This is a genomic window from Ideonella livida (assembly GCF_010499455.1).
Taxonomy (GTDB): Bacteria; Pseudomonadota; Gammaproteobacteria; order Burkholderiales; family Burkholderiaceae_C; genus Ideonella; species Ideonella livida.
The window spans coordinates 57,470-170,535 of record NZ_JAAGOH010000001.1; the positions used below are offsets into that span (position 1 = coordinate 57,470).

Sequence of the window (113,066 nt, forward strand, 5' to 3'; positions counted from 1 at the left end):
CAGTACGACGGGTCGGTGAGGATTTCTTGGTAGCCGGTGAGTGCGGTGTTGAACACCACTTCACCGACCGTATGACCGGCTGCGCCGATCGAGGTGCCGGAAAAGACCGTGCCGTCTGCGAGTGCCAAGATTGCGGGGGCTGAGACGGGCAGCAAAGGAAGACTCCGGTGTTTGCGCGCCCAACCCGTCACCAACGACTGCCGATGAAACATCTGCAGGCTGGCTCGGCAAGGAGAGTTCGGAAGACGAGGACTCGCTGGGCGGCTTTTGTTTGGGGTAAACCCGCTGATTATGGCATGAAAAAGACAGTCATGCCCAATCCCGCTTGCTTGTCACCGGTCTTTCTGTGCAGGCGCGCCTGCCTTCACGCTTGCCGGCGCTCCGCGACGGGCGGGCCGCTTGGCACCCGCCCACGCCACCCCTCAGCCGTGGCGCCGCAGCGCCTTGACCGCCAGCAGCAGGCGCTCCGGCGTGGCCGGCGCCACCAGCGGCACCTGACGGTTGCCGGGAGCGGCCGCCCCCACCGCGTCCTTGAGCGCGAAGAAGGCGCTCAGCGCCAGCATCAGCGGCGGCTCGCCCGTGGCCTTGGTGCGGTAGGGCGTGGGCTTGACGTTGCGGCCATCGAACAGCGTGACATGGAAGTCCTCGGGCACATCCGAGGCCACCGGGATCTTGTAGGTGCTGGGGCCGTGGGTGAGCAGCTTGCCCTTGGCGTCCCATAGGCACTCCTCCATCGTCAACCAGCCCATGCCCTGGATGTAGCCGCCTTCAATCTGGCCACGGTCCAGGGCTGGGTTGATGGACTGACCCACGTCATGCACGGCATCCACCTTCAGCAGGCGCCATTCGCCGGTCAGCAGGTCCAGTTCCACCTCGCTGACCGAGGCCCCGTAGCAGTAGTAGTAGAAGGCACGCCCCTGCAGCTTGGCGGGGTCGTAGCCAATCTCGGGGGTACGGTAGAAGCCCGTTTGACTCAGGCCCACGCGCGAGGCCCAGGCCTTGCTGGCCAGGGTCTTGAAGTCGAGGTACCCCCCCGCCGGGCTGTTGACCCCGTCGTTGGCAAACACCACCTCCTCCGGCGTGCAGCCCAGGGCCTCGGCGGCCACCGGGGTCAGCCGGGCGCGTAACTGCTCGCAGGCGTTGCGGGTAGCGGCGCCGTTCAGGTCAAAGCCGCTGGAGGCGGCGGTGGCCGAGGCATTGGGCACCTTGAGCGTGTCGGTCGCGGTCACGCGCACGCGCTTGACGCTGATGCCCAACTCGTCGGCCGTCAGCTGGGCGATCTTGGTGTTCAGGCCCTGACCCATCTCCGTGCCACCGTGGTTCACCGCCACGGAGCCGTCGTTGAAGATGTTGACCAAGGCGCCCGCCTGGTTCAGCAAGGTGGCCGTGAAGCTGATGCCGAACTTCAAGGGCGTGATGGCCAGCCCGCGTTTGCGGGTGGCGTGGGCGGCATTGAAGGCTGCCACCTCGGCGCGGCGGGCGCGGTAGCCGGCCTGCTCTTCCACCTGGGCCAGCACCTGGTCGCCCACCCAGTCCTCGATCTTCTGGCCATACTGGGTGGTCAGCGTGGCGGGGTCGGCACTCTCGTGGTAGAGGTTGGCGCGGCGCACGTCCAGCGGGTCCCGGCCCAGGTGGCGGGCGATCTCGTCGATCACCGTCTCGATGGCGAACATGCCTTGCGGGCCACCAAAACCACGGAAGGCGGTGCTGCTCTGGGTGTTGGTCTTGCAACGGTGCCCCACGGCGCGCACGTTCGGCACGTAGTACGCGTTGTCGATGTGCAGCAGGGCCCGGTCGTTGACCGGTCCGGAGTAGTCGATGCTGTAGCCGCAGCGCGAAGCCAGCATCAGGTCCAGACCCTGGATGCGGCCGTCCGCATCAAAGCCCACGTCGTAGTCGATGCGGAAGTCGTGACGCTTGCCGGTGATGGTCATGTCGTCATCACGGCCCACGCGCAGCTTGATCGGCTTCTTCAGCAGGAAGGCCGCCAGCGCGGCGCTCTGCGAAAAGATGCTGGCGTTGCCTTCCTTGCCGCCAAAGCCACCGCCCATGCGCCGGCAGATGACCTCCACATCCTTGGTGCTCAGGTTGAGCGCCGCCGCGGCTTCCTTCTGGTTGCCCTCGGGGTGCTGGCTGCTGGTGTAGAGGGTGAGCTGGCCATCCTCGCGCGGAACGGCGTAGGTGATGTGGCCTTCGAGGTAAAACTGTTCCTGCTGGCCGGTGCGGGTGCTGCCCTTCAGACGGTGCGGCGCAGCAGCCAGCGCAGCATCCGGGTCACCGCGCAGCACGGTCTTGCTGGGCATCACAAAGCTTTGCGCCTCCAGGGCCTGCTCGATGGTGAGCACCGGCGGCAAGGCCTCGATGTTCAGCTTGGCCTTGCGGGCGGCCTCGCGGGCGTAGACCATCTCTCGCGCCACCACCACCGCCACCGGCTGGCCGATGAACTGCACCACATCCGGTGCCAGGAAGGGGTCGTCGTGGACGATGGGGCCGCAGTTGTTCTCGCCCGGGATGTCCTGGGCGGTGAAGACGGCCACCACGCCGTGCTCGGCCAGCAGGGCAGCCTTGTCCACGCCGTTGTGGGGGCCCAGCAGCTTGCCGTGAGCCACTGGCGAGGTCACCAGGGCCGCGTACAGCGTGCCACGCAGCTCGGGGATGTCGTCGGTGAAAGTGGCCTCACCGGTGACGTGCAACACGGCAGACTCGTGCGGCAGTTCGGTGCCCGAGACCGCAGTGGACGCCGGGCGCAGGGAGTTCAGGGCTTGGGGCGCGTTCATGCCAGGGCTGCCTCTTCACGGTCGATGAAACGGAGAACCAGATTGCGGGCCACCAGCGAACGGTAGGCCCAGCTGCCACGCAGGCCGTCACGCGCCGGGAAAACGCTGGCGACCACGGCATCCACTTCGGCGGCGGTCAGGCTGGCGGCCTCACGGCCTTCCAGCAGCGCCTCCAGCGCCGGCACGCGCTGCGGCCACGGCGTGACGCCGTTGACGGCCAGGCGCACACCACGCAGCCGGCCATCCTGCACCTGGTAGCGCATGGCGGCGCACAGCGCGGAGATATCCTGGTCAAAGCGCTTGCTCACCTTGTGGGCGCGCAGTTGCTGGCCGGCGGCCGGGCGCGGCAGGTTCACCGCCTCGATGAACTCACCCGTCTGCAGCACGTTCTGCTTCATGCCGGTGTAGAAGGCATCCAGCGGCACGGTGCGGGTCTTGGCGCCCTGGCGCAGCACCAGGCTGGCATCCAGGGCCATCAGCACCGGCATGCTGTCGCCGATGGGCGAACCGTTGGCGATGTTGCCGGCCAGGGTGGCCGTGGCACGCACCGGCGGGGAGCCAAAGCGTCGCAGCACCTCGGCAAAGGCCGGCCACTCGGAAGCGACCCAGCGCATCACATCCTCCAGCGGCACGGCGGCGCCGATGCGCCAGGCAGAGGCAGAGGTCTGCACGGTCTTGAGCTCGGCCACCTGGCCCAGGTAGATCAGGTGCTCAGGACGCAGGAACTGCTTGTTGACCTTCAGACCAATCTCGGTGGAGCCCGCCACCAAGGTGGCCTCCGGGTGCTCAGCCAGCGCCTGCTGCAGCTCGGCCAGGTTGCAGGGCGAGACAAAGCTGCTGCCCTTGCGGGTGCGCACCACCGGCTGAACCACCAAGTCACCGTCAAGCGAGTAGGTGGAGGTGCTCGGCCGCTGAATTTCACGCAACAAAGGCACATCGGCGGCGTCGTCCAGCTTCAAGGCGTCCGCCCCCGCCGCCGAGGCCTGCAGCGCCGCGTCCACGATGGGCCGGTAGCCCGTGCAGCGGCACAGATTGCCCTGCAGCGCGTCGTTGACCTGGGCCCGGCTGGGCTGGGGCAGCACCTGCATCAGTCCGGTCAGGGCCATGACGATGCCCGGGGTGCAGAAGCCGCACTGGGAGCCGTGGCAACCCACCATGGCGTCTTGCACCGGGTGCAGGCTGCCGTCAGGGCGGCGCAGGCTCTCCACCGTCTTCAGGCTCTTGCCGTCCAGGGTGGGCAGCAGCTGCATGCAGGCGTTGACCGGGCGGTAGTCCACGCCCTCGCCCGCCGCGTCCAGTTCGCCCACCAGCACCACACAGGCGCCGCAATCGCCTTCGGCACAACCTTCCTTGGTGCCGGTGCGGTGCTGGTGCTCGCGCAGGAAATCGAGCACGGTGGTGGTGCGGCGCAGGCCGCGGGCCTCGACGATCTGGCCGTCGAGCACGAGGCGTACGGTGTTGGTGACCTGGGTCATGGGGTGGGATCCGCAAGGGCGCCGCCGGAGACGACCAGGGCGCGGGGAAACGACGAATGGCGCCCGAACAGGGCGCCAGCGGGGATTATCGGCGCGCCAAGCGCCGGGTGAAACGGGCACGGCCACGGGACTGCACCGGCACGCCCAGCCGCGCCCCGCCGGCCTCAGGGGCCTTTGGCGCCGGCTTCGAACCAGCGGCCCAGCAAAGCCCGCTCGTCCTCGGTGATCTGGGTGGCGTTGTTGAGCGGCATGGCGCGGGCCACCACCACCTGCTGGTGGATCTGCGCTGCATGCTGGGCGATCAAGGCTGGCGTATGCAACGCCACCCCCTTGTTGGCCAGCTCGGCGTTGTGGCAAGCCTGGCAGCGCTGAGCCACCACCGCCTGGACCTGGGCGAAGGTCGGCGCCCCGGCGGGCGCGGCGGGCACACCCAAACGCGCCCACGGCGCCGCCAGGACCAGCGCCAGCCACAGCGGCGCCACGCCGGCCACCGCCCAGCCCCAGGGCGCCGGCTGACCCTTCATGTGGGTCTTGTGGCGGGCCACAAAGAAGTGGCGGATCAACGCCCCGGCCAGCATCACCAACACCAGCAGCAACCAGTTCCAGCGGTGGCTGAACAGCATGCTGTAGTGGTTGCTGAGCATGGCCACCAGCACCGGCAGGGTGAAATAGGTGTTGTGCACGCTGCGCTGCTTGCCACGCTTGCCGTGCACCGGATCCACCGGCTGGCCAGCCATCATGGCCGCCACCACCTTGCGCTGGCCCGGGATGATCCAGAAGAACACATTGGCGCTCATGGCCGTGGCCATCATGGCGCCCACCAACAGGAAGGCGGCCCGCCCGGCAAAGAGCTGGCAAGCCAGCCAGGACGCCAGCACGATGAAGCCCAACACCAGCAGACCCACCTTGCGGTCGGCCTCCGGGCCCGCCCCGAACAGGCGGCAAATGCCGTCGTACACCAGCCAGAAGGCCACCAGGAAGCCCAAGGCGCCCGCCACCGCCCCCATGGGGCTCCAGGCGTAGACACTCTTGTCGATCAGGAAGGTGCCCGCATTGAACAGGTACAGCACCGTGAACAGCGCAAAGCCCGAGAGCCAGGTGGAATAGCTCTCCCAGTAGAACCAGTGCAGCTCGGTGTGGATCTTCTTGGGCGCCACCATGTACTTCTGCGGGTTGTAGAAGCCCCCACCATGCACCGCCCACAGCGCGCCATCCACGCCCTTTTCCAGCAGATCGGGCGATTTGGGCCGGATGAGGTGGTTGTCCAGCCACACAAAGTAGAAGGACGAGCCCACCCAGGCGATGGCGGTGATGACATGCAGCCAGCGCAGCAGCAGGTTGGCCCAGTCCAGCAGATAGGTTTCCATGGTTCAGCCCCTTGGGGCACGGCCCCGGCGGTTGGGGCGCTCACCACAGCGGGCGCTGTGAGCGTCAAAGTCACATCGGTCGCGCTGTGGCCGGATGACCCCGGCCTCTGGGCCCACGGCGACCTGTCGTTGCTCAAAAGACGGCCCGGCGACACCGGACCGGCGGCGCTCAACTGCCGCGGTAGGTGGAGTACGACCAGGGGCTGGCCAGCAGTGGCACATGGTAGTGCGCCGCCGCATCGGCCAGACCGAAGTCCAGCGGCACCTCATCGAGGAAGGGCGGCTCCGGCAGCACCACGCCGCGGGCGCGGAAATAGGCCGCCACGGCAAACACCAGGCGGTAGCGCCCGGGCTGGAAGGTCTCGCCCTCCAGCAGCGGACCGTCAGCGCGTCCATCCGCATTGAGCTGGATCTGGCGCAGGCACTGCGCCCCCCCGGGCTGCAGGCGGTACAGCGTCACCGCCATGCCGGCGGCAGGACAACCGTTCATCGTGTCAAGCACGTGGGTGGTGAGTCGGCCCATGGGCGATCCAAGCTCCGCAACGCCGCCGGCTCCCGCAGCCAGCTCCCGGACGTTCCGTCAAAGTGTATACAGTTTGGTGTACCCGACGCAACGAGGCCTTGCCGTCCCTGGAACACCGCTTGCGCGGCCCGAAAATTACTGTATACACTGAAGAACACAGCACTCCAGATTTCAGACCCATGGCCCGCCGCCCCGCCCCCGCCACCCCCATCGCCCCACTTCCCCCAGAGGGGGTGGACGGTGGCGATGGCATGGAGGGCCCCGAGGCCGCCGGCATCCGCCCGTCGGAGGCCACCACCACCGCCCGGATCGTGGCCTCGGTCACTGCGGCCATCGTCGAGCGGCGTCTGATGCCCGGCACTCGGCTGGTGGAGCAGCAGATCGCCGACATCTTCAAGGTCTCGCGCACCGTGGTGCGCCAGGCACTCAACCAGCTCAGCCGCGACCGGCTGGTGACGCTGGAACCCGCCCGTGGCGCCTTTGTGCGCGAACCCAGCGTGCAGGAGGCACGCGAGGTCTTTGAGGTGCGTGCGCTGCTGGAAAGCGCCATGGTGCGCGAGCTGTGCGGGCGCATCACCCCGTCCCAGGTCGAGCAGCTGCGCCATCACCTGGCGGACGAGGCCGAGGCTGTGCTGCGCACCGATGTGAGCGGTCGCACCCGCCTGCTGGCCGACTTCCATGTGGTGCTGGCCCGCCTGCTGGGCAACGAGACCCTGGCCGAGTTGCTGGGCGACCTGCTGTCGCGCTCTCAGCTGATTTCGTTGATGTACCAGTCCTCGCACTCGGCCGAGCACTCCCAGGCCGAGCATGTGGCCATCGTGGACGCCCTGGCCCGGGGCGACGCCGAGGCCGCCGTGGCGCTGATGACCGCGCACCTGGGCAATGTGGAGCGCAACCTGCGCCTGCAGCCCCGCATCCATGACCTGCAGCAATTGCTGCAGCCTGATACCAACGGAGCCTTGCCATGACCGAGCCTGCCTCTGGCGACGTGCGCTACCCGCGTGACCTGCGCGGCCACGGCCGCCACCCGCCTCATGCCCGCTGGCCCGGAAACGCCCGGGTGGCGGTGCAGTTCGTGCTGAACTACGAGGAAGGCGGCGAGAACTCGGTGCTGCACGGCGATGCCGGCAGCGAACAGTTCCTCTCCGAGATGTTCAACCCCGCCGCCTACCCGGCCCGCCACCTCAGCATGGAGGGCATCTACGAATACGGTTCCCGCGTGGGGGTGTGGCGCCTGCTGCGCGAGTTTGAGAAGCGCGGCCTGCCGCTCACGGTGTTCGGGGTCAGCATGGCGCTGGCCCGCTGCCCGGAGGTCACAGCCGCCTTCATCGAGCTGGAGCACGAGATCGCCTGCCACGGCTGGCGCTGGATCCACTACCAGAACACCGACCCGGCCACCGAGCGTGCCCACATGGACCAGGGCATGGCCATCCTGAGGCAGCTGGCCGGCGCGGCAGACCCCCACCGCCGCCTGCACGGCGCGGGCTGGTACACCGGTCGCGACAGCCCCAACACCCGTCGCCTGGTGGCCGACTACGGTGGCTTTGAGTACGACAGCGACTACTACGGCGACGACCTGCCCTTCTGGCTGCAGGTGAAAAAGACCGACGGCAGCCTGGCCCCGCACCTGGTGGTGCCCTACACCCTGGACTGCAACGACATGCGCTTTGCGCTACCCCAGGGTTTCAGCCACGGCGACGAATTCTTCGAGTACCTGCGTGACACCTTTGACGTACTCTATGCCGAAGGCGACGAACGCCCGGCGATGATGAGCGTGGGCATGCACTGCCGCCTGCTGGGCCGCCCGGGCCGCATGCGGGCGCTGCAGCGCTTTCTGGACCACCTCGAAGCCCACAGCCGGGTCTGGGTGGCGCGCCGCGTGGACATCGCCCGCCACTGGAAAGCCACCCACCCCTTCCGCCCCGACACCGCCTTCGTGTGGGAATGAGCCGCCCGACCATGCCGCCTGCCCTGCCCACCGCCCCGCCTGCCGCCCTCCCCCCGGGTCTGCCGCCGCTCCCCGACCTGAGCGCCTTGAACGCCGCCGACCTTGCCGGCTTCGTACAGCAGCTGGCCGGCATCTACGAGCACTCTCCCTGGATCGCCGAGCGGGCCTGGGCACAGCGCCCGACCGGCGGCTACAGCAGCCTGGCCGCGCTGAAGGTGGCCCTGGCCGCGGTGGTGCGCGAAGCCTCTGAAGCCGAACAACTCGGCCTGATCCGCGCCCACCCGGAGCTGGCGGGCAAGGCCATGGTGGCACGCACGCTCACCGCTGAAAGCACAAACGAGCAGACCACCTCGGGCTTGACGCATTGCAGCCCGGAAGAGTTCGCCACGCTGCAACGGCTCAACGCCGACTACAACGCCCGTTTCGGCTGGCCCTTCATCCTGGCGGTGCGCGGCCCGCGTGGCGACGGCCTGACCCGCCAGCAGATCATCGATACCTTCGCCCGCCGCCTGGGCGGCACGCCAGCGTTTGAGCGCGCCGAGTGCCTGCGCAACATCCACCGCATCGCCGAGATCCGGCTGAACGACCGTTTCGGCTTTGACCCGGTGCTGGGCCGCCAGGTCTGGGACTGCGCCGAGCGCCTGGCCCGCCGCCCCGACGGCCGCTGGGTGTCCGACCCCGGCTTTGCCGAGGCCGGTCAACTCACCGTGACCTACGGCACCGCCGCCCACCAGGCCTGCCAGCAGCAATTGCTGCTGTGGATGCACGAATGCGGCTTTGACGAGGTGCGCATCGACGCCGTGGGCAATGTGGTGGGTCTGTACCGGGGCGAGGACCCCACCGCCCCGCGCCTGCTCACCGGCAGCCATTTCGACACCGTGCGCAACGGTGGCCGATACGACGGCCGACTGGGCATCTTTGTGCCCCTGGTGGCCGTGCGGGCCCTGTGGCAGGCCGGGCGCCGCCTGCCTTTCGACCTCGAGGTGGTGGCTTTTGCAGAAGAAGAAGGCCAGCGCTTTGCCGCCACCTTCCTGGGCTCCAGCGCGCTCACCGGCCAGTTCAACCCCGCCTGGCTGACGCAGACCGACGCCCAGGGCATCCCCCTGGCGCAGGCCATGCGCGAGGTTGGTCTGCCCGGCACGATGGCCGCCATCGCCGCCGAAGCCCGCGACCCGACCCGGTACCGGGGCTTTGTCGAGGTGCACATCGAGCAGGGCCCGGTACTCAACCAGCTGGACCTGCCGCTGGGCGTGGTCAGTGCCATCAACGGCAGCCGCCGCTTCACCGGCGAGGTGCTGGGCACCGCCTGCCACGCCGGCACCACGCCCATGGACCGCCGCCACGACGCCGCCCTGGCTGTGGCCGAACTGGCCCTGGCCGTGGAAGCCCGCGCCCGCCGCACCCCCGAGGCCGTGGGCACCGTGGGCATCCTGGAGGTGCCCGGCGGCTCCATCAACGTGGTACCGGGCCGCTGCCGCTTCAGTCTGGACCTGCGCGCACCCCAAAACAGTGCAAGAGACGCCATGGTGGACGAGGCCATGGCCCAGTTACGCACCATTTGCGAGCGTCGCGGGGTGTCTTTCCAGCTCACCGAGACGATGTCCGCCGCCGCCGCGCCCAGCGATGGTGCGCTGCAGGCCCATTGGGCCGCCGCGGTGCAGGCCTTGGGCCTGCCGGCCTTCACCCTGCCCAGCGGCGCCGGCCATGACGCGATGAAGCTGCATGAGGTGATGCCGCAGGCCATGCTGTTTGTGCGCGGTGGCAACGCCGGCATCAGCCATAACCCGCTGGAGACCGTCACCGCCGACGACGGCGACCTCGCGGTGCGCGCCTTCCTGCAACTGCTGGCACGGCTGGCGACGTCCTGAACAGGAGATCCGATGAACGACCCGCAAAGCTCCGCCGCCCCCGACCGTCTGGCCGTGCTGGACCGCTGGATCGCCGACCATTTCGATGAGGAGGTGGAGTTTCTGCGCACTTTGGTGCGCAAGCCCACCGACACCCCGCCAGGGGACAACGCCCCCCACGCTGCGCTCACCGCGGTGCTGCTGCGCGACTTGCAGCTGCCGGTGCAGAAGGTGCCGGTGCCCGCCGAACGGGTGCAGGCCCAGGGCATGGAATCGATCACCAACCTGATCGTGCGTCACACCTTCGGCGAGGGCGGCCCCACCATCGCACTCAACGCCCATGGTGATGTGGTCCCCCCGGGCGAGGGCTGGACCCGCAGCCCCTACGGCGCCGACGTGGTCGACGGCAAGCTCTACGGCCGCGCCGCGGCCGTGAGCAAGAGCGATTTCGCCACCTACACCTACGCGCTGCTGGCGCTCAAGGCCTCGGGCCTGCCGCTGCAGGGCACGGTGGAACTGCATTTCACCTACGACGAGGAATTTGGCGGTGAACTCGGCCCGGGCTGGCTGCTGCAGCAGGGCCTGACCCAACCGGACCTGCTGATTGCCGCCGGCTTCAGCTACCAGGTGGTCACTGCCCACAACGGTTGCCTGCAACTGGAGGTGACCCTTACCGGCAAGTCCTCCCACGCGGCCTACCCGGACACCGGCGTGGACGCGCTGCAAGCGGCCAACAAGCTGCTGACCGCCCTCTACGCCCACAACGACGTGCTGCGCCAGCGGCGTTCGGCGGTGCCGGGCATCACCCATCCCTACCTGAACGTGGGTTGGATCCAGGGGGGCACCAACACCAACGTGGTCCCGGGCAAGGTCATCCTCAAGATGGACCGCCGCATGATTCCCGAAGAGGACGCCGCGCAGGTGGAGGAAGAGCTCAGCGGCTTGATCGGCGCCACCATGGCCCGGTGTGACGGCGTGCGCTGCAAGGTGCGCCGCCTGCTGCTGGCCCACGCCCTCAAGCCCCTGCCCGGTCATGAGGTCCTGGCCCAGGCGCTGCAGCGCCATGGCGAGCAGGTCTTTGGCGAGCCTATCCCCACCTCCGGCACCCCGCTCTACACCGATGTGCGCCTGTACGGTGCCGCCGGCGTGCCCGCCGTCATTTACGGTGCCGGCCCGCGCACGGTGCTGGAGAGCAATGCCAAGCGCGCCGACGAGCACCTGGTGCTGGACGACCTGCAAGGCGCCACCCGGGTGGTGGCCCGTGCCTTGGCCGACTTGCTGCAACCTGCGACACCCGCTTGAGGCGTTCCGCCGATCCTCCTCAGCAGGACCACAAGCACACTTCTTGCTGACACCCTCTCACCTCACCGGGTGTCCCCCGCGCCACCCCACCGCCCCACGGAGATCCCATGACCTTGAACTCGCTCGCCTCCCTCACCCGCCGCAGCCTGCTGGCTGGCGCCGCTGCCGTCGCCACCCTGAGCGGCGCCTCTGGCGCCTGGGCGCAGGAGACCGCCGTCAAGTTCCAGCTGGACTGGCGCTTCGAGGGCCCCAGCGCCTTCTTCCTGCTGCCGGTGGCCAAGGGCCATTTCCAGGCGGAGAAGCTCAATGTGACGGTGGACGCGGGCAACGGTTCGGGCAACGCCGTCAACCGCGTGGCCTCGGGCACCTATGACATGGGCTTCGCCGACCTGGCCGCGCTCATGGAATTCCATGCCAACAACCCCACCGCCCCCAACAAGCCGGTGGCGGTGATGATGGTCTACAACAACACCCCGGCGGCCGTGCTGGCCCTCAAGAAGAGCGGCATCACCAAGCCGGCCGACCTGGCAGGTAAGAAGCTGGGGGCACCGGTGTTTGACGCCGGCCGCCGCGCCTGGCCCATCTTTGACAAGGCCAACAAGGTGGGCAAGGTGGACTGGGTCAGCATGGACCCGCCGCTGCGCGAGACCATGCTGGTCAAGGGCGACGTGGACGCCATCACCGGCTTCACCTTCACCTCGCTGCTCAACCTGGAAGCCCGGGGCGTCAAGGCCGAGGACGTGAGCATCCTCCCCTACCCGGCTTTCGGCGTGAAGCTCTACGGCAACGCCATCATCGCCAGCGAGGAGTTCATCAAGAAGAACCCGGAGGCGGTCAAGGCCTTCCTGCGCGCCTTCACCAAGGGCGCCAAGGAGGTGATGGCCGACCCCAAGGCCGCCATCGCCATCGTCAAGGCCCGCGACGGCATCATCAACGCCGAGCTGGAGGAGCGTCGCCTGCGCCTGGCCATCGACACCGCCGTGGCCACCCCGGATGCCCGCACCGAAACCTTCGGGGCCATCCACGGCCCGCGCCTGGCCCTGATGGGCGCGCAGGTCTCCGACGCCTTCGCCACCAAGAGCCGGGTGGAGGTGAACAACGTCTGGACCGACAAGTTCCTGCCCGGTGCCGCCGAACGCGCCATCCTGCCGGCCCCCGCCGCGCCGGCCACCCCGGCCAAGCCCGCCAAGAAGTAAGCCCGCTGCAGTCTGCGGGGCCGGCTCGGCCGGCCCCCTCCCGGAGTCCTCGATGAGTTTTGTCGATTTCCGCAACGTCTGGCTCGCCTACAACGACGAGCTGCTGGCCCAGGGCCACTTCGCCGTGGAGGACATCAACCTCCAGGTGCAGGAAGGGGAGTTCATCGCCATCGTCGGCCCCTCGGGCTGCGGCAAGAGCACCTTCATGAAGCTGGCCACCGGCCTGAAGCGGCCCAGCAAGGGCACGGTGGAGATCGGCGGCCAGGAAGTCACCGGCCCGCTCAAGATCACCGGCATGGCCTTCCAGGCACCCAGCCTGCTGCCCTGGCGCACCACGGTGCAAAACGTGATGCTGCCGCTGGAGATCGTCGAGCCCTACCGCTCCAGCTTCAAGCAGAAGAAGGCCGAGTACGAGGCCAAGGCCCGCAAGCTGCTGCAAAGCGTCGGGCTGGGCGGCTTCGAGGACAAGTTTCCCTGGCAGCTCTCCGGCGGCATGCAGCAGCGCGCCAGCATCTGCCGCGCGCTCATTCACGAGCCCAAGATGCTGCTGCTGGATGAGCCCTTCGGCGCCCTGGACGCCTTCACCCGTGAAGAGCTGTGGTGCGCCCTGCGCGACCTGCAGGCCGCCCAGAAATTCAACGTCATCCTGGTGACGCACGACCTGCGCGAGAGCGTGTTCCTGGCCGACACGGTGTACGTCATGAGCAAGAGCCCCGGCCGCTTCGTGGTGCGCCGCGAAATCGACCTGCCCCGCCCGCGTGACCTGGAAGTAACCTACACGCCCCAGTTCACCGACATCGTCCATGAATTGCGCGGCCACATCGGCGCCATGCGCAAGACCGGCGTGGAGCTGGCCCAATGAGCACCGAAGCCCAACGCCGCAAGCGGCTCGAAGCCGCCTCGCCCTGGGTCCTGCTGGTCCTCACCCTGCTCGTCTGGCAGGGCCTGTGCAGCGCCTTCAACGTCAGCGAGTTCGTTTTTCCCAGTCCGCTGCGCATCTGGGAGCAGCTGCTGGAGTTCAAGGGCGAGATCGCCAAGCACGCCTGGCGCACCTTCTGGGTGACGATGGCCGGCTTCGGCATCGCCATCGTCGTGGGGGTGCTGCTGGGTTTCCTCATCGGCTCCAGCCGCCTGGCCTACGCCGCCATCTACCCGCTGATGACCGGCTTCAACGCCCTGCCCAAGGCCGCCTTCGTGCCCATCCTGGTGGTGTGGTTCGGCATCGGCGTGGGCCCGGCGGTGCTCACCGCCTTCCTGATCAGCTTCTTCCCCATCACCGTCAACATCGCCACCGGCCTGGCCACCCTGGAGCCGGAGCTGGAGGACGTGCTGCGCGTGCTGGGTGCCCGGCGCTGGGATGTGCTCATCAAGGTGGGACTGCCGCGCTCCATGCCCTACTTCTTCGGCTCGCTGAAGGTGGCCATCACCCTGGCTTTCGTCGGCACCACCGTGTCGGAGATGACCGCCAGCAATGAGGGCATCGGCTACCTGCTGGTCAGTGCCGGCAGCGCCATGCAAATGGGCCTGGCTTTTGCCGGCCTGGTGGTGGTGGGGGCCATGGCCATGGGCATGTACGAGTTCTTCTCGGTGCTGGAAAAGCGCATGACCGGCTGGGCCCACCGAGGCTCGCAGGCGCACTGAGCGGCGCCCCGCCAACGGGGCCTGCCGGGCGGCCTGCGGGCCGCCCTTTCATTTGTCTTCCACCAAGGTCCGCACCATGGGCTGGCATGGCCACCTGCACTTGAACTACCGCCGCGACGGCGACCGCACCACCGCGCTGGACCGCCACGACGGCCCGCTGCGCGTGCTGCAACGCCTCTACCCCGAGGGCGAGGGCATCTGCCACCATGTGTTGGTTCACCCGCCTGGCGGCATCGTCGGCGGCGATGAGCTGGATGTCCACATCCAGCAGGCTGAAGGCACCCACGCCCTCATCACCACCCCCAGCGCCACGCGCTTCTACCGCAGTGCCGGTGACTTTGCGGTGCAGCGGGTGCAGGCCCGACTGGCTGACGGCGCGAGGCTGGAGTGGCTGCCGCTGGAGACCATCGCCTACCGGGGCTGCCTGGCCCGCAACGAGCAGCGCTTTGAGTTGGCGCCGCAAGCACAGATGATCGGCTGGGACCTGCTGGCCCTGGGTCTGCCCGCCGCCGGCGAAGCCTTCGAGCGGGGCGAGGTGCAGCAGCGCATTGAGCTGCCGGGCCTGTGGCTGGAACAGGGCCGGCTGGCCGCCGAGGACACCCTGCTGCTGGACAGCCCGCTGGGCCTGGCCGGCCACCGGGTCCTGGGCACCTTGTGGCTGGCCAGCGGCAGCGCCTGGCCCCGCGCCCAGCGGCAGGACTGGTTGGACGCACTGCGCGAGCGCATCCACACCAGCCCGCTGGCCGCCACCTGCGGCGCCACCAGCCCCGACGAGCGGCTGCTGGTGGTGCGGGCGCTGGCCCCCCGCGTCGAGCCGCTGCTCCAGCTCTGGCGCGAGCTGCGCGGCCTGCTGCGCGAGCGCGCCTGGGGCCTGCCCCCGGTGGCACCGCGCATCTGGGCCCTGTAGCCGCAACCCCCACCTCAGGCGCCGCGCACCGGCACGGCCCCGGTCGGCGCACGGCGCCAGGGTTGGTGCAGCACCAGGTACGCGGCCGCACCGAACACCAGCCCCCAGAACGCCGCCCCCAGCCCCAACAGGCTCATGCCCGAAGCGGTGACCAGGAAGGTGATGACACTGGCCTCCAGGTGGGGCGTGTCCTGCACCATCCCCACCAGACCGGTGGTGAAGGCGCCCATCAGCGCCAGCCCGGCCAGCGCCGCGATCAACTCGCGCGGCAGCGAGGCAAACACCAGTGCCAGGGCGCCACCAAAGGTGCCGATCACCACATAGACCAGGCCGCAGACGATGCCGGCCACGTACCGCCGGTCGGCCTGTTCATGGGCCTCACGCCCGGTGCAGATGGCGGCGGTGATGGCCGCCAGGTTCACGCCGTGCGACCCCCAGGGCGCCAGCAGCAGCGAGGTCAGCCCCGTCACGCTGACGATGCGGCCGGCCGGCACCGCATAGCCGGCCGTGCGCAGCACCGCCATGCCCGGCACGTACTGGCCGGTCAGGGTCACCAGCGCCAGTGGCAGGCCCAGGCCCAGGACCGCATGCCAGGACCACTCAGGCGTCACCCACACCGGCCGCACCACCTGCAGGCTGACCTGCGCCAGCTGGGTCTGGCCGGCGGCCATGGCCAGGGCGATGCCCACCACCATCACCGCTGCAATGGCGTACCGAGGCTTGAGCCGGCGCAGGCCCAGGAACGTGGCCACCATGGCCAGCACCAAGGCCGGGCTGGCCTGCACCGACGCGAACACCTCGGTGCCAAAACGCAGCAGGATGCCCGCCAGCAGCGCCGCGGCCATGCCCTTGGGCAGACGCCCGATCAGCCGGTCGAACAGGCCCGAGGCCCCCACCGCCGTGATGGCCAGCGCGCTGACCAGGTAGGCGGCCACGGCCTGGGGCAGGGTCAGCCCCGGCAGCATGCCCACCAACAGCGCGGCACCGGGCGTGGACCACGCGGTGATCACCGGGGTCCTGAGCCGCCAGCTCAGCCACAGGCCGCTCAGGCCGCTGCCCACCGAGATGGCCCAGATCCACGAAGCGGTGTGCGCCGCGTCCAGGTGCGCCAGGTCCGCCGCCTTGAACACGATGACCAGCGGGCCGGCGTAGGAGATGAGGACGGCCAGAAAGCCGGCCACCGCGGCCGGCAGCGAGGCGTCTTGGCGCAACTGCGCCAGGGAAGGTGGGTTCATGGGCGGGCTCCTGAAGAGATAGCGGCACTTGAATGGATTCAATAGATTCAATTTACACCCATTCAATCCACTTTTACCAGCCCCTTCGTCATGACGGGCCACCGCCGCGGCCTCCCCCGCAGGTCGTGGGGTGTCGCCCTAGAATTGCACCGATTCAATTCAGGCAAAACACCATGTGGCAACCCCAGCTGCCCGCCGAAGAAGGCCCCCTGTATGAGCGCATCGCCCAGGCCCTGGCGCAGGACATCCAGGCGGGCAGGCTGCAGGCCGGCCAACGCCTGCCCACGCTCAAGGCACTGGCAGCGCTGTTGGGCGTGACACCGGGCACGGTGAGCCGCGCCTACGAGCTGGCGCACCGCCGCGGCCTGGTGTCCGGAGAGGTGGGGCGCGGCACCTTTGTGCTGCCCCTGACCGCCGGCGACGCCGCACCGGTGGTCACACCGCCCGCCCCCACCAGCCCGACCGTGCCCGGGATGCAGCCGGCCGCGGCCGAGGCGGGGGGCGAGGCCCTGGACCTGTCCATCGTCAAGCCGTACCTGCCGCTGCAGGAGCCGGTGTTGCGTCAGGCCCTGGCGGAGCTGGCCCGCGCCGCCAGCCTGCCCGAAATGCTGGACTACACCCGGGACGGCGGCCTGCCCTCCCACCGCCAGGCGGGGGCGCAATGGTTGCGTGCCGCCGGCCTGGACGCACAAGCCGACCAGATCATCCTGACCGCCGGCGCCCAGCACGGCCTGTGGGTCGCCGTGCAGGCGCTGACCCGCCCGGGCGAGCTGGTGGCCTGCGAGGCGCTGTGTTATCCCGGTGTGGCCTCGGTGGTGCTGGGCTTGGGCCGGCGCCTGCAGGGCATCGCCATGGACGAGGAAGGGCTGCAGGTGGAGGCCCTGCGGGCGCAATGCCGACGCGAGCGCCCGGCCCTGGTCATCTGCATCGCCAATGTGCAGAACCCCACCACCGCAGTGATGTCTGCGGCCCGCCGGGCGGAACTGGCCGCTCTGGCCCGCGAACAGGACCTGCGCCTGCTGGACGATGACCTCTACGGTTTCTTGGTACCCGGCGTGGCCCCGCCACTGGCGCAACTGGCGCCGGAGCGCACGGTCTACCTGACCAGCCTGTCCAAGTCGGTGCTGCCCACGGTGCGGCTGGGCTACTTGCACGCCCCGCCGGCCTGGCTCGGCCCCCTCACCGCAGCGGTGCGTTCCACGGTCTGGATGGTGTCGCCCCTGGCGGCGCAGGTGGCCACCCTGCTCATCCAGCGCGGTCAGGCCTGGGCACTGAGCCAGGCCCAGCGGGAGGAGGCGCGGGCGCGCCAGCAACTGGCGGCCGACGTGCTGCAGGGCCTGCGCTGGCGCAGCGCCCCCACCAGCTTCCACCTGTGGCTGGAACTGCCGGGCCAATGGCGCAGCGGCGAGCAGTTTGCAGCCCTGGCCCGCAGCCACCAGATCGCCGTGGCCGCCGGGGATGCCTTTGCCACCGACCGGGACGGCCTGGGCCGGCAGCACGTGCGCCTGTGCCTGATGCCCCCCAGCCGCGAGCGCCTGGCCTTTGTGCTGGACAAGCTGGCGGGACTGGCCCGCACCCCGCAGCCGGGCTGGCTATGACGGGAGGAGCCAGTCTCTGAAGACGGCGGGGCTTCCCCCCTCACCTCGGGAAAACGCGCAGAGACCGGGCCCGGGACACTGGCCCCTGGCCGTGGAGGGCGCCCTGCGTGGGCGCATGCGGCCTGCCCAACGCTGGAGAAACCCAAGATGCTGCGTGCTTTCCTGGCCCCCGCCCTGGGGCTTTTGCAATCCTGGCGACTCAGGACCAAGCTCAGCCTGATGGGGGGGCTGGTCTGTGTGCCCCTGGTGTGGCTGGCCCAGCTGGCCATCCTGGAACTGCGTGAGCAGCGGCAGGTCACCGCGCAAGAGGCCGAAGGCGCCCAGGTGGTCAACGCCCTGATAGACGTGGCGGTACAGCTGCAGACCCGGCGCGGCCAGGCCAACATGCTGCTGTCAGGCAAGGCGGACGTGGCCGGCCCCCTGCAGGCCACCCAGGCCCGACTGGCTGAGACGGTGCGCCAGGCCGACGCGCTGCTGGGCCGCCACCCGGAATGGGGTGCCCAGGCCCAGTGGGCCCCCATCCGCCAGCAGCTGGAGGCCTGGACGCAAGGCCTGCCGCAGGGCGACCAGGCCCAGCTGTTCCGCCAGCACACCGCCCAGGTGGCTGCGCTGCGCGGCCTGGTGCGGCGGGTGGGTGAAGACTCCAAGCTGCTCTTCGACCCCGAGGCCGCCACCTTCTTCCTGATGGACCTGATGGTCGAGCACGCCCTGGACTGGACCGAGCAGATCGGTCTGCTGCGGGGCCAGGGCGCCGGCCTGCTGACCAAGGGCCAGGCCGAACCTCAGGAGCTGGCCGCCCTGATGGGCCGGCTGGGCGCGCTGGAGCAGCGCAGCGCCGACGTGCTGGCCCGCCTGGAATCGCTGGAGCGCTTCGGCGAGCCCCGGCCTGAGGGTGCCGCCGGCGCCCTGGCCGGCAGTCAGCGCTTTGCCGCCCTGGTGCGCGAGAGCTTCCCCCAAGGCCAGGCGCAAGGTGACGCCGCCGCCTACTTCAAGGCCGGCACCGACGCCATCGCCGGCGTGGTGGCCTTCAACCAGCAAACCGGACAGCGCCTGAACACGCTGCTGCAGGCGCGGCTGGACCACCTCAACCGCGCCACCTGGGGCGCCACGGCGCTGAGCCTGGCGGCGATCGGACTGATCGCGTACCTGGGCGCCGCACTCTACCTGGGGCTGACCGCCGGCTTTGCGCGCCTGGAAGCCAGCAGCCGCGCCGGCGCCGAGGGCGACCTGACCGTACGCGCCCACCTGCCCGGCCAGGACGACCTGGCGCAAGTGGGCCAGGCCCTGGACCACATGGCCGAGCGCCTGACGGCGCTGGTGCGCCGCATCCGCGACCACGCCCAGGACGTGACCCAGACCGGCGACACCATGGCCCAGCAGAGCCTGGACCTCTCCGACCGGGCCAGCCAGCAGGCCGCCAGCGTGGAGGAATGCGCCGCCTCGCTGGAGGAGGTGTCGCAGACCGTGCGCAGCACCGCCGACAACGTGCAGCGGGTGCACCAGACTTTCAGCGCCACGCGGCGCGACGGCGACGAAAGCCACCAGCGCATGCTGGCCGCGGTGCAGACGGTGGAAGGCATGGCCCAGACCAGCCGGCAGGTGGCCGACATCGTGGGCGTGATCGACGGCATCGCCTTCCAGACCAACATCCTGGCGCTCAATGCGGCGGTGGAGGCCGCGCGGGCCGGCGAATCCGGCCGGGGCTTTGCCGTGGTGGCCGGGGAGGTCCGGACCCTGGCCCAGCGCAGCGCCCAGGCCGCCGGAGAAATCCGCAGCCTGATCCAGGCCTCGGTGGAACAGGTCGAACGCGGCGTGGCCGCCATCCACTCGGCGCGCGACAGCGTCAGCCACATGATCGAGAACATCGATGGCGTGAGCGCGACGGTGGCCGAGGTGGCCGACGCCACCCGCCAGCAGACCGATGCCCTGAGCCAGGTGGCCGAGGCGATACGCCTGATCGACCAGGCCACCCAGGCCAACGCGGCCTCAGCCGAGCAGGCCTCCAGCGCCGCGGGCAGCCTGCGTCAGCAGGCGCAGGGCCTCTCGGGCCTGGTGGCCCAACTCCGGGTCGAGGCCTGAAGGGGGCCGCTCAGCCCCGGGCCCACCAGTCCAGCACGCCCTGCCCGGCCACCCGGCCACTGGCCATCACGGCGGTCAGCAGGTAGCCGCCCGTGGGCGCCTCCCAGTCCAGCATCTCGCCGGCGCAGAACACACCGGGACGGCCCTGCAGCATCAGGCCGGCGTCCAGCGATTCCAGGCGCACGCCGCCGGCGGTGCTGATGGCCTCCTCCAGCGGTCGCGGGGCGCGGAAGACCAGTGGCAGGGCCTTGATGCGGCCCGCCAGTCCCTCAGGCTGGGCAGCCAGCGCATGCCACGCGGCGGCCTCCAGACCCTCCCGCAGCAGCGCAGCCTTGGCCCCGGAGAGACCCACGGTCTCCTTGAGGTGGTTGGGCAGCGAGCGGCTGCCGCGCCCGCGGGCCAAGGCGGTGCGCACCGCATGGGGCGTCAAGTGCGGCAGGAGGTCCAGATGGGCCACCGCCTGGCCGTCGGCCTCGATGGCGTCACGCAGCGCCGCGCTGGCGGCATAGACCAGGTTGCCCTCCAGGCCGGTGGCGGTCAGCACCGCCTCACCCAGGCGGTCGAAGTGGCGGCCCCCGGCCGCGCTGAACACCAGGCGCACATTCTTGAGCGGCGTGCCGGCATGCCGGCTGGCCAGGTACTCGCTCCAGCCCAGGTCAAAGCCGCAGTTGGCCGGACGCAAGGGCGCCACCGGCACCGCCTGCGCCTGCAGGGGCGCCACCCAGGCGCCGTCCGAACCCAGCCGTGCCCAGCTGGCGCCGCCCAGCGCCAGCACCACCGCATCGGCCTGGGCCACCACCGCGCCCGCAGGGGCCGTGAAGCTGGGACAGCGGGGCCCGGCCCCCTCGCCCAGGCCATCCCCTTGCCAGCGGTGGCGCATATGGAAACGCACCCCCTGGGCGCGCAGCCGCTGCAGCCAGGCCCGCAGCAGCGGGGCGGCCTTCATCTCGGCCGGAAACACCTTGCCCGAGCTGCCCACGAAAGTGCCGATGCCCAAGCCGGCCGCCCAGTCGCGCAGGCCTTGGGGGCCCAGCACCTGCAGCCAAGCGGCCACCTGGGGCGCCCGCTCACCATAGCGGGCGATGAAGTCGGCCAGGGGCTCGGCATGGGTCAGGTTGAGCCCCCCCTTGCCGGCCAGCAGGAACTTGCGGCCCACCGATGGCATGGCGTCATAGACCTCCACCCGGGCCCCAGCCGCCGCCAGCGCCTCGGCGGCCATCAGGCCGGCCGGACCAGCCCCGATGACCACCGCCCGGCGGCCGGCGCCGCCAGCGCTCAGGCCAGCGCCCGCCAGGGGCGCGTGGACCGGCGGCAGGCGTCCAGCAGACGCTGCCCCCAGGTCAGCAGCGGGATCGGGAATGGACGGCGGAGTGGCGTGGGGTACGGGCATGAGGGCGCGCAGTCTACGGCACCCGCCCCTTCGGGGGCCAGCCACCAGCGCACGCAGGCCCCGGGCGCCCCGCGGCGCGGGTCCGATTCCACCAGCACCCCCCGCAGGTCAGCCGGCAGCGCCAGCGGCTGCCCGGCCTCCAGCAGGTGGTCCCGCCACTGGCCGGGCCAGGTCACCCACACCGTACCGCGAACCACCGTCAAACCGTGCAGGACACCCCCCTCCAGCACGGCGGGCAGCTGGGCCGGTCGGCAGGGTTGCCCAGGACGCAGGGTCCAGTCCGCGCCAGCCTGCGGGGCCGGGAGCGGGGCGGCGGGGTGGCCCAGCCTGGCGGACAGGGTCGAGGGGACAGGGGCGACTTGAGGGCGGGCAGACATGGGCGTTTCTCCTTTCAGCGCCGCAGGCCAGGCGGGCCTGTCGGCGACGGTCCGGCCATCGTGCCCAAGGCGCCGGCCTGCGCCCAGCCACAGACGGGCCCGCTGCAGGCACCACAGGCACCGGCGCTCCCCGGCTGTACTGGCCGTCAGCCCGGGTTTCTGTACTGACCTGCCGCACCAGGGCATGCGCACAATCCCCCCACCATGGTCCCCGTCGTGTCACGCCCGCCTTGCCCCACCCCCGTGCCGGAAGCCGCCGCCGGTGAAGAACCGGCTGCCCCCCTCTACCGCCAGCTGGCGCAGCGCCTGGGTGCCCTGGTGGCCAGCGGTGCCCTGCGCCGCGGCGACCGCCTGCCCTCGGTGCGCGAAATGGCCCGCCAGCAGGGCCTGGCCCAGACCACGGTGCTGCAGGCCTACCGCACGCTGGAGGATGAGCGGCTCATCGAGGCCCGCCCGCGCTCGGGCTTCTTTGTCGCGGCCAGCGCGGTGCGACCTCGTCCGGGTGCCCGCCGGCCCAGCCTGGCCGTACCCGAGCAGACCCAGCCTCCGGCCAGCCCCGCGCCGGTGGACATCAGCACCCTGGTGGAGCGCACGCTGGAAGCTGCCCGGGACCCGGACTTCATCAGCTTCGGCGCTGCCTGCCCGGGCGGCGACCTGTTCCCTCCCGAGCGCATGCGCAAGGCCATGGGCCGCGCGCTGCAGCGGCAGCAGGCCTCGATGAGCCGCTACCCCTTTGCCCCAGGCATCCGCCCCCTGCGGGAGGTGGTGGCCCGGCGGGCCTTGGGCTACGGCTGCACCCTGGATCCCGAGCGCATCGTCATCACCAACGGTGCCCTGGAATCCATCAGCCTGTGCCTGCAGGCCGTGACCCGGCCCGGCGACACCGTCGCCCTGGAGTCGCCCACCTACTTCGGCCTGCTGCAGATCCTGGAGAGCCTGCACCTGAAGGCGCTGGAGATCCCCACCCACCCGCGCACCGGCTTGTCGCTGCCCGCGCTGGAGCTGGCCTTGCAGACCCAGCCGGTCAAGGCCCTGCTGGCGGTGCCCACCCTGAGCAACCCCCTGGGCGCGGTGATGCCGCTGGCGCAGCGCAAGGCGCTCGCCCGCCTGCTGCGCACCCACCGGCTGCCCATGATCGAGGACCTGATCTACAACGACCTGTGCCCCCGGGCCGAGGCCCGGCGCGCAGTGCGCAGCTTTGACCCCGAGGGTTGGGTGATGCTGGCCAGCTCCTACTCCAAGACCCTGGCCCCGGGCCTGCGCCTGGGCTGGGTGGAGGGCGGGCGCTGGGCTGCGCAGGTGCAACGCCTGAAGGCCGCGCTGAGCGGCGGCCACACCGAGCTGCTGGAATGGGCCATGGCCGACCTGCTGGAGCAGGTGCACCACGAACCCGCCCTGCGCCAGCTGCGCAGCCAGGTGGCGCAGCGCATGGACTTGGCCCGCCGCCTGGTGGCCAGCAGCTTTCCGGCCGGCACCCGGGTCACGTCCCCGGAAGGCGGCTTCATCCTGTGGGTCGAGTTGCCCGGCGGGCTGCCCGCCCTGGAGCTGCACGAGGCCGCGCTGCGCGAGCGCATCTGCATCGCCCCGGGCGCGATGTTCAGCAGCAGCTCCCGCTACGACCATTGCCTGAGGCTGGGGCTGGGCCGCGGCTGGGGCCCGGCCGAGCAGCAGGCCCTGCAGCGGGTGGGTCAGTTGGCGCAAGCCCTGCTGGCCGCCCGCCCACGCCTGGCCGCCTGAGCCCGCGGCCCGCCGCCACCCAGCACCACGGGGCGGGTGGACTGCCTATCATCGCGCCACTGTGCGCTCCCCTGCCCCACCTGTCTGCCCCGCCCCGTCCGCCTCTGGCCCGAGCGCCGAGGGCCTGGCCCGCCTGCCCGCCCTGGGCCCCGCGTTGGGGGCCACCGCCGCCTGCGTGCGCCGCCTGGGGGTGGTCCGGGCCACCCTGGCCCTGGCGGCACTCAGCAGCCTGGTCTCGGTGGTGCTGACCTGGGTCGTGCTGCGCCTGCAGGGCCACGAGCAGATGGGCACGGCCTTCTGGCTGTCGCTGGGCGTGCCCTTGCCGCTGTGCCTGGGGCTGGGCGGCTGGACCCTGCATCTGGTGGCCGCCCTGGACCAGGCGCACCAGACCCTGCGCCGCCTGGCGCTGCACGATCCGCTGACCGGCCTGCCCAACCGGCGGGCCTTCATCCACCGCACCGAGCAGGCCCTGGCCCAGCAACGGCAGGCCACCCTGACCCACGAGGACCTGCCCCTGAGCCTGGCCCTGCTGGACCTGGACCACTTCAAGGCGGTCAATGACCGCCATGGCCATGCGGTGGGCGATGCGGTGCTGCACGAGGTGGGCCAGCGCCTGCAAGCCCAGCTGCAAGGTGATGAGTTGCTGGCCCGCTGGGGGGGCGAGGAGTTCGCCCTGCTGATGCCCCAGGCCGATGTGCGCTGCGCCGCCCAGCGCCTGGACCAGCTGCGCAGCGCCCTGAGCCAGCCGCTGCGCCTGACCCCGGCGGGCGGCCCGCTGGAACTGCGGCTGAGCGCTAGCATAGGCCTGGCCAGCACCAGCGCCGACGCGGCAGCAGCACTGGATGCCCTGCTGCAGGCAGCCGACGCGGCGATGTACCAGGCCAAGCAGGCCGGCCGCGACATGGTGCGGGTGGCCACGCCACCGGCCGCACCAGGGGGGGACGGCGGGCCCCCGCAGGCGCCTCAGTCGGCGAAGCTGTAAGGGCCGCCCCGCTCCAGCGCCCGGCGGTAGGCCGGTCGGGCGTGCACGGCGTCCAGCCAGCGCTGCAGCGCCGGGTAGCGGGCGCCGGTCAGGCCGGCGCGCTGGGCGGCAGCCTCCAGCGGGAAGCTCATCATCACGTCCGCGCCGGTGAAGGCCTGGCCGGCAAACCAGGGGCGCTGGGCCAGCTCGGCTTCCATGAAGTCGAGCTGCCGCTGCAGGTTGGGCGAGACGAAAGCGCCCAGCACCTTGGCGGAGATGCCCTTGGCGATGGGCTTGATGAAGAAGGGCATCGGGGCGTTGGCCACCCGGTCAAAGATGAGCTTGAGCAACAGCGGGGGCATGGCCGAGCCCTCGGCAAAGTGCAGCCAGTAGCGGTAGCGCAGAAAGTCGACGCTGGCCGGGGTCGGGCGCAGGCCGGCCTGCGGTGCCAGGTCCAGCAAGTACTCGACGATGGCGCCGGTTTCAGCCACGGTGACGCCGGCGGCACTGTCGGTGATGACGGGCGACTTGCCCAGGGGATGCACCTGGGTCAATTCAGGCGGGGCCAGCAGGGTGACGCGGTCGCGCGCATAGCGCTTGACCTCGTAGGGCAGGCCCAGTTCTTCCAGCAGCCACAGCACGCGCTGGCTGCGGGAGTTCTCAAGGTGGTGGACGGTGATCATGAGGCCGATGCTAGCCCTGGGGCCCGGCGCGCGCCGACCCGCGGGCGACAGCCCCGGCGCCGCGGGGGACGTTCAGATGGACATCATCTGCCGCACGCCGTCAGCCTCCATGTCCCGGCCAGCACCGCGGGCGATGATCTCACCACGCTCCATCACCAGGTACTGGTCGGCCAGCTCGGCGGCGAAGTCGTAGTACTGCTCCACCAGCACGATGGCCATGTCGCCGCGGTCGGCCAGCATGCGGATGACGCGCCCGATGTCCTTGATGATGCTGGGTTGGATGCCCTCGGTGGGCTCGTCCAGCAGCAGCAGCCGCGGCGCCGGGGCCAGGGCCCGGGCAATGGCCAGCTGCTGCTGCTGCCCGCCGGAGAGGTCGCCCCCACGGCGCTGCAGCATCTGCTTGAGCACTGGGAACAGCTCGAAGAGCTCGGCCGGGATGGGGGTGCTGGCCGGCTTGTAGGCCAGACCCATGCGCAGGTTCTCCTCCACCGTCAGGCGGCCGAAGATCTCGCGGCCTTGCGGCACATAGCCCACGCCGGCACGCACGCGGTCGTAGGGCGTGTGGTGGGTGATCTCGTGCTCACCCAGGCGGACCTGGCCGGTCTTGACCGGCACCACACCCATCAGGCTCTTGAGCAGCGTGGTCTTGCCCACGCCGTTGCGGCCGAGCACCACGGTGACCTCACCCCGCCGCGCCTCAAAGGAGACACCGCGCAGGATGTGGCTGCCGCCGTAGTACTGGTTCAGACTCTCAACGTTCAGCATGTTGCTTCCTCATGCCTCGGCTCAGCGGCCCAGATAGACTTCGACGACCTTCTCGTTGGCCTGCACCTCGGCCAGGGTGCCCTCGGCCAGCACGCTGCCCTCGTGCAGCACGGTCACTTTCTTCCACCCCTGGGTGAGCTCGCCGACGAACTTCATGTCGTGCTCCACCACCACCAGGCTGTGCCGGCCCTCCAGGCTCAGGAACAGCTCGGCGGTGCGTTCGGTTTCCTCATCGGTCATGCCGGCCACCGGCTCGTCCAGCAGCAGCAGCTTGGGGTCCTGCATCAGCAGCATGCCGATCTCCAGCCATTGCTTCTGACCATGGCTGAGCAGGCCGGCGGTGCGCTGGGCCTGGGGCAGCAGGTGGATGAGGGTGAGGATCTCGCCGATGCGGTCGAGCTGGGCCCCGGTCAGGCGGTGCAGCAGGCCGGCGCGCACCCGGCGGTCGGCCTTGAGCGCCAGCTCCAGGTTCTCGAACACGCTGAGCTGCTCATAGACGGTGGGTTTCTGAAACTTGCGGCCGATGCCGATCTGGGCGATCTCACTCTCGCGCAGGCGCAGCAGGTCGATGTTGCTGCCGAAGCTGGCTGTGCCCAGGTCGGGCCGGGTCTTGCCGGTGATGACGTCCATCATCGTGGTCTTGCCCGCGCCGTTGGGGCCGATGATGCAGCGCAGTTCACCCACGTTGACCGAGAGGTTCAGGCTGTTGAGGGCCTTGAAGCCGTCGAAGCTGACGGTGATGCCCTCCAGGTAGAGGGCCACGCCATGGGCAAAGTCGGGCTGCCCGGCGGTGAGCAGGCGCCCGTAGGCGGCGCCACGGTCGCCCGAGGCGCCGGCTTCGGCCACTTTGGCCCGGTAATCGGCCAGCGCCTTGGCACCGGCTTCCATGAGGTCGGGGGTCATGCGCGCTCCTCCGGCTTGGAACCCTTGAACTTCTGCACCAGGCCCACCAGGCCCTGGGGCAGGAACAGCGTGACGGCAATGAACAGCGCGCCCAGGAAGTAAAGCCAGAACTCGGGGAAGACCTGGGTGAACCAGCTCTTGGCGCCGTTGACGAAGAAGGCACCGACGATGGGGCCGATGAGGGTGGCGCGCCCGCCCACGGCCGCCCAGATGGCGATCTCGATGGAGGCGGCAGGGCTCATCTCGCTGGGGTTGATGATGCCCACCTGCGGCACGTAGAGCGCGCCGGCCACGCCGCACATCACCGCCGAGAGGGTCCAGATGGCGAGCTTGTAAGCCAGCGGGTCGTAGCCGGTGAACATCACCCGGCTCTCGGCGTCGCGGATGGCCTGCAGCACGCGGCCGAACTTGCTGTGCACGATCCAGCGCGCCATCAGGTAGCAGCCGATCAGCGTGAGCCCGGTCAGCACGAACAGCACCATGCGGGTGGAGGGCTGCTGCAGCGGGATGTCGAGGATGCGCTTGAAGTCGGTGAAGCCGTTGTTACCGCCAAAGCCGGTTTCGTTGCGGAAGAACAGCAGCATGGCGGCAAAGGTCATGGCCTGCGTGATGATGGAGAAATACACGCCCTTGATGCGGCTGCGGAAGGCGAAGAAGCCGAAGATGAACGCCAACAGGCCGGGCACCAGCAGCACCAGCAGGGCCTGGGCGATGAAGCTGTCGCTGAGCGCCCAGTGCCAGGGCAGCGTCTTCCAGTCCAGAAAGACCATGAAGTCGGGCAGGTGCGACTTGTACTGGCCATCGGTGCCGATCTGGCGCATCAGGTACATGCCCATGGCATAGCCCCCCAGCGCGAAGAACAGGCCGTGGCCCAGGCTGAGGATGCCGGTGTAGCCCCAGATCAGGTCCATGGCCAGCGCGCAGATGGCGTAGCACATGATCTTGGCGGTGAGGGCCACGCCGTAGTCGCTCAGGTGGAACAGGCTGCCCTCGGGCACCACCAGGTTGAGCACAGGCACCAGCACGGTGACGGCAAGCAGCGCGGCCAGCAGGCCGGTCCAGCCGGCCGGGCTGAGCAGCAGGCCACGCTTGGGGACGGGAAGGGTCGGAGGGATGGCGGTCATGGAGTGCGGGCTCCGGTCGTCAGGGCGGTGTGGGGACGGGGCGTTTGGGAGGAGGCGGTGCGGGCCGCGGCGGGCCGTTCAGACCTCGCGCCCCTTCATGGCAAACAGGCCCTGGGGTCGCTTCTGGATGAAGACCACGATGACCACCAGCACCATGATCTTGGCCAGCACCGCACCGGCCCAGCCCTCCAGCAGCTTGCCCAGCACGCCCAGGCCCAGCGCGGCATAGACGGTGCCGGCCAACTGGCCCACGCCGCCCAGCACCACGACCATGAAGCTGTCGACGATGTAGTTCTGGCCCAGGTCGGGGCCGACGTTGCCGATCTGGCTGAGGGCGCAGCCGGCCAGGCCGGCCAGGCCGGCGCCCAGGCTGAAGGCGTAGGTGTCGATGCGCGCGGTGTGGATGCCCACGCAGGCGGCCATGCGGCGGTTCTGGGTGACACCGCGCACGAACAGGCCCATGCGGGTGCGGGCAATCATCAGGGCCACCGCCGCCAGCACGGCCAAGGCGAAGACGATGATGGCAATGCGGTTGAAGGGCAGGGTGAGGTTGCTGGTGACGGCCACGCCGCCCGACAGCCAGGCCGGGTTCTCCACCGGCACGTTCTGCGCGCCAAACAGCGTGCGCACCGCCTGCATCAGCACCAGGGAGATGCCCCAGGTGGCCAGCAGCGTCTCCAGCGGCCGGCCGTAGAGCCAGCGCAGCACGGTGCGCTCCAGCGCCGCGCCCACCAGGGCAGCACTGAAGAAGGACACCGGGATGGCCACCAGCACGTAGGCATCAAAGGCGCCGGGCAGCCAGGCACGGAACAGGTTCTGCACCACGTAGGTGGCGTAGGCACCGATCATCATCAGCTCGCCGTGGGCCATGTTGATCACGCCCATCAGGCCATAGGTGATGGCCAGGCCCAGGGCCACCAGCAGCAGGATGGAGCCCAGGCTGATGCCGGTGAAGACCACGCCCAGGCGCTCACCCCAGGCCAGGCGGGCGGAGACCTTGTCAAAGGACGCCAGCAGGGCGCCGCGCACGGCGGGGTCGGCCTCCGGTCCGGCGCCGGCCGGGCTCAGTTCACCCAGGCGCTCCTGCAGCAGGCTGCGCACCTGGGGGCTGTCGCTCTCGCCCAGGGCGCGGGCGGCCTCCAGACGGCGGGCGGGTTCGTCATGGGCCAGCAGCACGCTGGCGCGCATGAGCCGGAGCTGTTCCAGCAGGGCCGGATCGGTCTCGGCCGCGAAGGCCTTGTCCAACAAAGGCAGCTGGCTGGGCTCCAGGCTCTGGCGGACCAGCTCGGCCACCGCCTCGCGGCGCTGCGCAACCTCGGGGGACAGGAGCTTGAGCGCGGCCAGGGTCGATTCCAGGGCGGCGCGCATGCGGTTGTTGTTGACCACGTCCTCCGCCTCGGGCGGCAGGCTCGCGCTCTGGCCGGTGGTCGCGTCCACCACCTTGTCGCCGTCGATGAGCAGGACCTGTCGGGCGGTGAACTTCACGCTGTCGTCCAGCAGGGCCCGCACCAGGGCCGGCAGGCCCGCGTCGGCCCGGGCCGAGGCCTCGGCCAGCGCGGCCAGGCGCTCGTCGGTGTCGCCCGACGCGATGGCCAGCGCCTGCTCAGGCGTCAGCGCCTGGGCCGGCAGGTGAAGGAGCAGGCCGCTGGCGGCGGCCAGACAGGACAGGAGCAGTCGGCGGAGCAGGCGCATGGGCGGGAGTCCGGGCAGCGGGAGAGGCCGACGCCAGTGGCGGCGGCGAATGCAATGCGGCAGCGGGCCGGCCGGCGGAGTGCCGGCCGGCCCGCTGCGGGTCTGGCAAGGGGGCGGCGCCCGGCGGATGACGCCGCCGGCGGCCCCGTCTCGGGCCTTACTTGGTGGCCGGCACGTTCTTCTTGCCCTTGTTCTCGGGGATGTAGTCGCTCCACGGGTCGGCCTGGACCGGGCCCTTGGTCTTCCACACCACGTTGAACTGGCCGTCAGCGCGCACCTCGCCGATGAACACCGGCTTCCAGAGGTGGTGGTTCTCCTTGTCCATGGTGGACATGAAGCCGCCCGGGGCCTGGAAAGTCTGACCCGCCATCGCGGCGATGACCTTGTCGGTGTCCGTGGACTTGGCCTTGGCCACGGCCTGGGCCCACATGTGGATGCCGATGTAGGTGGCCTCCATCGGGTCGTTGGTCAGCGGCTTGTCCATGTGACCCGGGATCTTCTTGGCCTTGGCGTAGTCGCTCCACTTCTTGACGAAGGCGGCATTGGCCGGGCTCTTGACGCTCATGAAGTAGTTCCAGGCGGCCAGATGGCCCACCAGCGGCTTGGTGTCCACGCCGCGCAGCTCCTCCTCACCCACCGAGAAGGCCACCACCGGCACGTCGGTCGCCTTCAGGCCCTGGTTGCCCAGCTCCTTGTAGAAGGGCACGTTGGAGTCGCCGTTGATGGTCGAGACCACCGCGGTCTTCTTGCCTTCAGAGGAGAACTTCTTGATCTTGGCGATGATGGACTGGTAGTCCGAGTGGCCGAAGGGGGTGTACTCCTCCATGATGTCGGCATCGGCCACGCCCTTGCTCTTGAGGAAGGCGCGCAGGATCTTGTTGGTGGTGCGGGGGTACACATAGTCGGTGCCCAGCAGCACAAAGCGCTTGGCGCTGCCACCGTCCTTGCTCATCAGGTATTCGACCGCCGGGATGGCCTGCTGGTTGGGCGCGGCGCCGGTGTAGAACACGTTCTTGCTCAGCTCCTCACCCTCGTACTGCACGGGGTAGAACAGCAGGGAGTTGGTCTCTTCGAACACCGGCAGCACCGACTTGCGGCTCACCGAGGTCCAGCAGCCGAACACGGCGGCCACCTTGTCCTGGGTGATGAGCTGCTTGGCCTTCTCGGCGAACAACGGCCAGTTGGAGGCCGGATCGACCACCACGGCCTCGAGCTTCTTGCCCATCACGCCGCCGGCGGCGTTGATCTCCTCGATGGTCATCAGCGCCACGTCCTTGAGGACGGTCTCGGAGATGGCCATGGTGCCCGAGAGGCTGTGCAGGACACCGACCTTGATGGTGTCGGCGGCCTGGGCCAGCGAGCTCAGGCCGAAGGTGGCGGCGGCAGCGGCCAGCGCGGTGAGGGAGCGGCGGGTGATCTGCATGGAAGAGGACTCCGTGGGAGGGTGGGAGAAGGAGGTGTGCGCGTGTCCTGAAGGACCCGGTCCGCGGTCTGCACCGTGTGCCGGGATGACGTCCAGTGTGTCCGGCCCCCTGCTGCGCACCAATACGCAGACTGGCGTAGTCCCGCCCCGACAGGCCGGCCTCAACCGCCCTCGCCGCCTCCCCGCAGGCGGCCCAGGGCCATGGCCGCGGCGGCGGTGCGGCTGGTCACCCCCAGCTTCTCGAAGACATGCTCCAGGTGCTTGTGCACGGTGCGGGGGCTGGTGCCCAGGATGTCGCCGATGTCGCGGTTGGTCTTGCCCTGGATGACCCAGTGCAACACCTCCGCTTCGCGCGCGGTGAGCACCGGGAAGGCCAGGGCCAGCGCCTCCAGCAGCGCCGCCTCGCTGGCCTCGCGCAGCACCACCAGCCACTCCCCTTCGCTGCTGCCGTCGGGCAGGCGGTGCAGGGCCAGGCTCAGGCGGTTGGCCCCGCGGGCCACGGTCAGGCTCTGGGGCTCGGCGCCGGCACGCCGGCGCAGGCTCTCCCGGGCGATCCAGGCCGCCACCTCGGCCGGGGTGGTGACCTCCGGAACGCCGGGAAAGTAGCTCTCCAGCAGGCGGCGCGCCAGGGCGGTCTGCCACAGGCGTCGGCCGTCGCGCTCGCGCACCACCACGGTGGCGTGCCCGAAGGCGTCCAGCGCGTTGCGGGCCTGGCGCTGGGCCCGGGCGGTCTGCAGGTGGGCGGCCAGGCGCGCCAGGACCTCGCGGGTGCGGATGGGCTTGGTCACATAGTCCGTGCCGCCGGCGGCAAAGGCCTGGACCACATGCTCCGCATCCGACAGCCCGGTCATGAAGACGATGGGGATGGGGGCCGTCTCCGGGTCGGCCTTGAGCCGGCGGGCCACCTCAAAGCCGTCCAGGCCGGGCATCACCGCATCCAGCAGGATGATGTCGGGCGCGTCCTGCGCGGCCAGCCGCAGCGCGGCCTCGCCGTGGGTGGCCACCAGCACGGTGTAGCCCGACTCGTCGAGCGCGTCGTGCAGCACGGCCAGGTTGTCGGGCACGTCATCGACGATCAGCACCAGATCGCCCGTCTCACGGGCGTCGGCCCCCGCGCCGCTGTCGGCCAGGGCAGGTTCATCGACGGTCATGGGGTCTCCTTCAGGGCTTGGCGCAGCTGGGCCTCCAGGGCATCCAGCCGGAAATCACGCACCAGGCCGCGGGCCTGGTGGACAAATTGTTGGGCGTCGGGCTCGACGGGACTGAGCCCATCGAGCAGGCGCTGGACGCCGCGGGGATAGCCCCGCTCCACCTGGGCCAGCAGGGCCTGCAAAGTGGCGGTGCCCAGGGCCCGGGCGGCCTGCGCCGGTGGCGGGCCGCCCGCAACGGGCTCGGCAGGCGGCGGTGCCCCTGCGACGGCCGGAGCCGTCCAGCGCAGGTCCAGCCGCTGGCCCAGCCAGTCCAGCAGCTCGGTCAGGCGCACGGGTTTGACCAGGAAATCGGCGGCGGTGATGCCGACGTCGTTCTCCAGTCCCTTGTCAAAGGCGTTGGCAGAGACGACTGCAGCCGGCGCCCGGCTCAGGCCGTCGCGGCGCAAGCGCCGCAGGGTCTCCCAACCGTCGATGCCGGGCATGGCCAGGTCCATGAAGATCGCATCCGGCCGCAGGGTGGCCAGGCGCTGCAGCGCCTCCTCGCCCGAGGCGGCCTGCTCGATGTGGAAGCCCAGTGGGGTGAGCAGGTCACGCAGCAGCGCCCGGTCGGCCTCCTCGTTGTCCACCACCAGAATGGTTCTGCGCGGTCCTTCATAGCCACCGCGCCGTGCCACGGGATGGGCCTCGTGCAGCGCCTCACCGGCCACCTCGGGCAGGAACAGCCGCAGGCTGAAGGTGCTGCCCTGCCCCGGTGTGCTGTGCACCGCCATCTCGCCCCCCATCAACTCGGTGAGCATCTTGCTGATGGTCAGACCCAGGCCGGTGCCGGCGGCGGCGGCGGCCCCCGCGGCCGAGCCCCGCACGAAGGGTTCGAAGACCCGGGCCAGCTCCTGGGGGCTCATGCCGGGCCCGGAGTCCTGGATCTCCACCCGGGCCATGTCGCGGGCATGGCGCAGGCGCAGGCAGACCTCACCCGACTGGGTGAACTTGACCGCGTTGCCCAGCAGGTTGATGAGGATTTGGCGCAGCCGGCGCTCGTCGGCCCGCACGACCTCAGGCAGGCGCTCGCCGAAGTCGCGGACGAAGCGAATGCCCTTGGCCTGGGCCTGGAGCTCGAACATGCGGGCCAGTTCCTCCAGGGTGCGGGCAAAGCGCATGGGCCTCACCTCCAGCGAGAGCTTGCCGCTCTCGATGCGGGCCACGTCCAGCGTGCCCTCGATCAGGCCCAGCAGGTGGTCGCCGCCCCTGCGGATGACGCTGACGGCCTGGCGCCGGTGGGCGGGCATGGCCTCGTCCTCCTCCAGCAGCTGGGCATAGCCGAGGATGCTGTTGAGCGGGGTGCGCAGCTCGTGGCTGATGGCGGTGATGTAGCGGGTCTTGGCCTGGTTGGCCGCGTCGGCCTGGCGCTTGGCCTCCTGCAGCTGCAGGTCGGTCTGGCGGTGGGAGTCGATCTCGCGCATCAACGCCTCGGTCTGGCGGGTGGTTTCTTCCTGGGCCACCGCGCGGCTGCGGTGGGCCAGCACCAACCACCAAGCCACCACCGAGGCCACGAGCAGCAGCGCGGCATAGGCCTTGAGGAAGCCGCCCTGCAGCGCGGGCTCCACCACGGCGCGCAGCGCCGCGTCCTCGCCCGCCAGCCGGGCCAGGGACTGGTGGTAGAGCAGGCCGAAGAGCGCCCCGAGCGCCGGCATGATCAGGGCCATGAGCAGCAGGAACTGGCCCAGCCCCGTGTCCACCCGCTGTCCCATGCGCCGCGGCAGCAGGCGGCCCAGCAGGGCCGCCCAGGCGCGCCAGACCTGATCCACCAGACGCGGCTGGGGCTTGCAGCGGTCCTGGCAGCGGGCGTCCAAGGTGCAGCACAGCGAGCAGATGGGACCGCCATAGGCCGGGCAGGCGGCCATGTCCGGCGACTCGAAGCGACCGCCACACACCACGCATCGGCTGCGCACCGGCGCCCGCAGCCGGGCGTAGGGGCCGTGGTGGTCCGCGGGCCCAGGCGCCTCGGGCACCGGCTCCACCGGTCGGGCCAGGTAGTAGCGGCCCCGGGTCCACCAGGCCAGCAGTGGCGCGGTGACCAGGGCCGTGGCCAGGGCGATCAGGGCGGAGAAGGCCTGCGCCAACGGTCCGAAGGCGCCCAGGTGGGCGGCCACCGACAGCAGCGACGCCAGGCCCATCGCCCCCACGCCCACCGGGTTGATGTCATGCAGGTAGGCGCGACGGAACTCGATGCCTGGCGGGCTCCAGCCCAGGGGCTTGCTGATCACCAGGTCGGCCACCACGGCCATGATCCAGCTGATGGCAATGTTGGAGAACAGGCCCAGCACGCCGCCCAGCGCCTGGAACACGTCGAGCTCCATGAGCATCAACGCGATCAGGATGTTGAATACCATCCAGACCACCCGCCCCGGGTGGCTGTGGGTGACGCGGGAGAAGAAGTTGGACCACGCCAGCGAGCCCGCATAGGCGTTGGTGACGTTGATCTTGAGCTGGGAGACGATGACAAAGAGTGCCGTCACGCCCACCGCCCAGCTGTAGTGCGGCATGAGGTATTCGTAGGCCGCCAGGTACATCTGGTTGGGGTCCACCGCCCGCTCGGCCGGCACCATGTGCTGCAAGGCCAGAAAGGCCAGCAGCGCGCCGCCCAGCATCTTGAGCACGCCCGGCACCACCCAGCCCGGGCCGCCCACCAGCACCGCCAGCCACCACCGCCGTGGCTGCCCCTGGCGCTCGGGCATGAATCGCAGGTAGTCCACCTGCTCACCCATCTGGGTGATCAGCGCCACCCCCACCGTCATGGCGGCGCCAAATGCCTGCAGCTGGAAGGCAGCGGGGCCGCTGGTGCCCTGCCCGGCATAGCTGCTGAGGTCCTGCAGGAGTCCGGGATGGTGGTGGAAGACCACCAGATACGGCAGGATCAGCAGGGCCAGCCACAAGGGCTGGGTCCAGACCTGCAGGCGGCTGATGGCAGTGACCCCGTGGGTGGCCAGCGGCACCACCACCAGGGCGCAGACCAGATAGCCCCAGGCCGGTGGCAGGTCAAAGGCCAGCTCCAGCGCATAGGCCATCACCGCCGCCTCCAGGGCGAAGAAGATGAAGGTGAAGCTGGCGTAGATCAACGAGGTGAGCGTGGAGCCCAGGTAGCCGAAGCCGGCGCCCCGGGTGAGCAGGTCCATGTCCACCCCATGCCGGGCGGCATACACGCTGATGGGCCAGCCCGCCAGGGCAATGATCAGCCCCGTGGCCAGGATGGCCCAGAAGGCGTTGATGAAGCCGTAGCGCACCAGCAGCGTGGCGCCCACCGCCTCCAGCACCAGGAAGGACGAGGCGCCGAAGGCGGTGTTGGCCACCCGCCAGGCCGACCACTTGCGAAAGCCGTGCGGGGTGAAGCGCAGGGCATAGTCCTCCAGCGATTCGCTGGCCACCCAGGCGTTGTAGTCGCGCCGGATGTTGATGACCCGCTGCTGGGCGGCGGGAGGGGGGGACGGGGAGCTCAAGGCGGGGATCCTCCGGCCCTCTCAGGGGTCGGCGCGCGGACGAATGGGGATCCCCGGCCGCATTCAAGAATTGGGCCAGGTGCCGGACGGACCGGCCGCTCAGGCCCAGGGCGGCAGGTCTTCCCCGGCCTGCGGAGAGGAAGCGGCCACGGCCGGCAGGGGTCCCCCTGCCGCGGCCGTGTCCACCGTCTCGGGTGAGGCCGGCGCGGGCCCCTGCCCTGGCAACAGCTCACCGTCCAGGGCCTCGACCAGGGCAGGCACCAGGCGACGGAGCTCGCCGGTGGCAATGGCCACATCGGCGTCAAAGCCACCGTCATCGGCCTTGTCGGTCTTGCCCTCGAAGACCACGTCGTCAAAGCCGATCTTGCGCAAGGCCCCCTGCTCGGTCAGCGTGAAGCCGACACGCCCGGCCCAAGACAGGGCCAGCCGGGTGGGCTGCTTGCCCTGGGCGATGTGCTCACGCACCTCGTCGATGTCCAGCGCGTGGCGGGCGTAGCGCACCACCGCCTTGGTCTCATCGGGGGCCTTGAGCTCACACTCGCGGTCCAGGGCCAGGTCCCCCGGAGCTTGCCCCTCGGTCAGCCAGGCGGCCATGGCCGTGGCCGGCGCGCACTGGGTCTGCAGCAGCTGCACGGCAAAGCCCGGCCAGGCCTCGACCAGCAGGCTCAGGGCATCCTCGGCGCGACGCGCACTGGCGCAGTCGGCCAGCAGCAGGCCCGCCTGCGGATCCACCCACAGGCGCAGATGGCTGTGCCGGGTGAAGGCCCGGGGCAGCAGCTCCAGCACCGCCTGCTCCTTGAGCTCGCGCATCTGCTTCTTGCCCGGCTTGCGCCCGGTACTGCGCTCCACGTCCTCGGCAATCTCCTCCATGCGGTCCTTGACCACCGAGGCCGGCAGCAGGCGCTGCTCGGTGCGCAGCTGCAAGATCCAATGCCCCCCCACCGATTCGATCAACGGCCCGTGGGGCTCACCACGCGGAGGCACCCAGCCGCTGGAGAAGGGCTGGGAAGCGCCGCAGGGCACGAAGGCCTGGGACTGCAGGGCGGCCTCGTCACGGACCAGCTCCGGGCTCCAGCCCGGCAGCAGACGGTGGATCAGCAGGTTCTTGAACATCGCAAGGCTCCGGAAAACGACGCGGCCCGGGGCACCTTCAGGCACACCCGGGCCGCGGGAGGGGGATCAGACCGCTCAGGCCAGACGGCCGTGGCAGGACTTGTACTTCTTGCCGCTGCCGCAGGGACAAGGATCGTTGCGGCCCACACGCGGCACCTCGGTGGCGGGATCCGCCTCGGTGGTCACACTGCCATCCTCGTTGGGGTGGGTGTAATTGACGTTGGTCAGCCGCTCGGCGCTCTGCTCCATGGCCTGCGCCGCCTCGCTGACCTGCTCACGGGTCTGGACCCGCACGTTCAGCAGGACGCGAGAAACCTCCATCTTGACCACTTCAAGCAGCTGCGCGAACAGCTCGAACGCCTCGCGCTTGTATTCCTGCTTGGGGTTCTTCTGAGCGTAGCCGCGCAGGTGGATGCCCTGGCGCAGGTAGTCCAGCGCAGCCAGGTGCTCACGCCAGTGCTGGTCCATAGACTGCAGCAGCACCATGCGCATGAAGGGGTTGAACTGCTCCTCGCCCACCAGCTCGATCTTGGCCTGGAACACCGCTTCGCCCGCGGCCACCACCTTCTCGACGATCTCCTCGTCGGTGATGGCATCGCTGGCCTTGACCACGGCCTGCAGGTCCACCTCAACCTGCCACTCCTCGCGCAGCACTTTCTCCAGGGACGGCAGGTCCCACTGCTCCTCCACGCTCTCGCGCGGCACGAAGGTGCGCACCACCTCCTCCAGCGTGGCGCGGCGCAGGTTGGCCACGCGCTGCACCTGGGAGGCATCCTCCAGGATCTCGTTACGCTGCTGGTAGATCACCTTGCGCTGGTCATTGGAAACGTCGTCGTACTCCAGCAGCTGCTTGCGGACATCGAAGTTGCGGGCCTCGACCTTGCGCTGCGCGCTCTCGATGGAGCGGTTGACGATGCCCGCCTCGATGGCTTCGCCCTCGGGCATCTTCAGGCGGTCCATGATGGCCCGCACCCGCTCGCCGGCGAAGATGCGCATGAGCGAGTCGTCCAGGCTCAGGTAGAAGCGGGAAGCGCCCGGGTCCCCCTGACGACCGGAGCGGCCACGCAGCTGGTTGTCGATGCGGCGGCTCTCATGGCGCTCGGTGGCAATGATGCGCAGCCCCCCCAGCGCCTTGACCTGCGCGTTGAGCGAGGCCCACTCGTCCTTGAGCTTCTGGATGCGGGCGGCCTTCTCCTCCTCACCAAGTGCAGGATCTGCCTCGATGAACTGGGCCTGCTTCTCGACGTTGCCGCCCAGCACGATGTCGGTGCCGCGACCTGCCATGTTGGTGGCGATGGTGATCGAGCCCGGGCGACCGGCCTGGGCGATGATCTCCGCCTCCTTGGCATGCTGCTTGGCGTTGAGCACCTGATGCGGCAGCTTGGCCTGCTGCAGCAGGTCGGAGATCAGCTCGGAATTCTCGATTGACGTGGTGCCCACCAGCACCGGCTGGCCACGGCCGTGGCACTCGCGGATGTCCTCGATGACGGCGTTGTACTTCTCGCGCGCCGTCTTGTAGACCAGGTCGTTCTCGTCCTTGCGGATGGTCGGCCGGTTGGGCGGGATGACCACGGTCTCCAGACCGTAGATCTCCTGGAATTCGTAGGCCTCGGTGTCGGCGGTGCCGGTCATGCCACCGAGCTTGCCGTACATGCGGAAGTAGTTCTGGAAGGTGATCGAGGCCAGCGTCTGGTTCTCGCTCTGGATCTGCACCCCTTCCTTGGCTTCCACCGCCTGGTGCAAACCGTCGCTCCAGCGCCGGCCGGTCATCAGGCGGCCGGTGAACTCGTCCACGATCACCACCTCGCCGTCCTGCACCACGTAATGCTGGTCACGGTGGTACAGGTGGCGAGCCCGCAACGCCGCGTACACATGGTGCATCAGCGTGATGTTGGCCGGGTCATAGAGGCTGGCGCCCTCGGCCAGCAGCCCCGCCTGACCCAGCAGGGCCTCGGCGTTCTCGTGTCCGGCCTCGGTCAGGTAGATCTGATGGCCCTTCTCGTCGACCGTGAAGTCGCCCGGCTCCACCACGCCCTCGCCCGTGCGCGGATCGGCCTCACCCACCTGACGCTTGAGCTGCGGCACGATGGCATTGATGCGCACGTAGAGCTCGGTGTGGTCCTCGGCCTGGCCGGAGATGATCAGCGGCGTGCGGGCCTCGTCGATCAGGATGGAGTCCACCTCGTCGACGATCGCGAAGTTCAGGCCCCGCTGCACGCGATCATGGGTCTCATAGACCATGTTGTCGCGCAGGTAGTCGAAACCGAATTCGTTGTTGGTGCCATAGGTGATGTCGGCGGCGTAGGCCGCCTGCTTCTCACCACGCTCCATGCCGGGCACGTTGACGCCGACGGACATGCCCAGGAAGTTGTAGAGACGGCCCATCCACTCGGCGTCGCGGCGCGCCAGGTAGTCGTTGACGGTGACCACGTGCACGCCCTTGCCGGTCAGGGCGTTGAGGTACACCGGCAGCGTCGCCATCAAGGTCTTGCCCTCGCCGGTGCGCATCTCGGCGATCTTGCCGTTGTGCAGGGTCATGCCCCCCAGCAGTTGCACATCGAAATGCCGCATGCGGAACACACGCTTGCCCGCCTCCCGCACCGCAGCGAAGGCATCGGGCAGCAAGTCGTCGAGGGTCTCACCACGCGCCAGGCGTTCACGGAACTTTGGCGTCAGCGCCTGCAGGGCAGCGTCATCCAGTTTCTCGAACTCAGGCTCCAGCGCATTGATGCGCTCCACGATGCGCCGGTAACCCTTGAGCAGGCGTTCGTTGCGGCTGCCGAAGAGCTGGGTGGGAATGGCAAGAAGCTTGGACAACATGAGGCGTCGGGGCCTTCCGATTCACAGGGGCGGCCGCGCGGGGCGCGCAGGTCGCATCAAGGCCACGCCGGACGTCGTCCGCAGCCCGGAAAACCGGGGCGGCAGGGCGTGGCCCGCAAAACAATCGAGTGTAGCACCCGGTTTTTTCGCGACCGTCCACACCGCATCGGGGCCGACAGCCGGCTCCGGCCAACCTGCCCGCAGGCCCCAATCAGGGCCGCGACGCGCGCCCGGGCTTCTGGCGTGTCAGCAACTCGGCGGCGCGGGAGGGCGCCGTGGCCGCGAGAAAACGCGACGGATTCTGGGGCACACCCTCCACCAGCACCTCAAAGTGCAGGTGGGGGCCCGTCGAGCGGCCGCTGTTGCCCACCGCCCCGATGACCTGGCCGCGCTTGACCAGGTCGCCGGGCTGCACGGCCTGGGATTGCAGGTGGGCATACCGGGTCAGCAAACCCTGGCCATGGTCCACCTCAACCATCCGGCCGTACTGGGGATGGCTGTCGACCAAAGAGACCACCCCGCCGGCGGCAGCACGCACTGGTGTGCCCGGCGGCGCGGCGAAGTCCAGCCCGGTGTGCAGGGCCGGACGTCCGGTGAACGGATCGAATCGGATGCCGAAGCCCGAGCCGGGCTCCACCTCCACCGGGCGGGAGCTGGGCACCGCCAAGGCCAGCAGGCGGGACTCGAACAGCCGGCTCTCCGCCAGCGCCAGCAGGTCCCCCTGGCGGTCGAGCTGCAGGTGCGTGCTGGCAAGTTCCTGCTCCATCAGACGGAAGTCCACGCCGGGCGGCTCCACAAGCAAGCCACCCTGCCCGGCACGCGCCGCGCCGCCCGCCCCCGGCACCGCCGACGCAGCCGGCAAGACGGAAGGCGTGGCACTGATGCTCTGGCGCAATGTACGGACCTCCTCGCCCTTGAACCCGGCCAGACCCAGCACCCGCTCCTCCATCGCCTCCATGCGCACCACGCGCGCCTGCAACTCACCCAGTCGGGTGGCCATGGCATCAAGGTTCTCGCGCATGAGGCGGTCGCGCTGAGCGGACTCATCACGGATCACCCACCGCACCACCTGGCTGACCACCGGCCAGTTGTCCCTCACGGCCGTCAGGAAGATGAAGTGATAGATGGATCCAGAAAGCGCCATGAGCACCACCACCAACAGTGCCAACGCGCCCCCGAGCTGCCAACGGTTGCACTGCAAGGTGCGAACGCTGCCCCGGGCATGGTCGGATATCAGGATGTGCATGGCTAAACTCCAGGCGATGCAGCGACCTACTCAAGGGCCCCATACCCGGCCCATCGCCGAGACGTTGGGGGCCGACAGTGGCCTGCGCCAGCTTCTGGCCCGTGCCCGCGAAGCGCAGCAGCGCTTGGCGCTGGTGCAACGCGCCCTACCCCCTGCCCTGCGCCCCCATGTGCGCTCAGGGTCCCTGGACCCGGAGGGCTGGACGCTGCTGGTGCCCAACGGCGCGGTGGCCGCCAAGCTTCGCCAGTGCCTGCCCCTGGTGGAGCAGCAGCTGCGGGAGCAGGGTTATCGACCGGTGCCGCTGCGGGTCAAGACCCTTGCGGCGGGCCGCTGAAGCGGCAGAACCGCAAAAAGGTGGTGCCGGCTATCTGACTCGAACAGATGACCTACCGCTTACAAGGCGGTTGCTCTACCAACTGAGCTAAGCCGGCATACGTGGGCGAGCATTCTAGGCTGAGAAAAGCCTCAAGCCTGAGGATGCGCCCCACGAAAAGAAACACGCTACCTTACTTGACCCGCTTAAGGGCAGGCCGCGGCCCCGCAGGCGGAGCAGGCGGCGGCGAAGGCGGCTCCTCGCCGCCTGTCACCTTCGGCGCGGCAGCCTCGGGCACGGCCTCCGACGCCGCCGGAGCCTCGACGGCACGACCGTCGGTGGCCGCCAGCTGCAACACCACCCCGGGCTTGCCGGCAGCCTCGGTTTCTTCCTGGGCACTGGGATAGGGGAAGGCCATGCCCTGCCCGTTCTCACGGGCATAGATGGCTACCACATGATCCACCGGCACCACGATGTCACGCGGCACGCCGCCAAACCGTGCCCGGAACTCGATGTACTCGTTGCCAAGCTTGAGGCCGCTGGTGGCCTCAAAGCCGACATTGAGCACGATCTCATGGTTGCGCACGTACTCCGGGGGCACTCGGACGGTCTCGTCCACATGCACCGCCAGATAGGGCGTGAAGCCGTTGTCCGTGCACCAGTCGTGCAGCGCGCGCACCAGATATGGCCGGGTCGAGCTGCCCTCGACCACAGGCGGAAGGGAAGACTTGGTCACCGTGGATCCACCTGTGCGGCGCTTATTTGCGCATCACCTTCTCTGACGGGGTCAGTGCCTCGATGTACGCGGGGCGCGAGAAGATGCGCTCGGCGTACTTCAGCAGCGGCGCGGCATTCTTGGACAGCTCGATGCCATAGGCATCCAGACGCCAGAGCAGCGGCGCAATGGCCACGTCAAGCATCGAGAAGTCGTCGCCGAGCATGTACTTGTTTTTGAGGAAGATCGGCGCAAGCTGGGTCAGGCGGTCGCGGATCTGCGAACGTGCCTTCTCGAGCTGCTTGGCGTCGCCCTTGACGCCACGCCCCTCCAGCAGGTTGACGTGGGCAAACAGTTCCTTCTCGAAGTTGAAGAGGAACAGGCGCACGCGGGCGCGAGCCACCGGGTCACCCGGCATCAGCTGCGGATGCGGGAAACGCTCATCGATGTACTCGTTGATGATGTGGGACTCGTACAGGATCAGATCCCGCTCCACGAGGATGGGCACCTCGTTGTACGGGTTCATCAGCGCGATGTCTTCAGGCTTTGCGAAGAGATCGACATCCCGGATCTCGAAGTCCATGCCCTTCTCGAACAGCACGAAGCGGCAGCGGTGCGAGTAGGGGCAGGTGGTTCCGGAATAAAGCACCATCATGTCGGAGAGCTCCAGAGCAGAAAGCGGTCCGAGGGCCCGTAGGCCCTCAATGAGAAAAACGCAGTGGGCCCTTGGACCCACTGCGCCACACGACCCGGCGCCGGACGCCGGGTTCGGAAGTCCTTACTTAACGTCCTTCCAGAACGTCGAGTTCAGGCGCCAGGCGAGCACAAAGAAGATGGCCAGGAAGGCCAGCACCCAGACACCCAGGCGCTGCCGCTGGGTCTGACCGGGCTCGCCCATCCATTGCAGATAGGCCACCAAGTCGCCGATCGCCTCGTCGTATTCCTTGGCGTTCATGGTGCCGGGCTTGGCCAGCTCCAGCTTGTGGCCTTCGCCCAAGCGTTGCTCACCCTGCAGCTCCCACAGCACATGAGGCATGCCCACCGCCGGGAAGACCGTGTTGTTCCAGCCGGTCGGGCGGGTCTCATCACGGTAGAAGCCACGCAGGTAGGTGTACAGGTAGTCGGCACCTGAGCCCTGCGAACCGGCACGCGAACGTGCGATGACGGTCAGGTCAGGCGGGTTGGCACCAAACCAGTCCTTGGCTTCCTTGGGATCGATGGACACCTTCATCGTGTCACCAACCTTTTCGCTGGCGAACACCAAGTTGGCCTTGATCTGCTCCTCGGTCAAACCGATGTCGCGCATGCGGTTGTAGCGCATGAAGGCGGCAGCATGGCAGTTCAGGCAGTAGTTGACAAACAGCTTGGCGCCGCGCTGCAGCGCCGCCATGTCGGTCACCTTTTCCTTGGGGAACTTATCCCAAGGCACACCACCGTCACCGCTCGCCACCGCGCTGGTCACCAGACACAGCGCTGCCGCGAAACCTGCAATGAGTTTTTTGATCATGTTGTTTGCTCCAGCCTCGGTTTCTCAGTGCGGTTGGAAGGTCACGCGATCAGGCACTTGCTTGAAGGTGCCGATCTGGCTCCACCAGGGCATGAGCAGGAAGAAGCCGAAATAGAAGAGCGTGCCGACCTGTGCAACCAGGGTGCCCAGATCCGACGGCGGCTGGATGCCCAGGTAGGCCAGGACGATGAAGAACACCACGAACACACCGTACAGGGCCTTGTGCCAAGTCGGGCGGTAGCGGATGGACTTCACCGGGCTGTAGTCGAGCCAAGGCAGGAAGAACAGGATGATCACGGCACCGCCCATCACCACCACGCCCCAGAACTTGGCGTCGAAGGTCTTGAGCAGGAACACCGCCACCAGGGCACCCACCACCACGGCCACCTTGAGGGCGGACGCCAACTTGCCCTTGACCAGGGCACCCACGGCACCCAGCGCGATGATCACGCACAGCACGTTGACCATCACGTCGGTCGTGGCGCGCAGCATCGAGTAGAAGGGGGTGAAGTACCAGACCGGCGCGATGTGCGGCGGGGTCTTCAGCGGATCGGCCGGGATGAAATTGTTGTATTCGAGGAAATAGCCCCCGAACTCCGGCGCGAAGAACACCACGGCGCAGAAGCAGATCAGGAAACCTGCCACGCCCAGGATGTCATGCACGGTGTAGTAGGGATGGAAGGGAATGCCATCCAGCGGACGACCCTGCTCATCCTTCTTGGCCTTGATCTCGACGCCGTCCGGGTTGTTGGAACCCACCTCGTGCAGCGCAATGATGTGCGCCACCACCAGGCCCAGCAGCACCAACGGCACCGCGATGACGTGGAAGCTGAAGAAGCGGTTGAGGGTGGCGTCGCCCACCACGAAATCGCCACGGATCAGCAACGCCAGGTCGGGACCGATGAACGGAACGGCAGCGAACAGGTTCACGATCACCTGGGCACCCCAGAAGGACATCTGGCCCCAGGGCAGCAGGTAACCCATGAACGCCTCGGCCATCAGCGCCAGGAAGATGGCGCAGCCGAAGATCCACACCAGTTCGCGCGGCTTGCGGTACGAACCATAAAGCAGACCGCGGAACATGTGCAGGTACACCACCACGAAGAAGGCGGAGGCACCAGTGGAGTGCATGTAGCGGATCAGCCAGCCCCAGGGCACATCACGCATGATGTACTCAACCGAGGCGAAGGCCACAGCAGCATCAGGCTTGTAGTGCATCACCAGGAAAATGCCGGTGACGATCTGGATCACCAGCACCAGCAATGCCAGCGAGCCGAAGAAATACCAGAAGTTGAAGTTCTTGGGCGCGTAATACTCGGACAGGTGCTCCTTGTACAGCTTGGACGCGGGGAAGCGGTTGTCCACCCAGGTCAGCAGCTTTTCGCCCACCGGCGCATCCGCCGGCGCGACTTTGAATTCAGCCATGGTTGCCTTTCAATATGTCTGCGGTCGCGCCCGGTCAGGCCTTCTTGTCCTCACCGATCAGCAGCTTGGCGTCGGAGAGGTACATGTGCGGCGGGACTTCGAGGTTGTCAGGAGCAGGCTTGTTCTTGAACACGCGCCCGGCCATGTCAAAGGTCGAACCGTGGCAAGGGCACAGGAAGCCGCCCTTCCAGTCGTCGGGCAGCGAAGCTTGCGGACCGGCGACGAACTTATCCGAAGGCGAGCAGCCCAAATGGGTGCACACGCCGATCACCACCAGGAACTCCGGCTTGATGGAGCGGTGGGTGTTTTTGGCGTACTCGGGGATCGGATAGGCCTTGCGGTCAGAGGCCGGGTCGGCCATCTGGGCGTCCATCTTGGCCAGCTCGGCGAGCTGCTCGGGGGTGCGACGCACCACCCAGACCGGCTTGCCGCGCCACTCCACGGTGAGCTTCTCACCCGGCTGGAGGGCGCTCACGTCCACCTCGACGGCGGCGCCGGCGGCCTTGGCACGCTCAGAGGGGGCAAAGGTGCTGACAAACGGCACGGCTGTCGCCACGCCACCCACGGCACCCGCGCAGCTGGTGGCGATCAGCCACGTGCGTTTGCCTTGGTCCACCGCGTTATCACTCATGTGGGTCCTTCTTGGAGCTCTGGGAAGACTGTGTCGAGATCGGCATCTCGGGCAACCCCGTATTCTAACCAAGCCCCCCTGGCAATCCGAGTACTTGACGACGGCGTGATCCCACGCCCTGGGCAAAGCCCCTCCTCACCCTGCCGTTATGGGGAATACTGTGGCGTCCCGCCCACGACCTGACGCGGGGATGACGACCACAGAGGAGTGCACATGAGTTTTGTCACCGAGTTCAAGGAGTTCGCGATCAAGGGCAACGTCATCGATCTCGCCGTCGGCGTGATCATCGGCGGCGCCTTCGGCAAGATCGTGGACTCCATCGTGAGCGATCTGATCATGCCGCTGGTCGGTGTGGTCTTTGGCGGCCTGGATTTTTCCAACTACTTCATACCCCTGGCTGGCCAGCAGGCAGCCACGCTGGCGGAAGCCAAGAAGCTCGGCGCCGTCTTCGCCTACGGCAGCTTCATCACCGTCGCTCTGAACTTCCTGATCCTCGCCTTCATCATCTTCGTGATGATCCAGCAGATCAACCGTCTCAAGCGCTCCCAGGAGGTGGCTGAAGCGGCCGCCACCCCCCCCGCGGCTGCGCCTGTCACCCCGGAAGACATCCAACTGCTGCGTGAGATCCGCGACGCCCTGAACCGGCGCTGACCCCACGGCAGCGACCCGCAAGCGGCGGCAGGCTCCACAGGTCGCCTCAGGCCGCCTGCACCCCGCGCACCAGGCGACGCGCCATCCTGACGGCCGCCTCCAGGCTGGACGGGTCGGCGCGTCCCGTTCCGGCCAGGTCGAAGGCGGTGCCGTGGTCCGGGCTGGTTCGCACCCAGGGCAGACCCAGCGTGACGTTCACGCCTTCCTCCACACCGAGATACTTGACAGGGATCAGGCCGTGGTCGTGGGTCATGGCGACCACCGCGTCGAACTCGCCGGGATGGTGTGGCGGCATGTGCCGCGCCCGCATGAAGACGGTGTCCGGCGCATAAGGGCCGCTGACCGCCTCACCTTCAGCCTGCAGCAATTCGACCGCAGGCCGGATGATGTCAATCTCCTCCCGCCCAAACAGGCCGCCTTCGCCCGCATGCGGATTCAAGCCGGCCACTGCAATGCGCGGGCGAGTCAAGCCGAAGCGCCGCATGGCCTGGAGGGTGATGCGCAAGGTGCTGACCACCAGATCGAAGTCCAGCATGTCGATGGCCTGCCGCAGGCCGACGTGGATCGTCACCAGCACCACCCGCAACGCTTCATTGGCCAGCATCATGCGTACCGGCGGCACCTGCCCGTCGCTCCCCGTGGCCAAGTGCTGGAGCAGCTCGGTATGACCGGGAAAGTTCACGCCAGCCGCATGGATGGCCTCCTTGTGGATGGGTGCGGTCACCAGGCCTGAAGCCCGCCTCTGGTTCAGCAGCGCCGCGGCGGCCTCGATGCAAGACACCGCGGCCGCGCCGGCCTGGGCATGCACCGCGCCCCAAGGCAACTGTGCCAAGCCGGTCGGGAGCCCCTCAGGCTGCCAGATCGCCAGGGTGCCATCGGGCACTTGGCATGCATCCTCCACCCGATCCAGCACGGCCAGCGGCGGCCGCTCGGCGCACAGGGCCGCAGCCCGCCGCATGACCTGGACGTCGCCAATGACCACACCACCCGCCAATCCACCCCGAATGAAGGCTTTGACCAGGATCTCAGGGCCGATGCCGACCGGATCTCCCATAGTGAGCAAGAGCGGCGCGCCCTCGCGCGAGATCGGGTTGGACGATGGGGAAGCCAACTTCATGGAGGATCCAGGCTCAGGCGGGATTGGGTAGGTCGATGAATTCATGGTGCACCCCGAAGCGATCAGCCAAATGCTCGCCCAGGGCCTGGACACCATAGCGCTCCGTGGCGTGGTGGCCACAGGCCATGTAGGCGACGCCGGTTTCGGCCGCCAGGTGCATCTGCGGCTCGGACACCTCACCGCTCAAGTAGAGGTCCGCGCCGGCCGCTACGGCCGCCTCGAAGTAGCCCTGTGCACCGCCGGAGCACCAGGCCACCCGACGTATGGGGCGCCCATCGCCGCACAGCGCCAGGGGATCCCGCCCCAAGGCGGCCGCCACCAACGCCCGGACTTCCTCGAGCGACTGCCCCGCGTTGGCGCCCGGGAGTTGCCCCAGCCAGCCCATCTCCTGCTCGCCAAACCGCCCCTGCACCACCCAGCCCAAACGCCGGGCCCACTGCACGTTATTGCCGACCTCCGGATGGGCATCCAGTGGCAGGTGGTAGGCCAGCAGATTGAGGTCATGGGCCATCAGACGCTGTACCCGCTGCTTGAGCCATCCCGTCAGGCGCCCATCCTGGCCGCGCCAGAACAAGCCGTGGTGAACCAGCAGCAGATCGGCGCCGCGTTCCGCGGCCAACTCGATCAACGCCCGGCTGGCGGTAACGCCGGTGACCACCTTGTGCACTTCGGCACGGCCTTCGACCTGCAGGCCATTCGGCCCATAATCCTTGAAACGGTCCACAGCCAGATACTGGGCGAGGTAGTTGTCGATGTCGTCCCGGCGGGCCATCGCCCCTCCTATCCACTTTTGCACGCATGCGCGCGATCTGGCTACTATTTTCACAGGCCGTCACGGTGGCCGTGGCGCTGCTGTTCGTCCTGGCGACATTCAAACCGGTCTGGCTTGAGCGCACCTGGGGGATGAACGGGGAGCGGGCCACCGCTCGCGTGCCATCAGACCGCCCCGTAGGGATGCACAGCCCCTTGAGTATGGCCGCCCGCGCCGCGGCACCGGCCATCGTGAGCATCTCAGCGCGCGCAGCCCCCACCTCCCCGCCCACGCGCTCGCCACATGCCAGCGAGCCCTGGTTCCGCTTCTTTTTCGGTGAGCGCACCCCCGGCGGCTCACCGGATCCGTCGCCTCGCGAGGGACTAGGCTCCGGCGTCATCGTGGACCCGGAGGGCCTGGTGCTCACCAACCACCATGTCGTGGCCGGTGCGGCCGACATCCAGGTGCTGCTGGCCGATGGACGCGAGACCACAGCCACCGTGGTGGGTGCCGACCCGGAAACCGACCTCGCGGTGCTGCGGATTCCCCTGCGAGGCTTGCAAGCCATCATCTTGGGCCGGATGGATCAACTGCAGGTGGGCGATCCGGTGCTGGCCATCGGCAACCCCTTCAATGTGGGGCAGACCGTGACCGCGGGGATCGTGAGTGCGTTCGGCCGCAGCGGTCTGGGGGTTTCCACCTTCGAGAACTTCATCCAGACCGACGCGGCGATCAACCCTGGCAATTCCGGGGGCGCACTGGTCGATGACCAAGGCCACTTGGTAGGCATCAACACGGCGATCTACTCCCGCTCAGGCGGCAGCATGGGTATTGGCTTTGCCATTCCTGTCGACCTGGCCAAGCAGGTGATGCAGGAACTGGTGGCCAAGGGCCAGGTAACCCGCGGTTGGATCGGCGTGCAGCCCAGAGACCTTGATCCAGACTTCGCCAAAACCCTGCAGCTCCCCGTCACGCAAGGCGTTCTGATCACCGGCGTTCTCCAGGGAGGCCCCGCCGGCCAAGCCGGCATGCGCCCTGGAGACGTTCTGGTGGGAATCGAGGGCCACTCCCTGTCCAGCACCGCAGAACTGCTCGCCCGGGTGTCAAGACTGGCCCCCGAAAGCGTGATCCAGGCACAAGTGGTACGCGCAGGTGAACGCGTGGACCTGAAGATCCGCATTGGTCAGCGCCCAGCCAGCGGCGCCCCTTGATGACGCGCCTGCTTGCGTCATCAAGCCTTGTTCCACATGGCGATTCGCGATCATCAACGGTCGGCCATCGCGCAGCTGCTGCACCTGGAAGGCAGCAAGAGGAAGCCGGACGCCCCGCCTTGCCGTTCAGGAGGCCCCGTCTTCAGGCGCACTGGTGTGCTTGATGAACAAACCGGCGGCCACGAGCCCGAGTTCATACAGGAGGCACATCGGAATGGCGAGCGCCAGTTGGGACACCACATCCGGCGGGGTGATGACCGCCGCGATGATGAAGGCCACGACGATGAAGTACCCTCGGAATTCCCTCAGCTTCTGGAGTGGCACCACCCCCATGCGGGCCAGCACCACCACCACCACCGGCACTTCGAAGGCGGCACCGAAGGCAATGAACATGGTCAGCACAAAGCTGAGATAGGCCTCGATATCCGGCGCCGCGGTGATGGACTTGGGGGCGATGCTCTGGATGAAGTGGAAGACCTGCCCGAACACGAAGAAATAACAGAAGGACACCCCGGCGTAAAACAGCACCGTGCTGGAGACGACCAAGGGCAGCACCAACCGCTTCTCGTGGCTGTAGAGTCCTGGCGCCACAAAGGCCCAGACTTGGTGAAGGACCACGGGCAAGGCCACCAAAAAGGCGGCCATGAGGGTGATCTTGAGGGGCACCATGAAAGGCGAGATGACGCTGGTGGCGATCATCGTGGCCCCTTGAGGCAGCGCCTTGACCAAAGGGCCAGCCAGCAGGTCGAACATCCCGCCCGGGCCAGGCCAGAGCGCCAGGCCGATGAAGACGACTGCCACTGCCACCAGGGCCTTCACCAGGCGGTCGCGCAGTTCGATGAGATGGGAGACGAAGGGGGCCTCGGTGCCGTCCAGCTCGTCCCGGGGTTCAGTGCTCAATTCTTAGCTCCCCGGCCTGGCGGCCGGAATCGGGCCACTCGGGCCGCACCAGACTGCACGTGCTGACGCTGCCCGGACTGCTGCTTGTACCAGCGCGGCACCGCCGTGCGCTTGACCCGCCAGTTCTTCTTGACTGGACGGAACTGGGGCGGCGGCTCCGCCCAGGCCGATGACGGCCCGTCTGGCGCCGGGCTGGGCTCCTGCCAAGCGTTCTCCAGGCTGCCGGAGACCTGGCTCATCTCCTGGTGGACCGTGTGCTCCACGTCACGCGCGGCACTCTCGAACTGCGACTTCATCTTCTGGAGCTCCTCCAGTTCGATGGAGCGGTTCACCTCCGCCTTGACGTCAGACACGTAGCGCTGGGCTTTGCCCAACAGATGCCCCACAGTACGTGCGACACGGGGCAGCTTCTCAGGGCCGATGACGATGAGCGCCACGGCGCCGATCAGGGCCAGCTTGTCGAATCCGAAATCGATCATGGTGCGGGCCGGGACAGGCCCGCCCATTCAAGGCCGCCCCCCAAACGGGTGCGGCAGGTCATCAGGACTTGGACTTGGCGTCCACGTCCACGGTGTTGGCGTCCTGCGCCTTGGCCGCGGTGACCTGCGCCGGAGGGGCATCACCACCTTCGGCGCCGCCCTTCATTCCGTCCTTGAAGCCCTTCACGGCCGAGCCCAGGTCCGACCCCACGTTCTTCAGCTTCTTGGTGCCGAAGATGAGCACCACGACGACCAACACGATCAGCCAATGCCAGATGCTGAACGAACCCATTGAAGTACTCCAGTTATCAGTTCCAACGATTCTAAGGGTCGGGCAACAAGCCCCTGCCGCATGCACGTGCGGCAAGGCCGATGTCAGCCCTTGCGCCAGGGACGGGGACCGCCCATGACATGCATGTGGAGGTGGTTAACCTCCTGCCCACCGTCCACTCCGGTGTTGATCACCTGACGGAACCCGCCGGTGACCCCCAGGTCGTGCATGAGCTTGGGGGCCAGCATCATCATGCGACCCAGCATAGCCTGATGGTCCACGCCCACCTGCGCCATTGAAACGATGTGCTTCTTGGGCACGATCAAAATGTGGACAGGCGCCCAGGGGGCAATGTCATGAAAGGCGACCAAGTCGTCGCACTCATGGACCTTGCGGGCGGGCACCTGGCCCGCGACGATCTTGCAGAAGATGCAATCCGGATCGGCATGCATGGAATTCTCCTCAGGTCTTGCGAAGGGTGGATGACGCCCGGCGCCTCAGGCTGCCGTGCCGCCAGGCGGATTCGACTGCCGGGCCGCAAATTCCTGGAGGCCCGAGAGGCCCTCGCGGCGGGCCAGTTCAGACAGCACCTGCTCGGGCCGCAAGCCGAAGTGGGCCAAGGCCACCATGGAGTGGAACCAAAGGTCTGCCACTTCATAGAGGATCTTCTCGGCATCCCCGTCCTTGGCGGCCATGACCGTCTCGGTGGCCTCTTCACCGACCTTCTTGAGGATGGCGTCGGTGCCCTTGTGGAAAAGTCTGGCGACGTAGCTGCGCTCGGGATCCGCTCCGCGGCGGGACTCGATCACGTCGGCCAGTCGGGACAGGATGGCGTCTTGGGACATGGCAGGCTCAGATGGGACCAAAAGGTCAGCGGTAGATGGTGTCCGGGGCCTTGAGCACCGGATCGGCGGCCGTCCACTGCCCACCATCGTCCAGACGAAGATAGAAGCAGCTGTGGCGGCCTGTGTGACAGGCGATGCCGGGCTCGTGCCCGAGCTGGGTCACCTTGAGCAGCACCACATCCTGATCGCAATCCACACGGATCTCATGGACCTGCTGGAAGTGGCCGGACTCCTCACCCTTGTGCCACAGCTTCTGACGAGAACGGCTGAAGTACACAGCCTGCTTGAGTGCAAGCGTGCGGGCCAGCGCCTCGCGGTTCATCCAGGCCACCATGAGCACATCGCCCGTCGCGGCTTCCTGCGCGATCGCGGGCACCAGCCCATCGCGGTCCCAGCGGACTTGGTCCAACCATTCGTTCATGGCGTCCAGTGTACCCAAGGGCCCAGGCCGGCTGAGCCCTCCGGCGGCTCGGCAGCCGATCCGCGCCAGCCAGTCACTTCAGTTACCCACCGGGGCCGGGGGCTGCAAGCAGTCGTCAGCCTACACCGGCATCACCTGGCCTGCGGCCAGGACGAAACGCAAACGGCCGGGCTCCGCCTGCGCGGGGTGCCCCCCGGTGAAGGCACCGAACGAGGGCAGGACCAGGCGCTCCGGGTCCACGACAAAGCAAGGCAGGCGCAGGCGGTCATGCGCCCTGCCGCGCAGGCAGGCCACGGGATGCCAGTGCCCGCAAACGACCGGCCGGCCTGCCGCACCGGGCACGGGCGCGTCGTCATGGCTGAGCTGCACGCCAGACCATACCAGGGTGTCGGCCACTGCCGTCATGCCCAGTTGTGGCGGCATCGGTCCGGCCCGTTGGTCATGGTTGCCAGTGACCAGCAGCACCTCCCGGTCCGCATGGCGGGCCCGCCAGGCCTGCCACGCAGACAACACCTCGGGCGTCAAGGCATCGGCAGAATGGAAGAGATCGCCCAGTACCACGAGCTGCCGCGCTGGCCAACAGGCCAGCAAGCGGTCCAGGCGCTCAAAGTTTTCGCGCGTGGTGGACTCCGGGACCGGGACGCCCAATCGCCGGAAGGTGCGGGCCTTACCCAGGTGGACATCCGCCACCAGGACGGCACTCCGTGCCGGCCAGACCAACGCCCCTTGGGGATCTAACCACCAGCGGTGGCCTTGCCAGCTGAGCGGCTGCGCGCCCGCCACCGGGGTCGCTTGGGACCCGTCCGGCCAGACAAACGCACCAGCCGGGCAGCCTTGCTGCGGCACGACGCGCCGGCCTCAGATCAGTTGCAACAGCGCGTCGAGCTGTTCTGTGGGAGCCCGCTTGAATCCGGAGCGGGCATAGCGATGCAGACAACCCACGATCATGCAGGTGAGTGCTGCCGGAAGGCCTGCCGCCAGAGGCGTCTCGGCCGTCACCTGCCCGGACTCGGCCTGCTGGGCTTGGGCATGTCGCAGGCACTGCCTCAGCTGGGCCTCCACCCGTTCGAAGAACTGGGTCATGCGGGTGGTCAGGCGTTCGTTCTCGAACACCAACGCATCCCCCACCATGACCCGCACCATGCCCGGATTCTTCTCACCAAACTGCAGCAGCATGTGAACGATACGCCGCGCCTGCTGGCGCCCGTCCTCTTCACGCTCCTGGATCTGGTTGATGAGGGTGAAGACGCTGGATTCGATGAACTCGATCAGCCCCTCGAACATCTGCGCCTTGCTGGCAAAGTGGCGGTAGAGGGCCGCCTCACTCACATCCAAGCGGGCGGCTAACGCCGCGGTGGTGATGCGGTCAGCGCCAGGCTGCTGAAGCATTTCAGCCAGAGCTTGCAGGATCTGCACCCGACGCTCACCCGGCTTGGGTCGCTTGCGGGTCGCGGTGGCGGCGCCCCCGGCGGCTTCTGGCGTTGCGGCTGCGGGTTCGGCGATCGGAGCGGACATCAGGGCAGGGACAGCAGCGGTTGAAGCGCCCGGATTCTGGCATACACGTATGCCGGCCGGCGGCTCATTCGGGCCCCCTTCTCCGGGCCGTGGCCGCCCTGGCGCGCCCAGCGCTGCATCCAGGCGGTCCGCATACCCACCGCGTGCGCGGCCTTCTGGTGGACCAGCGTGTCCTCCACCAGCACGCAATCGCGGGGATGGACCTTCAGGCGGGCAGCCAGCGCCTTGAACATGCGCGCGTCCGGCTTGGGGCGCAGTTGGCCGAACATACGCATCTGCTCGATGGAGATGACGCCATCGAACAAGTGCCTCATGCCCAGTGCCTGCAGCACGCGCAAGGTGTAGTCCATGGGCGCATTGGTCAGGATATAGCGTCGCCCCGGCAGCCGATGGAGCACGGCCAGGTCCTGGGGATGGGCCTGCAACTCGGCCTCCAGACCGGGCAATCGGTGGGTGTGGTGCAGGAAATGCTGCATCCGCACCCCATGGTGACGGATCAGCCCCAGCAAGGTGGCACCGTATCGACGCCAGTACTCATGGCGCAGAGCGTCGGCCTGCGCCGGTGACAGCCGCAACTGCTCGCCGATGTAGGCGTTCATGGCCTTGTCCAAACGCCGGAAGGACGACGCCGACGCGTTGTGCAGGGTGTTGTCCAGGTCGAAGAGCCACACCCGCGACGCATGCCGGCGCCGGGGTCCGGCGTCTGCCGACGGCTTGACCACCTTGGCGAGCCGTCAGTGCGAGCGGATCATGGTGCCGAAGGCCTGATCGGTCAGGACCTCCAGCAACAAGGCGTGCGGAACACGGCCATCGATGATGTGCACCGCATTGACGCCGCTCTTGGCCGCGTCCAGCGCACCCGCAATCTTGGGCAGCATGCCGCCACTGATGGTGCCGTCAGCAAACAGTTCGTCGATGCGGCGTGCGGTGAGGTCGGTCAGCAGTTGCCCCGACTTGTCCAGCACGCCGCTGATATTGGTGAGCATGAGGAGCTTCTCGGCCTTGAGCACCGTGGCGAGCTTGGCCGCCACCACATCGGCGTTGATGTTGTAGCTCTCGTTATCGACGCCAAAGCCGATCGGGCTGATCACGGGGATGAAGGCATCCTCCTGCAGCGCGCGGACGACGCTGGGGTCGATGGACTCGATCTCGCCGACCTGGCCGATGTCGTGCTCCTTGCTCGGATCGTCCTTGTCGAGCATGCGCAGCTTGCGGGCACGGATCATGGCGCCGTCGCGGCCGGTCAGGCCGACGGCCTTGCCACCGGCGGCGTTGATGCGGCCCACGATGTCCTGTTGGACTTCCCCACCCAGGACCCACTCCACGACCTCCATGGTCTCCTCATCGGTGACCCGCATGCCCTGGATGAAGGTGCCCTTCTTGCCCAGGCGGTTCAGCGCATCATCGATCTGGGGGCCGCCACCATGGACCACCACAGGGTTCATGCCCACCAGCTTGAGCAGCACGATGTCCTCGGCGAAGTCCTGCTGCAGTTCCGGGTCGGTCATCGCGTTGCCGCCGTACTTCACCACGAGCGTCTTGCCGTGGTACTTGCGGATGTACGGCAAGGCCTGGGCCAGGATCTCCGCCTTTTCCCGGGGCAGGATGTGATCAACGGAAACAGGTGCAGTGGAATGGCTCATGGTGGGTTAGTCTGAGAGGAACTTGGAGCGGCCCGACATTCTAGGGAAACCGTGATACCGACCGACTTTGCCTGTGCAGAATCCGGCCAGCTCGGTAGCGCGCGCAACCATGTGTCCCATGTGCCACGCCAGCCCGGTCACATGCGCCGGCCGTCGCCAGCCCCTGCCACCCCCACCCTGCTTCATGCCCACCTCTGCCGAACGCCGCCACCCGCCGACATCCGCCCTGCTGCTGGCCGCGGCCTGCCTGGGCATGGGCGCATTCCCGGCTCACGCGGCAGAGCCGGCGTCCGACGAGGGTGATGGCGAGGTCCGCCGCCTGGATCCCGGCGCTGGACGGATCACGATTCGCCATGGCGGTCTCGTCCATCTGGACGTGCCGCCCATGGCACTGACGTTCCGGGTGAGCCCGCCCAGCCTGATGCAAGGCCTGAACGTGGGCGATCTGGTGGAATTCAGGGTGGAGAAGGTGGAGGGCACCTTCGTGATCACCCGGCTGCAAAAGTCGCGCCACTGACTGCCCCTGCCGGGGCGGCCACCCAAGCCGCGGCCCACCGTGTGGTGGCCGCACCTGTCGGCTCAGTGACCCAGGTAGGCGGCGCGGACCTGCGGGTCGTCAAGCAGCTGGGCGCCCGGACCTTCCATGGTGATCTCGCCAGAGTCCATGACGTAACCCCGATTGGCCAGCGCCAACGCACGGCTGGCGTTCTGCTCGACCAGCAGGATGGTGGTGCCTTGGCCATGGATGGTTTCGATCACCTCAAAGATCTTGTCCACCATGATGGGGGACAGGCCCATGGAGGGCTCATCGAGCAGCAACACCTTGGGCTTGGCCATCAGGGCGCGACCCATGGCCAGCATCTGCTGCTCACCGCCGGACATGGTGCCCGCGAGTTGCTCGGCACGCTCCTTGAGGCGCGGGAAGATGCCGAAGATCTTGTCGATGTCGGCCTGAACCTCGTCATCACGCCGGTTGTAGGCACCCATCATCAGGTTCTCGACGATGGTCATGCGGGTGAAGGTGCCCCGGCCTTCGGGCACCATGACCAGCCCCTTGCGGGCCAGGTCCCAGGCGCCCTGCCCGCGGATGGATTCACCCAGGTAACGCACGTCACCTGCTGCGATGGGCTGCAGGCCCGTGACAGCCTTAAGAGTGGTGGTCTTGCCGGCACCGTTGGCGCCGATCAGGCTGACCAGCTCGCCCTGGCGCACCTCCAGCGTGGCGCCCTTGACGGCCTGGATGCCCCCGTAGGCCACCTTCAGGCCCTGGATCTCCAGCAGGGGTTGATTGCTCATGCTCGTATGTCCTTCTTGCATCGGCAGACGCCGGCGCCGGCCTGCGGAGCCAGCACGGCGTATGCATGGGCCGTCGACACAGAGGCCGACGGCAGGCGTTCAGTGCGGCTTGTGACCCGCGCCCAGATAGGCCTCGATCACCTTCTCGTTGCTCTGGACTTCGGCCGGCGTGCCTTCAGCGATCTGCTTGCCGTAGTCCAGCACGGTGACGCGGTCGCACAGGCCCATGACCAGCTTCACATCGTGCTCGATCAGGAGGATGGTGCGGCCGTCCTTGCGGATGCGGTCGATCAGTTCGCGCAGCACCACCTTCTCGGTGGCGTTCATGCCGGCCGCCGGCTCGTCCAGCGCGATCAGCCGCGGATCGGTGGCCAGCGCACGCGCGATCTCCAGGCGCCGCTGGTCGCCGTAGCTCAAGGTCCGCGCCTTGAAGTCGGCATAGGCGCCGATGCCCACATAGTCCAGCAGCTCCCGGGCCCGGACCCGGATGGCCTCTTCCTCGGCCTTGAAGCTGCCAGTGCGCAGGATGGCCCCCAGGATGCCGGACTGGGTGCGGACATGGCGACCGACCATCACGTTCTCCAGCGCGGTCATCTCGGCAAACAGCCGGATGTTCTGGAAGGTGCGGGCGATGCCAGCCTTGGCGACCTCATGCACCGTGGTGGGCTGGTACGGCGCACCGCCCAGCTCGAAGGTGCCCCCATCCGGGGTGTAAAGCCCCGTGATGACGTTGAAGAAGGTGGTCTTGCCGGCCCCGTTGGGTCCGATCAGGCCGTACACCTGGCCCTTGCCGATGGTGATGCCCACCTCGGAGAGGGCCTGCAGTCCGCCAAAGCGCTTGGAAACGCCCTGGACTTTCAACACGGTTTCGCTCATGGGAGGTGGCTTCAGGAGACCTTGACGGGTTGAGGAGCGGCCTTGCCATGCTCAGGCGCGGGCCACAGGCCACGTGGGCGCAACAGCATGATGGAGATCATGGCCAGGGCAATGAGGAGCTGTCGCAGGATGGCTGCGTCCAGGCGGCCGTCGGTCAATTGCTGCAGCGGACCCGCCATGTAACGCAGCACTTCCGGCAGGGCAGCCAGCATGATGGCGCCCAGGATGACGCCGGGCAGGTGTCCCAGACCGCCCAGCACCACCATGGCGACGATCATGACCGACTCCATCAGGGTGAAGGACTCCGGCGAGACAAAGCCTTGGAAGGACGCGAACATGGCACCGGACACGCCGCCGAAGGTGGCCCCCATGCCAAAGGCGGCCAGCTTCAGGTTGCGGGTGTTCAGGCCCATCGCCTTGGCAGCGATCTCATCCTCGCGGATGGCCATCCAGGCGCGGCCGACCCGGGAATCGGCCAGGCGGTGGCACAGCACCACCGAGATGACCACCAGCAGCAGGAACAGGTAGTAGTACTGCGTCACGCTCGGCAGGGCGATGCCAAAGATGTGCAGGGGCTGGCCAAAGTCGAAGCCGAACAGCGTCATGGGCTCGATCTGGCTGATGCCACGCGGGCCGTTGGTCAGGTTGATCGGGTGCTCCAGGTTGTTCATGAACACCCGGATGATCTCGCCGAAGCCCAGCGTCACGATAGCCAGGTAGTCACCGCGCAGCTTGAGCGTCGGGGCGCCCAGCAACATACCCGCCAAGCCAGCCAAGCCGGCCGCCAAGGGGATGACCAGCCAGATCGGCACATGCAAGCCATCGGGAAAGGCGGCCGCGATCCACTCGAAGTTGGTGGTGAGGTGCGGCGACGCCAGCAAGGCGTACATGTAGGCGCCCACCGCGTAGAAAGCGACGTAGCCCAGGTCCAGCAGGCCGGCATAGCCCACCACGATGTTCAGCCCCAGGGACAGCAGCACGTAAAGCAGGGCCAACGCCATGATGCGCACCCAACCCTGGCCGAACTGCGCGGCGAACAGCGGCAGCGCCAGCAGGGCAGCCGCCGCAAGAAGGAAGACGGCCAGCTTGGCCTGTTTGCTCAGGTTGTCCATGACAAGTGATTCCTCAGGTCAGGCGCGGTCCGCCACGCGTTCACCCATCAGGCCGCTCGGGCGCAGGGTCAGCACCAAGATCAAGACCAGGAAGGCCAGGATCTCGACGTAGTGGCTGCCAAAGACTCCACCGGTCAGTTCACCCAGGTAGCCACCGCCCAGGGACTCGATCAGACCCAGCAGGACCCCACCCACCATGGCGCCGGTCAGGTTGCCGATGCCACCGAACACGGCGGCCGTGAAGGCTTTGAGGCCGGGCAGGAAACCCATGGAATGCTGCACGGTGCCGTAATTGGCCGCCCACATCACCCCAGCGATGGCCGCCAGCGCGGCACCGATGATGAAGGTGGCGGAGATGATGTGGTCAGGACGCACACCCATCAGGCTGGCCACCTTCGGGTTTTCCGCGGTGGCACGCATGGCGCGGCCCAGCCGGGTCTTGTTGACCAGCCACAGCAGCAACCCCAGCACCACCACCGTGGTGATCAGGATGATGATCTGCGTGAGCGTGATCACGGGGCCATCCTCCCAGAGGAAGAACACCTCCATCGGCAGCACGGCGGGGAACGGCTTGGGGTTGGGCTTCCAGATGATCATGGCCAGGGTCTGCAGCAGCAGGCTCATGCCCATGGCGGTGATCAGCGGCGACAGGCGCGGTGCACTGCGCAAGGGCTTGTAGGCAATGCGCTCGATGGTGAAGTTCAGCAATGAACACACCACGATGGCCGCCACCAGCGAAATCAGCAGGGACACCCAGCCCGGGAGCCCGGAGTCCTGCAGGAAGGTAACCACGGTCCAGCTGACCATGGCGCCGACCATCAGCACCTCGCCGTGCGCGAAGTTGATGAGGCTGATGATGCCGTAGACCATCGTGTAGCCCAGTGCCACGAGCGCATACATGCTGCCCAGCACCAGACCGTTGATGATCTGTTGCACGAAGATGTCCATTGAGGGTTGACTCCAAACTGGTCACTCGGGAACGCGGTGCGGCGTCGCCGCCCCGTCACGAGCGGGAACCTATGCAAGATTCCCGCCATACCACCAAGTGTGAGCTGCCCGGCACGTGCCCGCCAAGGTGGCAACCCGCATAGAACCACCAAAAATCCACCTCAATCGAATAAAAATCAAGAACTCATGACTCATTCTTGATTTTTCTCCACCATTTGACAGATTTAAGAACGATCCCTCCAGGCCACATCCAACTCACGCAGGCGATCGAGCTTCTCCCGAATACGCAACTCCAGGCCCCGGTCGACCGGCTGGTAGAGGGACGCAGACGACATTCCGTCAGGCCAATACGAGACGCCGGGCGCGAACCCGTCTGGCTCGTCATGGGGATAGCGATAGCCCTGACCATGCCCGAGCTGGCGCGCCAGTCCGGTCGGCGCATTGCGCAGATGATCCGGCACAGGCGCCGTACCGGCCGCCTTGACCATCGCCTGCGCGGCCTTCCAGGCCAGGTAGACGGCGTTGGACTTGGGGGCCACCGCCAGGTAGGCCACGGCCTGGGCCAGCGCCAGCTCGCCCTCCGGGCTGCCCAACCGCTCTTGCGTCTGGGCCGCCGCGAGGCAAAGCGGCAGGGCCCGGGGATCGGCATTGCCGATGTCCTCGCTGGCGATGCGCACCAGCCGCCGCGCCAGGTAGAGGGGGTCTGCGCCGCCATCAAGCATCCGCGCCAACCAATAGAGCGAGGCATCAGGATCGGAACCCCGGATCGACTTGTGCAAGGCTGAGATCAGGTCATAGAACTGATCCCCGCCCTTGTCGAACCGGCGCAGGCGGTCGCCCAGCACCTGATCCACCAGCACGCCGGAGAGCGGCTGGCCCGAGGCTTCCGCCACCTCGGCGACGCGCTCGACGGCATTGAGCAGCCGCCGGGCATCGCCGTCGGCATGGTCAACCAGGCGGGCCACAGCCTCTTCGGGCCATGCCGGCTGACCCAGCGCCTGACACGCCCTGGCCACCAACTGCTGCAGGTCCTCTGCCTCCAAGCCGCGCAACACGTGCACCGTGGCACGCGAGAGCAGCGCCGAATTGACCTCGAAGGCGGGGTTTTCGGTGGTGGCGCCGATGAAGACGAAGAGCCCCGACTCAACATGGGGCAGAAAAGCGTCCTGCTGCGACTTGTTGAAGCGATGGACCTCGTCGACGAAGACCAGGGTGGCGCGCCCCGCCTGCTGGCTGACCTGTGCCCGCTGCACCGCCTCACGAATCTCCTTGACGCCGGCCAGCACCGCAGACAAGACGATGAAGTCGGCCCGCACCGTCTGCGCCACCAGCCTGGCCAGCGTGGTCTTGCCGACGCCAGGAGGCCCCCACAGGATCATCGAATGGGGCCGGCCACGTTCCAGCGCCAGCCGCAACGGCTTGCCTGGCCCCAGCAGGTGGCGCTGTCCAATGACGTCCTGCCAATGGGCGGGCCGCAGCCGCTCAGCCAGCGGCATGCCGAGCGGTGCAGCAGCCGGGCTGGGGCTGGAGATGACAGCGGCTGGGGCAGACACCCCGCCAGAGGGAGGCGCAGGCGCCTCTTCAGCGCCAAACAGGCTGTTCTGCTGAGACATGCGCCCATTGTCCCCGCCAGGGAACCCGCACGAATTGCCCGCCCGGCGCCCGGCAAATCCGGGCTTCCGGCCGGCGGCCCTGCCCCACACTTCAGGCCATCTTTTCAGGCGGAAGAACCCACAGGAGTCCCCCATGAGCGCCAGCACGGCCCTGGAACAGCGTGCACTCGGACAGGCGGAGCGCCAGCCGGCGCCGCCGCGCGAATACCTCTCCTTCAAGCTCGGTGCCGAGGAGTACGGCATCGACATCCTCAAGGTGCAGGAGATCCGCGGCTACGAGCCGCCCACCCGCATCGCCAACGCCCCCTCCTTCATCAAGGGAGTGGTCAACCTGCGCGGCGTGATCGTGCCCATCGTGGACATGCGGATCCGGTTCGACCTGTCGGACGTGCAGTACAACGCCTTCACGGTGGTCATCATCCTCAACGTCGCACACCGGACCGTCGGCGTGGTCGTCGATTCGGTGAGCGACGTGCTGGAACTGGCGCCAGAGGTCATCAAGCCGGCACCAGAATTCCATGGGGTCATCGACGCCGGCTACATCACCGGCCTGGGCACCATCAAGAACGGCCAGGAGGAACGCCTGCTCATCCTGCTGGACATTGAACAGATGATGACCTCCCCTGACATGGGTCTGGTCGACAGCGGCTTCTGACGCCCGCGGACGGTCCCGGCGGCAGTGCTCGCGTCAAGCCCGCCGCCCGGCGTGCCCGCCACCGTGGCGGGCCAAGGCCTCATTGCTCGCTGATGTCCGCGCCCGCAGGGGGCGTGAAGCGGAAAGTGGCCGCAGGCAGAGAGGACTCCTCGCGCAGATCAGGAAGGCTGAGTACGGAGCGCTGCCCAAAACTGTCGCCCATCTCGAAGGTGGCCGGCACGCGTGCGCCAGGCCTGAAACCCACCTTCAGCCAGAGCACGGTGCCCCCTTGCTGCCGCGGCGTGGCTTGCACCCACTGCAGCCCCCCCTGGTCAGGAAGGGCCTTGAGCTCGAAGTCATCGTCCAACGACGCGCCTGAGGCCAGCAAGGCGGCCGGGGTGGACCCCAGCGCCTCCGCCAGCCGCCGCACCGTCACCTGGTTCAGGTCCGGATCGTGGAACCAGACTTTGACACCATCTCCCACGATGAGCTGGACATACGGTTTGACATAGCTGAACCGGAAGCGATTGGGACGCTGGAACTCGAAACGGCCCGAGGACACCTTGGGCTTGGTCCCATTGGGGGCGTACACGGTCTGGGTGAAACTGCTCTGACCCGCCTTGACCTCCTTGACGAAGACCCGCAAGGCGTCCGCGGCATCGGCCCACGCGGCCATCGGTTGGAACCCACCCACCACGGCGAGTGCGAGGGGAAACACCAGGCGCCGGAATCGGCCGGCGCTCGGCATGCAGGAGTTGTTCATCTCATTCTTCTCGTTTGGGCACCAGCAGTTCGCGGTTGCCATTGGTGGCCATGGAGGAGACCAGGCCAGACTGCTCCATCTGCTCGACCAGCCGGGCCGCGCGGTTGTAGCCGATGCGCAGATGGCGCTGGACCAGCGAAATGGAAACCTTGCGGTGCTGCAGCACGACCGCCACGGCTTGGTCATAGAGGGGATCCGCCTCGCCGGAGAGCCCGCCCTCACCATCGCCCCCCCCTTCTCCCTCACCCTCCAGCACCCCGCCCTCCAGGATGCCTTCGACGTAGTTGGGACCACCCAAGGCCTTCAAGGCCGCCACGACGCGGTGGACTTCGTCGTCCCCGACAAAGGCACCGTGGACGCGAGTGGGCATGCCAGAGCCTGCAGGCAGGTAGAGCATGTCGCCCATGCCCAGCAGGGCTTCTGCCCCCATCTGGTCGAGGATGGTGCGGCTGTCCACCTTGCTGGAGACCTGAAAGCTCAGGCGGGTGGGAATGTTGGCCTTGATCAGGCCGGTGATCACGTCCACGCTGGGTCGCTGGGTGGCCAGAATCAGGTGGATGCCCGATGCCCGGGCCTTCTGGGCCAGGCGGGCGATCAACTCTTCGATCTTCTTGCCCACCACCATCATCAGATCGGCCAACTCGTCGATCACCACCACGATGTGCGGCAAATGGTCCAGGGGTTCCGGTGACTCCGGGGTCAGGCTGAAGGGGTTGGGGATCAATTCCCCGCGGACCTTGGCCTCGTCCACCTTGCGGTTATAGCCATCCAGACCGCGGACCCCCAGCTTGCTCATCACCTTGTAGCGGCGCTCCATCTCGGCCACGCACCAGTTGAGCGCGTTGGCCGCCTGCTTCATGTCCGTGACCACGGGGCACAACAAGTGACCGATGCCTTCGTAGACGCTCATCTCCAGCATCTTCGGATCGATCAAGATGAGCCGCACCTGGGAAGGGTCTGACTTGTAGAGCAGGCTCAGAATCATCCCATTGATGCCGACCGACTTGCCCGAGCCGGTGGTGCCCGCCACCAGGCAGTGCGGCATGCGGGCCAGGTCGGCCACCACCGGCGCGCCGACGATATCCTTGCCCAGGGCAATGGTGAGCAGGGAACTGGCATCGTGGTAGACCTGCGAGCCGAGGATCTCGGCCAGCCGGATGACCTGGCGGCGGGGATTGGGCAGTTCCAAGGCCATCAGGTTCTTGCCCGGGATGGTCTCGACCACCCGGATGGACACCAGCGACAGCGAGCGCGCCAAGTCCTTGGCCAGGCCCACGATCTGGGCCCCCTTGACCCCGGTGGCCGGCTCGATCTCATACCGCGTGATCACCGGCCCGGGCTGCGCCGCGACCACGCGAACCTGCACGCCAAAGTCAGCCAACTTCTTCTCAATCAGTCGGCTGGTGAGTTCCAGGGACTCCGGGGTGATGACCTCCATGCGGTCAGGCGGCGGATCCAGCAACTCGATGGACGGCAAGCGACCCGTACCGTCGACCTCGAACAGCTCGGTTTGACGGTCGCGCTGCAGCCGCTCGGCCTTCGGGACCACCAGCACCGGGGGCTCGATCAGGATGGGAGGCAGCACCGAGGCCTGCTCTTGGCGCTGCTGCTGCACTTGGTCGAGCTCGCGCTCACGCTCGCGCACCGCCTCCTCACCCAACCTTTTGTCCTCCACATGCTCGAGGTGGGTTACCCGACGCTCCCGAAGCCCTTCCACCCAAGCACCCAAGCCCTCGGCAAGTCGCAGCCACGAGAAATCAAACACTGCGGGCAACGCCAGCACCAGCAGCACAATCCACAACAGGCCAGAGCCCATAAAGCCCAGGACCTGCATGGACAGCGGCCCGAGCAGGTAGCCCAGCACCCCACCGGCATGCCCGGGCAGACCGGCCTCCAGCACATACATGCGGGTCCACTCCAGGCCGGTGCTGGCCATCAGCAGACCCACCAAGCCCAGCCACCAGCGCCAGGCAGGCTGCACCTCGGTGGCGGGAGGAGCCGGTGGCGCAGCGCGGCCACCCCGCGCACCGGTCGCGGCCACGGGCGGCGCTGCCGGCGTGCGCAGGGCCGCCGCCAGGTGGCCAAAGGCACGGCGGCAGGCCAGCAGCGCCACCCACCAGGCGGACAGCCCCAGCAGCACCAGGGAAAGGTCGGCAGCCAGGGCACCGGGCCGACCCAACCAGTTGCGCACGGTCAAGCCATCGCCTGAGGTGGAGAAACCTGGATCCCCCGCATGGCGGCTGGCCAACGCCAGGGCCCAAGCCAGGCAAAACGCCAGCCAAGCCAAGGCACGGCCCCAGCGCCAGAGTTCCTCAGGCGTGGGCAGGGGCAGGAAGGAAACGTCAGATCCTCGCGACATGCCCCGATTCTCCACTTGCCGGCCCCTATGCCGCCTCCTCACAGCGGCCGGTGGACTCGTCGCACCGGTCAGGCGGTCACCCGAGCAACCGTCCCGCCAAGATCAGGATCAGGCGGCCAGCCGCTCCTTGAGAACGACGGCTCCGCTCTCCAGCGTCTCGATCACACCCCGTTCCTCCAGATCCTTCATGACCCGGCTCACCATTTCCCGGGAAGCGCCGACGATCTTGGCCATGTCTTGACGGGACACCTTGCCACGGATCACCCGCTCCCCCCCCACCTCCTCGGCCATGTCGAGCAGCGTGCGGGCCACCCGGCCATAAACATCCAGGAGGGCAAGCGATTCAATTTGACGGTCCGCGGCGCGCAGTCGCGCCACCAGTCCGTGCAAGATAGCAAAGGCTAGGCTGTCAGGCTCCGGCAGGCACCGGGCAAAGTCCGCGCGCCCCAGGACCAACATGTCGCTTTGGACTTCGCAGCGGACGGTGGCGGAGTGTGGCTGATCGTCTATCAGGCTCATCTCGCCCACATAGTCCCCGGCCTCCAGCACCGCCAGGATGACCTCGCGACCGCGCCCATCCGCAGTCAGCACCCGCGCCCGGCCGTTGAGCAGGATGAACAGCGCGTTGCTCTTCTGGCCCTGCTCAACCACCACCTCAGCGCGGCGGAACCGCCGCTTGACCACCGAATCCGCCACCGAACGCGCCTGCTCCACAGTCAGCATGGAGAACAACGGCACGCGCCGGATCAGTTCGAGGTTGGAAAGCATCGACATCCCTTATCCCCTATGGTCCACTTGTCTGCCAGCAGGTTAGCGGCGCCGCATGGCACGGCTTCGTAGAATGAAGCGTGAAATCCGCCTCATTTCCGAGCATAGCCTGAGGCGGCTCCTCCCCGTGGTTCCGCGCGCGGCCGTCTGCCAGAACCAGGCACCACAGGCCCTCGGCGCCGGGATCCGCATCCCCCCTTTTCCCGCTTGCGACGCATGTCCACCACCATCACCCAGCACGCTCAGGTGCTCATCCTGGGCTCCGGCCCGGCCGGATTCACCGCTGCCATCTACGCCGCGCGCGCCAACCTCAAGCCCCTGCTCATCACCGGCATGGCACAGGGCGGCCAACTGATGACGACCACCGAGGTGGATAACTGGCCGGCGGATGTGATGGGCGTTCAGGGCCCGGAGCTGATGCAACGCTTCCAGCAGCACGCCGAGCGCTTCAACACCCAGATCGTCTTCGACCACATCCATACCGTCGAGCTGTCACAGCGCCCCTTCACGCTTAAGGGTGACTCCGGCACCTACACCTGTGACAGCCTGATCATCGCCACTGGCGCCTCGGCCAAGTACCTGGGTCTGCCCTCTGAAGAGGCCTTCGCCGGCCGCGGCGTCAGCGCCTGCGCCACCTGCGATGGCTTCTTCTACCGCGGAGAAGAGGTTTGCGTGGTGGGTGGCGGCAACACCGCCGTCGAGGAAGCCCTCTACCTCTCCAACATCGCCAACAAGGTCCATCTGGTCCACCGCCGCGACAAGTTCCGCGCCGAGGCCATCATGATCGACAAGCTGATGGAAAAGGTGGCTGCCGGCAAGATCGTGCTGCACCTGCACCGCACGCTGGATGAGGTGCTGGGCGACGCCACCGGTGTCACCGGCGTTCGGCTGCGCTCCACCCAGGACGACAACACCCTGGATGTGACGCTCAAGGGCTGCTTCATCGCCATCGGCCACCAGCCCAACACAGGCATCTTCGACGGCCAACTCGACATGAAGGACGGCTATCTGGTCACCCGGGGCGGCCAAGCCGGCTTCGCCACCATGACCAGCGTGCCCGGCGTGTTTGCCGCTGGCGATGTGCAGGATCACATCTACCGCCAGGCCATCACCTCGGCAGGCACAGGCTGCATGGCCGCGCTGGATGCCCAGCGTTTCCTGGAACAGGAAGGCCATTGAGCGCCCTGACCCGCGATTCAGGCTAGAATCGCGGGCTTTCTTGTGCAGACCATCGCCAAGCCGCTGGCTTGGATGTGAGTCATTTGCATGGGGCAAGTCTTCTTCGGGAACTGGGCTCCACGTGCAGGAACGGGTTACCGCCACCCTATTGGCGAGGTGAGGTCAGGTGGCTGACAGCGGACAATCCAGTCCGTCAAGTGCCTGGCCGGATGACATATCGGAGTGTCCTCATGGCACGCGTCTGCGAAGTCACGGGCAAGAAGCCCATGGTCGGGAACAATGTTTCCCACGCCAACAACAAAACCAAGCGCCGGTTCCTCCCGAACCTGCAATACCGTCGTTTCTGGGTCGAGAGCGAAAACCGCTGGGTTCGCCTGCGCATCAGCAATGCTGCCCTGCGCCTGATCGACAAGAAGGGCATCGACGCCGTGCTGGCTGACCTGCGCGCGCGCGGCCAGGCCTGAACCCAGACTCTGAAGGAGCGACACCATGGCATCCAAAGGCGGACGCGAAAAGATCAAGCTGGAATCCACCGCGGGTACCGGCCACTTCTACACCACGGCCAAGAACAAGAAGACCACGCCCCAAAAGCTGGAATTCATGAAGTTCGACCCCAAGGCCCGCAAGCACGTCCTGTACAAGGAAGTGAAGCTGAAGTGATGACACGCCTGCCGCGTCCCGATGGAACGGCAGGTTGTCCAAGGGTCTGAAGCCGGCACGCACATGCCGGCTCCGAGAAAAAGCCCCGGCACCGACAGGTGACGGGGCTTTTTTCATTTGCAGTCTTGCGGGTCCACACGCTTACCTTGACCATGCCGGGAGACGCTGGTGGAGGGTGTGGCCACTTCCATGGCCACACCCGCCCACCGGGCTCGCCTGGTCGGTCAGGCGCGGGCGGACCTCAACTCCAGCGAGAACTGCCGCAAGGCCTCGATGCCGCTGGCCTCAGCACGACGACACCAGTCCTGAAGGTCTGCCAACAACTGCTCAGCCGACACATTGGTGCGGGTCCACACCTGCCGCAGCTCCTCACGCATGGCCACCAGGGTATTCAGGGCCGGCAGACCGTCCACCACCACCTGCAAGCGGGGCAGCAGCGCGCTGGGGATCTTGTCTTGGTCACGGTGCAGCCAGCGCTCCGCCAAACGCAGGTCGCTCCAAGACACGGCACCGGCCGCCCCCCCCTGCTGCTTCAATCGGGCCAGCTCCGCCGCACAGGCACGGCGCAGCTCCTTGGCGTAGTGGGCCATCACCTCGTAGCGGTGGGTGATCACGGCTTCCAGCGTCTTGGCATCGGCCTGGGGCTTGAGCGGGCCCGTCTTCCACTGGGGCGCCACCTTGCGCACCTTGGCCCACCCCAGCAGCTCCAATGCCCGGATATAGCCCCAGCCAATGTCAAACTCGTAGGGGCGGATCGAGAACTTGGCCGAGGTCGGGTAGGTGTGGTGGTTGTTGTGCAGCTCCTCGCCGCCAATGATCACCCCCCAGGGAGAGACATTGGTGGACGCATCCACCGCCTCGAAATTGCGGTAGCCCCAGAAGTGGCCGATGCCGTTGACCACGCCAGCCGCCCAGAAGGGAATCCAAACCATCTGGATCGCCCACACCGCCAAGCCCAGGGCGCCGAAAAGCAGCAGGTCGATCACCATCATCAGGCTCACGCCCCACACGCTGCGAGGGCCGTATACGTGCCGCTCCACCCAGTCGTCCGGCGTGTTGTGGCCGTACTTGGCCATGGTCTCGGCCACTTTGGCCTCCGCCCGATACAGCTCGGCCCCCCGCCACATCACGGTCTTGAGCCCGCGCGTCTGGGGGCTGTGCGGATCTTCGGGGGTCTCGCATTTGGCGTGGTGCTTGCGGTGGATGGCGACCCACTGCTTGGTCACCATGCCGGTGGTCAACCACAGCCAGAAACGGAAGAAGTGGGACGGGACCGGCCCCAGCTCCAAAGAGCGATGCGCCTGGCTGCGGTGCAGGTAAATGGTCACGGCGGCGATGGTCACATGGGTCACCGCCAGCGTGAAGAGCAGGACCTGCCACCAGGCCCAGCGGGTCAGACCATGCGCCGCCCAATCCAGCATCGCCGCCACGGCGCCATCCACGAAGTTCATGTCCATTCCTCAAGCAAGACCAGCGGGATGCCATCGCCGTGCTCGGACCGGCATTCCGGGTCGTCATTGTCCCTTGGGCAGCCCCTCGGGACGGGCGGGGACTTTCCTGAGCCCCCGCTGCAGATCCCATCACCCGCCCTGGCGTTCCCAGACGGCCGCAAAAAAACCATCCATGTGATGGCGGTGCGGCCGGGTCTTCAGGTAAGGGCCGCTGACCAGTTCATCGGCACGTTCCACGCCGGCCGCCTGCAGGGCCTGGGCGGCCGACAAGGGCTGGAAGCCGGGATGTGCCGCCGAGAAGGCGGCTGCCACGTCCTCGTTCTCCCGCGCCAGCAGGCTGCAGGTGGCGTACACCAACCGACCACCGGGCTTGAGCAGGCGGGCGGCACTGGCCAGGATGGCCGTCTGCTTGACCTGCAGCTCTGCCAAGGCTTCGGGCGATTGGCGCCACTTCAGGTCAGGGTTGCGACGCAGAGTGCCCAAACCAGAGCACGGCGCATCCACCAGCACCCGGTCGATCTTGCCCGACAGGCGCTTGATGCGGTCATCGCGCTCATGGGCAATCTGTGCGGGATACACGTTGGACAAGCCGCTGCGCGCCAAGCGGGGCTTGAGGCCGTCCAGCCGATGACCTGACACATCAAAGGCGTAGAGCCGACCTGTATTGCGCATCACCGCCCCCAGGGCCAGGGTCTTGCCCCCAGCGCCGGCGCAGAAATCGACCACCATTTCCCCGCGCCGAGGCTGCAGCAGGGCCGCCAGCAGCTGGCTGCCCTCATCCTGCACCTCCACATGACCCTGTTCAAACAGCGGCATCTTCTGCAAGGCCGGCTTGCCTTGCAGGCGCACCCCCCAGGGCGACCACGGTGTGGGCTCGGCCAGCAGAGACTGCTCGGCCAGGGCCTGGAGCACTTCCTCACGGCGGGCCTTGAGCAGGTTCACACGCAGGTCCAGCGGAGCCGGTTGCTCCATGGCCGCCACCAAGGCCCAAAAGTCATCCCCAATCTCCTGGCGCAGCGCGCTGGCCAGCCAATCGGGCAGGTTGTGGCGAGCCTTGTCAGGCAAGCGTGCAGGGTCCAGGGCTGCCACGTCCTGCAGCCACGCCTGTTCGTGCGGTCCCAGTGCACTGCGCAGGAAGGTCTCACTGCCTTGCCAGGCCAGGATGGCCATCCGGCGCTCCAAGGCGCCGCTGCCACTCTGGGCCAGGTGGGACCAGCGGTACCGCTGGCGCAGTACGGTGTAGGTCGTTTCAGCCAGGGTGTGGCGCTCGCGCGGACCCAGGGACCGGTGTTTGCGAAAGAACGCCGACACGACAGCGTCGGCAGGTGATTCAAGCTTCAGAACCTGTCTCAGCAGGTCGGTAGTCAAGTCCAGCAGGGCATTCGGATGCATCCCCTGGATTATCCCCGCAGGCGGCACCCGTGGCCGCCTTCCCCCGGGTGCCCTTCAGCCTTCATGGAAGAGCCATTGCGGCTCGCCATCGAGCTGACGCACCTGCTCGTGCTCGAGCAGCAGGCGGTCCTGGACAAACCAGCGCACGGCACGGGGATAGATCACATGCTCGGCCCGGAGCACGCGGGCGGCCAAGCGTTCAGCGTCATCGCCCTGGTGGACCGGCACCACCGCCTGGAGCACGATGGGCCCATGGTCCAGGGCCGGCGTGACGAAGTGGACCGTCGCCCCAGCCACCTTGCATCCAGCCTCCAGCGCACGCTCGTGCGTGTGCAGCCCCCCGAAGGACGGCAGCAGTGAGGGGTGGATGTTCAGCAGTCGGCCGGCATAGCGTTGCACGAAGGCCTCACCCAGGATCCGCATGAAGCCTGCCAACACCACCAGGTCAGGCTGGTGGCGGTCGATTTCCGCGGCCAACGCCGCGTCGAAGGCGTCGCGGCTGGGGTGGTCACGGTGCGCGACCACAGCGGTGGCGATGCCTCGGGCCTGAGCCCAGACCAGCCCGCCGGCACCGGGCTTGTTGCTGATCACGGCGACCACCTCGGCAGGCCAGCCCTCGGCCGCGCAGCGCTCTGCCACGGCGATCATGTTGCTGCCACGCCCGGACAGCAGGATGACGATGCGCTTGTTCATGAGGGGCGTGAGTGTAAGCGGCTGCACAATCGGCAGCCCGGCCACAGCCGCAGCGCACTCCGCCATTTCATGTCCGCCCCCCTGCTGATGCTCGCCTCCTCGCTGCTCTTTGCACTCATGGGGGTCTGCGTCAAGCTCGCCTCCCAACAGTACAGCGCCGGCGAGATCGTCTTCTACCGCGGAGCGGTCGGGGCCACCTTCATCGCCCTGCTCGTCTTCTGGAGGCGTGGCAGCCTGCGCACCTCCATCCCGGGCATGCACCTGATGCGAGGCATCACGGGTGTCACGGCCCTGGTCATGTGGTTCTACGCCATCGGCCACCTGCCGCTGGCCACGGCCATCACGCTCAACTACATGTCCTCGGTGTGGATGGCCGTCTTCCTGATGGGCGCCGCCGTGCTGTCCGGCGCTGGCGGGATCGACCCGCGGCTGGTCGGGGCCGTCCTTTGCGGCTTCGCCGGAGTGGCCCTGGTGCTGCAGCCCAGCCTGGAGCCACAACAGGTGCCAGGGGCCCTGGCCGGCCTGGCCTCGGGGGTGATGTCTGCCATGGCCTACCTGCAGGTCACCGCGCTGGGCCGGGCCGGCGAACCCGAATACCGGGTGGTCTTCTACTTTTCGCTCGGCGGCATGCTGGTGGGCCTGGCACTGGCCCTGGCACAGGGCGGCCTGCATGCCCACACCGCCGGCGGCCTGGGCCTGCTGCTGGCGGTGGGCCTGCTGGCCACCAGCGCCCAGATGCTGATGACGCGCGCCTATGCCATCGGCAAACCGCTGGTCAACGCCAGCCTGCAGTACACCGGCATCATCCACTCCTTCGTCTTCGGCGTGCTGGTGTTCGCCGAACCCGTCCACCTGTCCGCCTTGGCCGGCGTGGCGCTCATCGTGGCCGCCGGGCTGGCCGCCACCCGGCTGCGCCAGGCCACCCCCCTGGCCGGGGGTGGCTCCCAAGGGGACTGACCGCACGCCTGCCCTCCCCACAAGGACTCGACATGACACCACTTCTTTCCGCCGACGAGTTGCTCACCCGCTGGGCGCAGGCGCCACTGATCTTGGACTGCAGCCACGACCTGGCCGAACCCGAGGCCGGCCGCCGACAGCATGCCATGGGCCGCCTGCCGGGCGCACGGCACCTTCACCTGGATGACGACCTGTCCGGCCCAAAATCTCCCGATGGCCCGCGCCAGGGAGGGCGCCACCCGTTACCCACCTTGGAGACGCTGGCGTGCCGGGCAGGTCAATGGGGTGTCACACCCGGTCGCTGGGTCGTGCTCTACGACCAGCAGGGCGCCGCCTACGCGGCGCGCTGCTGGTGGCTGCTGCGCTGGCTGGGGCACACCCAGGTGCAAGTGCTCGACGGCGGCCTGGCGGCCTGGCTTCGGGCGGGCGGCGACCTGGAGTCCGGTTCTCTGCCCCCTGTACCCGCTGGCGCCCCCCCCTACCCGCTGCCACAGACCGGCACCTTGCCCACCTTGCAAGCCGAGACGCTGCTGGCGTCGTCCGGCACCGACTGGCAAGTGGTGGACGCCCGCGCACCTGAACGCTTTCGCGGGGAAGTGGAGCCGCTGGACAGCCGGGCCGGCCACATCCCCGGAGCCCTCAACTACTTTTTCAAGGACAACCTGGGGGCCGACGGCTGCTTTCTGCCCGCCGAAGCGCTGCGCCGCCGCTTCGAGCCTTTGGGTGATCCCGCAAGGCTGGTGCACCAGTGCGGCTCTGGCGTGACGGCCTGCCACAACCTGCTGGCCATGGCGCAGGCCGGCTTGCCTGGCAGCGCCCTGTACCCCGGATCCTGGTCCGAATGGTCAGCGGACCCGAATCGTCCGGTGGCCACCGGCGAGGCCCCCGGCAGCCTGCGCTGAACTGGCGCACGGCGCCTTCCCTTGATGCCCATCAAGGCTGTCATGCGCCACTGCGCAACACTGCGGAACAGGGCGATCCAACCGATCGCTTGGACGAAGACAAGGAGCACACCATGTACCGCAACATCCTCGTGCCGACCGATGGCTCGGACATCACCCGCCATGCCATCGACACCGCCATCCAGCTGGCCAAGACCGTGGGCGCCAAGCTGACGGTGATCAGCGCCAAGGAGCCTTTCCCGTACAGCGCCATCTCCGAGATGCAGCCGGTGCCGCCGCAGGAATTCTTCGACGCCCAGGAGCGCATCGCCTCGGCACGCGTGAAGATCGCTACCGATGCCGCCACCGCCGCCGGCTTGGCCTGCGAGGCCTACACGGTCGAGGCACTGCACCCTTGGGAGGCCATCACCGACACGGCCAAGTCCCAAGGCTGCGACCTGATCGTGATGGCCTCCCACGGCCGCCGCGGGGTGAGCGCCCTGCTGCTGGGTAGCGAAACCCAGAAGGTCCTGACCCACTGCAACATCCCGGTGTTGGTCGTGAAGTGACCGCGGCGGGGCGAACCACGCCCCCCTCCGCTTCGCCCTCCACGGCCCGCCAGCCACCCGGCTCGCGGGCCTTTTTCATGCCCGGAGGCCAGGTCCCGATCTTCAATGCCCGGCATGCAGCAGGGAAAGCGTGGTCAGGACCAGGCCCAAACCGGCGCCGATCCAGAGGACCTGGGACACGATCTCGCGCACAGGCAGCCGGCGTTGCATCTGGGGAATCAGGTCGGCCACGGCCACATAAATGAAACTGCTGGCCGCGATGACCAGCAGGAACGGGAAGAGGCCGTCCCAGGCGCCGACCACCCAATAGCCCATGAGCCCCCCGACCACAGCAGCCAAGCCGGACAACCCGTTGTAGACCAAGGCGCGGGTTCGGCTGAAACCGGCATTGATGAGCACGATCGTGTCGCCCACCTCCTGCGGAATCTCATGCAGGATGACAGCCACCGCGGTGGTCAGCCCCAGCTGCGGGCTGGCGATGAAGGCGGCGGCGATGATGACGCCGTCGCAGAAGTTGTGGATGCTGTCGCCCACCAGGACCGAGTAACCCCCGCGCCCCACCCGCTGTGCGTCAAAGTGGTGGTGGTGGCCATGCCCGTCGCCCTCATGGTGGTGGTCGTGGCGGTAAAGCTCTGCCTTTTCCAGCAAGAAGAAGAACAGCAGCCCGCCCAGCAGCGTGGAGAACAGGGCGTGGGTGTCGGCACCGGATTCAAAGGCCTCGGGCAGCACATGCAGCAAGGCCGTGCCCAACAGTACGCCCGTCGACAAGCTCACCAGGTGGCGCACCAGGCGCCCCAGCACCGCATAGGTGAGCGTGGCGGCCACCAGAACGGACAGCAGGCCACCGGCCAGGGTGACGGCCACAATGGAGGCGAGTGTGGACATGGGCGGATGCCGGAAAGAGCGGACGAAAAAAAACCTGCGGCATGCGCAGGTTTTTGCAGTACTGACTTTTCCGGAACTTTTCTTGTCAAAGAGCTGCTGGGCAACTCTTTTATCCAGCACAAGACAAGGAAGCGGTGGGGTGGCTGATGGGACTCGAACCCACGACAACCAGAATCACAATCTGGGACTCTACCAACTGAGCTACAGCCACCGCCGGAAAAGAAGATTATTCTATGCCGCAAATTCACGCAGCGTCAAGCACCATTTTCATTTTTTGTGGAGACGGCCTTGGGCAGGTGCGATTCGGCCTTGAAGCGGGCCTTCAGGCTCTGGAGGTAGGCCTCGGCTTCAGCGTCCGCCAGCGCGCGCACCACGGCCGGACGGGCACGCAGCAGGCTTTCGTCCTGGGCCGCCCGCTCCACCACCTTGACCACCCGCAGCACGGCATGGCCCTGCTCGCCCAGGTCGACGTCGGCCCAGGCCGTTCCCTGGCTCAAGTCGGCCTTAAGGGCCGCCTCCAGGGCTTCGCGCGGCAGCCCCTGGGCCTGCACGCGGGAGACCACGGCGGTCTGCGCCAGCGCCACCGTCGGCGCCGCCTTGGCTGCGGCCAGACGGGTGCGAGCCTGCTCGGCCGCCATGGCCTTGGCCTGCTCCAAGCGGACAGCCTCGGTCACCGGGCCCCGGACTTCCTCAAGCGTCAGGTTGCGCGCAGGCCGGTAGGCCACCACGCGGGCGGACACCAGCTGGCTCGGGCCCACCTCAACCGCCTCAGTGTTGCGCTTGTTGTTGAGCGCTTCCGCGCCGAACACGGCTTCAAGCAGCTTGGCGGAGGCCAGGGCCCCAGCCGCGCCCTGGGCAGGGGTGCGGCGCACCGTGGCCTTGCGCAGCGGCAACTTGAACCGGTCCACCGCCGGCTGCAGGCTGTCGGACTGCTCGTAGACCATGTTAGTGAACTGCTCGGCATCGCCGGCATAGCGCGACTGGGCCAGCTGGCGGGACACCTCGGCCTGGATTTCAGCGCGCACGACCTCGAAAGGCTTCTTCTCGCCACCACGGGTGGCCGCCAGACGGATGATGTGGAGCCCGAACTCGGACTCGATCAGACCGCTGGTCTCACCGACCTTCATCGCAAAGACGGCGTCTTCAAAGGGCTTGGTCATCGCCCCGCGGCCAAAGAAGTCGAGGTCACCCCCGCGTTCGGCAGAGCCCGGATCCTGCGAGTGTTTGCGGGCCAGCGCGGCGAACTGATCCGGCGCCTTGCGCAACTCAGCCAGCACCGCCTCGGCCTGAGTCCGGGCCTTGGCCTTATCCTCCTTGGAAGCCGAAGCGTCCACGGCAAACAGGATGTGGCTGGCGCGCCGCTCCTCGGCCTGGGTGTAGCGGCTGAGGTTCTCGTCGTAGTACTTGCGCAGGTCGGCCTCGGGCACAGTCACCTGGGCCTTGAGGATTTCCAGGTCCAGCTGCACATATTCGATGTCGGCCTCCTCGGTGGAGCGGAAGCGCTCGGCGTGCTTCTGGAAGTAGGCCTGGACCTGCTCGGCCGTGGGCGCTGCCTTGGCCATGAAGTCCTTGGTGGTCAGCAGCTCCCACTGCACCTCACGTTGCTGCAGCAGGGTCTGCACGGCGCGGTCGGCCACGACCTTGCCCGGCCAGGCGCTGTCACGCACCGTGCCGATCACCTGGCGGAAGGCCATGTCCTGGCGCAGCTGCTGGGCAAAACCTGCGGAGGTCAGGCCCTGGGCCGCGAGCAGGTCCTTGTTGACCGTGCCGTCGGGGTGGCGGATCTGCGCAAACTGGGGGTCGGTGCGGAACATTCGGGCCATGCGCTCATCGCCCACGACCAGATGATCGCGCATGACCACGGCGGCCAGCAGCCGCTCCTGCACCAGGCCGTCCAGCGTCTGCTGGCGGAAGGTGGGGGTGTCGAGCATGGCGATGTCCACGCCCGGCATCTGCTGGCGGATGCGGTCGATCTGCACGCGATGCGCCTGGTCCAGCTCGCCCTGCTGGATGGCGTGACCGTCGACGCGCCCGACCTCCTTGGCCGCAGCATCTCGCATGCTGGAGTAGCCCTGCACGCCAAAGAACACAAAGGACGGGAAGATCAGCAGCACCAGCAGGCCCTGGAACAGGCGCGTGTGGGAGCGAACGAAATCAAACATGGAGGCAAGGTCCGGAAAGGGCCGCCGGGAGGAGCCGGCCTGGCGTAGGTGCCTGCCACTGCAGGCACAAGCGGCGGATTCTAGACAAGCCCGAAGGGGCGGCCACAGCCCGGCGCAGAGGGGAAGCCCGGGGGATGCACCTGGAGCTGCGCGGTGCGCGCGCCGTGGAGACGGTGGTGGGTGCTGAGGGGCTCGAACCCCCGACCTACGCCTTGTAAGGGGGATACTTCATCAAATAAATCATCACCTTACGAAATCAACCAACTTGCAATCGCCAACCGATATTCGTATGATGCTTGAACGCCCCGGGAAAGCGTTCGAAACAGTTCCGGCACCAGGCGTTCCCACCGGCTACACGATGGGGCTATCAGATCAGCGGCAGCATCGCAAGGATGGCGGCGGCGGGGAAACGGGCAAGCACAAAGTCCAGGCCACCCACCAAAGAGCCAGAAGCCTTTGCGTGCGGTGGCATGGATTGCAGACGGCTGCCAGCCGAAAGGCGGGGCCGATTGATGGGTTCGAGTCCCATGTCTGCCGCTGATCTGATGGTGAAGGCGAAAGCCTGACGGAGTTCCAGCCTGCGCGTTTACGCGGGACCGAAGCGGCGAAAGCCTGGCTGAGCGGCTGGCACCCTCAACGAGCACGGGAGGCAGTTTGTGCGGGTCTGCCCCGAGTCATGCAAACCGCAGGTCCGGCCCACCAACGGGCCAAAGGCTGGGGCATCCCGGCTGGTGCTGGCGCGAGCCCAGACAACCGCCCGGGTGAGAGGCCCGGGACCTTCACGCATGCGGCTTGGAAGCACGCATAGAACCGGAGTGATGCGGACGCGAAAGCGGACGACTGAAGACGGAAACTAGCTAGGCCCAGACCGCAGCCGTGAGGGTGAAAACGCCGAGGAAACGAATCCGGTTCAGCGCTGCAGGCGACCGGTAGGCATGGCGGGGACTGTTGCTGCAGACGCACGGTGCAACGTCACACCTCACGCGCCCTTGTGGCTGTTAGACCCGCTGCGAAGTGCGGGCGAGCAAGGCAAGCTTTCAGGATTGCCCGCCCGGGTGAGAGGCCCGGGGCCAAAAACAAAGCCCTACGGTTCAAGGCGCAAGAGCTACCGTGGGGCTTTTCGAGACGCCCGCCACATGGCTAACCCCCGAGCGATCGGAACATGGGCAAGACGGTGATGGTAGCCGTCCGAGCTGGTGGAAGGCTGGCAACTTCAAACCGACCGCACCATTGGGCGGCCCGCAGGAACCCGTAACCTGCTGAGTGGATGCCCGGCCTAGCGCCGGGTTTTTCGCTTGATCGGCATATAGAATTCAATGCCATGACAAATGATCAGCCCCCCAAGCCCCGTGGCGGTTTTCGGCCAAACGCGGGCCGGCGCGCAGCGGACGGGGCGACAGGGCTCAAAGAGCGCCTGATTGGTCTTGATGCCGAAACAGAGGCTATTGCCAAGCGAGCGGGTGGGGGGAAACTGGCTGTTGGAGTCCGTGTAGCCCTCCGAGCCTGGAGTCAGGCAAACCCCGCCCAACCCGGGGAAGAGGAATCAGCGGACGCAGGCACAAAGCCCTGAGTCGTTCACGGCGGATTGCGCATCGGCGTAGGCTGCGATGCATCGATTTCGTTCGGCAGCGATGACATCGGCGTCTGTGGCGATTCCGTCCAGAGCCTCGACAAGCGCTGGCGGAAGTTCGGCTGCTCCGGCCTGAGGCCAAGATCCGGCAGCTTCAGGGGCCGCACCTCCGGTGGCTGGGGTGCATGCTGAGGCAGGGACGAGCACCCGCACAGCACCACCGCGAGTGCGGCTGACAAGATCCAGATGATCGCGATGCGCATCGTCTGCCTTCTTCCTTGAGATGGCCGCCAACTCGGTGACCTTGGTCAAAAGTCGCCGCTCAGCCAGGCGGGCGCGCTCGCTTGCCGCCACGGCCCGTCGGTGCAATTCGGCCGTGTTCCTGGCCGCCGCAGCATCTCGCGCGGCGCCCTCCCAGGCTTTGCCAGCGCAGAACGCCCCAAGAAGTGCTGCGGCTGCTACACCGCACGCCACTAAAGCGCGCGTCACGTCAAAAGCCCTGTGTACTTCGGCATTCGGGCCCACACATCGGCCACGTGGTGGCGGTTGATGTCGCAAGCACTGCGGGTGCCGTAGAGGGGCTTGGCGCTCTTCAGGCACGTTCGCTCGACATGCCCGAACCACTGCGACGGGTTGCAGCCGGATCTGAAGGCGCAGGCCCTGCGCTCGTTGAGCACCCCCATCAGGCCGCCGTTGTAAGCTGCATCAGCCATCGCCAGGGCTTCATCTCGGTCCCTCGCCAGCGGCAGCAGCCTGGCCACGTTGGCTCGCTGGGTCAAGACGATCACCCGCAGCTGGAGGTCTGGACGCTGGTAGACCGTGTCCCACCGCAAGCCCGACAGGCCACCGGGGTCCAGTCGTCGGGCGTCTGCGAGGGCGTCGAACCTCAGGGATCCGTCGGCCCGGAACGCTCGGGTGAGCTGGCCAAGTCCGGCCCCCTCCTCCCTCGCCGTTTTGAGACGGGCGGTTGGGGACCAACAGCGTGGGCTGGTGAGCGTGGTGCAGCTCTCGTGCTCGACCAAAGCCCCCAGGTACTCGGGCCGGTGCATGTCAGGCCACACCGCGACCTGCTGGGCCTTGAGTGTCGGGAGGTGCTTCAGGGCATTGGGGGGGACGCCAGCTGCTCGTGCGGCACCTGAAAAGAACAACAGCAAACCGAGGAAGATGAATGCGCGCAGGAACTGGATGCCCAGGAACACGAGGCCTGCACCGATGTTCCCGCGCTCCAGCGCCTCATTGGCCATCGTCTCTCCGCGCACTTTGCCGGTGATCGAGCGCGCGATCACGTAAGTGGCGCCTGTGGCCAATGCCGCTTGCGCCCAGAACTGCAGGCGGAGCATGGTGTCCTCCAGGCCGCCCGGGATCGAGAAGGCCAGCCACGCCAAGATCAGCAGCGGCAGGACGCAAAAGAGCAGCCATCGAGACGACAGCGCCCGTCCAGTGAATTTCCACATGGGATGAGGTCCTTTCTTGTTTCGGGGCTATTCCTGCCCCATGTCTCGCCGGGTCCGCCCGGCCATCGATTGCAGATACTGATTGGCGCCGCGAACCTCCGCCTCCGTCATAGCCCGGTAGCCTGCCGCTCCCCGGTCGCAGACTTCGGCCCGGATTCCAGGGATGTAGATCAACCGGTCGAACGTGCCGGGCGGGCGGGATCTCAGCCTGATCTCAACGCCATCGTGACGGGCCACCCCGGAGCCGTCGGCCCACTGCAACGTCGTGGGGTGGAGGTCGCGGCTCATCTCTGGTGCAGCGTGGCGTGTTCGTCAAGATCGCCGGGCTTCGTGGCGAGGGTGTGTTTTGGCGGCCCGTACTGCCATGTCCAGTAGCTCTCCCAGATCCAGCAGACACAGCCGACAACTCCCCCAGCTCTGCCCATGGCCGCCAACAGGGCGCTACCACTGCCACACCAACTGGCCTCGACCGCGGTCGCACACGCCATGCCCAAGCCCACATGCATGAGCATCGGGGGCCATCTGTGCGTGCGCCAGTGCATCGGCCGCAGCCGCAAAACGAATGCGACGGTGGCCAAGAGGGCCACGCCCCCAACAAGCAAGTTGAAGAGGGACATGATCACTGCTCGATCCTCTTGGACATCGCGCGGCCTGCCGCCGGAATGACGGTCGCTGCAAACATGGAGGCAATCGGGTGGAGCAGCAGCCCGAGGGCGGCGCCGATGCCACCGCCCAGGTCGGGAACCTGCCCTAGGACCGGATACCACAGGCCCAGCACTGCCGCGATGATCACCCCACCCTTGGCCGCCAGGATGCTCGCGGCGCCGAACATCAGCATCGCCATGACTGCCCCGACGGTGGGGGCCCAGCAGGTGCCGATGATCGCGCCGCAAGCGGCGATCACGACTTGGCTCGGCGTCAAGCCAAGTAGGACAAGAAGGGAAGCCAGCGCGCTACCTGCGAGGGCGATTGGCCATGGGAGGTCTGCGTGCGGCGGGGCTGCGTAGGTCATTCGGTAGTGCCGCCCAACGCGGCTGGGATGCACTGCCGAACAGCGCGCCGCCAGGCATCGGTAGTGCCTGTGAGACGCATCCCAGGTGCCGGCGGCATGGTGCGAGTTGCCATGCCGCATGGTCGGGCCTGGTTGGCCCTCGCGCGGTCAGCTCTTACCGACCGCCAAGAGATCGGGCCAAGCCCGACACCGCGCGGACGATGTTGTTGGTCGCGTTGACCTGCGCGACGGCCAGCCGGGCCTCCGCCTCTCGCACACGCTCCAGGTCCTCCCAGGCTCCAGCCGAGAAATGCGAATGAGCTACTGTCATCGGCAAGCGCAGCGCTGCATCTAGCGGCGTGCCCGCTGCACCGAACCGAACCGCCAGGTCAAGCCACGACGAAGCCCAGCGCTCTCGCTGCGCTCCCGACACAGGCGGATACGGGAAATCGCACCGGCGGCAACCCGCCGCCGGCCTCCCTGGTCTTCGTGAGTGCAACGGGCATGCACACATGCCCACGGTCTGACAACTCCAGATGCCAAAGGTGGCGGACGCGCGGCAGCCCAGCGCGATAGGCCGCAAACAGGGTGTCCATGTCACTGGACGGCAGCGCCTTCAGGACTTCGATCTTTCGCGCAAGCCAGTCACACCATTGCCCGGGCGCCAGTTTGTGATCCGGCCGATCCTCTGCCGCAGTGCGCAGTCTCACGGCCATGTCGGCCAGGATCCACTGCACGCGCCCGGAGTGGCGGGACTCGACCAGCTCGCACTCACTGCCCGTCATCTGCCCGATGGTCCACCCTCCGGCGCCGAACTGCTCAAGGTCAACCGGCCCGGGCGGCATGGATTGTTCCGGCAGAAGGTAGTCCGTCAACACGCCGCCGCCCATCAGGCGGATGTTGGGCTGACCGTCAACGGCACCGAGGTAGTGAGCCACGGCCCAGATCCGCTCTTCGACGGTCCAGTCCGCAGGATCAGACACCGCTCCAGTGCTCTCGGCCACCACGCGCCGCAGGAACTCCGAGCGCGCCGCCTCCGCCGCGAACTCCGGCATCGCCACCAACGCGAGAGAGTCGCCTACCGTCAGTTCAGTGAGCCTCGCGTTGATGCGGTCAGACATCAGTGGGCGGATATGGATCATGGTCAGCTGTTGTTGAAGAGGGCAATCGGGCGACCGGACCGAATCCGGTCCCAGTCGCCAGCGTCCAGGGACGTGAGGGTGGCCAGGCCCACCTGGACCACCACCCCGACCGGCCGGCCCTTGGAATCGCAGGGGCCGTCAAGCGGGTGGCTCACGGTCTCGATCACCATCGGCGAGGCGTACCAGCCTCGGTAGTGCAGCGAAACGAAAGACGGCGCCTGAGACGGGAAGAAGGCCTTGATGAACCCCTCCCCTCGCTTGATGGCGTCCACGGCACTGGCCAGGTTCCCCTTCAGCGCGAGCTGCTGCGCCAGGTGCCAGCGAACAAGCCTGTCCACAGGCTGCTGCACCTCCGATTCCGGATCGCTGTAGGCTCGGAAGTGGAGGGAGACGTTCAGCTTAGCCGGATGGGACCCGGCAAAGAGCTGCGTGGCGTTGAGCTTGGTCATGCCAGTCGAGCCGACCAGCTGCTGAGCGCTCTCATTGACCTCAGCAGCGATGCGCTGCATGAAGGTCCCCTCCTTGTCCTCCCCGAAAAACGTGGAGAGGAGGGTCCCCGCCGTCCCGCTCTGAGCCATCGCCGCAAGCGAAGGCACCTTGCTCTCTGGGCCCTGGTGCTCAAAGGGGCTCTGCCAGTTCGCCGTCAGCTCCAGAGTCGCACCGGTGATCGGCGCCACCACCGCGTCACCGCCTGAAATCGGGTAGCCCCTCGGGTCCACCTGCATGATGCGAGCGAGCAAGTGGGGAGACATTCCGTCCCACTTGCTGCTCAAAACGCGACCCGCAGCCACGTGGGACTCCTCAGGCGATCAACGGCCGGCAGCTTGGCGGGCGCGCATGCTCTTCATGCGAGCCATCGTCGCGCGCGCCCCGTGCGCTTTCGCCTGCGCCTTGCGCAGGGCCAGCTTCTGCGCAGCAGACAGGCGGACGGCGCCACTGATGCGCTTGCGGATGGCGACCTTCTTGCCGCCGCGGAAGGCCACCACGGTCTTGTAGGCGGCATCCAGAGCGGAGGCAGTGGCCTCCTCGCCGAAAGCGAAGTCGTCCATGGCCGTCAGTTCCGCCTCTTCTCCGCTGGCCAGGGAATCGGACAGGAAGGCGATCACACGGTCACCCGCAGCGTTCGCTTCGTCGGGATCCTCGCCGTTGAAGATCAGATCCAGGTCGTCTTCCGAAACGCCCAAGCCGGCCATGTAGGCCCACGCGGCGTCACCGCCGGCCAGGTAGACGGCCTGCTCATCGTCGCTCAGTTCGCCGTTCTTGTCCTGGTCAGCGAAGCCGACCAGCAGCATCTTGAGACGGTCCGCACTGCCTTCGTTGGCCCCCAACTCGTTGTCGGAGTCGATCCAGGCATGCACGGCCGCCGCAGCGTTGACGCGCACAGACTGCACGGCAAAGTTCTGGGCGGAGGCGCCCACAGCGGCGTCGTCCAGTGCGACGTCCTTGGAAACACCGTCCAGGGCCGCCTTCTTGGTGCCGGTGGACGCGATGGCGCGCATGGCGCGGGAGAGGTCAAAGCTCATGGTTTTTGCTCCTGCCCCCGCCTACGCGGGGGGCTTGGTGAATCAGCGGAGGACCTGGGTGATTTCGGTGCGGCGGTTCACACCGTCGAAATGCACTCGGTACGTCAGGTGCAGCGTGTCCACACCGTCAACAGGGCGCAGCACGAGGTCGTACTCGTAGGCCGGGATTTCCTCGCCTGCGATGTCCTGCCCCGTCACGAGCCAGCCGCTGGCGGCAGCACCCGCGAACATGCTGGAGAGCTGGCGGTCCAGATAGCGCTTCTTCTCGGCTTGGGGAAGGAACCGGCTGGCGTTATCCATGCTCACCACCTGCTCAGCCAGGTGCGACGACATCTCAGCCACGCTGGTCAGCTTGCGATAGCTGGTCGTCGTGGCGGCGGCCGTCAGGCAATCTCGGAACACCACCGCACCGCCACCAGCCCGGGGAAGCACTGGGTTGATACGCGCTTTGGCCAGGAAACTCAGGGCATCGTCCCAGCCGGCGCTCGGCGTGTGGATGACGCGAGCGCTCACGCGGCCCAAAGGGAAGTCGTCCCCAGCGATGGGGCGGTTCTTCGCAGCGTAGCCGTAGGAGTTCGTCACCGCGTTTCGAGCGCAGGCCTGGCCGGCGTAGTTGCCACTGGTGCCATAGATCGACATCCCGCCGCCCAGTACCTCCATGGCCTTGATCGGCGCCCACAGGAAGATGGGGTAGTAGTCCTGGCCGGTCCCACCCAACGCGAACTGGTCGGCCCAGGTCGCGGCAGCCGAAGGAGTCAGGTCGCCCGGAATGTCGATGATCACCTGCCGATTTCGGGCGTAGCCCAGGTCAATCAGGCCCTGGATCAGGTCCACGGAGCGACTGCCTGCGGAGATGAGGTAGCCGTAGGAAACGTCGGTGTTGGTCAGGGCATCGACCGCCCGGCCATAGTCGGCAGCATAGAGGGCGCTTTCGCCTTCATCGAACAGGGCCTGGACGCCCGAATCGGCCCACTTGATCACGCCGCCGGTCTTGCCATAGCCGTCGTGGCCGTTGCCGATGCTGGCGCCATCGGGGATGACCCACTCGAACACGTCGCCAAGCGTGCGCTCGGCCACATCCGGCAGGTACAGGCTGTTGCCGGAGTCGTCGGTCTTGGTCGGATCAAGCGAACCCGTCACGCGATGCAGTTCCAGGCCCGCGCTGTCCAGGATCATCACCGTGATGGTCGTCACCTTGGCGCCGCCGGAGTCAGCGTGGATGCGAACCTGAATTCCGTCGTTGTGGCACAGGAGATGCTTGAGCGCGAGCGTGAAGCTCGGCACATCGGTTTCCGAGTAGGTCGGCACCGGAGTGGTTGCGGACACATCCCAGTCCGAGGTGGCCCCAGAGGTGAAGATGAGCCACGAGTTCACGGCGTCCGACGACACCAGCCGGGACACCACCAGGCCGGCGGCTCCCTTTCGCAGAGCCTCATGGCCGATGACCTTGGCCTCATTGAGGCTGTTGACCACCATGCTTTCCGGATCGCCCAGCAGGATCCCGAAGTCTGCGCGCTGCACGACAAACGGGCGGTCGATCCGGCCGCGAGTTGCCCTCATGGCCAGGCCGACAGTTCGATCCCACATGCCGAGATTGCCCGACTGGGCGCTCTTGTCCTGCAGGGGGTTGAGTTGGGCACCAGCTTGATATCCAAGCTGGCGCAGGAACGGACTTCCGCTCATCGTTGGCCCTTCTGTCTGGCGCGACCAGCAGCAGGCTTCGTCGCCTCTTGCTCGCCGCTGGGTTCATCGCTGGTCGAGCCGCCGGGCTCGGGCTCATTGGTGGGCTCCTCGGGCGCGTCGGCAATCAGCCGGATCCCGAAAGCGTCAGGCACCAGCGCGATCGATTGCCGGCCTGCAAGGCTGCGCAGAAGCCGCCTGAGCTGGCGCTCGGTCGAAACGGTGGCCACCGCATCGCCACCCGCCGGGATGGCAACCTGCACCGAGGCCTCAGTGATGTCCACGCCGGAGGCGTTGGAGATTTCGACCTTGACCGGAAATGTGACGCCCCCAGAGTCCAGGAGCGCCACGATCTCTGCAGTCGCCTGCATGTGTGGCACCCCTTTATCAGCCGGCCAGGCCGGTAATGGTGATGGTCGCGGCGCCTTGACGGAACAGCGTCGAACGGTTCAGCTTGGCGCCGCCCTTGACGTAGAAGAAGTTCTGCATCTGGCCGCCTTGACCATCGGCCAGCGGGGTCAGCATCGGAGCGATGGGGTCGGCCACGATGATGGGGCACTTGGCCGTGGTGGTGCCGCGGCCCACCATCAGGGCCGTGGTGGTGCCGGCGGCGTCGTTGTTGGGCAGCCAGCCAAACTCCGCCGGCACGTAGTACACGTCCAGGTTCACCTGCTTCAGGCGGCCGACGCGGACCACGTCCTTACCCTTGACCAGCCCGGAGCGCTCGAAGACCTCATTGGGCAGCGAGTCCAGATACTGGGCGAACAGGCCAGTCACCAGCAGGGTGTCGCCGCCGTGATCCTGGGTGGCAACCGCCATGGAGGTGGAGACCTTCGCCAGGACCGGGAACAGGTCCACCATCACCTGGGCGATGTTCTTCTGGTCCTTCTGGGCGGCCCAGTCCATGTCCCACTCACCGGGCAGGGCGCGGCCGGCGAGCACCAGTTGCTTGACCACGCGGGCGTAGCGCTCCAGCATGTACTTCGCGCGGACGGTCCAGTTCGCGGCAGAGAACAGATCCACACCCAGTTCGGCGGAGGCCTGTTGGAAGGCATCCAGGGTGGCGCGGGTCTTGGCGCGGCTGGCCGTCACGGCGTACTCGTGCAGGTCCACCTCAGCACCGATGACGGGCGCCAGGTCGGGGTTGGCCTCGTAGTTGGCATAGACCACCAGCTCGACGACGGTGCCCGCCGGCAGTTCGGCGCTGAACTTGACACTGTAGGCGCCAGTGCTCGGGGTGATCGTGCTGTCGGACAGGGTGTAGGTGGTGCCGGCGATCTGCACGGAACCAGCCAGGGCATAGGCGCCCGCACCGGAGCTGCGGTTGACGCTGGAGCCGTAGACGCCGGCGTTGGCTTCGGCGCCGATCACCATGCCGTTGACACGAATCTCGGACGCACCGGCCAGCAGCGGAAGCTCAGTGGAGCCACCGGCGCGGGTCTTGACGACGCCGGTCACAGCGGCTGCCATGCCCCCGTTGACCGTCAGGGTCACAACGCGCTCGCTGTCGATGTACTCACCAGCGCCCATGACGCCGTCCAGAGAGTCGCCGGCGGCGTAGTCGCCGAAGTTGCTCGCAGCGACGTTGCGCAGGACACCCGTCCGGAAGGTCGCAAAACCGGAGTCGGCGGCGATGCGGCCGGCAAACGGGATTTCCGTCGCGGCCATCTGAAGGACCGCGGTCATCACCGCGCCGGGGTGCAGGCCCCAGTTGTTGGACTGGCCAGAGCCGGAGGCGTTCACGCTGTCCATGGCGAAGATGTGACGACCAGCCTGCCGAGCCTCAATGGAATACTTGTCAGCCATGCCGGCAACCGAGGAGAGGATGCCGGCCACGGTGTCACCTTCGGGGCGCCGGCCATGGGCGGCGGCGTAGGCCGCGATGCCCTGCGACACAGCATCCAGGGCGTGGCCGTGCATGACCGAGGGGACGTGCCCCAGGTAGTTGGCCACGACCTTCGGCAGGCCGTCCAGGCCGGTCCGGGCCAACTTCTCGCCGAGGCTGGCGGCCACCTCGGGAGCGGCCATGGTGGCGAACTCGCCCGGCTCGACGGAATCGAACAGGGCGCGGGTGGCGGCGATCTGCGGGGCCTCGATCAGGCCGACGGAATGTTCACTCATGTTGGTTTCCTCAAAGGATTTAGCCGCTTGCGCGGCCCCTTGGCCGCAATCGGTGCCTATCCAGTGTTTGGCCTGTGTTTGGACCGAACTGCCTCGAATTACCGGGTCAGGTGGACGGCGCGCCAGTCAGTTGCTGCAGGGTCTGCTTGGCAACTGAGATCGCCTCATCTACCGCCGCGATCTGCTGCGTGAGTTCAGCTTCCAACTTCGGCGCAGCGGTCTTGACGCCCTCAGGCGGGTCCATCTTCAGGGCGGCTTGGCGCCGCTGAAAGGCAGCGCGGCCAGTGTCCAGACGATTGACGATCTCGTCTGCGGCCCGCAGCGGGTCGCCCTGAGAAGCCACGGGGACAAGCTTGTCGTTGATGAGCACCTGAGCGATGTCACCCGACTCCTTGATGCGCAGGGCGACGGACTGACCGTCAGCGAAGTTGATCCGCGCCTGGCGGTACTTCACGGCAGCGGCCCGCCGGGTCTTGCCGTCGGACTCCACGCCAAGCACGGTCAGATCGGCGCGCGCGAAGATCTGGACAACGCGCCGAAGCGCCTTTTCCGGGTTGGTCGCGAGCCCTTCAAAATCAATCAGGAGTTCCATAGGGCCAGTGTTGGCCATGGCGCCGGGCGCCCATGGGCCGCGTTACCGCGTCAGGGAACTGGTGGAGTCGACGGGCCGGAAGGAGTCCCGTGCGTATGCGTGGCGCCGATGTCTTGGCCCAGGTGCTTGACCTGCCCGCCCGTGACTTGCAGGCCCTGCAGAACCGTCACGAGTCGCTCCAGCGTGACCCCTCCGCGGAAGACAGCGTCGCCATCAATCTCCAGGTTCGGGGCTGCGAGCTTGATGCGGGTGCCCGCTTTGATGAGTAGGCCCCCACCTACAGCCTCGACCAAAAGGGCAGAGTCGGCCTTCATTTCTATCTGGTCGTGCTGCACCCGCCTGACGCCCTGGGCGTTTCCGGCCTGTGGGCAGCGATATCCGATGACCACCGGATACTTGGGGTTCCCCCGGACGAAGTCCAGCCAAACGGGGTCGCCCGGCATCAGCCTGATTTCGGACAGGTCCGGCCGCTCCCCCAGCGGATAGCAGAGGTCCGCCTCCGGGTAGACCTCCGCGCCATCTGTGATTCCGGGAATGCGGACCCTGACCACGCGGCGAACCTGATCGACAGAAGCGATTTCTCCCGGGGTCCACCGCTCCAGGTGTGCAGGACTGGTCATTTGCTCACCTGCCCGAGCCACAGCATGGAGGTCTGCTCCGACTTGCCGCCATCAGCCCCGGCCGTAAGCGAATGCGCCGCCGTCACGACCAGGTGCCGCACGCCAGCCAGTTCGATGACATGCCCAGCCCGCACAGAGGCCGCGAACTGTGTTGGCAAGCAACGGCGCACGGCCAGCCATCGCCCCCAGTTGTTGAGGATGCGCTGCGGCGTTCTTGGCAGGAATGCGGCGGGGCGGGCCAGGGTGGAAGACGCACCGAACACCTGCCCATCGGCGCGACATGACATGGCAGTTACGGCTTCCAAGTGCTCCATCCAGCCGGAGGAGCGACCCTCTGCAGCGTCAACCTCCAAGCGGTGCACGGGCGATTGGCTCATCAAGTCGGTCAGTCGGGAGAAGGAAAGCCGGCCGTCCATCCACACTGGCGCCGCAAACTCCTCAGCCATCAACTCGGCAAGCGCGAACGTCGGGATGTGCCCTCTCGGAACGAACAGCCGATGGGTCGGAACGTCGGAGCCCATTCGAACGGCCGCGCCGCACGACCGGTAGCACTCGACCATGCCGGCGCCCTCTTTGACCACCGCTCGCTGCTGCGCCCACATCAAAGCCTGCAGTCCGTCCAGCACAGCAGTCACGCGGCGGGCCTTAACCGGCTCGCGTCCTTGGGCGATGGGGACCGATGCGCAGTCCTCGGCTTTCACGACACGGTAAAGGTCCATGCCCGCCCCACAGCGCAGCTTGGCCCCGTCTTTCCCGATGGGCTCAGTGCTCTCGTCAAGCCGCAGGGTTGCCTCAACAGTGCTCGGCATAGGCGCCAAGTCGAACCGCTGCACCACGGAGAGGACCATGTCCCCGGGCAGAAACGTCCCGTCCTCGGTGGAGAGCATCAGTAGCCCTCAGGAAACCCGGTCGACGTCGGCGCACACTGGAAGGCCGCGAGTGGCAAGTTGGACCGAAAGGTCTCAATACTCTGCGCGACCTCCGAACTCCCGCGGGGAGGGTTCGGCATCCCAAGTCCGGCGCAGGCCTCCAGCCGCTGAGCGTTGCCGCGCTCCACCAGCAACTCGAAGAGCGGGCCGATCAACGCCCACTCATCCACGCTCACAACCGTTGCCGCCGTTACGCCCTCGGTCGTCCCGTTCCAGGCCGCATCCTCAAGCCCCGCCCAGCCGGCGAGTTCTCGAACCGCAGAAACGGCGCAGGACAAGACCTCATCAGCGGTCAGGTAAAGGCCGCCTGTCGTGTGCTGCGCCGCAAAGGCGGCGGCATGTTGGCTCAGGTCCATGGGTCAGCCGTCAGACCAAGATCGGTGCGACACGCTCGCCAAAAAAGTTGTACCAGATGGTCCCCGGCACGTTCATGACCTGGGTGCGGTTGTCCGCGTCGGCGTCGAAGGTGTCCATCTTCAGGATGCAGCCCACGACCTTCCAGCCGCCGCGGTGTGCGTCCAACGTCCCGTCGTAGATCGTGGCGTTGAAGATTCCGTTCGGCTGCTTCGCTGCCCAGTCCAGGAAGTTGCGCAGCGCGTTCGAGGTCGTCTCAGTGCACGTCACCGCGCCTGTGAATCGAGTCTCCGGAGGAGTAGGGACGTAGGTCGCGCCACCACCCGGGGTGGCCGCCTCAGCAGCTTCACCCGACGGACTCAGGAACGGGACGGGCAGTTGCTTGAAGGTCAGGTACGCCGCCTCCAGGCCCTCAGGCACCAGAGTGAACGTGCCCGCGTTGCGCTTGGTCCCGATGGCGGCCTGCAGGGCGTACTGCTGCTGCAGGAGTTCGGGGGAAACGATGCTCATGTTGGGCCCTCTCAGAATCCCCGCATGGTCAAGCCGGCATCCGCACCCCAGGGGCCCGACTTACCGGCCCTCACCAAGGGCGCCAGCCGATACCACCAGAGGCCACATGAGCGATACCGCGGTCTGAAACTCCCTGGCCCAACTGCTGGGGCGGCTGCTGCACGACGATGGTCTGAGTTTGATTTGCCCCACCCCCAGAGAGTCGCACCGGCGCCGGTGCAGGCTCCACCGCCTGGGGCGCCTGCACCGGCCTGGCCGCCTGAACCTTGGGCGGATCAAGTTTTGGCACATTGGGCACCGCCGCCGCAGCCGTCACCGGCATGGCAGCTTGGCCGCTGGCACCCGCGAACCAAACCAACACCGCCCGTTCGTCGACGGCCCTGCGTAGGGTCCCGGCCCTCACCTTGGGGCTGGAGGATCGGAAAAGGGACTCGTTGTTGCGGATCTTGTAGTCCTGCACCGCCGTCACGATGTCAGCATCGGAAAGCGCCGGCAGCGAGCGGCCGGCCAAAGCGTTGCGAAACAAGGTGGACCCACCGGCCGCCCCAAACTGCACCGCCGTGGAGAAAACAGCCTCCTGCACCGCTCGCCCACGGCTTGAGAGGTCGATCCCCGACGCCTTGAGGCTTGCCATCGTGGGATCAACATGGGTCTTCTCGAGGTAGGCACGCTGCGCCGGCACGAATCCCTTGTCCTCCGCGTGGATCTCCCTCCACCGCTTGTCGAACGCTTCACTCCCCGGGGTCAGGCCGGCAAACCTTGCACCATAGGGCGAAGACGCCAGGAACTCCTGCACAGCACCCCGAGCAAGAGAGAGTTGGTGGGGCCCGTAGGACTTCCCGCCCGCGTCGCCCTTCCCAGAGGAGATCACTGCGTCATTCCCTCCGGACTCGAAGTGCTGGCTTACGAAACCAACGGCCTTCGACGCGAGGGTCTTAAGGTCCGCCAAGAGCACGCCACCTTTCTCGCCTGCCCACTTCGTGGCCTTTGCGGCGAGCTCGTTGGCACCTTGCCCCACTCGCGTTCCGAGCTTGGCCATCGTGCTGAAGGCGGATGCAACAAGGTCAGCACCTGGGAGCCCCAATACCCACGAGGCCAGGTCCTCCAGCGCTCCGGCGCCAGCGGATACCATCGCTTCCCACTTCTCGCCCAAGTTGAGCGAGACAAAGTAGTCGTAGACCTTAAGGAGGGGCTCACCAAGCAGCCGCCCTCCCTCGGAACCAAGCCAACCCCCTATGACGGCGCCGAGTGGGCCAAGCAATGCTCCGCCAATTGCCATACCCGCGATTGAGCCCACTGCGCTTGCGGCGTTCTCAGCGCGAGCACTGCGCTTAGCCTCTGGGCTCAGCGAGTTGTCCCCCTTGATGGCCGCGTCATCCCAGACGGCAGTGGCTGCCGCGAAAGCCCCACCGATCAACGGGATGCGCTTGAGCAGGCCGCGCCCAAGGCCACCAAGTCGCGAGAGACCGCCGCCAGCAGCGCGAGCAACGCCCCCGAGGATCCCACCGCCCATCAATTTGAGGAGGCCGCCACCGCTCAACAGGCTCTTGAGCATGCCCAGCAGAGGCAGGAGGCCCAGGATCCCCCCGCCTCCACCGCCTTTGCCGGCCTCCTCAGCAACTTGCTTGGTCGCCCGCACCTGCTCTGCAGCCTGGACCGTAGCATCAGCCCGAGTGCCGCTCAGGATGCCTGCGATCCGCTTCAGCCACGACGACTGACGCTGCTCTTCCGACTTGCGCCCAACCCTGAGCGCTGCGCCAATGCCGCTCACGACTGGGCCCGCCACATCCTGGAGCTGCGCAGCGATCCCCCGCATCTCCTCTGCTGCTGCGATGGCCGGATCCATGCTTGAGGTCGCCTCCAGGGCCGCCCCAGCGGAGCCCAGCGCTCCACTGTAGAGACCGTCAAGGCTTCGACCATCGGCGCCGCCGCCCCCGCCGCCGGCCCCTTCAAAGCGCCCACCAGCGCCGCGTTTGCGCTGCTCGATTGCATGCGCCTGGCGGTCCCTTGCCGCGACTTGCTCCGCTTTCCTGGAAACCTCAGTGCCCTCTTTGACAGCGCCGACCACATCGGCGGCCTTCTGGGAGTCGGACGCCGGCCCGGCGACGAAGCGCCCTCTGGAGTCCCGATTGCGAATGACCGGCTCCCCAACTGGAACCCAGGCCGCACCTGGCCCGGCGAGTCGCCCAGGGGAGCCATCAGCGCCGGAAAGCCCCTGACGCGTGCCCCTCGCTGCGACTGGGGCCGCGACGAGCCCATGCTTTCGCAGCGCCGCCAGGATTCCGGAGGTGTCACTGCGGATGCCCGTGAGCACCGGCGAAACTCCTGCCTGCTGTTCTTGGATCTGGCGAAGGAGCCCGGTCGCGTTGCCGCCTGTCAGGAATCCCGCTTCATCAGCTTGCATCTCAGCCCCTCACAATTCCGGCCGGGGCAAACGTGTCCCACGGCTCAAAGGTCAGCGTTACCACCTTGAGTTCTGCCGCGGCGCTTGAGGCATGCTCCTCCTCACAAGCGCCGGCCCGAACCAGAAACGAACGCTGGTGCGGCGCCTCAAACTCTCCGTGCTGGCCATCGATTCGCCGTAGCCGCGCCACAGTGATCGCCAAGAGATAGTCCTTCGGGAGTCCTACCGTGCCGTCAGGGTGGATCACCTGGTCGGCCTTGGCCTCAAACCACCGCTGCAGGGTGCCCGCGCTATCGTCCAGGGTGGTGACTCGGATTTGCGTCCCCTGGCCGCCCGTTGGACTGTCTCGGTAGCCGCCGCCCAATGGGGTGGCCTCGCCCACAATGGTCCGTGAACCGAACGAGACACTTTGCGCCAGCAGCCCCAGGAGAGGCCCGGCTTGCCCAGACATGCCAACGCTTGACGCCTCTCTCACCTCGATCCGGTACAGACTCGACCACGCGAGACTCACGCGTTCGATCCGCCCCATCAACTCAGCCAGAGCGGCAAACGACACCGCGGCACTCTTCTCGCCAGAGAGCACGGGCATGCCGGGCGGGGGCTTGATCGGGACTGGTCGGTGGTCATTGCCCACCAGTGCGCTCGCTACCGCACCGCCTGCCGTAAGCATCCGCAGCACGTCCGGGGACAGTGCGGGCGCCGTGACTGCAGCGCGGGCCTTGTCCACTCGGGCCACTGCAGCGTCATAGGCACTCAGGAGCGCATTGACACCGGTCTTCATTGGGTGCCCTCGCCTTCGCCATCCGGCTGACCCGGCGCCCCCCCCTCCTCGACAGACTTGGCAAGGTCGGCGGCGTAGACGGCCGCCTCCTCCTCGTTCAGGCCGAACTGGGTTTTCAGGATGAGCAACAGTGCATCCCGCCCGAAGCCAAGCTCCTTGAGTTGAGCGATTGCCGCAACCAGCATCGATGCCGACCCCACAGAGTCGGCCTTGGTCTTGGCCTGCTCCGCCTGCTGTGCCGAAATGCCGCCGAAGAATTGGACGCGCCAGAACTGGTCGGCCTCGGTGTAGGTTTGACCTGTGCGCCAGTATTGGTCCAGGCTCAACAGATGGTTGACCCACTCCGAGGCCGCCACGCGCAGGATCCGAGAGCGCTCAGCCACCTGCACGCTGGTACGCAAAAATCCGCCCTCTCCCAGTCCGCCCGACAGGATGTCGGCAAACCCGAGCATGCTGATGTCCATGCCCAGCTTGCCAGCCAGCAGCCGGGCATGAAACATCACATCATCAATGGTGATGTTTGCCGGCCCACTGCCTTGAGCGGAGGAGCTCTTGATCTCCACCACCTGCTTCTCCGACGACACCGGGATGTGGTGGACGAGCTTGCCGAACCAATATCGCCCAGTGGCTGCCATCGACTCGTAGAAGGCACCCGCACGATTCGCGATGCTGGTGAGCTGGGTGAGAAACCGCTTCTGCATCCCTGGCGGCATTGACTGCATGTTGACCGCCAACCAGGTCTCATCAATCGTGTTGCGGGCACGTTGCGCAACGATCCCCGCCTTGGCACGCTTGTAGTCGGCAAAGTCTCGCTCTGCCCCGGCCAGGAACGAACCACCAACGTCCGCCGGCATGGCAAGCATCTGCTCAACGTCGTCGGAAAGCAGGTTCGTCCGAACCGCGCGCTCTTCAGCGCGAGGCTGCGGAACATGCCCCATTCGCGGGAGCTTCAGGCGAGCCAGCTGCATGATGTTGAGGCGCTCACGCCCACGCAGCCCAGTGGCCACCAGGTAGCCGACCGTTACCCCTCCGCGCTCGTAAGGCTGCACCAGCGGAGGCATCACCAGTTCGCCGGTGAGAACTGACGTAAGCCCTTCTCCCGCCGTTCCAAGCGGCCGGGCGTACCCGTCTCCGTAGGCCACCGCGTCAAAGCAGACCTCGGGCAGTGATTTGTCCAGGATGCGGCCCAGGCGCGCCTGCATGTCTGCACACGCGGCTTTCTGTTGTGCCGTGGCACCGGGAGCCGCCTCGATGAAGACCAGTTGGCCCATGGACTCGTGGCCGCCCAGCGCGGAAGTCACATGCAGGTGGAGCGCCTGGGACACCAAGCCGTCCTGCAGCATCTCCCCATAGTTCCGGTAGATGCTCTGGCGATCTCTGGCCTCGGTCTCGCCTCCACCGACCAGCGCCTGGGTGGAAACACCATCCTCGCCAATCAGCCAATCCACCCCGGCGCCACCTTCAGGCCTCGCCGCCCCGCCGCCAGGCTCCCGGGGAACATCCACGCCGCCCTTTGCGCGGATCCAGGCAAGCGCCTTGGACACCACGCCATCGTTCGGGGCGCTGTCCCCCGTCATGTCTGCCACCAGCGCGGCCGCATCTCCGGCGGGTACATCGGCGCTGCGCGCAGTTCGGGGAGTCTTTGCCATCCCCGGACTGTGGCGCCGTCGCTCATGAGTGACGGCGATGCATTACCGCGACGGCTCCACTGGCATGCACCCGGGCGTTGGGCGCATGGCAATGGGGTCAGTATTTGCTCCGCAGCAGTTCCAGCGCCTCGCGCCGCTTGGCCGTCTCGATGATGTTGCTGTCGCACAGGACGCCGCCGCTCCAGGTGGCGGCATTGCTGGCCGCGATGCCCACCAGGGCTGCGGTGGCGCGGTCGCCGGAAACCTCGGCCTCGACCCGCACCCAGGCCGCGGCCGCGCGCTTCAGGCCAGACAGGGCTGCGGCCAGCGCTTCCTCGGCTTCGCGCATCTTGGCGCACGCATCGGCGTGCTTGTTCCACAGCTCGGGGCCGATTCCTTCAGGGGCACTCATGTGTCTTGTCCTTTCCATGGTGGCGAAAACTGGCCAGCAGCTGGGCTGGCCGCTGCCGGGTGGGGTCAGTACCAGTCCCAGAAGCCCCTCACGCTCTGGTACGCCTCGTGGGCGGCCTGCTCGGCCTCGTAGTCGTCGGCTTCAACGCGGTAGGACACCACCATGGCAATGTCTTGCTCATTCACCTCCAGGGTGATGCCATCCTTGGCCAGCTCGTCGCGCAAGTACTCCACATATTCGCCGATGCGGTCATCGTAGGCGCGGGCGTCGTGGCCCGTCATGCCGGCCAAGCAGGCATGACGGTGGGTCTTGGCGATCAGGGTAATGGTGGCGGTCATGGCTTTCCTTGGCTCCATTTGATTGGCATATGGCAATCATACAGAAACCATGGAACCGGTCAACTAGAAATGCAAAAGGGCGCCGAAGCGCCCTTTCTCTTCCATCCGCCTGGCTTCAGACCATGGCCATCGCCTCGGCTTCCTCGTCGTAGAGCACGTAGTCGATGGTGTCGCCATCGTCCGTATCGACAGAGAACGTCGACTGGCCCGTCCTCATGCTGTCGATGTTGAACCCTTGATAGGTCACGCCTGCAGCCAGGTCCAGCGAGTCTCCGCCCAGCGTCACCTGAGCCACCAGGTCAGGGTCCGGAGCGCTGGCCCACGGCAGCAGGCCGGCGGCAACGAGCTGGCCCTTGACGGGCCACCAGTACGGGCCATAGTTGAGATATGCCCGGCGGTCCGCGTTGATGGCCTTGGCAACAGCCCCCAAAAGGCGCTCACGCCATTGGGCCTCCGTCTGGGATGCGGTGGCATCGGAGACAACGCGAGCGATGTCAGCACTCTTGTAGATCACGATCTTGGGTTGCATGCGTTACTCCAGGAAGGCCAAAAGTGCCTCAATGTCGGTGTTGGCCGGGACCACCCAGCTGTCGGCATATGCCGAACCATATGGTAATCCACTCCTGTTGCAGAATTTTGCGAGGAATCGGCTCTTCAAGCCCATGTCCTTCAGGCGATAGAGCACGCCGCCCTTACCCCGCGCGTCCACGAGCGCGAGGCTGCTCCAGGCCGCGAAACCTCCGAACGCTTCTCCGTTGTTGAACTTGGGCTTGATCGACAGGGCCGAAAAGCGGGCCAGTTGCTCAGGCGTCAACTTCCGAAACCGGGGGTCCGACTCCATCGCTTCTTGGGCCGCCATCGCGGCAGCTCGGGCCTCTTGTTGGCGGTACTCCACGGCCTGCCCCTGCAGCGATGCAGCCTGGGACTTAAGTGCAGCGGCCGCCCAAAAACTGAGCTGTGGCTCATTCACATAGCCCTCGCTGGCGATCCACGCGCCGAGTCCGGCATCGAACTCCGCAAGTCGTGCGCGGCCATCATCAGTCGAGAAGGTCCTGTACATCGATGCGACGAACTCTGCGGCTGCCGTCGCCGCGGCGGCAGTCATCGCAGGAAGGGTGACGCGCTGCTTCAGCCAGCCAATCGCCCAAGCCTCAGCCTGATCTCTGGCACCGATCTTCAGGAACTCACTCAGGGCGCCCTTGAAGTTCTCGCCGAAGAATGCCTGCATGATCTCTTCGGACGAGATCGCACCCGGCACGTCTGTTCGACCCAGGCCCTTCCCGTATGCCTCAGCCACCTCACGCTTCAGCGCCAAGTCCGAGGAGTCGGGATACACGAACTGGCGGCCTTGCCGCATTGCCGGCTGGCTGCCACCGTAGTTCGCGATCTCCTCGAACTCACCTGTCTCACGCCGGTAGAGGGCGCGGCCATTGACGTGCAGCGACTTGAGGTTCTGCAGGCACTCATCCTTGGTCATGACCCCAGCCAACCCCTTGTACGGCAGCGGATCGCGCAACTTGCGCATCAACCGCTCTTGGTCTGGCCCGACATGGATCTGTTTCGCGTCGGCCGTGAACATCGCATCGATACCGTAGCTGCCGTCCTTTGGCGCTGCCCACCCAAGGACTGCGCGCGCCAGGTATTCAACGGTCGCGCTCCGCTCAACCGCATTCACGCCAGTGACCCGGACGGTGTCAAAACCATTGATCGCGCCGCTGGATCGGACCTCATAGACCGCGCCAACCACGACCACGACCTTGCCGGGCACGGACACAATGCACTCGCTGGGACGCTCAATCGCCGCGGCGTCGAAGGGGAGCTCACCTTTCTGGGCAACGGACCGGAGTTGGGATTGCAGTTGGCGGACACGTGCTTGGTTTGCCGCCAGCTTCGCATCAAGGTTGGCGGGCACCTTCTCCAAGGCGTTTTTGGCGCGAATGAGGGCGTCCTTACGCCGTGCCAGGATCTTGTCCCGGTCTTCACCCTGCTCTTTGACCTCAGCCTCAGAGAGGCGCTTCTGTGCTCGGTCGACCTCCGCCTGAGCCTCATCGGTGGCGCGCTTCTTGTTGTCGTCGAATCGGTCGATGAAGGTCTGAGCGGCGATCAGCTGCAAGAGGTTCGACTTGGCGTTGAAGCGGCGGCGCTCCAGGTCTTCGGCCGCCTTCTGCTCCTGCCGGGCCTTCATTTCCGCCAAGAATTGCTCTCGGTTGTCGGACAGGAGGGCAGCAGCATCCAGATCGCCGGTCGCATCGGCGTTCTCGGCAGAGTTGTTCGTCCCGTCCTTGGACAGCAGCGAGTTGATCCAGTTGGCCTTGGCCTTCAGCAACTCCAATCGGTACTCATCAAACGAGCCCTTGGCCTGGTAGTAGTACAGGCGGACACCGGCCACGCTGTTGCCCTGACGCACAGCACGGCCGTTGCGCTGCTGGATGCTGGCCGGCGTCCACGGGAGGGTCATGTGGTGGACGGCGGTCGTTCCCTTCTGCAGGTTCACGCCCACCTCGGCCTTCTTGTTGCAGATCGCAATGTCGAAGTCCCCTCGGGTGTAGGCGTCAACGATCTCCTGAAGCTTCTCACCTCCGGCCGTGTCCGCGTTGATGATCGCCACGCGGTTCTTGCCGACAGGCAGGGCCTGCGCCAGGAGGCGGGCAAGCTTTCCGTGCTGGGTCTTCTCCTCGGTGAACACCAGCTGCTTGCCGCCAAGCGCCTCCTCGATCTTCAGGTTCTTGATCAGCTCGCCATACTTCGGCGTGACAGGGTGCGTCACGTAGGAGATACCGAACTTGGCCAGGCGGCTCACAACCGCCTCTTCGTACACGTCCGGGGCAACGTAGGTCAACGAGTCGCCAGCAATGGCGAAATCAACCACCTTCGGCACGCTGACCTCGGTTTCCTCAAAGAACAGGTCCGGGTCCGTCTGCTTGCGCGTCAACGACGCCGGCAACGCATCGATCATCGCCCGCACCTTGGACTCATCCGAGGCCTGGAACACGAACGTCATGGTGCGGTGGTACAGATCGATGTCGGTCGTGACCCGATCCATGTCTCGCAGCACCGCGAACATGGGCCGGGCTTCGCCACTGGAGACGGCCTTGGGGTCCCTGGCTCTGCGCGCCTCGGCTCGCAGCACCACATACAGGCCCCGTTGCTCCTCGGTCATTTCTGCCTGGGACTTGACCTCCTGGGCGTCCGGCATTTTCAGGACCGACCCGTCGGGGTCAACATCGCTGGCGCTCATCATGTTCGCGTAGCGGTTGAAGAGCCCTCGAAGGATGTTGAGGTTCCGGAAGCCCACCAGGCCATCCATGGCCTCCACAGAGCCATCGACCTTGGTCTTCTGGACGGTCTGGATGTTGCCGAAGAACCGGACGAAGTCCGCCGGGGTCCGGATGCCCAGTTTGTCAAGTTCCGCTGGCGGGACAACGTGCATCAGCATGTTGAAGATCTCGGTGGGGCTGTTGGCCACCGGAGTTGCGGTCAGCAGCACCGCGCCGGCACCGTCCTGCTTTCCGCGGAGCCATGAGAGCTTGAGCGCCAGGTCCTGCGCGCGCTGGCTCTCTGCCGGCGTCGGCAGGAAGGCAACCCGGTCCAGGCCATCGCCATTCAGCGCAAAGCTCGCGCGGAAGTTGTGCCCCTCGTCAACGATGACCCGGTCAAACCCCATGTCCTCGAAGAACGGGAGTTCCTTGCGCTTTCCGCCCTTCTGGTCGGCAAACTGCTGCTCCAGGCCGGCCTGCTGCTGGGTCTGTGCATAGCTCTTGCCGCCGCGCTCGGTCGCACCTTCTGCGTCCTTGGCGAGCTTCTTGGCAACGGAGCGACTGACCATGATCCGCTCAACCCATTCGGATGCGAACTGGTCAACAGTCTCCGGGCGAACGGGGATGTCCTTGAACTTCTCATAGGTCATCACCACCATGCCCTTGGCCATCGCGGGGATGCTGTGCATCTTGGCGAAAACGTCCTGTGCGCTGTCCTCGATCAGCACATCCTGGACCTCGGGCTGCCCGGTGTACTTGTTGATCTTCTGCTTACCGTTCTCGTCCAGCACAGCCTCGGTCGCGATCTGGCCGCCCTTGCCTCGCTTGGGGCTGAAACCCACGAACAGCACATCGTCGTGGCTGTCCAAGAAGGACTTGCTCTCGTTGTACCAGTTCTGCAGGACCGACTTCGGGACCGCAAAGCAGTGCTTGTTGCTCAGGCCCATTTCCCGCTCATAGACGCTGTAGGCCATGGCGGTGGTGGTTTTGCCCAGGCCGACATCAAAGCCCAGGATGCCACCGCCCTCGGCGGATAGCCGGCGCACACCCTGATTCTGGTAGGTGTGCGGCACGATTCGGCCAGACACCCCGCGCAGGCCCAGAGGGGCATCGTCATAGACTCCGGCGACCACCCGATGGAAGATGGCGTCGTACTGCTGGGCAAGGTCAGCGGAGTCGGCATGGCTCTGCATGAAGAACTGGAACTGCTCTTCCAGGCCGATCACGCGCTCCTGGTACTGCTGCTTGCGTTCCTCCTTGGGCGAGCCATTGCGGTCTCGCAGGTCATGGCCGATGCTCTTGCCGTTGAGGTAGTAGGCGAACTGCTTCGCGAATTCGTCGCTGCGCCCTGCCCCTCCAATCCAGGTCCCGTCCAGATCAATGGCTCCGCCGGCCATTTCGGCTGCTTCGGCCTCATCCTCATCGCTGGCCGCCGCTCCGGCGACAAAGCGCAGGAACGGATAGCCGTTCTGAGCGAGGAACTCCAGCTTGTACTTCGCAGGGATCCACTTGTCCCGCAGCCCAAAGAGGATCTCCTCGGGGGCGGTGCGCTTGGCTTTCCCCATGAGCTGCTCAACCAGGGACGCCATGTGCACGCGCAGCCGGTCGTCTGCCTCTTCCGCCATGGCCAGACGCAGTGCGCCCGCCTTGGCGTACACGTCGCCGCGCAGGTAAGAGGAAAGCGGCTGGACGAAGCCTGACTCGGACAGAGCGATGCCATCCACGTCCGCCATGTCGCCCAGGCTGTTGAGCGTCCGCGGACCGGTGTAGAGCTCACGCACGTCGGCCAGCTCGATCATGTCGCCGCCCCGCTGGCGGGCGAGGTGCATGACGATGGAGAGGATGTTTTCGCCGTCGTAGCCCTTGGCGACGGCGGAATCGCCGGTCACGTGCGGGGCGACGGTCCCCTTGCTGTCCACAGCGCCCAGGTACACCCCGAAGGTTTGGGCCTTGGGGCCGTCCAGCAGCATGCCCTTGATCGTGCTCGGGTGACCAAAGCGCTTGATCTCGGCCTGCAGAAGGTCCACCACGCGACCCACATCCACCGCCGGCTCGCCGCCTGAGTTGAGGGCGGACTGCTGAACCAGCGAGCCCAGCAAGGCACCGCGATAGGCCACATCACGGAATTTGTCCTGCGGCTGGGAAACAGCGAACTCCACCGCAGCCGCATGGGTGGAGTTGAAGAGATGCGGATACCGCTTCCACGCCGCGAAAGCGTGGTCCGCGGTCAGTTCGAGCATGCCCTCGGTGGTGAGGGTCAAACGCTCCAGCTCTGCCAGGGAGGCAACACCGAACTTGGTCACGTCCAGCGCAGTGCTCTCGTCGTCGGGTGCCGGGTCGAAGTGAACCCAGTGCCCGCCGCGCATCTCCATCTGTTGGCCGTTGATGACCAAGCGGTCGCCCTCGGCGTACACCCGCACCGGCTCGGGCGTTTCGTCCAGCAAGGCCCAGTTGATCCGGGAATCGAATTGAGCGGCCAGCCTCGCCTTCATCGCCTCGTCGCCGTAACCCTCGGGGGCCGTGACCTGCTCTCGACTGAAGCGCTTGCCTGCCTCCTTGGGGACATAGGCACCGTGAATGAAGGGCTTGCCCTCTCCCTGCCAGTAGCGGCCCTGCAGCCACTCGGGCCACAGCACGCCGGCCTCATCCAGGGTTTGCTTCGGCAACTTGGCCAGCTTCTCCGACACGCCGGCCGGGTGCTTGCGAAGGACGATGATGTCCACCACCGTGTCGGTCCCTTGGCGCGCAAAGGTCTTGCTGGGCAGCTTGTGCCCCCCGAGGAACTCCGCATGCATGGACAGATCGGCGCGCCAGCGCTGCCAAGCCCCATCGGTCGCGCCGATCACCTGCGTCGGCACGATCAGGGTGATCAGGCCGCCAGGGCGAACCTTGTCGACCACGCGACGGACGAAGTACCGCTCCAGTTTCTTCTCGCCGCGGTAGGCCGGGTCATGCGCGATCTCCTTGCCACGGGTGCCGAACGGCACATTGCCCACCACCGCATCAAAGCTGTTGTCCGGTGCGGTGGTGGCCAGGGTCTCGAAACTGCTGTTCAAGACGCGGTCGGAGGTGTGCAGCAGCTGGGCGACACCGGCCGACGTAGCATCGATCTCGGTGGCCGTCATCACGACGCCCTGGGGCTTCGTCGCGGAGAAGACCCCCGGGCCGCAGGCCGGATCCAGCACGTTTCCGTTGCCAAAGCCGTTGGCCTGGAGAAGCCCCCAGGTCGCCTCGGCAACCGGCGTGGGCGTGTAGTACTCGCTCTGGCTGTTGTCGGTCAGGCCGCCGCGGCCGGAATACTGGGCCAGCAGCTCGCGCTGGGCTTGGGTGAGGTCGGCGGCGGTCTTCCCGGCTGCCCGGATCTCCTCCAGCAGTCCGCGCACCTCGGCATTGATGCGCTCACGCGTCTTGACGCCTGACGCCTGCAGCCCCCACGGCACGGGATCAGTTTTCTCCGGTCCGGGGCTGCCACCCTCGCCGCCGGTCGGCTGGGGCTGGGGCTGGGGCTGGGGCTGGGGCTGGGGCTGGGGCTGGGGATCGACCGTGCGCACTTCCCCGAGAAGCTCAAGCCGGATCTCAGCCAAACGCTTGACCAGCTTGATGCGCGACAGAGGGGACGGCGAGGCCTGCAGGCCCTGGCGGATGGTGGCCAACTCCCGGTTGATCGCGATTCGGCGCAGAACCGGGATAGCTCGTGGCCTGGCATCATCCAAAGCCGCCTCAATGGCTGCGATTTGCTCGGCGACTTCGCCGTGGGGTTGTTGGTGCATTTCTGGGGGTCTTTCGGATAGCCATGAGGCAGGACCACGTGGCCCTGCCAGATGCAACTCCACCGCCAGAACTGGGCGGCGGGACACGGGCCATGGTCCGTCCCCAATCCACCCTACCTCCCCGCTCGTTACCGGCCCTGCGTCAGGCTGTCGCTGCCAGCAGTGCCTTCTCGTTGGCATCCAGCGCGGCCAATGCCGCCGCCTCCACCTCGGCATCGCCCGGGTAAGTGGTCAGGGCCGACTCAATCTCATCCATGAGGGACGGGTCCATCATCTTGGGATGGGTCCCCGCTGCGATCTTGGCCAGAGACGCCAGGACTTCAGCCCGAGAGGCGTCCGAAGCGCCACCCTTGTCGCCTCGCTCCGGCTTCTCCTCCTCGATCTCAACAGCAGCCATCAGAGCCCGCGCCGCCCGCAGCTTCGCCATGGCACCGACCGCCTCGACAACAGCCGCCCGAAGCGCCTGCAGCTGCTCGGGCATCACGGAATCCAGTGCTCGCCGCGCCACCCGCACACCAGCGCGTTTGGCATGGAACTTCGCCATGGTCGCGTGGTAGGCCTTGGCTTTGGGCGTGTCCGCCTCACTGGCAGCCGCCATGTGCGCGTGATAGGCCGTCCTGTGAGACTTCTTCTGCGCCTGGGCGTCGTGCCCCTTGGTCTCGGCATGTTTGGCGCGTTGGCTGGCTCGCACGGCCGAACCGCTGGTGCTCGCCGCCTTGCGGTACTGGTTCCCACGGAAGGGGTGGCCAGGGAAGTCGCCATCAAAGGCCGCGTCTTCCGGCGGGATGGCCGACCATTCATCATCTGGGTCAAACAAGTCGCTCGGATCCAGGTCGTCGACGTTGAAAAGCTCGTCGCCGTCCAGTAGACTTTCTGCAGTTCTTTGGGTCGCGTAGAGAATTTCCACTTGCGCGGAATCAAGTGCTTCAGTGTTCATCGTCTTGAGGCTTCCAGAGAACTTCCCTTGCACGTCCACGTAGGACGTGACCACCCAGGTTTTTGAATCGCCGAACCAGTCCAGCGAGATGACGGCGATCTCCGGGAGAACGCCCTCCCGGATCAGAAACACCTTCCTTGCCCCTGGCTTTTTCACAAGCTTCCCAAACCTGATCAGGTCGGGCAGCTTCGGGATCATTTCAGGGTGCTTGGCTTCGATGTGTGCCAGGCCTGAGTTCTTGTCCCCATAGATCAGATCAATGACCCCCAGGTCTGTGCGCTCCCACACGGCCCGAGCCTCGCCTGTGTGCTCGCGCAACAGCTTCTCGATGGCGCCTTCGGGGTTGTTCCGGAACTCCGTCAACACCGGGCCAAGGTCTGGCCTTTGGGCGCTGTCAAATATCGAGTTGCACCTGGCGCTCATTGCACAACCTCCATGTGTTGTGCCTTTTCCAGGTCAGCCCAGTGCATGACGGCCTCAGAGGCGAGCGCGTCAACACCGCCAACCAACAGTCCGGCAGCGTTCAGAGCGTTCACGGCCACTTCGATCCGGTCCAGTTGCTGCGGCCAAGGCTGGTCGTCGAACTTGCCGGCGACGACATCGCGCAGGGTTGCCACTTCTGCCGGGTCGGCCTCGTCGGCGGGGACGCCAGCCGCAAGGAACTTGGCAAAATTGAACGCCGTTACCGGGAAGTCGGCCGATGTGAAGAAGCGGCCATCCTCGGTTGCAAGTCGGGTGCCGTCTTGGTTGACCCGGTAGCCTTCCTTGAGCACAAGGTCGCGCATGTGCTCGTAGATGGGCTGGAACTTGCCTCGCACACTGATTGGTTTCTCCAAGGTCTTCAGAGCACGAGCCGCATTTGCGGGCGTCATCCCACGGACAAACTCCAGCATCCCAGCATCGGAACGGACCTTTGCGATGCGCTCGTCCTCCAGTCGGGCCGCGTCAACCCGTGCCGCCTCTTCAGCTTCAATGGCCTTGCGGCGGTCGACCTCCAGCAGCATTTCATCTGCGCGCAGGATTGCATCCTCCCGCGTGCTAGCAAGGGCATCTCCGCCGATCTGGCGCTCGCCGCGTTGCTCGCGCTCTGCGTTTTCCGGGCTCTGCACCCGCCACTTGCGCTCGATAGAACCGTCTGACGAGCGCACGTTTGTTGGGGCCACCTTTAGCCCTTTGTATTCGAACGGGGACCAGGCCTCTTCCGCCTTGCTGGCCGCGCGCTCCTCGGCGGCGACCCGGGCCACCTCGATCTGAGAATTCAGCCGCGCCAACTCCGCCTGCTTCGTCGCCAGCGTGTCCTTCAGGCCCTGGATGTTCTCCAGCCGCGCGGCCCGGTTGACGTTGGCCTTGGCGAACGCCGCGCTGTTCTTCTGGGCCAGGGCCATGATGCGGCGCGCCACCTCGCGCACCTGCAGATCCTTGCCCGACTCAGGCGCCACCGCCAGGGTGATGTCCTTCTTGTTGAGCATCCACTTCCACGACACCAGCTCGTCCAGCGGGCTGATCTTCGTCGGGGTGGAGTCGGGGTTGTGGAACCAGACGGTCACGGTCTGGCCGTCAGACAGCTCGAACAACACCGCGACGTGCAGGCCACCGTAGCGGCGCAGCGGGGGACTGATCTGGACCGCAGCAGGCTTGACCCCACCAGCCCCGGCCACCTGCATCATTCGCATCAGGCCGTCGGCCTTGCCCTTGAGCATGCCTGCCTCGGTGACGAGGGCGTCAAGCGCCACCGCCTCCCACCCGGCCACCAGGTCGTCCATGGACACGGAATCGAGGAGCAGCCGATTCGCGCCGTCGTGGCGAGCGAGCGCGTAGTGCAGAGAGGCGAGCGTGGCGCCGGCGGCCGGCACCCCGTTGGCATGCCAAAGCTGGCGGGGGACGGTTTGGTCAATCGATTCCATGTTGGTCAGGTCCTCCGGCTCAGGAGCCGGCAGCAGGTCAAGAGAGATCGGGCGCGACTTGTCAGCCCACTTGATCCACCAGCGCAGCTGGTCGTGGGTCACGGCCACTGCCTGGCCGAATCGGCTCCATCCGTACTCGTAGCAGGACAGGTAGGTTCGAACGGCTTGCTCTTGGCTGGGAAAGCCCAGCAAAACCTTGTGTTCATCAAAACGCCCATCTGCGGTGGTCTGGTTGATCACCCAGGCCTGCCGGGACTCCGGCCATGGGCCCAAGAACACATCAATCCCGTCACCATCGGCGCCCTTGGTGCCCTCCAAGTAGCCGTAGTGGGCAGCCATGGTGTTGCACCAGGCCTTGCCGTCTTCACCAACGCCGCAGCGTTGAGAGCCGTAAGGGTTCTCGATGCAGATCGGGAAGCCAGCCACCGTGACCCGGCCAACCTTGTAGTTCCCCGCCCTGGCCTGCGCGGGAGTCGGACTCTTCAGGGGGTTGTGTGGGCTGTTGGCCGCCTCGCTTGCCCCCGCGTGCAGGCGCGCAAACGCATCACCACCGCCTGTCCGGCGAAGCTGGAGCGCACGAAGCCGGGCATTGATGTCTGGGGACGCCATGCCGACATGGTCCCCGCCAGGATGGGGGATGCATCGATCCAGTTACCGGGGCACCATCGCCACCATGCATGCACCCTCAGTGCTCCTAGTGGCCGTTGCGCTCTGGCTCGCCCCATCCGCTGTGCTGGCAAAGATCGAACGCTCACGCGCCGCCGTTGCCACTTTCCGTGCGTCGTCAGCCTGCCCCGCTACCGGACTCCACACTGGGCGCTGCCCAGGGTGGGAGGTGGATCATGTTGTCCCGCTCTGTGCCGGCGGGCCAGACACGCCAGAAAACATGCAATGGCTCTATGTGGACGATCACCGATTCAAGACCAAGATTGACGTACGGACTTGTCGCCTCGCAAAGCGTCAGCCTTCCTGATCGTCATGCAGCGCCCCATTGAACTTGGCACCTTTGTCTGTAGCCCGGAGAGACCGCTCCCAAAACGCACACCCGGCTTCAGGTTGCGCCTTGACCGGAGAGCCTTTCGGGTCGTTGCACCGCCCAGATGGGCCGCCCCAAGCCAATCCACCCCAGTGCTGGCACTCCCAGCAGGGGCGACGGTCAGACTGCATCAAGAAGCTCTGTGTCATGGGAACGGGCCGTGAAAGAAGAAGGGCCCCAGTCGCCCGGGGCCCTTTGCAGGTTACAGCTGTTGGCCTCCCTCTAGGTCAAATCCGGGGCCGCTGAACGTCATTTGGCCAGGGTGGCTGCGCCAATGGCTCCGGACATGTTCCCATCGGCGTCGAATGCGCGAGTAACGGTCGTACTCACGCACATGAACCGATTTCAGCTGGACTCGGATTCGGTGGAATGCGTCAGAACTGCGCAACCCCCTACGGTTGGCCAATTTCGGCTTGGCTACGCCTGACTCCGGCTGTTCGCCGTTTGTCAATCGATGCATCGCATCTCCATGCAGTGCGTTAAGTCACCAGGTGCCCCGCAGCACACTCCATGGCAATATCGCTTTGCGTAAACGCTTCGCCAGAAGCATACCCCTCTGGTAACGGTCGGGCGGAAAGGGACCGGTGTGGTAGCTGGTCCCTATTCCTTTTGGGGAGTCACCACTGTATCTAGTGGCGACAATCGGTTCAAGCACTAGCTGTAGTGCCCAACCGCCCAAATTGGCAATTAAAAGGCTCATTGCGTGAGCCGGGCTGTTGGTCAATAATCAGCCGTCTTTAGAGTGGCGTCATCACGTCAGTTGCTCGCAATGAACGCTGATGGCGGTCTGGCCGGCTGAATCTCAGGAGTCGCCGATGTGCCAGGAGAGTACAGGCGCTTGAAGTTCTCCACATCGCGCCGCTCCACTGACACGGTGTTCTCGCCGATGATCCATCGCACCATGCCCTCCAACCCGGGCAGCGTGAACCGGACCTCCGACCTCTTCGGCTCGGGGATGTTCCAGTAGGCATAGCTCACCACCAGCACCTCTGGATACTTCAGGGCCACCAGCTCCACCAGGGCGGCATCGTGAGCGGCTCGGGTACGGTCATCGGCTTCATCCTTTGCCATGCAGGCCCTGCAGCAGTAGACCTGCCGGCCGCGCTCGAAGAAGCCAAAGTCCTCTGGGGCCGCATCGTTGCCTTCGTCGTCCGAGCGGTACTCGTGGTACTCGTTGATGCTCACGCGGTGGCCGCAGTGCCCGCACTCGAACCACCAGCCGGCGTCGTAGAGGGCGCGCTTCGGCACCGGGCCGGGCGCGTAGGCGTCGAACTCCGGCGCGCGGCGGCAGGACTCGATGCCGTCCCAGTCGGTGCCCAGCTCGCCGGCGCCGGCCTGGCGCGCCGGAGCGCCGCTGACAGCGAACGCCACGCAGGCGTGACCCTCGCCTGACTCGCTGACCATGTAGGCCTTCAGGTTGTCGCTCACGATTCGCCTCCCCAGCTTTCCCGCACCCACGGCCTAACGGAATGGGCGCCGGTGGCGTCCCACATCCTCCAGCGCTGCCTTCCACTACCACCAATGCGCATCGACACTTTCCCGCCTACTTTCCCAGTGATGAGGAAGCGAGACCCGCACGGAGATACCCACCAGTCTCCAACTCGGAAGTGCGTTGCCTCGGGTGGCGGCTGATTGGCTTGCGGGGGGGAAGCGATTGGGCCAAAAGCACAGACACTCATGCTGCACCGCCCTTTGCTTCAAAGTCGCCCGGATGGACGCCATCCAGCACCAGGGCCAGGATCTGGCGAGCGGTGTGCTTGGACATCTTGCCGTGCAGCATCATGTTCACCAGCAGGGCCTCGCGCTGGCTGTCTGTCAGGGGGATGCGCTCGGACCGGGCCGGCTGCTGGTTGGCCTCCGCCAGCAGCGCGCGGGCTGCGGCGAACACGTAGCCCTTCAAGTCCGACTGACCCGGCTTGATCGTGAAGCCGTTGGCCAGGAAGACCCGGCGGATGTCGTCGTCGCTGACTGCGGTTGCGGCCTGGGCCGGCTGCGGGGCGGCGGCGAGCATGGCGGCCCACATGAGCAGAAGATCGTCGCCAACGACATCCATCCACTCAGCATGCGTGGAGTGATCCATGTCCGCGTTTTTGGCGGCGCGCATCATTGCCCGAGTTGGTTTTATTGGCACCAACTTCCAGCTTTGCGGCACCGCCACCGGCTCGGCTTGGGCCTGGGCCTGGGCGGCCAGGGCGTTGACTGCCGCGTTGTACCGCTTCAGACCCGGATGGCAGCGCAGCACATCGGGCAGGTCGTTCCAAGCTGAGGAAAGCGCACCGCGCAGCGTCTTGGGGTCAGCCATTGGCGGCCTCCTGGTTCCCGACTGGTTCGTAGGTGAAGCCAACAGCGTTCAGCTCCTGCTCGGTCGGTGGATCTGTGCAGTTGGAGCAAGGCGGAGAAGTGCAGCAGGAGCAGCCACCACGGCTCTCCAGCAGCTCACGCCAGGCGGACTCGGAGTGGTCGCCCAGCCAATCGCCATCGGGCAGCGAAATCAGCTCAGCCATGCTGCCCCCCGCTTTCCTGGCCGGTGGCCTTCGCCCGGTCATAGGTCATCACGCCCCAGCGCAGCGCAAAGCAGCACCACTCAAAGCGGTTGGTCCACCTGTGAAAGTTGTGCTCCCAGAAGTCTTCCAGTTGGAAGACTGGTCCAGTCTTGAGCCCGAATGTGTTGTCGTATCGGTGGCCGACATACACGTTGTGCCGGAAGTCGTGAGCCCGCTGCATGCAGGCGTGCTCTCCGGTGTCGAGGAAGTCGTCCAGCAAGCTCTCCGCGACATCGTCCCAGAAAGCGCGGCGCTGCTCCTTCGTGTAGTGACGATGACCGACATGCCCGCGCATCACGTTGCGGATCTTTTCGATGCGCCATTCCTTGATGACCTGCAGGTAGCGCTCGTGGTCGAATTCCTTCGCGCCTTCGCCACGGTCAGCGCCCTGCAGCTTCTCGTGCCAGTAGCTGCGGTCGATCCATCGGAACGGGTCTTCTGCGGCGCGCTCGCTCGGTCGGAAGAACTCCAGCATGTCGTGCAACCGCTGGAAGACGAACGTGCCCATGTCACCGCTGTAGGCCAGGAAGCCGGGCCACGTCACGATGTCGAAGTGCATGCAGACGGTGCCGGGACGCTTGAAACGCAGGTGCCGGTAGACGCCATCCTCGTGCAGGATCTGCAGCCGGTGGTCGGCCACGTCCTTGAGGAACTGCTCTTTGGTTAGGGTCACAGCGCCACCTCCTGGCCGGTGGCCTTGGATGATTGTTTGGCCAGCGTCTTGCGCAGCGACCGGCGCTGCTGACTGTTCAGATGCGGCGCCATGGCGATCTGCGCGGCAATGCGGTCTCGCTCGGCCTGACGCGCTTGCTCTTGTGCTTCCTCGACAGTCGGTTTCCCAACGGCCGCCAGGATCGCGCTGAGTGATGCGGATTTAAGCCGGCTCATGCTGCACCCCCGGTAGCTGCCGCGATGGCTCCATCAATCTGCGCCAGCACCGCGTCGTACTCTTCCAGCGCAGCCTCGCCGTCTTCGTCCACCCGGTTGGTAACCGGGTCCATGTGGGCGTCTGCAAGTGACGTGCGATCGGTCATGATGCAGGCGCGCGCTTCTTTGAGCGCCTCCAGCAGTTCATGCGCCGCATCGCGCACCGGGTCGGCCGCCTTGGGATTGGCGCGGGCGGCCAGCATGGCGTCTGCCCAAGCGTACGGCCACTGCGTGAAGCGCTCTTTCAAAAGCAAGCGTTCCCAAACAGCGTTCTTGCGCTTGTACTCATCTCGGGCCTGCACGTATGCGATTACGCGAAGCTCTTTGAGGTCACCCAAACCCAACCACTCCTCGTATCCATCGAGTTCGCGGCGTTCCTCCTTTGTTATGTCTTTGAGTGCAAATGGGAACTGCGGGCGCTCCATCGGCATAACCGGCTGAAACCACGTCTGCGGCTCTGACGGGGCGTGTGCCGCGAAGTAGTCGCGCAGGCTCATGCCGGTGTAGGCCGCCGGGTCGCTGAAGTGGTGCACTCCAGCTTCCGGAGCTGGAAAGGCCGGGTCGCTGTTGTCGTGTGCGTCGCTCATGCCACCACCTCCGCCCGCTGCTCTGCAACTTGCTTCACCCGCTGATCGCGCAGCGCTGCTGCCTCGGCAAGCTTCTCCTGGAATCGGCCCTTCCAAGTGCTCTCCGTCCCCACGTAGATGGCCCGGGTGGGCAGCCCCTTGGTGATGACGTGCAGGTAGACGCTGGGCGTGCGCTTGCCGCGCCGGCCCTGGTGGACCAGGAAAACGCCGGGAACGCCCAGCGGGTCTTTCTTGGTGCGGCGCTCCACCTGAGCGAATCCCGTCATGGGTTCGCTGCTCAAAGGGATGGCCTGGATTCGAGCGGCCACCGCTGCTGCGTGAGCCGCGGCTACTGAACCGTGGCCTCCGTCCCCGAAAAACCGGGTCTTTTCCCCGGGGACCCGGACTTGCCATCCGCCCCGGACCCGCACCACGTACCGCGGGCAGTCGAATTTCTGCCCTTCAACATTCTGGGTTCGCATATCCACTCCATGCGCTTGGGTTGCGCTGAGTATTCGGATTTCCCCGCCAACGGCTCCGCCAGTACCCCAGACTTTTGGGGCGAGAGGCTGTCAGGCGGGAGTTGGTGTCAGCAGGCGAGACAGTTGAGTCGCAGCGCCGCGCGAGCAAGGTGCTCGTTGGCCACTCGAGTCAAAGCCACAACATCCTGCAGGGGAACCTTGCCCGCATGGATGAGGCCTGACAGGTCATCAATGTCCAAGACGGACTTGCCAGCTGGTATCGGCTCAAGGCTGAAGTTGCCAGCACTCCCCATCGTCGCGACGAACCTGTCTCCAGGGCGGATGGCGGAAAGCTGCGGCGCCGGGCCCGAAGGCATGCGTCTCGCGATCTGTCGGGCAAGCCAGGAGAGGGCTTCGCCAAACATCCTGGCAGGGATGTCCTCCATCCGAGGCACACCAAAGTGATGCGCCAGGAGCACAGTCTCCATCCTCATGAACGACTTTCCCTCACCTTCCGCCAGATGGCGGAAGGCGTCAGTCAGCGTCGTGTTGATCTCTTCAATCTGTGCGCTGGTCAGCTTGCCGGCGCCCGACTGAGGCGCCTGCAGGGCTAACGGAACCTGCTTTTGATCCCCTCGGCCAAGCTGGGCGGCCTGGGGCGCACGATTCGCCACATTGAACTCGTTCCATGCTTCTTGCAGTCGCGCGGCGCAGGCTGAGATGAACTTGGACAGCCGACTGCGAGTAGCCGAGGAAACCTTCCAACTGCCAACAGACGTAAGCCAATCGTCCAGGGTCGCAACGGGGATGCACCAACTCTGCTGCACCCCGCTCGTGTCAGTCCAGACCGGAAGCTCCTTGGCCTTGTAGCGCAGAAGATCTGACTTCAAGCGAACGATCTGATTTGCCGCACTCATGCCAACGGCAACGCACACGCTACGAACCTGAACGTAGGGGACGCCATCAACCCCGACGAGATACAGTTTGCTGCCTTCGAACTGGACGGTCACGTCGCCCATGCGTTCAGCATGCGGCGGGGTCGACCTCAGTCCACCAGGAGGCACCAACTCCGTGAAGGCCTCGCATGCCTTCTTGATGGCCCCAACAGTCTCAACAGGCACATCACCCGACGCGATGCGTTCCGGGACGGCTTCATAAGTGACCTTCGCCGGGCCATCCTCAGTGGAGGCCAAGAAGACCCGCAGGACCTTCAGATGGAAGGCTGCACTGATCCAGGCGGCGTAGGCGATGACCAGCTCGCGGCAGGCGTAGGTGCCGTTGTTCTGGCCGTCGTTGATAGTGCGCAGGGGGGTGCGCGAATTCGCGCAGGCCCCCAGCTCGGCAATTAGCGCCTGGGTTTCCTGTCGGCGCAGGAACTGCTGAGGCCGGTCCTTCGGGAGGTTGCCAGCGGCGGCGTGCAGGTCGTTCAGGGAGAACAGCCCGTCGAGCTGACGAACTGAGGCATCGCCCAAGATGAGGGTGGAGACGGATTGCGACATGGAACGCTCCTGTTGCGAGACTTCAAGAGCCTTGCAGTCGGAAGCGTTTTCAGTCGCAACCAGTCGCAAGGCGGCCGGGAGGCTGAAAACCGAGCAACAGTCGGCGGACGGTTTTCCCCTTGCGGGTGTTGTATGGCCGTCGCCCTCCCGGCCAAAAATGAATCTGGCGCGGACGCAAAAAATCCACGTCGTTACGGTCGTGGCCCCGGTTGCTGGAGTTTTCAGTCTCCGGGGCGCAGTATATGGCGAGTTCAGCGGGGCCGCAAGTCGTCCCGGTCGTATTCCTCGGCACGCTGCGCCTCCAACTCGCGCATCTTGGCGTAGCACTGCTGCAAGCCATCCTCGCCCCACACGGAGCGAACAGCTTCCTTCCAGAGCAGGTGCCCCTCGATCTTGCGTGCCACCAAGTCGGCAGCTTTCATGTTGGCCCGAAGCTCCCCGATCATTTCGGTGGCCTCGCCTTGGAGCTTGGTCAGCTCGGCGCGATGATCTTCCTGGCTGAGTGGCAAGGACTGGCGAAGCATTTGAAGCTCGGCTTGCTTGCGCCCAATCTTCGCCAGCAGATTGCGAGCCTCCCTCAACGTTCGTTGCAGTTGCTCGTCCACCTGTTTCACGGTTCCCATTCGCTTCTCCCTTGGCTTGTTGAAGCCGAGAATTTTGAATGGAATCCGCTGCGGGGATCACCGCGTCGCCAAACGTAGAGGCGGCAGCCCGAAGCGGAGTTGGCAGACCGGTGCATCCACGGGGAAA

General features: G+C 66.9%; 107 protein-coding genes and 2 tRNA genes (1 of these 109 cut by a window edge). 24 read left to right on the plus strand and 85 right to left on the minus strand.

What is annotated here, in order from left to right:
• The 5 genes from carA to uraH form a co-directional block, all read right to left on the minus strand.
• On the minus strand, positions 1-155 hold the beginning of the coding sequence (carA, locus tag G3A44_RS00240; RefSeq protein WP_239061628.1) for a glutamine-hydrolyzing carbamoyl-phosphate synthase small subunit. Its footprint begins 1,015 nt before the window's first position; the window shows 155 of its 1,170 coding nt (coding positions 1-155); it begins with the start codon at positions 153-155; its stop codon lies beyond the left edge, outside the window.
• Positions 156-422: 267 nt separating this feature from the next.
• Positions 423-2,777: a xanthine dehydrogenase molybdopterin binding subunit gene (gene xdhB, locus G3A44_RS00245; RefSeq protein WP_163455483.1), complete on the minus strand. Its 2,355-nt coding sequence runs from the start codon at positions 2,775-2,777 to the stop codon at positions 423-425.
• Complete coding sequence (gene xdhA / locus G3A44_RS00250) at positions 2,774-4,252, minus strand: xanthine dehydrogenase small subunit (RefSeq protein ID WP_163455484.1); 1,479 nt, start codon at positions 4,250-4,252, stop codon at positions 2,774-2,776. The genes xdhB and xdhA overlap by 4 nt, the downstream gene beginning before the upstream one ends.
• Before the next feature lie 164 nt (positions 4,253-4,416).
• Positions 4,417-5,619, minus strand: a complete 1,203-nt coding sequence (locus G3A44_RS00255; protein ID WP_163455485.1) for a urate hydroxylase PuuD — start codon at positions 5,617-5,619, stop codon at positions 4,417-4,419.
• 169 nt (positions 5,620-5,788) lie between these two features.
• Positions 5,789-6,142, minus strand: a complete 354-nt coding sequence (gene uraH, locus G3A44_RS00260; RefSeq protein ID WP_163455486.1) for a hydroxyisourate hydrolase — start codon at positions 6,140-6,142, stop codon at positions 5,789-5,791.
• A gap of 179 nt (positions 6,143-6,321) precedes the next feature.
• Between uraH and G3A44_RS00265 the strand changes: the two genes are divergently transcribed.
• The 8 genes from G3A44_RS00265 (at position 6,322) to G3A44_RS00300 (ending at position 14,983) form a co-directional block, all read left to right on the plus strand.
• Entirely contained in the window at positions 6,322-7,110 is a 789-nt protein-coding gene (locus G3A44_RS00265; protein ID WP_163455487.1) for a GntR family transcriptional regulator, read from the plus strand.
• Positions 7,107-8,090, plus strand: a complete 984-nt coding sequence (puuE, locus tag G3A44_RS00270; RefSeq protein ID WP_163455488.1) for an allantoinase PuuE — start codon at positions 7,107-7,109, stop codon at positions 8,088-8,090. Before G3A44_RS00265 ends, puuE begins: the two co-directional genes overlap by 4 nt.
• On the plus strand, positions 8,087-9,958 hold the full coding sequence (gene uraD / locus G3A44_RS00275; RefSeq protein WP_239061629.1) for a 2-oxo-4-hydroxy-4-carboxy-5-ureidoimidazoline decarboxylase: 1,872 nt from the start codon (positions 8,087-8,089) through the stop codon (positions 9,956-9,958). The genes puuE and uraD overlap by 4 nt, the downstream gene beginning before the upstream one ends.
• A 12-nt stretch (positions 9,959-9,970) precedes the next feature.
• A complete protein-coding gene (locus G3A44_RS00280; protein ID WP_163455489.1) occupies positions 9,971-11,239 on the plus strand; it encodes a M20/M25/M40 family metallo-hydrolase in 1,269 nt (422 codons plus the stop codon).
• 107 nt (positions 11,240-11,346) lie between these two features.
• Entirely contained in the window at positions 11,347-12,435 is a 1,089-nt protein-coding gene (locus G3A44_RS00285; RefSeq protein WP_163455490.1) for an ABC transporter substrate-binding protein, read from the plus strand.
• A gap of 52 nt (positions 12,436-12,487) precedes the next feature.
• Positions 12,488-13,297, plus strand: a complete 810-nt coding sequence (locus tag G3A44_RS00290) for an ABC transporter ATP-binding protein (RefSeq protein ID WP_163455491.1) — start codon at positions 12,488-12,490, stop codon at positions 13,295-13,297.
• Positions 13,294-14,076 (plus strand): ABC transporter permease, encoded by a 783-nt coding sequence (locus tag G3A44_RS00295; protein WP_163455492.1) that lies wholly within the window; start codon positions 13,294-13,296, stop codon positions 14,074-14,076. The genes G3A44_RS00290 and G3A44_RS00295 overlap by 4 nt, the downstream gene beginning before the upstream one ends.
• A gap of 76 nt (positions 14,077-14,152) precedes the next feature.
• Positions 14,153-14,983: an urease accessory protein UreD gene (locus tag G3A44_RS00300; protein ID WP_163455802.1), complete on the plus strand. Its 831-nt coding sequence runs from the start codon at positions 14,153-14,155 to the stop codon at positions 14,981-14,983.
• 14 nt (positions 14,984-14,997) lie between these two features.
• Here G3A44_RS00300 and G3A44_RS00305 read toward each other — a convergent pair whose 3' ends face one another.
• Entirely contained in the window at positions 14,998-16,218 is a 1,221-nt protein-coding gene (locus tag G3A44_RS00305) for a benzoate/H(+) symporter BenE family transporter (protein WP_203561242.1), read from the minus strand.
• Between the two features lie 173 nt (positions 16,219-16,391).
• Here G3A44_RS00305 and G3A44_RS00310 point away from each other — a divergent pair, with 173 nt between their 5' ends.
• Entirely contained in the window at positions 16,392-17,816 is a 1,425-nt protein-coding gene (locus G3A44_RS00310) for an aminotransferase-like domain-containing protein (protein ID WP_163455493.1), read from the plus strand.
• Between the two features lie 147 nt (positions 17,817-17,963).
• Positions 17,964-19,895, plus strand: a complete 1,932-nt coding sequence (locus G3A44_RS00315) for a methyl-accepting chemotaxis protein (RefSeq protein ID WP_163455494.1) — start codon at positions 17,964-17,966, stop codon at positions 19,893-19,895.
• Between the two features lie 10 nt (positions 19,896-19,905).
• On the opposite strand, the gene G3A44_RS00320 is transcribed toward G3A44_RS00315, so the two are convergent.
• On the minus strand, positions 19,906-21,285 hold the full coding sequence (locus tag G3A44_RS00320) for a TIGR03862 family flavoprotein (protein ID WP_163455495.1): 1,380 nt from the start codon (positions 21,283-21,285) through the stop codon (positions 19,906-19,908).
• Positions 21,171-21,662 (minus strand): DUF2917 domain-containing protein, encoded by a 492-nt coding sequence (locus G3A44_RS00325; RefSeq protein ID WP_163455496.1) that lies wholly within the window; start codon positions 21,660-21,662, stop codon positions 21,171-21,173. The genes G3A44_RS00320 and G3A44_RS00325 overlap by 115 nt, the downstream gene beginning before the upstream one ends.
• Positions 21,663-21,878: 216 nt before the next feature.
• Here G3A44_RS00325 and G3A44_RS00330 point away from each other — a divergent pair, with 216 nt between their 5' ends.
• Positions 21,879-23,399 carry an aminotransferase-like domain-containing protein gene (locus G3A44_RS00330; RefSeq protein ID WP_310734298.1) on the plus strand — a complete coding sequence of 507 codons (1,521 nt, stop codon included), beginning with the start codon at positions 21,879-21,881 and terminating at the stop codon, positions 23,397-23,399.
• Between the two features lie 61 nt (positions 23,400-23,460).
• Positions 23,461-24,381, plus strand: coding sequence for a GGDEF domain-containing protein (locus G3A44_RS00335; protein WP_163455498.1), 921 nt, complete (start codon positions 23,461-23,463; stop codon positions 24,379-24,381).
• On the opposite strand, the gene G3A44_RS00340 is transcribed toward G3A44_RS00335, so the two are convergent.
• The 11 genes from G3A44_RS00340 to G3A44_RS00390 all read right to left on the minus strand — a co-directional run bounded on the left by G3A44_RS00340 (position 24,363) and on the right by G3A44_RS00390 (position 40,774).
• Entirely contained in the window at positions 24,363-25,043 is a 681-nt protein-coding gene (locus G3A44_RS00340) for a glutathione S-transferase (RefSeq protein ID WP_163455499.1), read from the minus strand. The genes G3A44_RS00335 and G3A44_RS00340 overlap by 19 nt on opposite strands.
• 72 nt (positions 25,044-25,115) lie before the next feature.
• Complete coding sequence (urtE, locus tag G3A44_RS00345; RefSeq protein ID WP_163455500.1) at positions 25,116-25,808, minus strand: urea ABC transporter ATP-binding subunit UrtE; 693 nt, start codon at positions 25,806-25,808, stop codon at positions 25,116-25,118.
• A gap of 21 nt (positions 25,809-25,829) precedes the next feature.
• Positions 25,830-26,711 carry an urea ABC transporter ATP-binding protein UrtD gene (gene urtD / locus G3A44_RS00350; protein ID WP_163455501.1) on the minus strand — a complete coding sequence of 294 codons (882 nt, stop codon included), beginning with the start codon at positions 26,709-26,711 and terminating at the stop codon, positions 25,830-25,832.
• Positions 26,708-27,835 carry an urea ABC transporter permease subunit UrtC gene (gene urtC / locus G3A44_RS00355; RefSeq protein WP_163455502.1) on the minus strand — a complete coding sequence of 376 codons (1,128 nt, stop codon included), beginning with the start codon at positions 27,833-27,835 and terminating at the stop codon, positions 26,708-26,710. The genes urtD and urtC overlap by 4 nt, the downstream gene beginning before the upstream one ends.
• 78 nt (positions 27,836-27,913) lie before the next feature.
• Positions 27,914-29,527, minus strand: coding sequence for an urea ABC transporter permease subunit UrtB (gene urtB, locus G3A44_RS00360; RefSeq protein ID WP_163455503.1), 1,614 nt, complete (start codon positions 29,525-29,527; stop codon positions 27,914-27,916).
• Positions 29,528-29,684: 157 nt separating this feature from the next.
• Positions 29,685-30,950, minus strand: a complete 1,266-nt coding sequence (gene urtA, locus G3A44_RS00365; RefSeq protein WP_203561243.1) for an urea ABC transporter substrate-binding protein — start codon at positions 30,948-30,950, stop codon at positions 29,685-29,687.
• A gap of 161 nt (positions 30,951-31,111) precedes the next feature.
• A complete protein-coding gene (locus tag G3A44_RS00370; protein ID WP_163455504.1) occupies positions 31,112-32,101 on the minus strand; it encodes a response regulator transcription factor in 990 nt (329 codons plus the stop codon).
• A complete protein-coding gene (locus tag G3A44_RS00375) occupies positions 32,098-35,604 on the minus strand; it encodes an ATP-binding protein (protein ID WP_163455805.1) in 3,507 nt (1,168 codons plus the stop codon). Before G3A44_RS00375 ends, G3A44_RS00370 begins: the two co-directional genes overlap by 4 nt.
• A 90-nt stretch (positions 35,605-35,694) precedes the next feature.
• Positions 35,695-36,708, minus strand: coding sequence for a recombination-associated protein RdgC (locus G3A44_RS00380; protein WP_163455505.1), 1,014 nt, complete (start codon positions 36,706-36,708; stop codon positions 35,695-35,697).
• Between the two features lie 75 nt (positions 36,709-36,783).
• Complete coding sequence (gene secA / locus G3A44_RS00385) at positions 36,784-39,528, minus strand: preprotein translocase subunit SecA (protein ID WP_163455506.1); 2,745 nt, start codon at positions 39,526-39,528, stop codon at positions 36,784-36,786.
• Between the two features lie 211 nt (positions 39,529-39,739).
• Positions 39,740-40,774 (minus strand): M23 family metallopeptidase, encoded by a 1,035-nt coding sequence (locus G3A44_RS00390; RefSeq protein WP_163455507.1) that lies wholly within the window; start codon positions 40,772-40,774, stop codon positions 39,740-39,742.
• Between the two features lie 16 nt (positions 40,775-40,790).
• Here G3A44_RS00390 and G3A44_RS00395 point away from each other — a divergent pair, with 16 nt between their 5' ends.
• Complete coding sequence (locus tag G3A44_RS00395; RefSeq protein WP_163455508.1) at positions 40,791-41,108, plus strand: DciA family protein; 318 nt, start codon at positions 40,791-40,793, stop codon at positions 41,106-41,108.
• 21 nt (positions 41,109-41,129) lie between these two features.
• On the opposite strand, the gene G3A44_RS00400 is transcribed toward G3A44_RS00395, so the two are convergent.
• From G3A44_RS00400 to petA, 6 genes are all read right to left on the minus strand, one after another.
• Positions 41,130-41,205 (minus strand) — tRNA-Thr (locus tag G3A44_RS00400).
• Positions 41,206-41,280: 75 nt separating this feature from the next.
• Positions 41,281-41,823, minus strand: coding sequence for a ClpXP protease specificity-enhancing factor (locus tag G3A44_RS00405; protein ID WP_163455509.1), 543 nt, complete (start codon positions 41,821-41,823; stop codon positions 41,281-41,283).
• A gap of 22 nt (positions 41,824-41,845) precedes the next feature.
• Positions 41,846-42,457: a glutathione S-transferase N-terminal domain-containing protein gene (locus G3A44_RS00410; RefSeq protein ID WP_163455510.1), complete on the minus strand. Its 612-nt coding sequence runs from the start codon at positions 42,455-42,457 to the stop codon at positions 41,846-41,848.
• A gap of 123 nt (positions 42,458-42,580) precedes the next feature.
• Positions 42,581-43,306, minus strand: a complete 726-nt coding sequence (locus G3A44_RS00415) for a cytochrome c1 (RefSeq protein WP_163455806.1) — start codon at positions 43,304-43,306, stop codon at positions 42,581-42,583.
• A gap of 27 nt (positions 43,307-43,333) precedes the next feature.
• Positions 43,334-44,734: a cytochrome b gene (locus G3A44_RS00420; RefSeq protein ID WP_163455511.1), complete on the minus strand. Its 1,401-nt coding sequence runs from the start codon at positions 44,732-44,734 to the stop codon at positions 43,334-43,336.
• Between the two features lie 34 nt (positions 44,735-44,768).
• A complete protein-coding gene (gene petA / locus G3A44_RS00425; protein WP_163455512.1) occupies positions 44,769-45,365 on the minus strand; it encodes a ubiquinol-cytochrome c reductase iron-sulfur subunit in 597 nt (198 codons plus the stop codon).
• Between the two features lie 213 nt (positions 45,366-45,578).
• Here petA and mscL point away from each other — a divergent pair, with 213 nt between their 5' ends.
• Positions 45,579-46,016: a large conductance mechanosensitive channel protein MscL gene (gene mscL / locus G3A44_RS00430; protein ID WP_163455513.1), complete on the plus strand. Its 438-nt coding sequence runs from the start codon at positions 45,579-45,581 to the stop codon at positions 46,014-46,016.
• Positions 46,017-46,062: 46 nt separating this feature from the next.
• Here mscL and pdxA read toward each other — a convergent pair whose 3' ends face one another.
• Entirely contained in the window at positions 46,063-47,133 is a 1,071-nt protein-coding gene (gene pdxA / locus G3A44_RS00435) for a 4-hydroxythreonine-4-phosphate dehydrogenase PdxA (protein WP_239061630.1), read from the minus strand.
• Between the two features lie 13 nt (positions 47,134-47,146).
• Positions 47,147-47,905 carry a Nif3-like dinuclear metal center hexameric protein gene (locus G3A44_RS00440; protein ID WP_163455514.1) on the minus strand — a complete coding sequence of 253 codons (759 nt, stop codon included), beginning with the start codon at positions 47,903-47,905 and terminating at the stop codon, positions 47,147-47,149.
• Between the two features lie 26 nt (positions 47,906-47,931).
• On the opposite strand from G3A44_RS00440, the gene G3A44_RS00445 reads away from it, so the two are divergent.
• Positions 47,932-49,095, plus strand: coding sequence for a S1C family serine protease (locus G3A44_RS00445; RefSeq protein WP_163455515.1), 1,164 nt, complete (start codon positions 47,932-47,934; stop codon positions 49,093-49,095).
• Between the two features lie 126 nt (positions 49,096-49,221).
• Here G3A44_RS00445 and tatC read toward each other — a convergent pair whose 3' ends face one another.
• From tatC to argB, 10 genes are all read right to left on the minus strand, one after another.
• Complete coding sequence (gene tatC / locus G3A44_RS00450) at positions 49,222-49,995, minus strand: twin-arginine translocase subunit TatC (RefSeq protein ID WP_163455516.1); 774 nt, start codon at positions 49,993-49,995, stop codon at positions 49,222-49,224.
• Positions 49,992-50,474: a Sec-independent protein translocase protein TatB gene (gene tatB / locus G3A44_RS00455; protein WP_163455517.1), complete on the minus strand. Its 483-nt coding sequence runs from the start codon at positions 50,472-50,474 to the stop codon at positions 49,992-49,994. The genes tatC and tatB overlap by 4 nt, the downstream gene beginning before the upstream one ends.
• Before the next feature lie 61 nt (positions 50,475-50,535).
• A complete protein-coding gene (gene tatA / locus G3A44_RS00460) occupies positions 50,536-50,766 on the minus strand; it encodes a Sec-independent protein translocase subunit TatA (protein WP_163455518.1) in 231 nt (76 codons plus the stop codon).
• A gap of 83 nt (positions 50,767-50,849) precedes the next feature.
• Entirely contained in the window at positions 50,850-51,197 is a 348-nt protein-coding gene (locus tag G3A44_RS00465) for a histidine triad nucleotide-binding protein (protein WP_163455519.1), read from the minus strand.
• 45 nt (positions 51,198-51,242) lie between these two features.
• On the minus strand, positions 51,243-51,590 hold the full coding sequence (locus tag G3A44_RS00470) for a phosphoribosyl-ATP diphosphatase (RefSeq protein WP_163455520.1): 348 nt from the start codon (positions 51,588-51,590) through the stop codon (positions 51,243-51,245).
• 25 nt (positions 51,591-51,615) lie between these two features.
• Entirely contained in the window at positions 51,616-52,020 is a 405-nt protein-coding gene (hisI, locus tag G3A44_RS00475) for a phosphoribosyl-AMP cyclohydrolase (protein WP_375138611.1), read from the minus strand.
• 111 nt (positions 52,021-52,131) lie between these two features.
• A complete protein-coding gene (pdeM, locus tag G3A44_RS00480) occupies positions 52,132-52,857 on the minus strand; it encodes a ligase-associated DNA damage response endonuclease PdeM (RefSeq protein WP_310734299.1) in 726 nt (241 codons plus the stop codon).
• Between the two features lie 12 nt (positions 52,858-52,869).
• Positions 52,870-53,526 (minus strand): nucleoid occlusion factor SlmA, encoded by a 657-nt coding sequence (gene slmA, locus G3A44_RS00485; protein ID WP_163455523.1) that lies wholly within the window; start codon positions 53,524-53,526, stop codon positions 52,870-52,872.
• Positions 53,526-54,248 (minus strand): pyrimidine 5'-nucleotidase, encoded by a 723-nt coding sequence (locus tag G3A44_RS00490; RefSeq protein WP_163455524.1) that lies wholly within the window; start codon positions 54,246-54,248, stop codon positions 53,526-53,528. The genes slmA and G3A44_RS00490 overlap by 1 nt, the downstream gene beginning before the upstream one ends.
• A gap of 12 nt (positions 54,249-54,260) precedes the next feature.
• On the minus strand, positions 54,261-55,169 hold the full coding sequence (gene argB / locus G3A44_RS00495; protein WP_163455525.1) for an acetylglutamate kinase: 909 nt from the start codon (positions 55,167-55,169) through the stop codon (positions 54,261-54,263).
• A gap of 184 nt (positions 55,170-55,353) precedes the next feature.
• Between argB and G3A44_RS00500 the strand changes: the two genes are divergently transcribed.
• Positions 55,354-55,686 (plus strand): copper-binding protein, encoded by a 333-nt coding sequence (locus tag G3A44_RS00500; protein ID WP_163455526.1) that lies wholly within the window; start codon positions 55,354-55,356, stop codon positions 55,684-55,686.
• A gap of 62 nt (positions 55,687-55,748) precedes the next feature.
• Here the strand turns inward: G3A44_RS00500 and G3A44_RS00505 are convergent, their stop codons facing one another.
• From G3A44_RS00505 to G3A44_RS00525, 5 genes are all read right to left on the minus strand, one after another.
• Positions 55,749-56,465, minus strand: coding sequence for an ABC transporter ATP-binding protein (locus tag G3A44_RS00505; protein ID WP_163455527.1), 717 nt, complete (start codon positions 56,463-56,465; stop codon positions 55,749-55,751).
• Between the two features lie 99 nt (positions 56,466-56,564).
• On the minus strand, positions 56,565-57,341 hold the full coding sequence (locus tag G3A44_RS00510) for an ABC transporter ATP-binding protein (protein ID WP_163455528.1): 777 nt from the start codon (positions 57,339-57,341) through the stop codon (positions 56,565-56,567).
• Positions 57,342-57,352: 11 nt separating this feature from the next.
• A complete protein-coding gene (locus G3A44_RS00515) occupies positions 57,353-58,453 on the minus strand; it encodes an ABC transporter permease subunit (protein ID WP_163455529.1) in 1,101 nt (366 codons plus the stop codon).
• Positions 58,454-58,471: 18 nt separating this feature from the next.
• Positions 58,472-59,401 (minus strand): branched-chain amino acid ABC transporter permease, encoded by a 930-nt coding sequence (locus tag G3A44_RS00520; RefSeq protein WP_163455530.1) that lies wholly within the window; start codon positions 59,399-59,401, stop codon positions 58,472-58,474.
• Positions 59,402-59,625: 224 nt separating this feature from the next.
• Positions 59,626-61,014 carry a replication-associated recombination protein A gene (locus G3A44_RS00525; protein ID WP_163455808.1) on the minus strand — a complete coding sequence of 463 codons (1,389 nt, stop codon included), beginning with the start codon at positions 61,012-61,014 and terminating at the stop codon, positions 59,626-59,628.
• Positions 61,015-61,147: 133 nt separating this feature from the next.
• On the opposite strand from G3A44_RS00525, the gene G3A44_RS00530 reads away from it, so the two are divergent.
• Positions 61,148-61,669 carry a chemotaxis protein CheW gene (locus G3A44_RS00530; RefSeq protein WP_163455531.1) on the plus strand — a complete coding sequence of 174 codons (522 nt, stop codon included), beginning with the start codon at positions 61,148-61,150 and terminating at the stop codon, positions 61,667-61,669.
• 79 nt (positions 61,670-61,748) lie between these two features.
• Here the strand turns inward: G3A44_RS00530 and lolA are convergent, their stop codons facing one another.
• The 3 genes from lolA to G3A44_RS00545 all read right to left on the minus strand — a co-directional run bounded on the left by lolA (position 61,749) and on the right by G3A44_RS00545 (position 65,544).
• The gene (gene lolA, locus G3A44_RS00535) at positions 61,749-62,396 is read right to left on the minus strand and encodes an outer membrane lipoprotein periplasmic chaperone LolA (RefSeq protein WP_510587265.1); all 648 of its coding nucleotides are present in this window, start codon (positions 62,394-62,396) and stop codon (positions 61,749-61,751) included.
• A 16-nt stretch (positions 62,397-62,412) separates the two neighbouring features.
• Positions 62,413-64,770: a DNA translocase FtsK gene (locus G3A44_RS00540; RefSeq protein WP_163455532.1), complete on the minus strand. Its 2,358-nt coding sequence runs from the start codon at positions 64,768-64,770 to the stop codon at positions 62,413-62,415.
• Positions 64,771-64,878: 108 nt separating this feature from the next.
• The gene (locus G3A44_RS00545; RefSeq protein ID WP_163455533.1) at positions 64,879-65,544 is read right to left on the minus strand and encodes a Crp/Fnr family transcriptional regulator; all 666 of its coding nucleotides are present in this window, start codon (positions 65,542-65,544) and stop codon (positions 64,879-64,881) included.
• A gap of 210 nt (positions 65,545-65,754) precedes the next feature.
• Here G3A44_RS00545 and trxB point away from each other — a divergent pair, with 210 nt between their 5' ends.
• The 3 genes from trxB (at position 65,755) to rpmG (ending at position 67,377) form a co-directional block, all read left to right on the plus strand.
• On the plus strand, positions 65,755-66,717 hold the full coding sequence (gene trxB / locus G3A44_RS00550; RefSeq protein ID WP_163455534.1) for a thioredoxin-disulfide reductase: 963 nt from the start codon (positions 65,755-65,757) through the stop codon (positions 66,715-66,717).
• Positions 66,718-66,947: 230 nt separating this feature from the next.
• Entirely contained in the window at positions 66,948-67,181 is a 234-nt protein-coding gene (gene rpmB / locus G3A44_RS00555; protein ID WP_022979438.1) for a 50S ribosomal protein L28, read from the plus strand.
• 25 nt (positions 67,182-67,206) lie between these two features.
• On the plus strand, positions 67,207-67,377 hold the full coding sequence (rpmG, locus tag G3A44_RS00560; protein ID WP_163455535.1) for a 50S ribosomal protein L33: 171 nt from the start codon (positions 67,207-67,209) through the stop codon (positions 67,375-67,377).
• Between the two features lie 224 nt (positions 67,378-67,601).
• Here rpmG and G3A44_RS00565 read toward each other — a convergent pair whose 3' ends face one another.
• From G3A44_RS00565 to purN, 3 genes are all read right to left on the minus strand, one after another.
• Positions 67,602-68,828, minus strand: coding sequence for a DesA family fatty acid desaturase (locus G3A44_RS00565; protein ID WP_163455536.1), 1,227 nt, complete (start codon positions 68,826-68,828; stop codon positions 67,602-67,604).
• A 129-nt stretch (positions 68,829-68,957) separates the two neighbouring features.
• The gene (locus G3A44_RS00570) at positions 68,958-70,220 is read right to left on the minus strand and encodes an RsmB/NOP family class I SAM-dependent RNA methyltransferase (protein WP_163455537.1); all 1,263 of its coding nucleotides are present in this window, start codon (positions 70,218-70,220) and stop codon (positions 68,958-68,960) included.
• A gap of 54 nt (positions 70,221-70,274) precedes the next feature.
• Positions 70,275-70,913, minus strand: coding sequence for a phosphoribosylglycinamide formyltransferase (gene purN / locus G3A44_RS00575; protein WP_163455538.1), 639 nt, complete (start codon positions 70,911-70,913; stop codon positions 70,275-70,277).
• A 69-nt stretch (positions 70,914-70,982) separates the two neighbouring features.
• Here purN and G3A44_RS00580 point away from each other — a divergent pair, with 69 nt between their 5' ends.
• The 3 genes from G3A44_RS00580 (at position 70,983) to G3A44_RS00590 (ending at position 73,320) form a co-directional block, all read left to right on the plus strand.
• Positions 70,983-71,870, plus strand: coding sequence for a DMT family transporter (locus tag G3A44_RS00580; protein ID WP_203561246.1), 888 nt, complete (start codon positions 70,983-70,985; stop codon positions 71,868-71,870).
• A gap of 32 nt (positions 71,871-71,902) precedes the next feature.
• The gene (locus tag G3A44_RS00585; protein WP_163455539.1) at positions 71,903-72,772 is read left to right on the plus strand and encodes a sulfurtransferase; all 870 of its coding nucleotides are present in this window, start codon (positions 71,903-71,905) and stop codon (positions 72,770-72,772) included.
• Positions 72,773-72,885: 113 nt separating this feature from the next.
• The gene (locus G3A44_RS00590) at positions 72,886-73,320 is read left to right on the plus strand and encodes a universal stress protein (protein WP_163455811.1); all 435 of its coding nucleotides are present in this window, start codon (positions 72,886-72,888) and stop codon (positions 73,318-73,320) included.
• A 102-nt stretch (positions 73,321-73,422) separates the two neighbouring features.
• Here G3A44_RS00590 and G3A44_RS00595 read toward each other — a convergent pair whose 3' ends face one another.
• From G3A44_RS00595 to G3A44_RS00730, 28 genes are all read right to left on the minus strand, one after another.
• The gene (locus G3A44_RS00595) at positions 73,423-74,205 is read right to left on the minus strand and encodes a ZIP family metal transporter (RefSeq protein WP_163455540.1); all 783 of its coding nucleotides are present in this window, start codon (positions 74,203-74,205) and stop codon (positions 73,423-73,425) included.
• Between the two features lie 135 nt (positions 74,206-74,340).
• Positions 74,341-74,416: transfer RNA gene (locus G3A44_RS00600), tRNA-His, on the minus strand.
• A gap of 43 nt (positions 74,417-74,459) precedes the next feature.
• On the minus strand, positions 74,460-76,367 hold the full coding sequence (locus G3A44_RS00605; protein ID WP_163455541.1) for a SurA N-terminal domain-containing protein: 1,908 nt from the start codon (positions 76,365-76,367) through the stop codon (positions 74,460-74,462).
• 367 nt (positions 76,368-76,734) lie between these two features.
• Positions 76,735-76,896, minus strand: a complete 162-nt coding sequence (locus G3A44_RS00610) for a hypothetical protein (protein WP_163455542.1) — start codon at positions 76,894-76,896, stop codon at positions 76,735-76,737.
• 1,046 nt (positions 76,897-77,942) lie between these two features.
• Complete coding sequence (locus G3A44_RS00615) at positions 77,943-78,200, minus strand: hypothetical protein (protein WP_163455543.1); 258 nt, start codon at positions 78,198-78,200, stop codon at positions 77,943-77,945.
• A gap of 222 nt (positions 78,201-78,422) precedes the next feature.
• Complete coding sequence (locus G3A44_RS00620; RefSeq protein WP_163455544.1) at positions 78,423-79,391, minus strand: lysozyme family protein; 969 nt, start codon at positions 79,389-79,391, stop codon at positions 78,423-78,425.
• A gap of 27 nt (positions 79,392-79,418) precedes the next feature.
• Complete coding sequence (locus tag G3A44_RS00625) at positions 79,419-79,679, minus strand: hypothetical protein (RefSeq protein ID WP_163455545.1); 261 nt, start codon at positions 79,677-79,679, stop codon at positions 79,419-79,421.
• Between the two features lie 331 nt (positions 79,680-80,010).
• Complete coding sequence (locus tag G3A44_RS00630) at positions 80,011-80,235, minus strand: hypothetical protein (RefSeq protein WP_163455546.1); 225 nt, start codon at positions 80,233-80,235, stop codon at positions 80,011-80,013.
• Positions 80,236-80,771: 536 nt separating this feature from the next.
• The gene (locus G3A44_RS00635; protein WP_163455547.1) at positions 80,772-81,524 is read right to left on the minus strand and encodes a hypothetical protein; all 753 of its coding nucleotides are present in this window, start codon (positions 81,522-81,524) and stop codon (positions 80,772-80,774) included.
• Between the two features lie 2 nt (positions 81,525-81,526).
• Positions 81,527-82,264, minus strand: coding sequence for a hypothetical protein (locus G3A44_RS00640; RefSeq protein WP_163455548.1), 738 nt, complete (start codon positions 82,262-82,264; stop codon positions 81,527-81,529).
• Positions 82,265-82,333: 69 nt separating this feature from the next.
• A complete protein-coding gene (locus tag G3A44_RS00645; protein ID WP_163455549.1) occupies positions 82,334-83,047 on the minus strand; it encodes a hypothetical protein in 714 nt (237 codons plus the stop codon).
• Between the two features lie 42 nt (positions 83,048-83,089).
• Positions 83,090-84,730, minus strand: coding sequence for a hypothetical protein (locus tag G3A44_RS00650; protein ID WP_163455550.1), 1,641 nt, complete (start codon positions 84,728-84,730; stop codon positions 83,090-83,092).
• On the minus strand, positions 84,727-85,098 hold the full coding sequence (locus G3A44_RS00655; RefSeq protein ID WP_163455551.1) for a hypothetical protein: 372 nt from the start codon (positions 85,096-85,098) through the stop codon (positions 84,727-84,729). The genes G3A44_RS00650 and G3A44_RS00655 overlap by 4 nt, the downstream gene beginning before the upstream one ends.
• Positions 85,099-85,114: 16 nt before the next feature.
• Positions 85,115-86,848, minus strand: coding sequence for a hypothetical protein (locus tag G3A44_RS00660; RefSeq protein WP_163455552.1), 1,734 nt, complete (start codon positions 86,846-86,848; stop codon positions 85,115-85,117).
• A 106-nt stretch (positions 86,849-86,954) separates the two neighbouring features.
• The gene (locus G3A44_RS00665) at positions 86,955-87,440 is read right to left on the minus strand and encodes a defense against restriction DarA-related protein (RefSeq protein ID WP_163455553.1); all 486 of its coding nucleotides are present in this window, start codon (positions 87,438-87,440) and stop codon (positions 86,955-86,957) included.
• A gap of 50 nt (positions 87,441-87,490) precedes the next feature.
• Complete coding sequence (locus G3A44_RS00670) at positions 87,491-88,060, minus strand: hypothetical protein (protein WP_163455554.1); 570 nt, start codon at positions 88,058-88,060, stop codon at positions 87,491-87,493.
• A complete protein-coding gene (locus tag G3A44_RS00675; RefSeq protein WP_163455555.1) occupies positions 88,057-88,947 on the minus strand; it encodes a hypothetical protein in 891 nt (296 codons plus the stop codon). Before G3A44_RS00675 ends, G3A44_RS00670 begins: the two co-directional genes overlap by 4 nt.
• The gene (locus G3A44_RS00680) at positions 88,947-89,345 is read right to left on the minus strand and encodes a hypothetical protein (protein WP_163455556.1); all 399 of its coding nucleotides are present in this window, start codon (positions 89,343-89,345) and stop codon (positions 88,947-88,949) included. Before G3A44_RS00680 ends, G3A44_RS00675 begins: the two co-directional genes overlap by 1 nt.
• Positions 89,346-89,355: 10 nt before the next feature.
• Positions 89,356-89,853 (minus strand): hypothetical protein, encoded by a 498-nt coding sequence (locus tag G3A44_RS00685; protein WP_163455557.1) that lies wholly within the window; start codon positions 89,851-89,853, stop codon positions 89,356-89,358.
• A 70-nt stretch (positions 89,854-89,923) separates the two neighbouring features.
• A complete protein-coding gene (locus G3A44_RS00690) occupies positions 89,924-91,699 on the minus strand; it encodes a VgrG-related protein (RefSeq protein ID WP_163455558.1) in 1,776 nt (591 codons plus the stop codon).
• Positions 91,700-92,258: 559 nt separating this feature from the next.
• Complete coding sequence (locus G3A44_RS00695) at positions 92,259-93,038, minus strand: hypothetical protein (protein ID WP_163455559.1); 780 nt, start codon at positions 93,036-93,038, stop codon at positions 92,259-92,261.
• Entirely contained in the window at positions 93,035-94,687 is a 1,653-nt protein-coding gene (locus tag G3A44_RS00700) for a hypothetical protein (protein ID WP_163455560.1), read from the minus strand. Before G3A44_RS00700 ends, G3A44_RS00695 begins: the two co-directional genes overlap by 4 nt.
• A 97-nt stretch (positions 94,688-94,784) precedes the next feature.
• Positions 94,785-95,078: a hypothetical protein gene (locus tag G3A44_RS00705; RefSeq protein ID WP_163455561.1), complete on the minus strand. Its 294-nt coding sequence runs from the start codon at positions 95,076-95,078 to the stop codon at positions 94,785-94,787.
• Between the two features lie 65 nt (positions 95,079-95,143).
• Positions 95,144-95,416, minus strand: coding sequence for a hypothetical protein (locus G3A44_RS00710; RefSeq protein ID WP_163455562.1), 273 nt, complete (start codon positions 95,414-95,416; stop codon positions 95,144-95,146).
• 115 nt (positions 95,417-95,531) lie between these two features.
• Positions 95,532-95,945 carry a hypothetical protein gene (locus tag G3A44_RS00715; protein ID WP_163455563.1) on the minus strand — a complete coding sequence of 138 codons (414 nt, stop codon included), beginning with the start codon at positions 95,943-95,945 and terminating at the stop codon, positions 95,532-95,534.
• A gap of 3 nt (positions 95,946-95,948) precedes the next feature.
• Complete coding sequence (locus G3A44_RS00720) at positions 95,949-102,443, minus strand: helicase-like domain-containing protein (protein WP_163455564.1); 6,495 nt, start codon at positions 102,441-102,443, stop codon at positions 95,949-95,951.
• 142 nt (positions 102,444-102,585) lie between these two features.
• Entirely contained in the window at positions 102,586-103,746 is a 1,161-nt protein-coding gene (locus G3A44_RS00725) for a putative barnase/colicin E5 family endoribonuclease (RefSeq protein WP_163455565.1), read from the minus strand.
• A gap of 53 nt (positions 103,747-103,799) precedes the next feature.
• Positions 103,800-105,893 (minus strand): pyrophosphatase-like OB fold-containing protein, encoded by a 2,094-nt coding sequence (locus G3A44_RS00730; protein WP_163455566.1) that lies wholly within the window; start codon positions 105,891-105,893, stop codon positions 103,800-103,802.
• Positions 105,894-105,957: 64 nt separating this feature from the next.
• On the opposite strand from G3A44_RS00730, the gene G3A44_RS00735 reads away from it, so the two are divergent.
• Entirely contained in the window at positions 105,958-106,257 is a 300-nt protein-coding gene (locus G3A44_RS00735; protein ID WP_163455567.1) for an HNH endonuclease signature motif containing protein, read from the plus strand.
• Positions 106,258-107,076: 819 nt separating this feature from the next.
• On the opposite strand, the gene G3A44_RS00740 is transcribed toward G3A44_RS00735, so the two are convergent.
• From G3A44_RS00740 to G3A44_RS00780, 9 genes are all read right to left on the minus strand, one after another.
• On the minus strand, positions 107,077-107,748 hold the full coding sequence (locus G3A44_RS00740) for a hypothetical protein (protein ID WP_163455568.1): 672 nt from the start codon (positions 107,746-107,748) through the stop codon (positions 107,077-107,079).
• Positions 107,749-107,995: 247 nt separating this feature from the next.
• Positions 107,996-108,622 (minus strand): hypothetical protein, encoded by a 627-nt coding sequence (locus G3A44_RS00745; protein ID WP_163455569.1) that lies wholly within the window; start codon positions 108,620-108,622, stop codon positions 107,996-107,998.
• Positions 108,615-108,824 carry a hypothetical protein gene (locus G3A44_RS00750; RefSeq protein ID WP_163455570.1) on the minus strand — a complete coding sequence of 70 codons (210 nt, stop codon included), beginning with the start codon at positions 108,822-108,824 and terminating at the stop codon, positions 108,615-108,617. The genes G3A44_RS00745 and G3A44_RS00750 overlap by 8 nt, the downstream gene beginning before the upstream one ends.
• Positions 108,817-109,536, minus strand: a complete 720-nt coding sequence (locus G3A44_RS00755; RefSeq protein WP_163455571.1) for a hypothetical protein — start codon at positions 109,534-109,536, stop codon at positions 108,817-108,819. Before G3A44_RS00755 ends, G3A44_RS00750 begins: the two co-directional genes overlap by 8 nt.
• Positions 109,533-109,751, minus strand: coding sequence for a hypothetical protein (locus G3A44_RS00760; RefSeq protein ID WP_163455572.1), 219 nt, complete (start codon positions 109,749-109,751; stop codon positions 109,533-109,535). Before G3A44_RS00760 ends, G3A44_RS00755 begins: the two co-directional genes overlap by 4 nt.
• Positions 109,748-110,377, minus strand: coding sequence for a hypothetical protein (locus G3A44_RS00765; RefSeq protein ID WP_163455573.1), 630 nt, complete (start codon positions 110,375-110,377; stop codon positions 109,748-109,750). The genes G3A44_RS00760 and G3A44_RS00765 overlap by 4 nt, the downstream gene beginning before the upstream one ends.
• Positions 110,374-110,643, minus strand: a complete 270-nt coding sequence (locus G3A44_RS00770) for a hypothetical protein (protein ID WP_163455574.1) — start codon at positions 110,641-110,643, stop codon at positions 110,374-110,376. Before G3A44_RS00770 ends, G3A44_RS00765 begins: the two co-directional genes overlap by 4 nt.
• Positions 110,644-110,945: 302 nt before the next feature.
• Positions 110,946-112,316: a phage antirepressor N-terminal domain-containing protein gene (locus tag G3A44_RS00775; RefSeq protein WP_163455575.1), complete on the minus strand. Its 1,371-nt coding sequence runs from the start codon at positions 112,314-112,316 to the stop codon at positions 110,946-110,948.
• A 251-nt stretch (positions 112,317-112,567) separates the two neighbouring features.
• Entirely contained in the window at positions 112,568-112,939 is a 372-nt protein-coding gene (locus G3A44_RS00780; protein WP_163455576.1) for a hypothetical protein, read from the minus strand.
• Between the last annotated feature and the right edge of the window lie 127 nt (positions 112,940-113,066).

Excerpts from the sequence above, each read along its gene's own strand:
- xdhA (WP_163455484.1), bottom strand. The coding sequence starts at position 4,252 with ATGACCCAGGTCACCAACACCGTACGCCTCGTGCTCGACGGCCAGATC.
- G3A44_RS00695 (WP_163455559.1), bottom strand. The coding sequence starts at position 93,038 with ATGAAGACCGGTGTCAATGCGCTCCTGAGTGCCTATGACGCTGCAGTG.
- urtA (WP_203561243.1), bottom strand. The coding sequence starts at position 30,950 with ATGCAGATCACCCGCCGCTCCCTCACCGCGCTGGCCGCTGCCGCCGCC.
- G3A44_RS00655 (WP_163455551.1), bottom strand. The coding sequence starts at position 85,098 with ATGCAGGCGACTGCAGAGATCGTGGCGCTCCTGGACTCTGGGGGCGTC.
- G3A44_RS00735 (WP_163455567.1), top strand. The coding sequence starts at position 105,958 with ATGCATGCACCCTCAGTGCTCCTAGTGGCCGTTGCGCTCTGGCTCGCC.
- urtD (WP_163455501.1), bottom strand. The coding sequence starts at position 26,711 with ATGACCCCCGACCTCATGGAAGCCGGTGCCAAGGCGCTGGCCGATTAC.
- urtB (WP_163455503.1), bottom strand. The coding sequence starts at position 29,527 with ATGCGCCTGCTCCGCCGACTGCTCCTGTCCTGTCTGGCCGCCGCCAGC.
- G3A44_RS00720 (WP_163455564.1), bottom strand. The coding sequence starts at position 102,443 with ATGCACCAACAACCCCACGGCGAAGTCGCCGAGCAAATCGCAGCCATT.
- G3A44_RS00290 (WP_163455491.1), top strand. The coding sequence starts at position 12,488 with ATGAGTTTTGTCGATTTCCGCAACGTCTGGCTCGCCTACAACGACGAG.
- G3A44_RS00285 (WP_163455490.1), top strand. The coding sequence starts at position 11,347 with ATGACCTTGAACTCGCTCGCCTCCCTCACCCGCCGCAGCCTGCTGGCT.
- G3A44_RS00305 (WP_203561242.1), bottom strand. The coding sequence starts at position 16,218 with ATGAACCCACCTTCCCTGGCGCAGTTGCGCCAAGACGCCTCGCTGCCG.
- secA (WP_163455506.1), bottom strand. The coding sequence starts at position 39,528 with ATGTTGTCCAAGCTTCTTGCCATTCCCACCCAGCTCTTCGGCAGCCGC.
- G3A44_RS00380 (WP_163455505.1), bottom strand. The coding sequence starts at position 36,708 with ATGTTCAAGAACCTGCTGATCCACCGTCTGCTGCCGGGCTGGAGCCCG.
- G3A44_RS00465 (WP_163455519.1), bottom strand. The coding sequence starts at position 51,197 with ATGCATGCCGATCCGGATTGCATCTTCTGCAAGATCGTCGCGGGCCAG.
- rpmG (WP_163455535.1), top strand. The coding sequence starts at position 67,207 with ATGGCATCCAAAGGCGGACGCGAAAAGATCAAGCTGGAATCCACCGCG.
- G3A44_RS00690 (WP_163455558.1), bottom strand. The coding sequence starts at position 91,699 with ATGGATCCGGCCATCGCAGCAGCAGAGGAGATGCGGGGGATCGCTGCG.
- G3A44_RS00295 (WP_163455492.1), top strand. The coding sequence starts at position 13,294 with ATGAGCACCGAAGCCCAACGCCGCAAGCGGCTCGAAGCCGCCTCGCCC.
- G3A44_RS00530 (WP_163455531.1), top strand. The coding sequence starts at position 61,148 with ATGAGCGCCAGCACGGCCCTGGAACAGCGTGCACTCGGACAGGCGGAG.
- G3A44_RS00310 (WP_163455493.1), top strand. The coding sequence starts at position 16,392 with ATGTGGCAACCCCAGCTGCCCGCCGAAGAAGGCCCCCTGTATGAGCGC.
- pdxA (WP_239061630.1), bottom strand. The coding sequence starts at position 47,133 with ATGAAGTTGGCTTCCCCATCGTCCAACCCGATCTCGCGCGAGGGCGCG.
- G3A44_RS00420 (WP_163455511.1), bottom strand. The coding sequence starts at position 44,734 with ATGGCTGAATTCAAAGTCGCGCCGGCGGATGCGCCGGTGGGCGAAAAG.
- urtC (WP_163455502.1), bottom strand. The coding sequence starts at position 27,835 with ATGACCGCCATCCCTCCGACCCTTCCCGTCCCCAAGCGTGGCCTGCTG.
- G3A44_RS00500 (WP_163455526.1), top strand. The coding sequence starts at position 55,354 with ATGCCCACCTCTGCCGAACGCCGCCACCCGCCGACATCCGCCCTGCTG.
- G3A44_RS00470 (WP_163455520.1), bottom strand. The coding sequence starts at position 51,590 with ATGTCCCAAGACGCCATCCTGTCCCGACTGGCCGACGTGATCGAGTCC.
- tatA (WP_163455518.1), bottom strand. The coding sequence starts at position 50,766 with ATGGGTTCGTTCAGCATCTGGCATTGGCTGATCGTGTTGGTCGTCGTG.
- G3A44_RS00710 (WP_163455562.1), bottom strand. The coding sequence starts at position 95,416 with ATGACCGCCACCATTACCCTGATCGCCAAGACCCACCGTCATGCCTGC.
- G3A44_RS00680 (WP_163455556.1), bottom strand. The coding sequence starts at position 89,345 with ATGGACCTGAGCCAACATGCCGCCGCCTTTGCGGCGCAGCACACGACA.
- argB (WP_163455525.1), bottom strand. The coding sequence starts at position 55,169 with ATGAGCCATTCCACTGCACCTGTTTCCGTTGATCACATCCTGCCCCGG.
- G3A44_RS00265 (WP_163455487.1), top strand. The coding sequence starts at position 6,322 with ATGGCCCGCCGCCCCGCCCCCGCCACCCCCATCGCCCCACTTCCCCCA.
- uraD (WP_239061629.1), top strand. The coding sequence starts at position 8,087 with ATGAGCCGCCCGACCATGCCGCCTGCCCTGCCCACCGCCCCGCCTGCC.
- G3A44_RS00590 (WP_163455811.1), top strand. The coding sequence starts at position 72,886 with ATGTACCGCAACATCCTCGTGCCGACCGATGGCTCGGACATCACCCGC.
- G3A44_RS00300 (WP_163455802.1), top strand. The coding sequence starts at position 14,153 with ATGGGCTGGCATGGCCACCTGCACTTGAACTACCGCCGCGACGGCGAC.
- G3A44_RS00715 (WP_163455563.1), bottom strand. The coding sequence starts at position 95,945 with ATGCAACCCAAGATCGTGATCTACAAGAGTGCTGACATCGCTCGCGTT.
- puuE (WP_163455488.1), top strand. The coding sequence starts at position 7,107 with ATGACCGAGCCTGCCTCTGGCGACGTGCGCTACCCGCGTGACCTGCGC.
- G3A44_RS00775 (WP_163455575.1), bottom strand. The coding sequence starts at position 112,316 with ATGTCGCAATCCGTCTCCACCCTCATCTTGGGCGATGCCTCAGTTCGT.
- G3A44_RS00705 (WP_163455561.1), bottom strand. The coding sequence starts at position 95,078 with ATGAGTGCCCCTGAAGGAATCGGCCCCGAGCTGTGGAACAAGCACGCC.
- xdhB (WP_163455483.1), bottom strand. The coding sequence starts at position 2,777 with ATGAACGCGCCCCAAGCCCTGAACTCCCTGCGCCCGGCGTCCACTGCG.
- G3A44_RS00390 (WP_163455507.1), bottom strand. The coding sequence starts at position 40,774 with ATGCACATCCTGATATCCGACCATGCCCGGGGCAGCGTTCGCACCTTG.
- G3A44_RS00660 (WP_163455552.1), bottom strand. The coding sequence starts at position 86,848 with ATGAGTGAACATTCCGTCGGCCTGATCGAGGCCCCGCAGATCGCCGCC.
- uraH (WP_163455486.1), bottom strand. The coding sequence starts at position 6,142 with ATGGGCCGACTCACCACCCACGTGCTTGACACGATGAACGGTTGTCCT.
- G3A44_RS00505 (WP_163455527.1), bottom strand. The coding sequence starts at position 56,465 with ATGAGCAATCAACCCCTGCTGGAGATCCAGGGCCTGAAGGTGGCCTAC.
- G3A44_RS00670 (WP_163455554.1), bottom strand. The coding sequence starts at position 88,060 with ATGACCAGTCCTGCACACCTGGAGCGGTGGACCCCGGGAGAAATCGCT.
- tatB (WP_163455517.1), bottom strand. The coding sequence starts at position 50,474 with ATGATCGATTTCGGATTCGACAAGCTGGCCCTGATCGGCGCCGTGGCG.
- mscL (WP_163455513.1), top strand. The coding sequence starts at position 45,579 with ATGAGTTTTGTCACCGAGTTCAAGGAGTTCGCGATCAAGGGCAACGTC.
- G3A44_RS00595 (WP_163455540.1), bottom strand. The coding sequence starts at position 74,205 with ATGTCCACACTCGCCTCCATTGTGGCCGTCACCCTGGCCGGTGGCCTG.
- G3A44_RS00765 (WP_163455573.1), bottom strand. The coding sequence starts at position 110,377 with ATGAGCGACGCACACGACAACAGCGACCCGGCCTTTCCAGCTCCGGAA.
- G3A44_RS00255 (WP_163455485.1), bottom strand. The coding sequence starts at position 5,619 with ATGGAAACCTATCTGCTGGACTGGGCCAACCTGCTGCTGCGCTGGCTG.
- rpmB (WP_022979438.1), top strand. The coding sequence starts at position 66,948 with ATGGCACGCGTCTGCGAAGTCACGGGCAAGAAGCCCATGGTCGGGAAC.
- G3A44_RS00325 (WP_163455496.1), bottom strand. The coding sequence starts at position 21,662 with ATGTCTGCCCGCCCTCAAGTCGCCCCTGTCCCCTCGACCCTGTCCGCC.
- G3A44_RS00370 (WP_163455504.1), bottom strand. The coding sequence starts at position 32,101 with ATGACCGTCGATGAACCTGCCCTGGCCGACAGCGGCGCGGGGGCCGAC.
- G3A44_RS00730 (WP_163455566.1), bottom strand. The coding sequence starts at position 105,893 with ATGGCGTCCCCAGACATCAATGCCCGGCTTCGTGCGCTCCAGCTTCGC.
- G3A44_RS00620 (WP_163455544.1), bottom strand. The coding sequence starts at position 79,391 with ATGTGGAAATTCACTGGACGGGCGCTGTCGTCTCGATGGCTGCTCTTT.
- G3A44_RS00780 (WP_163455576.1), bottom strand. The coding sequence starts at position 112,939 with ATGGGAACCGTGAAACAGGTGGACGAGCAACTGCAACGAACGTTGAGG.
- purN (WP_163455538.1), bottom strand. The coding sequence starts at position 70,913 with ATGAACAAGCGCATCGTCATCCTGCTGTCCGGGCGTGGCAGCAACATG.
- G3A44_RS00675 (WP_163455555.1), bottom strand. The coding sequence starts at position 88,947 with ATGCTCTCCACCGAGGACGGGACGTTTCTGCCCGGGGACATGGTCCTC.
- G3A44_RS00585 (WP_163455539.1), top strand. The coding sequence starts at position 71,903 with ATGACACCACTTCTTTCCGCCGACGAGTTGCTCACCCGCTGGGCGCAG.
- G3A44_RS00565 (WP_163455536.1), bottom strand. The coding sequence starts at position 68,828 with ATGAACTTCGTGGATGGCGCCGTGGCGGCGATGCTGGATTGGGCGGCG.
- G3A44_RS00525 (WP_163455808.1), bottom strand. The coding sequence starts at position 61,014 with ATGTCTCAGCAGAACAGCCTGTTTGGCGCTGAAGAGGCGCCTGCGCCT.
- G3A44_RS00685 (WP_163455557.1), bottom strand. The coding sequence starts at position 89,853 with ATGAGCATCGTTTCCCCCGAACTCCTGCAGCAGCAGTACGCCCTGCAG.
- G3A44_RS00745 (WP_163455569.1), bottom strand. The coding sequence starts at position 108,622 with ATGGCTGACCCCAAGACGCTGCGCGGTGCGCTTTCCTCAGCTTGGAAC.
- trxB (WP_163455534.1), top strand. The coding sequence starts at position 65,755 with ATGTCCACCACCATCACCCAGCACGCTCAGGTGCTCATCCTGGGCTCC.
- slmA (WP_163455523.1), bottom strand. The coding sequence starts at position 53,526 with ATGTCCGCTCCGATCGCCGAACCCGCAGCCGCAACGCCAGAAGCCGCC.
- G3A44_RS00280 (WP_163455489.1), top strand. The coding sequence starts at position 9,971 with ATGAACGACCCGCAAAGCTCCGCCGCCCCCGACCGTCTGGCCGTGCTG.
- G3A44_RS00340 (WP_163455499.1), bottom strand. The coding sequence starts at position 25,043 with ATGATCACCGTCCACCACCTTGAGAACTCCCGCAGCCAGCGCGTGCTG.
- G3A44_RS00540 (WP_163455532.1), bottom strand. The coding sequence starts at position 64,770 with ATGTCGCGAGGATCTGACGTTTCCTTCCTGCCCCTGCCCACGCCTGAG.
- G3A44_RS00625 (WP_163455545.1), bottom strand. The coding sequence starts at position 79,679 with ATGAGCCGCGACCTCCACCCCACGACGTTGCAGTGGGCCGACGGCTCC.
- G3A44_RS00445 (WP_163455515.1), top strand. The coding sequence starts at position 47,932 with ATGCGCGCGATCTGGCTACTATTTTCACAGGCCGTCACGGTGGCCGTG.
- urtE (WP_163455500.1), bottom strand. The coding sequence starts at position 25,808 with ATGCTGAACGTTGAGAGTCTGAACCAGTACTACGGCGGCAGCCACATC.
- G3A44_RS00770 (WP_163455574.1), bottom strand. The coding sequence starts at position 110,643 with ATGACGGGATTCGCTCAGGTGGAGCGCCGCACCAAGAAAGACCCGCTG.
- G3A44_RS00510 (WP_163455528.1), bottom strand. The coding sequence starts at position 57,341 with ATGAGCGAAACCGTGTTGAAAGTCCAGGGCGTTTCCAAGCGCTTTGGC.
- G3A44_RS00315 (WP_163455494.1), top strand. The coding sequence starts at position 17,964 with ATGCTGCGTGCTTTCCTGGCCCCCGCCCTGGGGCTTTTGCAATCCTGG.
- G3A44_RS00645 (WP_163455549.1), bottom strand. The coding sequence starts at position 83,047 with ATGAGCTTTGACCTCTCCCGCGCCATGCGCGCCATCGCGTCCACCGGC.
- G3A44_RS00615 (WP_163455543.1), bottom strand. The coding sequence starts at position 78,200 with ATGCGCATCGCGATCATCTGGATCTTGTCAGCCGCACTCGCGGTGGTG.
- lolA (WP_510587265.1), bottom strand. The coding sequence starts at position 62,396 with ATGCCGAGCGCCGGCCGATTCCGGCGCCTGGTGTTTCCCCTCGCACTC.
- petA (WP_163455512.1), bottom strand. The coding sequence starts at position 45,365 with ATGAGTGATAACGCGGTGGACCAAGGCAAACGCACGTGGCTGATCGCC.
- G3A44_RS00395 (WP_163455508.1), top strand. The coding sequence starts at position 40,791 with ATGCAGCGACCTACTCAAGGGCCCCATACCCGGCCCATCGCCGAGACG.
- G3A44_RS00650 (WP_163455550.1), bottom strand. The coding sequence starts at position 84,730 with ATGAGCGGAAGTCCGTTCCTGCGCCAGCTTGGATATCAAGCTGGTGCC.
- G3A44_RS00440 (WP_163455514.1), bottom strand. The coding sequence starts at position 47,905 with ATGGCCCGCCGGGACGACATCGACAACTACCTCGCCCAGTATCTGGCT.
- G3A44_RS00520 (WP_163455530.1), bottom strand. The coding sequence starts at position 59,401 with ATGGACATCTTCGTGCAACAGATCATCAACGGTCTGGTGCTGGGCAGC.
- G3A44_RS00545 (WP_163455533.1), bottom strand. The coding sequence starts at position 65,544 with ATGTCGATGCTTTCCAACCTCGAACTGATCCGGCGCGTGCCGTTGTTC.
- G3A44_RS00760 (WP_163455572.1), bottom strand. The coding sequence starts at position 109,751 with ATGAGCCGGCTTAAATCCGCATCACTCAGCGCGATCCTGGCGGCCGTT.
- G3A44_RS00320 (WP_163455495.1), bottom strand. The coding sequence starts at position 21,285 with ATGCCCGTACCCCACGCCACTCCGCCGTCCATTCCCGATCCCGCTGCT.
- G3A44_RS00700 (WP_163455560.1), bottom strand. The coding sequence starts at position 94,687 with ATGGCAAAGACTCCCCGAACTGCGCGCAGCGCCGATGTACCCGCCGGA.
- G3A44_RS00750 (WP_163455570.1), bottom strand. The coding sequence starts at position 108,824 with ATGGCTGAGCTGATTTCGCTGCCCGATGGCGATTGGCTGGGCGACCAC.
- G3A44_RS00610 (WP_163455542.1), bottom strand. The coding sequence starts at position 76,896 with ATGGGACTCGAACCCATCAATCGGCCCCGCCTTTCGGCTGGCAGCCGT.
- G3A44_RS00605 (WP_163455541.1), bottom strand. The coding sequence starts at position 76,367 with ATGTTTGATTTCGTTCGCTCCCACACGCGCCTGTTCCAGGGCCTGCTG.
- G3A44_RS00570 (WP_163455537.1), bottom strand. The coding sequence starts at position 70,220 with ATGCATCCGAATGCCCTGCTGGACTTGACTACCGACCTGCTGAGACAG.
- G3A44_RS00515 (WP_163455529.1), bottom strand. The coding sequence starts at position 58,453 with ATGGACAACCTGAGCAAACAGGCCAAGCTGGCCGTCTTCCTTCTTGCG.
- G3A44_RS00410 (WP_163455510.1), bottom strand. The coding sequence starts at position 42,457 with ATGATGGTGCTTTATTCCGGAACCACCTGCCCCTACTCGCACCGCTGC.
- G3A44_RS00635 (WP_163455547.1), bottom strand. The coding sequence starts at position 81,524 with ATGATCCATATCCGCCCACTGATGTCTGACCGCATCAACGCGAGGCTC.
- G3A44_RS00580 (WP_203561246.1), top strand. The coding sequence starts at position 70,983 with ATGTCCGCCCCCCTGCTGATGCTCGCCTCCTCGCTGCTCTTTGCACTC.
- G3A44_RS00665 (WP_163455553.1), bottom strand. The coding sequence starts at position 87,440 with ATGGAACTCCTGATTGATTTTGAAGGGCTCGCGACCAACCCGGAAAAG.
- G3A44_RS00630 (WP_163455546.1), bottom strand. The coding sequence starts at position 80,235 with ATGGCGATGCTGATGTTCGGCGCCGCGAGCATCCTGGCGGCCAAGGGT.